Below are 115,343 nucleotides of genomic sequence, written 5' to 3'. Positions count from 1 at the left end.
GGCATTTCTCATAACTGATCTCCTGAATTCAATAAAAACAAAAGGCGCGTTCTATCCTGGAACGCGCCTTTTGTTTTGTTCAGGCTGGCTTACCAGACTCTGATACGTTCGTCCTTTGGCTTATACATTTTGTCGCCCGGCTGGATATTAAATGCCTGATACCAGGCGTCGATATTAGCTACCGGTCCGTTACACCGATACATACCCGGCGCGTGCGGATCGGTTAAAATCAGTTGAGCCTGGGTTTCGGGCAGCACGTTGATACGCCATACCTGCGCCCACGACAGGAAGAACCGCTGGTCGGGGGTGAAACCGTCAATTTTGGTTTTCGATTTACCCTGTGCCGTTTTTTTGAAAGCATCGTAGGCAATAGCAAGACCACCCAGATCGGCCAGGTTTTCGCCAAGGGTCAGCTGACCGTTTACCTTAATCGAATCAAGCACTTTGAAGCCAAAGAACTGCTCTTTGACCTGATCGGCCCGCTTTTTAAAGTTATCAGCATCAGCTTTAGACCACCAATCACGCAACGTACCATCGGCATCGTACTGACGACCCGAATCGTCGAATCCGTGGGTCATTTCGTGACCAATTACCGCGCCAATACCACCGTAGTTAATCGCATCGTCGGCTTCAAAATCGAAGAACGGAAATTGCAGAATAGCCGCGGGGAATGCAATCTCATTATTAACCGGGCTGTAATAGGCATTAACCGTTGGTGGGGTCATACCCCATTCCGTTTTGTCGACGGGTTTGCCCAGGCGGTTGATCATGTAATTATACGACCACTTGCTGACCGACTTTACATTGCCGTAGTAATCGTTCCGGTTGATGCTCACGCCTTCGTACGCTTTCCACTTGTCTGGATAACCGATCTTCCGTTTGAACGATGTCAGCTTGTTAAGCGCCCGTTTTTTGGTGTCGTCGCTCATCCAGTCCAGGTTTTTAATATGCTCTTTGTACGAAGCTTCCAGATTATCAACCAGCGTCAGCATCCGCTGCTTGGCTTCTGGTCTGAAATAGCGCTGTACGTACAGTTGACCCAGCAGATCGCCAAGCGTTCCGTCAATCAGGCCACTGACGCGCTGCCAGCGGGGGGTTTGTTCTTTCTGACCACTCAACACGCGAGAGAACGCGAAGTTCTGTTTCACAAATGCATCGCTCAGGTATGGTGCGGCCCCTTTTACAATGTTCCAGCGCATGTAGGTGCGCAGGTCTTCTATAGGCGTAGCGGCAACCAGACTATCGACAGCCACGTAAAAGGTTGGGCTTTGCACCAGCACGGTATCCTGATTCTTCACTCCGTATTTCACCAGTTGATCGGCCCAGTTGATGGTTGGCGTCTTCTCAGTGAATTGAGCAACGGTCAGTTTGTTGTACGTTTTGTACGGATCGCGCATTTCGACCCGGGCCATCTGTGCTTTAGCCAGTGCCGTTTCGAGCCGTAGTACAACGTCCGCATCCTGCGACGCCTGCGTTGGTTCCTCACCAATCAGCGTAAACATTTTAGTCAGATTATCCCGATACGCGTCACGGACTTTCTGACTCCGAGGATCATTTTTCAGGTAATAGTCCCGGTCGGGAAGCGACGTACCACCCTGACCAAACTGCGGCAGATACTTATTGACGTTTTTCCGGTCCTGTCCTACGTAGAAGCTGAACAGCATTCCATTTCCCTGTGTCCGCTGGTGGGCCAGTTCGTCCAGGAAAGCTGTTTTGTTACTGACTTTTTCGATGCGGGCCAGTTCGGGTTTGATCGGGTCAAAACCCCGTTTTTCGAGCGTTACGCTGTCCATACCGCTGGCGTAGAAATCGCCTACCATCTGATACAGCCGCCCTTTTGTCGTTGTTTTAGTTGCATCTTCGAGCAGCGCCTTCATCGCATCAAGGCTCTTGTCGCGCAGCTCGTTAAAGCTTCCCCAGGAGGTTTTCGAAGCAGGAATCGCATTCTTTTTCAGCCAGTTCCCGTTGGCGTATTGATAAAAATTGTCACCCGGTTTCACGGACATGTCCATGTTCTGGGGATCAATAAATTTACGCGGAGCCAGGGCTTTAACCGCCGGAGTTGGACGGTCGGACGCTGGATGGGCAGGTTTGTCAGGCCCGGCAGTAGCCAGACCTACGGCAAACGTCATTGCCGTAACAATTATTAAGCGTTGATTCATGTAATCAGATAATAGGAATAAAAAAGGATAACAAAAATACGGGATAAGTCCCAAATGATGTTCCTGTTTATTCCAAAAGTTAGCTTACTTCTCAGCCGTTAGTGATGTCTGGTAGGCCTTCGCATAAGTTCCTGTTTTGAACTGATCGAACGGCTCCTTCTGGTGGTTGTTGCTCCCAAAATACGTAATGATCTGGTGGAACGTGCGGGGTTCCATATAGCCGGGAATTGGCTGAATCAGCTGAAATTTCTCGTCCATGAACACTGTAGTCGGGTAGCTCATCTGGTTTTTCATCAGTGCCGCGGCCAATTCATGTACCCCCCGGCCACCGCTACCAACGTACTTGAACGTTTGCTGACCTAACGTAATAGGAGCCGTCTGCTCGGCGTTCAAGCGAACGGCGTAGAAATTCTCATTGACGTAGTCAATGATGGCCGGCTTCGAAAACGTTTTCTGGTCCATCACTTTGCACCAGCCACACCAGTCGGTATACACGTCGATGACGAATTTTTTAGGCTTTTTCTGGGTCAGCTTGTAGGCCTCCTCCACCGTGATCCAGTTGATGTGCTTGGCTTCGTGTTTAATTTCCTTTTTAGGTACGCTCGCCAAATCAGCAGGTGGGTTCATTCGGAGCGTGCCGAGCGCAGCCAGGCATAGCTCGGCAAAGAGCAGGAGCAAAGGTTTCATACGATCGTTGTTTTGGACATAACGCAGGTTAACTGCATAAAATTTGCTCACCAACAGCGTTTTATGCGTCAGGCTGATTTTACAGCCCGCAGAATTTCACGCTTATGGGGCGGTCCTGGATGTTTCTCAACAATCAGGCCAGCCGCCTGCATATTTCGCTGTACGTAACTGCGGGAGCAGTAGGTAGTCAGCAACCCCTCCGGCAACAACATGTTTGTCATCTGCTGAAAAACGGGTTCCTCCCATAATTCAGGTTGCGAAGTGGGGGCAAAGGCGTCGTAATAGATTAGATGAAACCGTTGGCTGGTCCGGAAATCCTGCAGACGTCCCTCCCACTTTGTCAACGAAAAATACGGGCTAATCTCAACAGGTTCATTCCAGGGACTCATATGCAGCTTCTCCAGATAATTGGTACCCAATAACGTATCGTAGTTCAGTTGACGCGCTTCTTCTGCCAGGAGCGGCTGCGCTTCGACGGCTGTGTAATGAATTTTTCGCTGGTAATTATCGGCTTCCAGGGCAGTCATTAATGCATTCAAGCCGGTGCCGAAACCCATTTCAAAGACAAACAAATCGGTATTCGGGAATTTCTCCAGTGCTGCCAGCAGACCCAGTTCGATGTATACCCGCTGCGATTCCTGCTGAGCCCCGTAAACAGAGTGGTACGATTTGTCAAACGTTTCATTTATTACTGTACTGGAGCCATCCTCGGTTGTGACGATACGTAGTGCAGCTTTCATTCTCTATCGGATTTTAGGCTATTTTTGCCTTCCAAAAACAAGTATATCACCAATGATTCAACGCGTTCAGTCAATATTTTTGTTTCTTATCGCTGTAGCAATGGTCCTCGCTCTAGCTAACCCAATCTGGGAGAAAGCGGGTCTGCAACCAAACGAGATGGCGAATCTGACAGCCCTGCAGTACAGTCAGGTGCAGGCTGTTGACGGCCGCACCGCACCAGCTACGTATGTTACCCCAGTCTGGTACCTCGCTCTGCTCATGGGCATTGTGGCTATTGTGGCGCTGGTTGCCCTTTTTCAATTTAAAAATCGCCTGTTGCAAACCGCTCTTTGCGCTGTCAACGCGTTGATGCTGACGGCTATCATGGGAATCATTCTGTACCGTACGCTCTACGCAGCAAAGTCGTACGGAAGCCCCGACAGTCAGGGAGATTTCCTATTTGGCTTTTATGCTGTTATTGCTGCGCTGGTGTTTAACGCATTGGCCAACCGCTTTATTCGTCGGGACGAAAAGTTGGTTCGTGATTCCGATCGACTCCGGTAACCACTTCCTACTTTATGATACATAAGCGGTCTGGCAGAAGCCTGACCGCTTTTTTTATGGTATTGGCCGACTGGTTTTCTCAAATGTCCACTTCTGCAACGCCAGATACACAACAACTGACGATATAGTACCCACCATCGAGCCCACGTAGGTATCTTCCACAAAATGCTGGAACAGATATACTCGGGAATAGCCCGTCAGAACGCCGAGAAACACAAACAGCCATGCCCTGCTTTTTCGGGTGTCGAGAAAGGTCAGCAGACTAAAAACGGCAAATGCGGTTGTTGTATGCCCCGACGGAAAGCTGTTGTAGCTATGCACATCAAGCCCTTTGATGATGTGGTATTCAAAAGCGGAGTGCTCGAAGAATTTGAGTGGCCGCAGCGAATTTGGAAACATCACCGACTTAAGAAACAGAGACGTCAGTGACGAAAGCGCAAAACTAGCCAGAGCCATAACGCCAATCCGCTGATTGACCGCTAGTAGAATCAGGCAGATAATGACGAAAAATGCCCCATCGCCCATATACGTAACGTAGGTGAAGAAAACGTCGGCAACTTCAGTATTGCGCACGTTCACCATCTGCATTAGTTGCTCCTGGGTAAAGGTTATCTGCAGCAGCCCCATGACAACCAGCACCAGTGCATAAAGCGCAAAGAACAGTCGGTTCTTCCGCAGCAAATCAAAAAAAGGTTGCAAACGAATAATGGATTAGTTGGCAGAAGCTGCCTTTTCAACGGTGATTCCAACGCTTTCTACGTGCAGCAGCGGGTCCTGCCGCATGTACTGTTTAATCTGCATGGTGTATTTTCCCGCTTTGGGGAACCGGTAGTTGCGCTTCATCAGAAACTTGTGGTCGAACAGGTCGCCAATCCCCTCACCGGTGGGTTTGCCCGTTTTGGGATCCATCAGAATCAATTCATCCAGCCGGGATTCTAATTCTTTGCCGCTCTCGTCGCGTAGATAGCGCGTCAGATACAGGTTATAATAATCGTAGGAGAGCGAATTTCTGAGGTTGTAATAAATATTGTACGCAATAGTCGTGTCTTTGATCTCGAACGTAAACGACGGGGCGTCTTTAACAAACCATTTCCCTTCGTCAATGTCCGTATATTCTTTATAAACAGCATTCGTATCGCAGCCTGACATGACCGCAACTACTACCAGCAGCGCCAGATAAATTCTTTTCATAAACCCTTAACGAATCAATTGGCAAAACTACGATGGGCAACCTTGCTTTTCAAACCGCAAAAAACTACATAGCTAGTTTTTAAACTAGAAAAATAGTTTTACGTTTGCTCCATGGAAAAGCTCACTACCAAAGAAGAAGAGGTGATGCAGGTACTCTGGAAATTAGAGCCCTGCTACGTTAAGGACATGGTTTCGCACTTTACGAACCCGCCTTTACACTATAATACGGTCTCGACCATTGTTCGTAATCTGGAAGAAAAAGGGTACATCGGTCACCAGGCCTATGGTAATACGCACGAATATTTTGCCTTGGTCAGCAAAGAGGACTACCAGAATCGCTTCGTGCTGAAGAAAGTAGTGGGCGATTATTTTGATAACTCGTACAAAAACCTGGTCAGCTATTTTGCCCAGAACGAAAAGATCTCCGCCGACGAACTCCGGGAAATTCTGGCCATGATTGAGAAAGAAAAATAAGCTATGGATACCCTGCGCTACGTATTACTTGCTAATGGGTTGCTGGTGGTCGTGAGCGCGGCTTATTACCTGCTACTCCGTCACGAAACGTTCTTTGGAGTCAATCGGCTTATTCTATGGCTAGGGGTTGTAGCCTCATTCACGTTACCCCTAGTGGAGCTACCTGACTGGAGTCCGCAACCAGTGCAAACAGCTATACAACGTACCACGCAGGTTGTCCGACCAGAGTATTTCAAGCAGCCTATTCTTCCACAATTGGCTACGCAGTCAGTTGAAACAAACCTGCCGGTTGACTCAGGCACCGCCTTCACCTTGACATGGATGGAAGCCGTTGCCTGCCTGTATGGTTTCATTCTATTTGGATTACTGATCCGGTTCAGTAGTCAGCTGTTTTCGTTACTCCGGCTGATACGTCGATCGGAGCAGGAACCGTACGATGATTTTATTCTTGTATCCTCTCCAACTGTTCAATCTCCCTTTTCTTTTTTTAACTGGGTCGTAATTAACCCAGCGCTGTACACCGCCGACGAGTTGGAGCTAATTCTGCGCCATGAACGTCTTCACGTTCGATCCAAACATAGTCTGGATACCATAGCTGCCAGTCTGCTCTGCTGTTTTCTTTGGTTCAACCCGGCCATTTACCTTTTTCGGTATCTACTGCATCAAGTCCTGGAGTTTAGCGCGGATCAGGCTGTATTGTCTGAGGGAGTGGATGCCCGCGCGTATCAGTACAGCTTGCTTCGGGTAAGTATGGCTGATTCCTCATCAACGATTAGTAACCATTTCAATAAGTCTCAACTAAAAACCCGCATTGCTATGATCGCCCGCACCCGTTCGTCAATGTTGACGGCTGTTAAATACCCACTTGTTGGTCTTATCATACTCATCGTAACAGCAGCGTTTGCTCGTCCGGCGCTCACCAAGGCCATTGTTATCGAGAGCTTGCCTGCGCCGGCTTCGGTGAATCAAGCGACTAATTCTTTACCTGTAGAGACAGCTATGCCCTCGTTACCGCTGCCAGAGACAGATTTAAACGAAGCAGTTGCAGACGTAGTAACTACTCCTGATTCCGCTCGCAAAATTGCTAAGATTGCTCCGGAAGTCCCTTTGAAATCACGTTTACTAGTCAAACAAGGTAACTATCTGTACTGGGTCGTTACGCCCAAAACCACTCTGGATGATTTCACACTGCTTAAGCAGGAACTTGCCCAATACGGCAATACCATGCAGCTTAACGAGGTCAAGTACGATCCGCTGTATACTTATATTGACCGTCTTGTTTTTACAGTTGTTCGCTCATCAGGTGGTTTAACGCAAATTACCGAGACCGACGACGATACTAAACCGATTCCTACCGTATCCGGCTATATAGGCATTGGCGCTCAAGCGGGCGCGGCTGGTACGAGTCAATTAAAGTCTGTTGATAAAGATGATTTCTGGAAGAGAGGTACCGGTGCCCCTTTTCCCACTCAATTACAACAAATTGCTGACAACGATGAATCAGCCGTAGCTCAGTTCGTGGCAGAGCATCGTCTCGATTATTTGATTCACGAAGGAGAACAGAAATTTGCGCAGAACAGCGGTCGGACCAAATTCGGGAAAGTCTTTTTCCAAAATAAATCTATCAAAGCAAGCGGGCTCACCCGAATAGACGACGACCACCTTTCTGTTGTTGACGAGCTACAAGCGGTTCCACTCTACATCAACAATAAACCAGCCACCTTGACTGATGTTACAGCCTTAACGGTCGATCAATTGTACAGTGTAATAAAAGTAACCAAGTATGACGCCACGCAGAAAAAGAGCGTAAACTCCGCTCTGCTGATCTATACCGATGACAGTAACTAACGAACCGGCTATTTGCAATAAAGGCGTGTGTTGGCAATAACGAACGGACAGATTAAACAAATACCCTAGTTATCTGTCTAAGTTCTGTAAACCAACGCTTCGCGTACCATCATGCGCCTGTTTGCTTTTCTTTCGTTACTGCTTCTTTTGTTCGGCTATGCGGCTGTTGCCGAAGAGTCCATCCAGCCTGAGTTTCCCCGACAGATTACCGTTATGGATACTGTCGTTCCTAATAAATCACGCGCTCATTCGAATAATGTATCAACGCGTGATATAAAACCTGTGATCCTTCCCGGTACGATGCTGGACACGACGTTCAGCTCATTACCGGCGCAGTCGTCGGCCGTGGGCAAAGCCGTGCCGGGCTGGTTGCGCAGCAGTGTGCAGGGCAGTCCGCTCTATGTGATTGATGGGAAACCAGCTACGGCAAGCCAGTTACGAAATTTGAAAGAAAAAGAAGTCGCTTCAACTTATCAGTTGGAAGGGCCCAAGGCCCAGAACTTATACGGCAAAAACGCCCGAAATGGTGTATTTATCATTACAACCAAATCAGGTATCGCCCCTAAATAAGAGAAGCCCCGGCCTGATCAGGCCGGGGCTTCTCTTATTTATTAGTCGATGATCCCTTCGGATTGTTACCCGATGGGGCATTGGCTCCTGGACCTTTCGTTTTCTTCTTTTTCTTCTTGGCCGTACGAGTCGCGTACTTGGCATCCAGCTTCTGCAGATCGCTGTTTAATGCGGCAGCCGTAACAGGCTGCTTCTCACCCACGGGAGTAAGCACATCGAAGGATTCTGGAATAATACCTTTTTTATTCAGATCGGCAATCTCCAGAACGCGGGCAATGGGCAGTGGATGCCAGGTACTTTCGGCACCGTATCCAAACCACATCAGTTTCCGGAAAATATCGGTTTTCTGCAGGTAAGCACGTCCTTTCTGCGTTTCCAGCGGTTTGTCGATGGTCGGAATGTCGCGCAGAGCATCGACATACGTATCAAGCTCGTAATTCAGGCAGCATTTCAGCCGCCCGCACTGCCCTGATAATTTAGCCGGGTTCAGCGACAAGTTTTGATACCGCGCTGCCGACGTAGCGATATTTTTGAAATCGGTGAGCCAGGTCGAACAGCAGAGTTCACGTCCGCAGGAACCAATGCCGCCCAGTCGGCCCGCTTCCTGGCGCAGGCTGATCTGCCGCATTTCAATCCGAGCTTTGAACTCACTCGCAAGCATTTTAATCAGCTCCCGAAAATCGACCCGCTCTTCTGAGGAGTAATAGAACGTAGCTTTCGTATTATCCGACTGGAATTCAACGTCCGATAACTTCATATTCAGCTTTAACTCCCGAACGATTTCGCGCGATCGGTACAGGGCTGGCAGGTCTCGTAGTACTGCCTGCTCATGCCGCTCCAGATCCTTCGCTGTTGCCAGTCGATGAATGACTTTGGTATCGTCATTTACTTTGACACCCTTCTTCTTGAGTTGTATCCGAACCAGTTCGCCCTGCAGGGAAACGGCCCCGATATGATACCCTGACTGCATTTCAACAACCACGTAATCGCCCGTTGTCAAATCTAGTTGGTGTACGTTCCGATAATATTCCTTGCGACCGCCCTTGAATTTTACTTCAACCACCGCTATCGCGTGCTGGCCAGGCATTGAAATATCGCTCAGCCAGTCAAATGAATTTAGTTTATTGCAACCTCCGGTGCTACATCCGCCACTTCCACATCCTGCAACGGTCGTTGTTGAGCCGTCAGTCGTCGTGCGTTGGGTGCCACACCCACCGGTTGCGCAGGATTTACATGACATAATTTGTGTCGTTAGGGCTTGGGGCCAGGGGTTCAGGGTCTGGGGCCTGGGGTTTGCTGTCGATATCCAACTATGCTGGTACATAAGCAAACCCCAAACCCCAAACCTCAAACCCTCAACCCCTCACCATTAGTCCGAATATCGGATCAAGTCAAGTCCAATGTCACGACGGTACTGCTTTCCATCGAACTGCACCATCCGGGCCGCTTCCTGCGACTTCCGAACAGCGTTTTCGAGTGAGTTTGCCTGCGCTGTAATGGCCAGCACCCGCCCGCCATTGGTCAGTACGTCCCCGTTTTTTTGCGTCGTTCCCGCGTGGAATGCGGTTACGTCTTCCAGCCGTTCCAACTCAGAAATAGCTTTACCCGTTTCATAGGTTTCCGGATATCCCCCCGAAACCAGTACGGTCGTTACGGCCGTTTGAGGAGATACCTGCACAGTCACCTGATCCAGCTCACCATTAGCCGTCGCTATCATCAACTCCGCAAAGTCGGTCTGAATACGGGGTAAAACAACTTCGGTTTCCGGGTCGCCCATCCGGGCATTATATTCAATAACGTATGGTTCGCCGTTTACCTTCATCAATCCGATAAAAATAAATCCTTTATATCGGATGCCTTCCTGTTTTAATCCGGCCAGAGTCGGCTTAACAACTTTCTCTTCTACTTTCGTCATAAACGAACTGTTCGCGAACACAACCGGCGATACAGCTCCCATGCCACCTGTATTCGGACCCGTATCATCTTCACCGATCCGTTTGTAGTCTTTTGCTTCGGGCAGGATCTTGTAGTTCTCGCCGTCGGTCAGGACAAATACGGATAGCTCGATTCCACGGAGATACTGCTCGATAACGGCTTTACTGCCTGCTTCACCAAACTTCTGACCATCGAGCATGTCCGACAAAGCCCCTTTTGCTTCCGCAATGGTTTCAGCAATAATTACGCCCTTACCCGCAGCCAGGCCATCGGCTTTGATAACAACCGGCAGTGAGTGCGTTTCCAGGAAGCTTAGGCCATCCGCCAGCGTGTTGGCAGTAAACGTTCGGGATGATGCCGTCGGTACCCCGTACCGTACCATAAACTGCTTGGAAAAATCTTTACTTCCTTCCAGTTGAGCCCCTTCTGCATCCGGGCCAACAATGCCCAGCTCCGACAAATCAGCCTGCTGACGCAGATAATCGACTACTCCTTTTACCAGCGGCTCCTCCGGGCCAACGATCAGCAAATCGATTTTATGCTCACGAACAGCCTTGGCAATAGCCGGGAAATCGGTAAACTTAATCGGCAGGTTTGTTGCTACCTGCGCGGTACCCGCGTTACCAGGTGCAACAAATAAAGCACTACATAGAGGGCTTTGGGACAGTTTCCACGCGAAAGCGTGTTCACGCCCACCCGAACCCAGTATTAATATATTCATTTCAGAAGAGAGGAGACGAGAGAATAACAATACGGCAGTGACTGCTTTTTTCTATTGCATTTCTTCCCTGTTTCCCCTGTTTTAATTAGCTACTTCCGACAGGAACTTGATGCGCATCAGCCGCAATTCCTGTTCGGTAAAATCATCTCCGCCAAATTCACGCATAGCCACGGCAATATTATCCGTTTCGGCCCGCATGAAGTAATCAAAAATCTCATCCTGCCGATCTTCGTCCATGATCTGGTTAATATAATAATCCAGGTTCAGACGGGTTCCCGAGTAGCAGATATGCTCGATTTCTTCGACCAGATCTTCGATAGAAAGCGATTTCGTTTCGGCAATTTCTTCCAGATCTACTTTCCGGTCAATCTGCTGAATGATGAAGATTTTAACTTTCGATTTGTTAACGGTGGATTTGATAACAACGTCCTTAGCCGTTTCAATCTCATTATCTTCAACATACTTGGCGATCAGATCAATGAACGGGCGACCAAATTTCTGCACTTTCCCCATACCAACCCCGTTGATCTGCGCCATTTCTTCGCGCGTGGTTGGGTAAGTTGTTGCCATTTCTTCCATCGACGGATCCTGGAAGATGACATAGGGTGGCAGATTTTTCTCCTTGGCAATCTTTTTGCGCAGCGCCTTCAGCTGGGCAAGCAGCTCAGCGTCGTAAGCAACCCCACCCGATGAGGGCGACGAATCTTTATCGTCCTCTTCCTTCTGATCAATGGGTTGATGATCGTAATCGTGATTTCTCGACAGTGAAACGGGATACGGATCTTCGATGTAGTTCATCCCGCGCTGGGTCAGCTTCAGAATACCGTAGTTATCAACGTCTTTTTCGAGATACCCGTGAATTGTGATCTGTTTGATGAGCGAGCACCAGAAGTCAGAACTTTCATTGTATTCTCGCCCCTTTCCAAAAACATCGAGTCGGTTGTGCTCGTAGCTCGTTACGTACTGATTACTTGTCGCGGTTAATACGTCGCTCAGATGCTGTACATCAAATCGCTGATCGGTTTGCAGAACCGTCTGCAACGCCAGCACAATTTCGTGCTGAACCTTAAATTTCTCGGTCGGTTTCAGGCAGTTGTCGCAGAAACCGCAGTCTTTGTCCAGGTATTCACCAAAGTAGCCCAGCAGTTGCCGACGACGGCAGACACCTAGATTCGAGTAGGACACCATTTCATGCAGCAGGTGCTTGGCATTGTCGCGTTCCGTAACGGGTTTATCCTTGTTAAATTTCTCCAGTTTGACAATGTCGTCGTAACTGTAGAACATAACGCAGTTACCTTCTAGCCCGTCGCGCCCGGCCCGGCCCGTTTCCTGGTAATACCCTTCCAGCGATTTGGGTGCATCGTAGTGAATCACGAACCGGACATCGGGTTTGTCAATCCCCATCCCGAACGCGATGGTTGCCACCACTACGTCTACGTCTTCGTTCAGGAACGCATCCTGATTGTGCATACGTGTCTGCGGATCCAGACCGGCGTGGTACGGCAGGGCTTTTACGTCGTTTACGTTCAGCAGTTCGGCGATCTGTTCAACCGTTTTGCGACTCAGGCAATAGATAATGCCCGATTTGCCCTTGTTCTGCTTAACATATTTGATCAGCTGCTTTTTGGCGTCAGCTTTTGGCTTGATTTCGTAGTAGAGATTTTTCCGATTGAATGAAGTTTTGTAGAGGTTAGCATCTTCCATCTGCAGGTTTTTCTGAATATCCTGCTGCACTTTTGGCGTAGCCGTAGCTGTTAGTGCAATGACGGGTAAGTTACCGATGTTGTCAACAATGCCCCGAATTTTCCGGTATTCAGGCCGGAAGTCGTGCCCCCACTCGGAGATGCAGTGAGCTTCATCAATGGCGACGAACGAAATATTGGCCTTCTTTAAAAAATCCAAATTCTCTTCTTTCGTCAGCGACTCGGGAGCGATATATAAAAGCTTTAATGTTCCATTCAGCGTATCTTTCTTAACCTTGTTCATTTCGGTTTTTGAAAGCGTTGAATTCAGGAACTGCGCATTAATACCAAACGCATTTAGCTGATCAACCTGGTTTTTCATCAGGGCAATCAGGGGCGAAATCACGATTGCAGTGCCCTCGCTAACAATAGCAGGCAATTGATAACAGAGTGATTTACCAGCACCCGTTGGCATAATTACGAACGTATTACGTCCTTCCAGGATGCTGTGAATAATAGCTTCCTGATCACCCCGAAACTGACTGTACCCAAAAATTTCTTTAAGACGCTCTCTAAGGGTTACATGAACCCTCTGGTCAATCTGCATCATTCTACAAATCGTACAAAAGTTACTTTACTCTATGCGCTTGCTGTATCTTTGCTTTATAAAGTTAGCGAATATACAGAGCATTCTCCGCTCCATCACGAAACTGACGTTGAAAGTAACAAAAAATCACAAATCAACTGCGCGGGCCGTCCTTATGGCTGAGGCCGATGCGATTCGGCACGCTATGGACCTGATCGACGAACAATTTGACGCGGCTGTCGAAACCATTCTCATGCGTACGGGCCGTTTGGTTGTGACTGGTGTTGGTAAAAGTGCCATTATCGGCCAGAAGATCGTGGCTACCATGAACTCGACGGGTACCCCAGCCCTGTTCATGCACGCGGCTGATGCCATTCACGGCGATCTGGGTATGATTCAGGCTAATGACGTTATACTAATTCTGTCTAAGAGTGGTAATACGTCAGAAATAAAGGTACTGTTACCTCTGCTTAAACGAACGGACGTACCTATCATAGCGATGGTGAGCAGCACGAACTCTTACCTAGCGCAGCAGGCTGATTTCGTTATCCAGGCGTATGCCGAACGGGAAGCAGACCCAATGAATCTGGCCCCAACGACCAGCACCACCGTAGCGCTGGCTTTGGGTGATGCCCTTGCGATTAGTTTATTGGAAGCGCGGGGCTTTACGCGGCACGATTTTGCCCGGTATCACCCCGGTGGCGCACTTGGGAAACAGCTTTATCTAAAAGTATCCGACATTTTTCCACACAATCAATGCCCAAAGGTGACGCTGGACGCGACTGTCAAAGATGTTATTTTCACGATTTCAGCGAATCGACTGGGCGCTACGGCCGTTATCGATAAAGATGGTTTACTGGCCGGGATTGTTACAGATGGCGATATTCGTCGGATGGCCTACGAACATGATTCTTTTTTGAAATTATGCGCCAGCGACGTAATGACGGCCACGCCAATCTGTGTTTCGCCGGATGAGTACGCAGTTGCCGCACTACAGTTGATGCAAAGCCGCAACATTACCCAGCTTGTGGTGGTGGATAAAGGTTATGTCAAAGGGTTTATCCATTTGCATGACCTGCTTAAGGAAGGACTGGTATAGGATAAAAACGGGGTGTCACTAAAATTTCCCCATATTTTTTAAACAATTCCCCTACTTCCACACCCCACATTCCACACAATGGGGGAAATTTTCCACAGGTTACCCACTGAAATTGTGGAATGACATTTTTTGAGAAAATCCTCGGAAAATGTACAAACTACTGATATACAGTATTTTACAGCCAGACACCCAGACAAAATCAAAAAAGGCGGCCTAGTTGGCTGCCTTTTTGTTTAAATACTAGTCAAATAGGATTCAACAGAAAAACTTCAAAACCATGACCGCTCTCGAATTTACTAACCATATCGGAAAAGTATCAAAGTCGTTACGTCCTTTTGCTCTTCGGTTGACTAAAGATGTTGAAGACGCAAACGATCTGCTTCAAGATACGCTGCTTAAAGCGTTTACCAACCGCGATAAGTATACAGATGGTACTAACCTGAAGGCATGGCTTTACACGATCATGAAAAACACGTTCATTACGAACTATCAGCGCATGGTACGTAAGAACACGTTCATCGATACGACTGACAATCTACATTACATCAACTCAATTGAAAGCAGCACCGACAACATGGCTTATTCATCATTTGCACAAGATGATATCAACCACGCTGTAAATGGTCTCGACGATACATACCGGACTCCATTTATGATGCACTTCCGTGGCTTCAAATACCATGAAATCGCAGCAAAACTGGATATCCCCATCGGCACTGTGAAAAACCGCATTCACATTGCCCGCAAAGAATTGAAAGATCAACTAAAAGTTTACGCTCATTACAATGCGTAAACGATACCAAACGGCGGTGTTCCCGTCTAAGGTGAAATGATCAAAAAGTTTTGGTTAAAAAAGAGGAAGGTTCAAAAAAGCCGGGGGAAGTTCACCCGGCTTTTTTTGTGTTTATATGGCTCTCTTCATCAAAATAACCGTTATTTTGAACCATTCTTCTACCGGCTAACCAACTAATTCCTTAATCAGCCAGTTACTCCCTCAATCAGTCTTTCCGCTAAATGCCCCAGCGCGTTCTTGTTATTGGTGCCGGTTTTGCCGGTCTGTCCGCGGCAACCAGTCTTGCCGACAAAGGTTATGACGTCACGATTCTTGAAAAAAATAGCTCCCCCGGTGGTCGGGCGCGGCTTTTTCGGGAACAAGGATTTACGTTCGATATGGGTCCCAGCTGGTACTGGATGCCGGATATTTTTGAGAACTATTTTGCTCGTTTTGGCAAAAAACCATCCGACTATTACCAGCTTGTTCGCTTAGACCCTTCTTACTCGGTTATTTTCGGTAAGAACGAAGTGGTTGATCTACCGGCGGGAATGGATAACCTCGAACAGCTCTTCGAAACAATAGAGCCGGGCAGTGCGCCCAAGCTGCGGGAGTTTCTGAGGCAGGCGTCTTACAAGTACGATGTAGGCATGAATAAGTTCGTCTGGAAACCCAGCCGATCGGTTACTGAATTTTTAAGTCTGAAATTACTTTTTGACGTATCGCGGCTGGATGTACTTCAGTCGTTTGCCAGTCACGCCCGCAAATTTTTCAGTAACCCCCGTCTGCTGGAGATTATCGAGTTTCCAATTCTCTTTCTGGGAGCCACCCCCGAGAATACTCCCGCCATGTATAGCATGATGAATTATGCAGAGATGGCATTGGGCACCTGGTATCCTATGGGTGGTATGCACGAAATCGTAAAAGCCATGGTCAGCCTGGCCGAAGAGAAAGGCGTCAAAATACTCTTTGATCAGACCGTAACGAAACTCGACATATCACAGAAAGCCGTTAAGCGAGTTATCACGAATCAGGGCATTTTTGAAACGGACGTAGTGGTAGCCGGTGCTGACTACAATCATATCGAAACGAGCCTGGTTGATGAGCAATACCGTAACTACGACGATGAATATTGGCAGAAACGCGTGATGGCTCCTTCGTCGCTTCTGTTTTATATAGGTGTCAATAAACGAATTCCCCGCTTAAAGCATCATAACCTTTTCTTCGACGAGGATTTCAAGCTGCATGCCAAAGAAATTTACGAAACGCCCCGCTGGCCGAGCAAACCACTTTTCTACGCATCGACTCCGTCGAAGACCGATCCAAGTGTAGCCCCTGAAGGCTGCGAAAATCTTTTTTTGCTCATTCCGGTGGCACCAGATCTGTCTGATGAGGAGGCAACGCGCGAAAAATACTTTAGTATGATCATGGATCGACTGGAAGCGTACGTGGGTGAAGACATTCGGAATCATATTGTTTACAAACGCAGTTACGCCCACAGCAACTTCAAGGAAGATTATAATGCGTTTCGGGGAAACGCGTACGGCCTGGCTAATACGCTCCGGCAAACGGCAATTTTGAAGCCTTCTTTAAAGAACAAAAGGGTAAACAACCTGTTTTACACGGGTCAGTTGACCGTCCCCGGACCTGGAGTTCCTCCTTCGCTGATTTCCGGACTAGTCGTTGCTGACGAGGTTATTAAAGAGTTTGCTTAATTTATCGTCCTAATCGATTACCCTTTCTCTATATGATGGCGTTATTCAACAAGACCGCACTGGAATGCAGTAAGTTAATTACGGAGCGTTACAGTACGTCGTTTACACTGGGCATCAAAACTCTCGATCAGAAGTTTCACCTGCCTATCTACGCCATCTACGGGTTTGTTCGGTATGCCGATGAAATTGTGGATACGTTCCATGAGTACGACAAGAAGACGCTGCTGGAACGTTTCAAGCACGATACGTACCAGGCTATTGAAGAGGGCATCAGCCTTAATCCCGTTCTCCAATCGTTTCAACTGGTGGTCAATGAATACAAAATCGAGCACGAACTGATCGACGCCTTTCTGAAAAGTATGGAAATGGATCTGTATTTTCAGGATTACGACGCCGTGGGATACGACGAATATATTTACGGATCAGCGGAAGTGGTTGGCCTGATGTGCCTGCGGGTGTTCTGCGAAGGCGATTGTGATGAATTTGGTCGACTGCGTGAACCGGCCCGAAAACTGGGATCAGCCTTCCAGAAAGTAAATTTCCTCCGCGATCTGAAGAGCGATTTCGTCGACCGGGGTCGTACGTACTTTCCGAACATGAACTTCAAGGAATTCAGCCGGGATGCCAAACAGGAGATTGAAGACGACATCCAGCGTGATTTCGACGACGCGTATCAGGGCATTATTAATCTGCCACGTGGTGCACGAATGGGTGTCTACCTGGCTTATACGTATTACAAGACCCTGTTTGAGAAAATTAAGTCGCTGCCGGTAGCCAAAATTCAGAATGAACGGATTCGCGTACCCAACCCGCAGAAAATTGCGTTATTAGCACAAACGTATCTTAAATGGCGTCTGAACGTCATCTAGGGTAACTCTGCCTGTTTCAGGCTATCTTTGCGGAATAAACAAGTCTTGTTCTCATGGTAGCCGACGCCACCGTTTCACCAGCCGCACTGGCCAAGTACGAAGCCGTTATCGGGCTGGAGGTACATTGTCAATTACTCACCGACAGCAAAATATTCGCTGCCGACGTCAATGCCTTCGGAGCCGCTCCCAATACCAACATCAGCGTTATCACCTTGGGCCATCCCGGTACGTTGCCCAAGCTCAACCGCAAAGCTGTTGAGTATGCCGTACGCATGGGGCTGGCCTGTGGCAGTGAGATCACGCGGCATAACGTCTTTGCCCGGAAGAACTATTTCTATCCCGATCTGCCCAAAGGTTACCAACTGTCGCAGGACAAAGGCCCCATCTGCGTAGGCGGTAGTGTACCCATACAGGCAAAAGACCCTGAAACAGGCCAACTGTATCAGACTACAATTCAGCTACATCATATTCACCTCGAAGAGGACGCCGGTAAATCCATTCACGACGGCGACGAATGGGCCACGCAGTTAGACTACAACCGCGCCGGTACCCCCCTGATCGAAATGGTTACCGATCCGTGCATTAAAACAGCGGATGAAGCCGGGCAGTATCTGACTGAAGTTCGCCGGCTGGTACGCTACCTTGATATTTGCGATGGGAATATGGAGGAAGGCTCGCTGCGTTGCGATGTAAACGTATCGATCCGACCAAAAGGCGCGACGCATTTAGGCACGAAGGTTGAAGTAAAAAACCTGAACTCAATCCGAAACGTCATGCGTGCCGTTGACAGCGAATTTCAACGCCAGGTAGCCCTGACCGAGTCAAACGGACGTATCATTCAGGAAACCCGGACGTTCGACGCAGCTACGGGTCTGAGTTATGGCATGCGCGAGAAAGAAACGATGAACGACTACCGGTATTTTCCGGACCCTGACCTGACACCGGTTACCATTTCGGATGCGTGGCTGGCCGACATTGAAGCCGCTATGCCCATGCTACCTGCGGCCCGGTTCAAGAAGTTTACCGAGCAGTACGGTCTACCGGAATACGACGCAGCCCTACTGACCGATTCGAAGGAACTGGCCGAATATTACGAAGCTGTCTGCGAAAATACGACCAGCTTCAAGATCGCGTCGAACTGGATTATGGGCCCGGTGAAAAGCCAGCTTAACGAAAAAGCCCTGCGCGATCGGCAGTTTCCGGTATCAGCTCATCGCCTGGCCGAGCTGGTTAACCTGATCGACGCGGGTACAGTGAGCCAGTCGGCGGCACAGCAGGTGTTTTCGCTGATGATCGACCAGCCGAACGTCGCTCCTGCTGATCTGGCAAATGCGCACGGTCTGGTTCAGAATCGCAATACCGATACGCTGCAAACGTTGGTAGAAGAGGTATTGGCTGCGTGGCCCGATAAGGTCATTCAGTACAAAAAAGGTAAAAAGAACCTGCTGGGTATGTTCGTCGGCGAGGTCATGAAAAAATCGAAAGGTTCGGCCGACCCCAAGCTAGTGAATGAACTGTTAACAAAGACTCTACAATCCGCATGAAAAATCTGTTATTCGGTCTGATTGGCACGCTGGTCCTGAGCCAGCCTCTTGCTGCTCAGACGACCAAACCGTTTACGGTGACAGGTAAGGTGAAAAACGCTACGCCAGGCAGCTATGTCTACCTGGAAGCAAACGCGCAGCCCACCCGGAAAATCGACTCGACCAAGATTGGCGCCGACAATTCATTTACACTGAATGGTAAAGTCAACGACGGGGGCGATGTACTGGTGCTGAATGTTGGTGGGGGGCAGAAAATGGCGATTCTGGTTGAAGGGGGCGAAACGCTGAACGTGGTGGCCGATGGCTATCGCATGAATGCAAAAACGGGCGAAACGGGGCAGGCATTGGTGACAGGCTCCAAAAACATGGAGTACTATAATAAACTAATGGATCTTCGGACGGGCATGGAGGCCCGCGTCAATACCTGGAACAAGCAGGTAGCTGCTGCGACCGAGAAAAAAGATAACAAACGCATTGCCCAGATTGAACAGGAATATCAGGCCGCAGAGCAGGAGGTAACCAAAAAAGTAAAAGCCATGCTGCCCGAAATGGGGACGTCGATGGTGGCACTGTTCGCCCTCAACTTTATTAACATTGATAGTGATTTCGCTACGTATGACGAGGTTGCTCAGCGCTTTGCCAAGGAGAATCCGAACAGCCCACACGCGAAATCGCTGATTGGCCGGGTAACCCGCATCAAAGGCGTAATGGTCGGTTCGAAAGCACCGGATATTACCCTCAGCGACACGACGGGAAAAACCGTTCCTCTTTCGTCACTACGCGGTAAATATGTTTTAATCGATTTCTGGGCGAGCTGGTGTGGTCCCTGCCGGGCCGAGAACCCGAACGTTGTCCGGATGTACAACAAGTTCAAGGACAAAGGATTTGCCATTTACAGTGTCTCGCTGGATCGCCCCGGCGACCGTGAGAAATGGGTACGGGCCATTCGCAACGACAACCTCACCTGGACGCACGTATCGGATCTCAAATTCTGGCAGTCGGAAGCCGCTCAGCAGTACGGCGTGCAGGCCATCCCCGCTACGTTTCTGCTGGACAAAGACGGCACAATCATCGCTAAAAACCTCCGTGGCGATGCGCTCGAACAGAAGTTAGATGAAGTATTGAAATAAAAAGGGAGAAGGGGAATAAGCGGAAAGGAACAAGGAGTAACCCTTCTTCCTAAGTTTTCCTTTCTCCTTGTTCCTTTTTTCCTTGTTCCTCCCTCTTTTATGAAAATCGCTATTGTTGGCTGCGGGAATATGGGCATGGCGTTCGCCAAGTCGTTTCTGCAGTATGATCTGGTAAAAAAAGAAGATTTACTGCTCATTGAGAAGAGCGGAGACCGGTCTAGCACACTTCGCAATGAAAAAGCTGGCGTAGTGGTTGATACCATCGGCCCGCGAGTTGGTGAAACCGACTTGATCATTCTTTCTGTTAAACCCCAGGATTTCAATAGCGTTCACGGGGCACTCCGTGCTATTATCAAGCCGCAGCAATTGGTTCTGTCTATTATGGCAGGGATTCCGATGGCGCAGATTCAGGAGAAGTTGGATCACCCACTTGTGGTACGCGCTATGCCCAACACACCCGCTATGCTCGGGATGGGCATCACGGGGTTTACGGCGGCCAAAGAGATTGATCCGGGTAGCCTGCGTCGGGTAGAAAATCTGATCAATGCTACCGGTCGTTCTATCTTTCTGGAAGACGAAACTATGCTCGATGCCGTTACAGCGCTGAGCGGCAGCGGTCCTGCCTATTTCTACTACGTGGTGAAGGCGATGATTGAAGCCGGTAAGCAAATGGGTTTCACCGATTCAGTAGCGACCATTCTGGTGAAGCAGACGATGCTGGGTTCTTATCACCTGATCAACAACGCTGATAAATCGTTGGATGAACTGATTAAAGCGGTAGCTTCCAAAGGCGGAACTACCGAAGCCGCTCTTCGATCCTTCGAGGAAGGAGGCTTAGATGATACGCTGATCGCCGGCATCAGGGCCGCCCAGATGCGGTCAACGGAGCTGTCAAAATCTTAAAAACGAAAAAGGGACCTTTGCTGTCCCTTTTTCGTTTTTAAAGTTTATTGCCTTGTCTTCAAATACCAGTATAGGTAAACGGCGTAATGGCCCGCAGTTCGTTTTTAACCGAATCCGATACGTTCAGTTCGTTGATAAAATGACGGATGGTGTCGGCCGTAATTTTATCGTTCGTGCGGGTCAGCGCTTTAAGCGCTTCGTAGGGTTGCGGATAGCTTTCCCGACGAAGAACCGTTTGAATCCCTTCGGCCACAACCGCCCAGTTATCTTCGAGATCCGCATTGATAGCCGCCTGATTCAGCTCCAGTTTGCCCAGTCCTTTCAGCAATGAGATCAAGGCAATAAATGAGTGGGCAAATGGAACACCGATGCTACGTAATACGGTCGAATCGGTCAGGTCGCGCTGAAGCCGTGAAATAGGCAGTTTTCCGGACAAGTGCTCGAACAGGGCGTTGGCAATACCCAGATTTCCTTCCGAATTCTCAAAGTCAATCGGGTTCACCTTATGCGGCATGGCCGACGAGCCAACTTCGCCCGCTTTCAACTTCTGTTTGAAGTAGTTCATGGACACATACGTCCAGACGTCGCGGTCGAGGTCAATCAGAATGGTGTTCAGTCGTTTGAACGCATCCAGCGTAGCCGCCAGCATGTCATAATGCTCAATTTGGGTCGTAAACTGACTACGTACCATACCCAGGCTCTCAACAAACTGATCGCCGAATTTCTTCCAGTCCTCGTTGGGATAGGCCACCGCGTGCGCGTTGAAATTTCCGGTTGCTCCGCCAAACTTAGCCGCCGTTGGAATCTCCGTCAGGAGGAGCAATTGCTTCTCGATACGTTCAATAAACACATCCAGTTCTTTTCCCAGACGAGTTGGCGAAGCGGGCTGACCGTGCGTGCGGGCCAGCATCGGTACGTTTTCCCACTGACGAGCCAGCTCCTGTAGGCGAATAAACACTTTGCGGTACAGCGGTACAATTTCGGTATTGAGCGCTTCGCTGAGTAGCAGCGGAATAGCGGTATTATTGATATCCTGCGACGTCAGACCGAAGTGAACAAACTCCAGGAACGGCTCAACCGGTGAGTTGACGAGTTTTTCCTTGATGAAATATTCGACAGCTTTTACATCGTGATTCGTTGTTTTCTCGATTTCCTTAATCCGTTCGGCGTCGGCTTCCGTAAAGTTTTCGTACAGCGCCCGCAGCACCGCGAACTGCGACTTCTCTACCCCCGCCAGTTGAGGAATTGGCCACTCGCAGAGGGCGATGAAGTATTCGGTCTCGATCCGAACGCGGTACCGAATTAGACCAAGTTCCGAAAAATAAGGAGCCAACACCTCCACTTGACGCCGGTAGCGTCCGTCGATGGGAGAAATTGCCGTTAGTGCCGATAATGTCATACGGTAGTAAAAGAAAAGGCGTCTGCACTCATGCAGACGCGCTGGTTATTGTCTTGTTACGTAATCAAAACGGATTCAGGTACAGCCCGATTCCCAGCCAGTTTGTGTGCTGAGTTTCGTACTGGCTATAAGGCCGAAAACCTGAATAGCCTTCAAACAAAAAGGTCAGGTTGTTCTGCGTCCGGCCTACTTCTACCCCAATACCGGCATGAATACCTGGTTTGAAACCAGTCTGCTGCCAGAACTTCATATCAACGCCACCCACCAGCCGCGCTGCGTGCGACGATGGTCTTTTGTAGAAAGCACCCAGCTGGGCGCTGAACCGTTTCCGCTCTTCTGCCTTACGCAGACCAATGCCGATGCCACCATACAACCGCCAGTCCCGAACGACGCGGCTATACGTACCATCGATTACTTCGTAGTTTACCGAATTAGGCGATGGGGCCGTAATCCGGTTGCGGTAGATATAGTCATCACCCAAGTGTGACGACAGGTGATACAACCGAATCCGGTAGTTGTTATCCCCCCGGCGGATGTTGTAGAGAAAGCTGATCTTGTAGTCGTTATTCACAATCTGACGGCGCTGCTTGTTCGTCTGGTAGTCGTAGAAGACTTCAAACTGCGTAAATGAAGCCAGATCCAGTACAAGCTCCTCCGAACGGCCAGGCTCTGTAGTCCGCCGGTAGAACGCCTTCGCAAAACCGAACTCAAACGGAACAATGCTTCCCGGATATTTCTCACCGTTCGTAGAATAGTACGGCAACACGCTTCCGTATGTCTGCGCTTCCAGCGGGTCAAGCAGGATTGGCTCAAACAAATGTCCCTTGGGCAGAAACTCATGCTTGGGCCGTGACATTTCCGGCTGGGTACCAGATGCCGTAGCAGCCGAATCACCAGCCGACGTTGTCGGCTTTGGTTGTCTTTCCCGGCGGACACGCGGTGCCTTTGGTTCTTTTACCGGCTCCGGTTTTACCTCGGGCGTAACGACCTCTTTTGCCCTCTTCTCCTTTTTAACTTTAGCCGGAGCAGGTGGTGCGGGCACAGTTGCCGGAGCGGGTGCTTCAGTTGCCGGTATATTCACCGCTGGCGCCGGGCTTACTTTTTCTTCTACTTTCGGCGCGTTTTTCTCCTGTTCTTTGGCCGCTTTTCTGGCGCGTTTTTCGGCCTGTTTGGCTTCGTATTCGCGCTGTTTTTGCGCCCATTCGGCCCGAATCTGCCGTTCGCGCTGAACTTCGCGCTCAATTTTTTCTTTTTGTTTTTGTTCGGCCGGGGTTAACTGGCGCGTAGCTGGCTGCTGAGCGAAGACCAGAACACTTGTCTGACAGCTCAACAGAAGAGCCAACAGCGTCTTTTTCATACAGGTAGAAAAGGTTGGTAACAGCTCCGCTCTGGAAAGCGAAGCTCGACAAATAGAGTTATTGCTTTAGTGCTGCGTAGTTTTTATAGAAGTAAGGGATCGTTTCGATACCCTTGTAGAAATTAAAGAGTCCGTAACTCTCGTTGGGCGAATGCAGCGCATCACTGTCCAGACCAAAGCCCATCAGGATTGATTTTACACCTAATTCCTGTTCGAACAGAGCAACGATTGGAATACTGCCGCCCCCCCGCGTTGGGATCGGCTTTTTCCCCCAGGCATCCTCAAACGCTTTACTGGCCGCTTCAAATTCAATTGAATCAACCGGTGTTACGTAGGGCAGACCACCGTGATGCGGCCGAACTTCAACGGTTACGCCCGCGGGCGCGATTGATTTAAAATGTTTGGTGAACAGTTCTGTGATCTCGTCGGGCGTTTGGTTCGGCACCAGGCGCATACTGATTTTAGCGTATGCTTTCGACGGAAGAACCGTTTTTGCACCTTCGCCCGTATAACCACCCCAGATACCGTTTACATCCAGCGTCGGCCGGATAGACGTCCGCTCGTTGGTCGAGTACCCGGCCTCACCTGCTACGTCGTTAATTTCCAGGTCGGCTTTGTACTCATCCAGGCTGAAAGGCGCTTTTGCCAGCTCAGCCCGCTCGTCCTCGCTCAGATCAACAACATCCTTATAGAATTCGGGAATGGTAATACGTCCCTGATCGTCGTGGAGCGATGCAATCATGCCGCACAGTACGTTGATTGGGTTAGCGACTCCACCACCGTATACTCCCGAGTGCAGATCGCGATTGGCACCGGTTACTTCAACCTCAACGTAAGAGAGTCCCCGAAGACCCGTTTCCAGCGAAGGCGTTTCGTTGGAGATGATACTCGTATCCGAAATCAGAATAACATCAGCTTTCAGCATCTCCCGATTTTCAGCTACGAACGTACCCAGATGATCGGAGCCCACTTCTTCTTCACCTTCGATCATCACCTTTACGTTACAGGGAAGCCCGTCGGTAGCCACCATCATTTCGATAGCTTTGATGTGCATGTAGAACTGTCCTTTGTCGTCGCAGGCCCCCCGTGCGTAAATGCGCTCGTTTCGGATCGTTGGCTCAAAAGGAGGAGTTTTCCAGAGTTCGTACGGATCGGCAGGCTGTACATCGTAGTGGCCATATACCAACACAGTTGGGCGGGACGGGTCAACAATTTTTTCGGCGTAAACCACCGGATGACCAGCCGTTTCAAACAACTGGGCCTTATCCAAGCCAGCCGCGGCCAGTTTATCTTTTACAAATTCAGCCGCCCGGCGAACGTCGTTTTTGAAAGCAGAATCAGCCGATACCGAGGGGATTCGTAAAAGCTCCAGCAGTTCGTCGAGAAACCGCTGCTTATTGGCGTCAAAGTAAGTCGTCATAAATGAACCGAGCATGCAGCAGCGTAGTAACCAGATCGTTTTATCGACCAACGGGTAAGATACTGCTGACTATGGTACAAAAAATTTGCCCCGAAGTTACGTACTTTTCACGCAACGTCGGGGCATCAGCTTAAATCGCTAAATCAAACTACTTCTTATAAATGTGGTTTCTTACTTTTTACCGCTCTTTCGCAATCCTTTAATCAGGATAGTGCGATTCTCCTGGCCCCGCCATAAACGGCTGATATTTTTCTGGTGCGTCACAACGACAACCAGAAACATAACAAAGCCAAAAGCGATCACCAGCGGGTTTTCCTGCTCACCAAAAATCTTCAGCAGCAGTAGTACCGGAAACGCCAGCGCGGCTAAAATAGACCCCAGCGATACGTACTGCGACGCGATAACAACCAGCAAAAAGATACCGATGCAGACAACAGCCATTTCAGGATGAACCGCCAGTACCATGCCCAGCAGTGAAGCAACCCCTTTGCCGCCTTTGAAATCAGCAAAAACTGGGTACAGGTGCCCAATAACAGCGACCATCCCGAAAACGATTTTGAACGTCATAATCTCATTCGTGGTAATGACGTCAAAATACCAGAGTAACGAAGACAGCATAGCAGCCGTGTAGCCTTTCAGCACGTCGACCAGCATCACGACTGTCCCCGCCCGTTTGCCCAGTACCCGGAACGTATTCGTAGCACCAGCGTTTCCGCTGCCGTGCTTCCGGATATCGACCCCGAAGAATCCCTGGCCATACCATACTGCCGTTGGAATCGAACCCAGCAGGTAGGCCACTACTGTAGCAACACAAATCAAAGCGATGTTCATCTATAAAACGTAAGTAACGGGTTAGATAAAAACGTTGTGATACCCTCAAAAAGCACTTGTTCAAGTACAATAAAAACCCCCAAAATTAAGGTATTGTTATCAGTTGACCAATTGTTCAGTTTAGTAAACAACAGGCTCAACCAATTAATTCAGCGCCTATTTGCCGCCAACGATTACTTCACGCAAATTTTCTTCGGCCAGATAAGCTGTCGCCATTGCCATTATATCATCCGGCGTTACGGCCCGAACGTTCGTAATATAAGTCGTCAGGAAGTCGGTCGAAAGACCATCCAGCAGTATTCCTTTATACCGATCCGCAATCTCAAACGGCGTATTGAGCGAACCGACAAACTCGCCAGCCATGTAGTTCTTGACCGTAGTTAGCTCGTTTTCCGAAACCGGTATCGTCTGTAGTATCTGGATCTCCTTCCGGATTTCGTCCAGGGTTTGCTGCGTATTTTCTTTGTTTACGTCAGTACCGATGATAAAATACCCATCACGCCGGAAAGCGGGCATGTTCGACGAAATACCGTACGTGAATCCTTTCTCCTCCCGGATGTTCTTCATCAGCCGCGATCCGAAATAGCCACCCAGCACTTCGTTCGTCACCAGCATTTTGAAGAAATCGGGGTGCGAGCGGGTAAATAACCGGCGACCCACCCGAATGGATGATTGAATGCTATCAGCCTTTTCAAGTAGTGTAGGGGCAGCACGTTCCGGCTCTACATCACCCGTAAAACCCGGCAGTTCACTGTGCATGATTGGCAGTTGGCCCAATTCCCGGTTAATGAGCAATATTTCGTTTTCGCCTACCTGACCAGCCACGACAACGTGGAACGGCTGCTGCCGGATAACCCGTTGGTAGAAGTCAACTACATCCTGCCGGGTAAGCTGTTCAATCAGTTCGGGGCGCTGTGTGCGGCCGTAGGGATGATTCAGCCCATACAGCTTCTCCCGGAACAGGATACCCGCCCGGTACGCGTTCTTCTCATAATTGACGCGCAGGTTCTGCAGCGTAATGTTCCGCAGGTCGTCCAGTTCCTTTTCGGGGAAAAGGGGTTCTGTCAGTAGCTCCCGCAGGAGGGGCAACACATCGGGCAGAAATTTGGTGAGGCAATAGATGACCACGCTGGCCCGGTCGGGTCCGCTGTTTAACTCCAGGAACGCACCGTAGCGGTCAAAGTACTCGCTGATCTGCGCCGATGTCCGGTTACCTGCGCCTTCGGCCAGCATTTTTATGGCAAAAAAGGCCGAATTAGGCGTTTCTTCGTACCAGGCACCGCCATTGAATACGCATTCCAGCCGGAGAACAGGCTGCTGATCGACAGCGATCAGATGTAGAGGTAGGTTATTGTCGAGCGTTTTTGTCTGAACAACGGGAATACGAACTTCTTGGATAGCCTGAAATGCTGGCGACTGGGTTCTATCGAGCATGTTTGTCTGGATAAAATAAAATGGCATCCCGATTCGAAATGCCATTTTCAATGACGACAATGCGTCTAAAAATCGAAACGTGTTAAAATCTACTGGTAAGGCTGAGGCTAGTTGTCGTCGTCGTTGACAGGTTCGTCATCGCTGAAGACGCGATTGGCATTAGCCAGATTGATCAGGAGTGATATCCGGAACGTATTCGCCAGCGGACTGCCCTGTCTGATGGGAACAATGTACGAGAAATCGACACCGAAACTTTGTTTCAGGCGAAGGCCAAGACCAGCCGTAGCATATTTCCGACCACCTTTCAGGTTTGATTCCCCGAAATAGCCGGCCCGGGCCGCAAACTGCTCATTATACCAGTATTCAACTCCAGTCGACACGGTGACTTCCTTCAGTTCTTCACTAAATCCGCCGGGCGCATCAGCAAACGAGCCAAAGACTGCGCTGAAATAATTTTTGTTATTATTCACATTCACCGGTGCACCGCCAACATTCTGAATATTTGGCGTTGGCGTCATCAGTTTATTAAAGTCCACCATAAAGTTAAACTTGTTGTACTGATCGGCATAATAGGTCAACGATGCTCCCAGGCGTAGATTTGTGGGAATATAGTACCGCTCCAGACCGCCATAATTGATCCGGCCGCCCAGATTAGAGAGCATACCCCCAAACGCCCAACCCAGCCCTTTCCCGGTTGAGTTATCACGAATTTCGTTCCGATAGAACGCGCTAATATCAGCGGCCGCAGTAGCTCCCGGCTTCAGTCCTACATTGCTGCTGCCAGCTGCGAGGTTCGAGTTCAGATATTTGAGATTAACACCCAGTGAGAAATTTTGCGAAAGGCGCTGTACGTATGAAGCCGTTATGGCGTATTCACGGGAGTTGAACGAACCAGCTGCGACACCGGTTGCCGTTGTGAAATCGACGGTTCCCAGATCAAAGTACATCAGCGAACCACCAATAACTGAGTTCTTTCCCAGCTTGGAGTAACCGCTCAGGTACGTGTAGTACATATCGTTGACAATTTCCCGCAGCCAGGGTGTATACGAAATCGAGGCACCTTTGTCCTGCTTCGCAAAAACAAGTTTGGATGGATTCCAGAAAATTGAGTTTGCATCGGCGTCTGGCATGGCGACCCCGGTTTCTCCCAAAGCTCCCGAACGCGCATCGGGCGTAAAATTCAGAAAAGGAACCGACGATGTTGGGATACCAATTCCGCCATTGAGCGTTTGCACAGGTTGGGTTTGAGCAGAAACGACGAACGGAAATAAACTACAAACGCCGATAAAGACACGGGAAAAAGTACGCTTCATACAGAGAAGGTTGATCAAAGACCGCAATAGTTGGAGTGAATGAAACAGTCTTATGGGTCAAAAATACAAGGAAACCTTTGATTAGAAAAAATGCATTAAATCAAGTCTGCAAATCAACGGGTAAGCAGTAATCGACCACTACTGGTGGCCGTCGATCCATCCGATGCCGAACGAATCTGCAGGCGCATGATATACGTCCCGACCGGTACTGAACTCCCGATACTGCTTCGCCCATCCCAGCTACCCACCTCCACCGCTGCCGGACAATCGGTACACTGCCCCGTCTGCTGAGTTACCAACAACCCGTTGAGATCATAGACGCTCGTTGTCCAGTCGAGCGCTTCGCCCGTCCGGTTCAGGTCAGCAGTCAGGGTGGTTTGCGTAACGACCGGGTTTGGCATGGCCCACAAACGCTGTACATGCAGCCTTGGGCGCTCCGAAACTACTATGCTCAACGCGGCCTCCGTTGAATTATTGTTAATATCCCAGGCTTTCACTCGTACCCGGTACGTACCCGGCAACACGTTCTGAAACGTATAGCGAACCTGCCCCTGTCGCCCATCATTTCCTGTGGCCACATACAGATCGTTGAGTATGACTGGCGACTGCCCTTCCAGCTGGATCGTGAGCTCATGCCCTAAGCCCGACCTAGCAATATTAATGCCCCGATTGTCCTGCAGATCAACAAGCAGCGTAACCGCTGGCCCCACCGCCTGTACCTCTTCTCCCTGGCGCGTACCGTTTAACACGTTCATCGTTACCGTTGGTGGCTGGTTATCAAGGCTATCCGTGACTATACTCCCCCCAATCCGCAGATTTTCGTAGCTGCCGATAGCCGTCATCAGACTGTCGGATTGAATCGCATAACTCTGTAGTTTTGCCTGTCCAACAGTGTAATTTATGTCCTTCGGCATAATGAACTTCAGCACAAACTGCCCCTGCTGAACGGCTATCCGGCCCGTAAAAATGGGGTTGGCGTACTCCTCATAGCTCATTCGGGGACTGGATGCTTCTGTACCGAGCGTGGTCCGGGTCGTTTTTTTGTCGAACAGACTCAGCTGAATCGTTCCCGAAAAACTGGTCATTCGTTCCGTTCCCAGCCGAATTTCGCCCGCTAGTTCGACCGTTTGCTGAGCCCGCAGCGTATCGAGTTGACCCGCAGCCAGGGTGTGGCTGTTCACTTTCGTCAGCGCTACGCTGGCTTCCGGATAAGCCAGTCGCATGGATGGATCCCCAAGGAGCGTAAAATTTCGGTTGAGCGGGCCACTCAGACTAGCGTTCTTGGTTACCCGCATGACATCCCCCAAACGCGGCATCGTCCCATTAACAGGCGTAAAAACCGCCTTATAAAAGGCTTTGTTGATCAGCAGATTAGAATTAGCATATACAGGCCTGGTGGTTGACAGCAGGGCAATAGCGCCCCCCAGTCGGCTTAACAGCGCCAGTTCGGCCCCCGAGTTAGCGTTCGGATCATCGTACCGGCCAAACTGACAGGTAGCGGTTACCAGGAGCGGAAGCCGTTTGTTGCGCCAGTTCAGAATATCCTGCAACGTAACGATCTGCTCATCGGCCAGCGTTGATACGCCCCCATGTCCACTGTAGTTGATAATCAGTCTCCCATCCACCATTGACTGACTGATGAGCTGATTAACGGCCGGAACACGCTGACCCAGGCTGGTCGTTTCCTGAACGTAGTTGTCCAGAAAAATCCGTTCCGGCCGATACGCGGGATCGGTGGTTTCAATAAGCTTAGCCAGTTCATTAGCGTCCTGCTGGTGAAGATTGTAATCGCCATCGTCGGCTACCACCATTACCTTCGTTTGCCAATCGCCCAGCAGGGTTTGATCAGAGCCGTAACGAATCAGTTTGTCGACAACAGTTTTTGCTTCGTCAATCGATTTGACCGGTAAACGCCCCACGCCAATGTCCATCCGGTGATCGTTGCTATAATCTTCCCACCACTCGCCCTGGCTGGGCTGCATAAATCCAAAATAATCGTCGGACGAATAACTAAGTACGGGATGCAGCGACTCCCGGCTTTCGTACACTGGTACCATATTCGCCAGATCGGTAGCCGTATTCATCCCGGCAATATTCCGATAATCATAGGTCGCATCACCGAAGAGTAGCAAATACTGGAGCTTACCGGGCGATTGATTGTAGAAATAACGGGCGGCATCACGTATCGCCGTCGGGTCGGCCTGACCGGAGCCAAATTCATTGAAAACCTGCTGGGTCGTCACAACCAGAACCGACAGTTTATCGTGCTCCCGCCGGTAAGCTGCCAGACGTTCGGCCTGGGCCTGCCAGGCAGCGGGCGCAACAATGAGCAGGTCTGGTGTCGATTGCCCGTGCACGTTTTGTACGGCAATTGTCTTTACAGAAGCAGGCGTCTGCATCTGCGCGTCGGTGAACAGAAAATAGTCGCCCTGACGCTTGGCAGTCCAGCTAGCTTCTCCCGCTGTTAGTGAATAGCTCTGCACGGAAGGAATTAGCGGATTGGTTACGTCCCATACCCGTAGTCCCGTCGTAGCCTGTCGAACGGCGTATTGCCCGGCGGGTAATCGACGCACACAGGTAGCCTGACCATATTGACGCAGTTCGCGCCGAACCTGAACGCTCAGATAATTCAAATACCCCTGCGCTGCTGTCAATCTATTTTTTTGATAACCAACTGTCAGCGGTAGTGCATCGGCAGCAGCCGATTTGGTCACAAACGTATCCGTACGGGCCACGCCCTGATAGTCGTACTCATATCCCGAGATAACGCCCATATCCAGCACCCCTACTTCCTGCCTATTTGATCGCAGCCGGAACAGCGTAGTTTCGGTAGCCCTCGCCACAACTGATGCTCCAAGCCGAACAGTAGCCCCTGCCGCCATACCGGGCACAGAAAAGTTGATGGCTGTCAACGTATCGATGCTCAGGTCCTCCCCTAGCCACTCGCGTCCAGAATGAACATACGATATCTTGAGAGCATCCTTCTCGTGAAACTGGTAATCCTCAAAGCTGGAAATGACGGCTGTGTCAGCTGAAGAGCCCTTAAGCAACGTACTAACAGCCTGCGTGCTGACCCGCAATCCGGCCGATGCCCCAATCGTCAGAAAATAAAACGTGGTGTCGGAGTAGACGTTTTTCTGGTGCGTAAACCGTCGGTTGAGCGTATCGTAGTGAATAGTATGGGGTGACTGGCCGTAAAATACAATCGCGTCACCGGCGTCAAACCGGCCGTCTGCTTCACCCGTAACCTGAATGGCATTTTCGGTTAGATCGCTGGCACGGGGAGTATCATTGGCCTGAGGTAACATAGCGCCCCCATTTCCGTAGAGCCGCAGCTGTCGTGGGTCGGCCCCAGCAAAAGCGGCATTGATGCTACTAAGCGTAGGCTGATCGAGTCGGTATATGCCAGACGTAGTAACACCTATTTTCACCCAGACACCCTCACGTAGCACCGAGTTAGTTACCGTCTGTGACCAGCCAGGCAACGAACTAATAATCAGAAGAATGAGCCATAAGCTACAGGCTGCTTTTTTCCACCCATGCATGAGCCAGAATTGCGTAAGAACTACCGGATGTTATCTCTTTACAAACGACGCGGGTCCGACGTAACGTACCCCGCACAAAGGTCTTTTTTCCAAGTCGGAACGAACCTCCCTCAGGAATATCGCGCAGTAACATCCGGCTGGGATCAACAGGCTCCAACGGGCTGTCGTCGAACTGGCGTAATGCATGCATCAGCACCGGATTGGCCGATGTCGTCGCGGCTGGTTTCTGCATATATTGCCGCAACGGGCCGAGAACGACAGTAGGAAAAACCGACTCAGTGAGCAGGGGCTGCATGAGTTGATTGAAGGTTATTTGCCATTCTGTTCCGTGTGGCTGGGGCCGCCGGGTGCGTTTACCCAGCAGACGATTCTGCTGGTACCGTTTCCGGTAGGCCAGATGAACAGCTGCATGGGCTACTTCATGCACGTACGTAATCAGAAAAGCGTGCGGGTTCAGGTCGGCATTGACCGTAACCTGCGTTCGTCCATCCGGGTAAGCCCTGAAATCTCCGAGTTTGGATCGACGCGGCCGTACTACCCGAAAACCAAACCCGTATTGTTGCCACAGCTGACGGCAGTAAACAGTCGACTGTCCGGAAAAATATTGAGTAAAAAGGTCTGTCAACGTCCTGAAATCAAAAAGCCTTATAAAAATAAGGCTTTCAGGCGATTTATCGGACTACTGCATCGGCGCGGTCTGACTTTACCGTCTTTGTCGGAACCGATCGTACACTCCCGTACTGCGGAACGTCAGCAGTTTATGGCCGAAGTAATTTGCCATGAAACTCATACCCATGCCTACCACATGCGAGCCTGTTTCGCGCCACAACTGGGGCGTTCTGGGCAGTAACGGATTAGCGACGTAATGAAGGGTATATTTGGCACCGTACACCTGCACAAGCAGAGCCAGCAGGGCAATCAGCAAAAATTTAACGGCTTCCCGGCCTGTATTTCCGGTTTCGGCTGCGGCAAAAGCGTAGCGCTTCGTGGGAATAAAGGTTAAAATGGTAGCAGTCAGGTAGCCGCACAAAACACTGGTATCGAAATCGAAGAAGTTTCGATAGAAGATTCGACTGATAAAATTAATGGAGGCTCCAAGCAGCGCCGTTAAAAAATACGTGAGAAAGGTCCTGACTTCCTGGCGCTTTGGTGGCGGTATACTTCTCACATTCACTTCTGCACAAATAAAAGGGTGATTGCTGTTGAGCATTAACTAAGGCAAAAGTAGACTTCTTGCCTTAGCTACTGTCGAAACAAGGCTCAATATGCTTTTAGAATAAGCCTTCCAGCAAACCCGGTGCCAGACCAAGGCCAACCGTCAGCAGGATAGCCGCCAGCAGGACGTAACGATAAAAAGGCGCTACCTGAATCGGCTCCGTAGCTCCGTCACGGAAGTACATGGCAATAATCACGCGGAAGTAATAATAGATACCAATGGCCGACATCAGTACGGCGACAACCAGCAGCCAGATCATTCCCCGGTCGACCGCACTGGAGAACACGTAGAATTTTCCCCAGAAACCCGCCGTCAGTGGAATTCCGGCTAGGGACAGCATCGAAACCGTCATGGCAAAACCCAGTAACGGGTTCTGCCGGGCCAGGCCATTAAAAGCGTCAAAACTTTCGGTCATCACGCCCTCACCCGAAATGGTCTGGGCATTACGTTGCTTGGCAACGAGCAGCAATACTCCAAACGCCGAGATGGTTGCGACGGAATAGGCCAGCGAGTAAAAGACGATGGCCTGTTTGGTCAGCGCGCTCAGAGCCGCCAGACCAATCAGCAGATAGCCCGCGTGCGAGATACTGGAGTAGGCCATCATCCGCTTGAAGCTGTTCTGATAAACAGCTGTTACGTTGCCTGCCACCAGCGTGATAGCCGTAATAACCGCCAGAATCATCCACCAGAATGGATAGATACCATCGAACGAAAGAGATAATAATTTAAGCAGAGCCGCAAAACCAGCCGTTTTCACGACCGTCGACATAAAAGCAGTGAAGATGGTTGGTGCGCCATCGTACACGTCGGGCGTCCAGAAGTGAAACGGTGCCGCCGATACTTTAAACAGCAGTCCAATCAACAGCAACAGCAGACCAACGTAGATGAGCAGCGACAGGCCCATTTGCATATTGGGTGTGTAAGCAGCCATTCCGGCTAATGTAAACGAGCCCGTTGCACCGTACAGCAGCGCCATACCAAACAACATAATGCCGGTAGCGAAAGCGCCCATCAGAAAGTACTTCAGCGCAGCTTCGTTCGACCGCAGGTTTCGTTTATCACTACCAGTTAGTACGTACATAGCCACCGACAGGATCTCAACACCGACAAACAGCATAATCAGGTTTTCGTAGCTGATCATCATAATGGCGCCTACCAGCGAGAAGAGAATGATGGCATAGTATTCAGCCGGCTGAGCCTCTTCATCTTCAATAAAGCTGTTCGATAGGGCAATTACCAGAAACGCCGACCCCAGCACAATTGCAGTGAAGACCATTGACAGGTTATCAGTACGTAGCATCCCGTTGAAATAGAGGTAGTTCTTACCCCAATCGAGAAAATTAACAACGAGTGTAACAAGTATGAAAAGAAGCGCAGCTGGCAGCAACACGGTTCGTGACTTCATGAAACCCAGAAACAGCATAGCAATACCAAAAACCGATAACAGAATGATGGACAGCATCTTAGCAGATGGACGGTTAAATAATTATAGTGCTACGGCAGAGTCCCCGATTCGACGAAAATCGGTGACCGCCAACGAATTTATTTCATGGAAACAGCCGTCGTGCCAATGTATTTCATCAGGCTGACAACAGCAGGTTCTGTAACCCGTAGAAACGTATGCGGATAAATACCGATCCAGAACACCATAATCACCAGCGGAATGAAAACCAGACTTTCGGAGCTGCTCAGATCAGCAAACGATTCGGTACGGGTTGAGACGGGACCGAACATACTTTTCTGGAACATCCGGAGCATGTAGACCGCGCCGAAGATAATGGTAAAACCAGCAGCCAACCCCAGGTAGTGATTATACGAGAAAACGCCGTGCAGTAATAGGAATTCTCCAACAAAGCCATTCGTCAGCGGTAGGGCCACACTACCTAGTAGCATGACCATGAAGTACACCGTCAGCTTTGGCGTGGTGCGGGTAATGCCGCCCAGTTGATCCAGCTGCCGCGTTTGGGTCCGGGAAAAAATAATGTCGGCGATAAAGAACATCCCCACTACGTTGATGCCGTGAGCCAGCATCTGTACGAGTGCCCCCTGCATACCGGTTTCGGTTTGCGAGAAAACACCAGCAGCCATCAGGCCCACGTGCGAGAACGACGAGTAAGCAATCAGCCGCTTCATGTCCCGCTGCCGGATTGCAATGATCGATCCGTAAACGATTCCGATTACGGATAACACAATAGCTGTCATCCCCCAGGTTTCGACACCCAGTGGCACAATCGGCAGAATGAACCGAATCAAACCGTACACGCCCATTTTTAGCATAATCCCCGCCAACAGCATAGTCGCTGGTGTTGGCGACTCTACATACGTATCAGGCTGCCAGGTATGAAACGGAAAGACCGGCATTTTAATGGCAAACGCAATAAAGAACGCCCAGAATAGCAGGCCCTGCGCTTTGGGAGTCAGTTGTAATCTGTAGAAATCAACAATAGCTGACGAGTGAGCTGAGGTTGCTGTGACTGGTGTCTGATAGTACAGGTAAACCAGCGCCAGCAGCATGAACAAACTGCCGAAAATCGTGTAAACGAAGAATTTAAACGTAACAGGAATCCGGTTTTCGCCACCCCACATCGCAGCCAGGAAGTAAATAGGAATCAGAGCGGCTTCGAAGAACAGGTAAAACAGGAAACCGTCCCGCGCCGTAAACACGCCTACCAGAGCTGCCTGCATGAATAGCATCAGGGCGTAGAATGTGCCGGGCCGTTCGTAGGTACGATCAAACGTAGACAGGATAATGAACGGAACTAGGAAGGTGGTCAGCAATACCAATAATAGACTGATACCATCGATACCGGCACTAAAGCGAATGCCCAGCGAGCCAATCCAGGGGTAGTCGAAACCAAATTGAGAAGTAGCGTCAGGCGTAAAGGTCGTAAAGGCGTAGATAGCTAAACCGAGTTCGACGATAGCTGCCCCAAACGCCAGCCGCTTTGCCGTATCTCCCGATGCAATGAGCGTGACGATAGCCGCGACGACTGGTAAAAGAATTAAAGCAAGAGTTAGCATATGATTCGATCAGAAGCGGGTGGGTCAGAGACGGATAAAGAAACGAAGGGCAAAGATCACAACCATGCTTACCACCATAGCCAGCACGTAGAAGCCAATGGACCCATTCTGCAGCAGGCGCAGCTGCGCAGCGCTTTGCCGAACCAGCCACGCAACACCGTTTACCACCCCATCGATGACAAATTCGCCAAAACTGTAGAAGGCATCGCCCATCCCCCGAATTGGGCGAACGATGATGGTTTCGTAGATCTCATCAACGTAGTATTTGTTGTAAATAACCTGCTCTGGCGCTGACCGCTCAGCCGAATCAGGCGCAGGTACGGCTGAACGGCTGATGTACATCACGTAGGCCAGACCCAGCGCCAGTAAGGCTACGCCAGCCGAAACAGCCATGAGGATATACTCGGTACTGTGTTCAATGGTCGATTCAGCGAACGCTTCCGGATTCACCTGCCGTGAATTCTCGAACAGGGGAGCCATGAACTCACCCAGCCAGCCCGAACCGGGCAGATTCAGCAAGCCGCCAATGGCCGACAGAACCGCCAGCACGACCAAGGGTGCGGTCATCGTCACCGGCGACTCATGCAGGTGATGCTTCTGATCTTCCGTCCCCCGGAACTCGCCGAAGAACGTCAGGAACAGCAGCCGGAACATGTAGAACGACGTCAGACCAGAACCCAGCAGGCCTAGTGCCCACAGCAGCTTGTTATGTTCGAACACATGGGCTAGAATCTCATCTTTTGAGAAGAAACCCGCGAATGGAGGCAACCCCGAGATAGCAATAGTCCCAATCAGGAACGTAATGAACGTAACAGGCAGTGCTTTCCGCAGGCCACCCATCTTCCGGATATCCTGCTCGTCGGACATAGCGTGAATAACGCTACCCGCTCCTAGAAAGAGCAGTGCCTTGAAGAAGGCATGGGTGATGACATGGAACATGCCCGCCGTATAGGCCGTAGCTCCTAATCCCAGAAACATATACCCTAACTGCGAAACAGTTGAGTAAGCCAGTACCTTCTTGATATCATTCTGCAGCAGGCCAATCGAAGCCGCCAACAGCGCCGTCACGATCGCGATCCAACTGATAATTTCCAGCGTCATGGGTGCCAGCGTGAACAGTACATTCGACCGTACCACCATGTAGATTCCGGCCGTTACCATGGTTGCTGCGTGAATCAGCGCCGATACGGGGGTTGGCCCCGCCATGGCATCAGGAAGCCAGGTGTACAGTGGTACCTGCGCCGATTTACCCATCGCGCCGACAAACAGCAGAATAGTAATCAGGAAAACGGTCTGATCGCCCATTGGCAGACTAGTTGCCTGCTTGAACACGTCGATGTATTCAACCGTACCGAAGGTATTGATCAGGAAGAATATACCCAGCAGGAAACCCAGGTCACCCACACGGTTCATGACGAACGCTTTCCGGGCAGCGTAGTTATAGTCGACGTTTTTGTTCCAGAAGCCAATCAGCAGGAACGAGCACAGACCAACGCCCTCCCAGCCAATGAACATGATGACGTAGTTGGAACCCATCACCAGCAGGAGCATGAAGAAAATGAACAGGTTCAGGAAAGCCATAAACTTGCCAAATCCCTCATCGTGCTTCATGTAGCCAATGCTGTAGAGGTGAATCAGCGTACCAACGCCTGTTACCACGAGTAGCATGAGCAGCGATAACTGGTCAATCTGGAACGAGAAGTTGATGTGCAAGTCGCCAACACTGATCCAGTCGAAGAGGGTAGCGACCAAAGGAGCGGGTGCGCCCGCTTGTGCTTCGTTGCCGAGAAACGCCCGGAATAGAACGATGACGAGGATAAACGAAGCGAGTACAGCTGCTGTTGCCAAACCGCCCGCCAGTCCCTTGGGAACCCGGCGGAAACCGATGCCATTGATTAAGAAACCAAGTAACGGGAAAAGAGGAATTAACGCACAGAGTAGTTCTATCTGCATATACGTCTCAGCCAACAATGGGCTGACTTTGGTTAAAAGATGCGCTGTTTACGACTTGACTACCATTTCAACTTGTTGAGCAGGCCAATGTCGATGGAGCGGGTGTTCCGATAGATCATTACGATAATAGCCAGTCCAACAGCTACCTCGGCAGCAGCAACGGCCATAATGAAAAAGACGAAAACCTGCCCTGACGGGTCCGACCGATACGACGAAAACGCAATCAACAGCAGATTGACCGCATTCAGCATCAGCTCGATGGACATAAAGATAATGATAGCGTTGCGTCGCGTAAGTACCCCAATAATTCCGATAACAAACAGAGCCGTGCTGAGAATCAGGTAGTACGTGAGCGGTATCTGCTGAATAACTTCAGGAATAAGAACGTCCTGCGTAGGTTGCATTGGTAGCCAATTATTGAAATAGTTCCGTAAATGTAGAAATTATTCCTAACGGGGGAAAGGCAACGGCGGGCATCCGTTTTGAATTAGGCCTCTTTTGCCCCATTTCTGTACAAGTTTATACTGCTTCTAAACACCGGCAAAACCATGAAATCCTAATTAGTCAGTACCAATTATCGTTTTGTGACGATATTCAGACCATTGCTGAACATACGTAACCGGATCTCGGTCAGTCGCCGTTTGGTATCGAGCGGGAACTCCCCTTTCAGCATCCAGTCGTAGAACGAAGGCTCTTTTTTCAAGACATCGAGTACCGGCAGGCCCTTGTGTTTTCCGAAGTTGAATACCTCTTCGCCCTTCTCATTCAGGACGATCCGACCGGCCAGGTCCACGTTCTTGTTGGCCGTCAGCTCGTGCAGCATATCGATATTATTTTCAAACACCAGATCCTGTCCACTGTCGGCCTTGGTAACCATACCGACGTAACGCTGCACCTGCGCATCTAGCACTTCGAACGTAGCGATCGTGTCAGCTTCGGCCCCGTGAGCACCGATCAGTTCTTTGTTACAATAGAATTTGTAGGCCGCCGTCAGGTTGCGGGGCTCCATAAGGTGAAAAATCCGTTGTGCATCCACCGTACGACGGTTCTTTACGTCGAAGTCGACATTAGCCCGCAGGAACTCTTCAACCAGAAGCGGCACGTCGAACCGATTGGAATTAAATCCAGCCAGATCGCAGCCTTCCAGAAACTGCGCCAAATTCCGGGCAACGGCTTTGAACAGGGGGGCATCAACGACATCTTCATCATAAATCCCGTGAATCATACTCGATTCCAGCGGAATAGGCATTCCCGGATTTACGCGCTGCGTTTTGCGCACTACATCTCCGCCGGGCAGCGCTTTTATGATGCAGATGTCGATGATACGGTCCTTTGTCGTATTGATTCCCGTTGTTTCCAGATCAAAGAAAGCAAGGGGCTTTTTGAGTACAAGTTGATGCGTCATAACCAAACCGAAACTTACTACGGCCGGTAACAAAGGTAAACACCTTTTAGCGGAATCAGGCGTTTTTCAGCGCATCAACCCAGTCAACCCCCTGCAAATCAGCCGTGGGTTCGGGCATTTTACCAGCCTGCATCAACTCTTTAATGGCAATAATATCGGTATCCCGTTTTAGTCCGGCAACAGCTTTTACCTTGCCCCCCTGTACGTAAAAAGCCAGGAACGAATCGTCTTTCTCCGGGTCGCCGTCGTAAATAACCTCGTCGATCTGGGTAGTATGGCCGATGTAGTTGAGTCGTTTACCCTGCTGGTTTGTCCAGAAGAAAGGTACCATATTGTACTTTTCTTTCGGCGTATCGCCAGCCATGTTCAACCCGGCTACGTGTCCTTGCTGCCCGGCCACTTTCCAGTGTTCGATGCGTTCTGCTCCATCTGTTGTGGGATAATGGACAATGTCGCCCGCTGCGTAAAGGTCATCGGCCAGTTTCAGGTATTCGTCCGTTTTTACGCCCCCGTCTTTTTCGATCTCGATATTGTGAAGAAAACTGGTATTGGGTTTAACCCCTAGCCCCAACAGGACAAAATCTGCCGGAATCCGTTCGCCGTTATCCAGTACTACAGCCTCAACAGACTCGTTACCTTCCAGCCGTGCTACATTACGTCCCAAATGGAACTGGATGTTTTCTTTCTCATGCCACCCCTGAACGACTTTCCCTACTTTATCACCCAAGATCTTCTCGAAAGGTACTTTCTCTTGGCCGACAACGGTTACGTCACTGCCCAGCTTTTTCAGGCTCATTGCGCCTTCCAGACCAATGAATGAGCTACCAATGATAACCACCCGCTTGCCTTCTTTCCCCAGTTCGCGTAGTTTTCGGCTGTCCTGCAAACTACGTAATGGATAAACACCCGGCAGATCAATACCATCAACAGGCAGACTATTGGGCTTACCACCGGGGCAGACAATAGCTTTGGCGTACGTAATGGATTCGCCCGACGCCAGGCCGATACGTTTGGTAGAAGGATCAAGCGAAGTTACCTGCTCACCCAGCCTTACGTCGATGCCGTAGTTTTTGTAGAATTCTTCGTCGCGCAGAGGCATCCAGCTTTCTTTAGCTTTGCCCTGCAGGTAATCTTTCGAGCAGTTGGGCCGGTCGTAGGGTCGGTCCGGACTTTCGCTTAGCAGAACAATTTTCCCACTGAAACCTCCGGCGCGCATACCTTCGGCCGCAAACGCACCGGCTCCACCTCCCCCAACGATCACGTAAGTCTCCTCGTTACTCTCATCGGACGTCGTCATGGGATTTTCCAGACTTTCCTTATCAGTTGTCAACCGTACAAACACCTGATCACCCTCAATCCTGACTTCGTGCATGGGCAGTCCGTTCAGGGCAGGTGCTTCGAGCCGATGGCCGTTACGCACATCGAAACAGGCATTATGCCAGGGACATACAAGTTGAGTTCCAGTTAACAACCCCTTGGCTAACGGTGCCTGATAATGCGTGCATTTAGGGTGCAGCGCGTAGAACTGGCCGTCAACCCGAGCCAGTAATACGTCGGTATCACCAACTTGTACTTCTTTCATCTGACCGTCGGCAAGGTCGTCAACCCGGCACACAGCGGCTTCGGTGTAATCTGTAATCATAGTCGTTGAGTTTTCTTTAAATAACCCGCAAGACCCGCAGATTGATTGACTGCCATAAAAAAAGCCGCTCCTGGAAGAGCGGCTCGTGTCTTATACACTTGGTTGGCTATTTTGACGTAGCCATCACCATTTTGATGTTCAGCTTAGCACCCGTCTGTAATACATCGACTAGATCCTGTACCGTCAGGGCTTTATCAAAACGCACAACAACGGTTGGCTCGGCAATACCGGCCATGATTGTCTTAAGTTCATTTTCCAGATTTTCTGGCGAAACAGGCTGTTTGTCGATGTAGTACTGCTTTTTGTCATCCACCGACAAAGTCACCTGCTTTTTGCTCAACTGCTGGGACGCCGAGGCTTTCGGCAACATCAGTTTGATGACGTTCGGGTTGGCTACCGTCGAGATAATAAGGAAGAACAACAGCAGAAAGAACATGATGTCGTTCAGCGATGACGTAGCGACTTCGGCAGCAAACTTGCGTTTTCTTCGGAGCTTCATAAAGGAATTATCTTGAAACACTCAGGCCATCGCTGGCTATGAATGATGGAGACTTAACGCATCCGGGCCGGTTCGGTGGTTGGCTTTTGCAGCACTTCGATGAATTCGAACGCGTTGACCTCCAACGCCAGGGTGAATTTTTCGATCATCATGTTCAATAGGTGATAGCCCGTGTAGGCAATTACCCCAACGATCAGACCCGCGCCGGACGTGATCATTTTTTCGTACAGACCACCCGCAATGATACCAACGCTGATGTTGTCCGACAGAGAGATGTCGTAGAAAATCCGGATAATCCCGGAAATGGTACCGATGAAGCCAAGCATAGGCGCGATACCGGCAATGATTCCCAGGTAGCCCATGTTCCGTTCCAGCCGGGATAGTTCGATCTGCCCAACCGATTCTACGGTTCCTTCGATCTCTTTGATAGGCGACCCAATCCGGCCAATGGCTTTCTCGAATACCCGGCCCATAGCCGTTCGCTGATTTTTAGCAAAAGACTCCGCCGACTTTATATTTCCCTGGGCTACCATGTCCCGGATATTATCAATGAAGTTAGCGTCGCTTTTTGTCTGGGAACGAATGACAAAAAAGCGTTCAAAAATCAGATACAGCGTTGAAAAGAAAAGAAAAGCGATAGGAATCATTACCCAACCGCCTTTGGCTACTAGATCAAATAGTTGGAGACTTTGGGGTTGTGCCGCTGCCGAGGTGGCCGACAGCGATGCGGCCGTAGTATCAGTGACCGGAACCTGGAGCAAAAGCATAGGTAAAATAGCTGAGTTTAACTGATGTTCGCTTTGAACAGAACTGTCTAAGCACAAACGACCCGGTTTTACCGGTTATTGTCGTCAAAGATAATGAAGCCGTTTGTAATGAGTACATAAACTTAGATAACGTACAAATCAGCGGCCATCAATTTGCCTTATTCCGAAAAATGTAATTTAATTAGCACAAAATATTCCTAAACTCACAAAGATTCGTGCAAACCTCTCCTTTTCTGGGCGAACTGATTGGTACATTGGTTCTGATATTGTTAGGTAATGGCGTTGTCGCCAACGTTGTTCTGAAACAAACGAAAGGAGAATCCTCCGGCTGGATTGTCATAACAACAGGATGGGCCTTTGCCGTAACGATTGGTATTTTCGTTGCGAAAGCCTTTGGCAGTGTGGATGCCCATCTGAATCCAGCCGTTACGGTTGCTTTCGCCGTAGCCACCGGCGACTATTCTCACATAGTGTCTTATTCCATTGCTCAACTCACGGGCGCATTTCTTGGCGCGAGCCTAGTCTGGTTACAATACCTGCCCCACTGGAGCGCTACGCCCGATCCCGCGGATAAATTAGCCTGCTTCGGGACCGGCCCCGCCATTCGTCGTCCAGCGGCCAATCTGCTGAGTGAAGTCTTGGCGACTCTAGTTCTGATTTTGGGACTGGCGGGCATTTCGTCCAAACACCTTGGCGAGCTGGCCATCGGCGTTGGTCCTTACCTGGTTGGCGTTCTGATCTGGAGCATTGGGCTGTCGCTTGGTGGGCCTACCGGCTACGCAATCAGCCCGGTTCGGGATCTGGGTCCTCGGCTGGCCCATGCCATTTTACCTATCTCCGGCAAAGGCTCGTCCGATTGGTCGTACGCCTGGGTACCTATCGCTGGACCACTTATTGGAGCCGTTCTAGGTGGTGTACTTATCCGCTGGTTTGCCTTATAAAGCTTATTACCTCGTTATGTCAACTTACATTGCCGCCATCGATCAGGGCACAACCAGTACCCGCTGTATCGTTTTCAACCGACAGGGCCAGATTATTTCACAAGCCCAGAAGGAACACCGTCAGATTTATCCGCAACCCGGCTGGGTTGAACACGACCCGGAAGAGATCTGGCGCAATACGTTAGAAGTTATCGCGCTGGCCCGAATTAAATCGGGTTTATCGACGCAGGATATTGCGGCCGTTGGGATTACAAATCAGCGGGAAACTACCGTTGTCTGGAACCGGCGAACGGGTAAACCGTATTACAACGCCCTGGTATGGCAGGATATGCGTACGACAGGACTAGTTGCCGAGTTTTCGGCTCACGAAGCAGGGCAAGATCGGTTTCGTGAGAAGACTGGCCTACCCATTACTACGTATTTCAGCGGCTTGAAACTGAAGTGGCTGCTGGATAACGTTCCCGATTTACGGGCCGACGCCGAAAAGGGGGAAGCTTTGTTTGGCACCATGGACACCTTCCTGATCTGGCACCTGACGGGTGGCCCGGCTCAGGGGCAGCATATTACCGACGTAACAAATGCCAGCCGAACCCAGCTTTTCAACCTGCACACGCAAAGCTGGGATGATGAATTGCTGGCCGACTTCACTATTCCTCATCAGTTGCTCCCCCAGATACGGCCGAGCAGCGACGTGTATGGCGAGATTGTGTCGGAAGTATTGCCCGGCGTTCCCATCGCCGGTATCCTAGGCGATCAGCAGGCAGCGCTGGTTGGCCAGACCTGTTTCGAACCGGGTCAGGCCAAGAATACATATGGTACCGGATGCTTTCTATTGATGAATACAGGAACGGAGCTGCGGCCGTCAAAGTATGGTTTACTAACCACCGTAGCCTATCAGTTCAAAGATCAGCCCGTTCATTTTGCGCTCGAGGGCAGCATCGCTATCACCGGCGCATTGGTGCAGTGGCTGCGGGACAATCTGGGCATTATTAAGAAAAGTACCGAGATCGAAACGCTGGCCCGGTCGGTGGAAGACAACGGGGGGGCTTATTTTGTACCAGCCTTTTCGGGTTTGTACGCCCCTCACTGGAAGTCTGATGCCCGGGGGGTCATTGCGGGCTTGACTCGATTTGTGAACAAAGCTCACTTAGCCCGTGCCGTTCTGGAGGCTACGGCTTACCAGACAGTCGACGTAGTGCGCGCCATGGAACAGGACGCCGACATGCCGGTGCAATCGCTCCGGGTTGATGGCGGCATGGTCATCAACTCATTACTCATGCAGTTTCAGGCGGACGTATTAAATCAGGCTGTCGTTTGCCCAAAAATGACCGAAACAACAGCGCTGGGGGCGGCCTACGCAGCTGGTCTGGCCGTTGGCTACTGGAAAAACCTCGATGATCTTCGCCAGAACTGGGCCGTAGCTCAAACCTATGAGCCAGTTATGGACGAGGCTAAGCGTCAGAAACTAATGCGCGACTGGCAAAAGGCGATTGAGCGCTCGTTTGGCTGGGAAGACTAGCTTACCGGACCTGTTGTTTGCTGAAGCTCTCCTGCCAGCACAAGTCGTGTCTGGGGGAGTGCTTCGGGGTGTTCGTCGCGCAGGAACGCAATGACTTTCTCACGCATATGACACCGTAAATCAAAAGTAGTCGGTGCATCACTGGCTGAGACCAGAATACGAATTTCGACACAGGTCGGCCGGGTATCGGTCACCTGTACGGCGAAAACCTCACCGTTCCATAAAGGATCAGCTTCAACGAATTCACGCGCCTTTGCCCGAATAGTGTCTATCGGAACATTGTAATCCAGATAGAGTAGTATCGCGCCAGTGATCGAGGCATCAGATCGGGTCCAGTTCTCGAATGGTTTTTCGACGAAATACGTAATGGGAAGAATCATCCGGCGCCGGTCCCAGAGACGCACAATTACAGTAGTCAGATTGATTTCTTCGACACGTCCCCACTGATTTTCGACGACAACGGCGTCATCCAGCCGAATCTGTTGATTGAAGGCAATCTGAATACCCGCCATTAGATTAGCGAGCGTTTTCTGGGCGGCAAAACCGATCAATACGGAGATGACCCCAGCCGATGTTAGTACACTCAGGCCAACCTGACGGCTTCCCTGAAAGCTTAGTAAAAGCAACGAGGAGCCAATAATGACTACGATGGCGACCAGGATTCGCCGAAAGAAACGTACCTGTGTGACAAACTTTCGCTGCGACAGATTAATGTCGTTTGTCGTGTCATACTGGCGAATAAGTATCAGCTCCCCGACCTTCAGCAATTTGACGACCAGCCAAGTCCCTGTCACTAAAAACAAAACTTCGGCGGTCTTATCAGCTACCGGATGGCGACGCAGAAACCGGGCCGACTGCACATTGGTAGCCAGCAGAAACAACAGAGACGGGACAAAAACCCAGAATGCCCAGCGTATGTGCTGTTTGAATAATTCCAATGTATGAAACTGCCGCCGGTTAGAAATAAACCGTAACGTCTGCGTAACGATTACATCAACCAATAAGCCAATCAAAACGGCCGAAATCAATAATACCCATCCCGACAGGTCCCGGTTGGGTATGAAACCGGCCCAGCGTACAATCGATCGAATCCAGGAATCTAACTGCTGTTGCATAACTGCAAAAGTAAAGGAGCATCAGTTGTTCAACGCAAGGCCTAGGAAGATGTTTGTCTCGAAATCGCCTTTTAAGCCAACAAGCCACGAACAAATTTTCGCAGATATCTAGCTAATCATTTCGCATCATCTTTTAAAGGAGAACTTTATTCCTCGCAATTTCACATTGAGCTAGAATACTATTTGGGCATGTCAGGCCTCCTGTTCGATTCTTGCATAACATTGTTCAAACTGAAAGATTACGGTGCGCAGTCAGCTACTAATACTACGCAGAAAACCGCCATCGCCCGACCCGTTCCCGTTCGCCGACTTCTTTCGCTCGATACATTTCTAAATTGGTAGCCGCCCTCACAAAGGCGATAGTCGCGCGACACTAGCCCGAAAAGCTATTGGGCGCGGCTTTGCGCTTGTCATGTCCGGTCTTATGCTCAACAGCAGTCTATTCCTACAATCGTTCGACGAGATGCGTTTTCCCATCGTGCGGGTCCGTATTGGGCGCACGGGTATGTGTGCGCAGTTGCTTTTCCTTTCGTACGCAGTGAACGGACCTGCTACGGCATTTTTGCCGCTATTTTGCTCGGCCACTGGAGTTGTTGATGCTCATTCCCGTCCTTGGCATCGAAGCCGGAAACCTGACAATGGAAGGCAGTCTAATTGGTTACATAGACCGCATGGTTATACCGGGGCGCTTGTACAGGACCGTTTAGAACCCGGAATGTCTTTTATCTATCCCTTGCGGCAATCTGTGCAGGCTTACTGGAATTTTCGCTGGTACTATTCTGCGACGTAGCAACTGTAATGACGGTCGGGAACTCTGAAAACTGGTTCTTTGATGCATTGCCTACGTAGCGTTGGGACGGATCTAGAGCCTGGTTTTCCTGTCAACGAAAATTTCTAGGCCAGCTTATTCGTGTTGGTGGCTGGCGTTTGGAGTTTGTTGATGCTCAGGCTGTTCTAGTAGATTATCGATATAAAGAACATTCGCCGTTGGACGTTCATTTCATAGTCATTACGAACTCCATCCTGGTTTATAGACCCGCAAATTCATCGACTTTAACTTTACGTCCAACGCTCTGTTCGGTGGCCTGTTCGACTTGTCGAAACTGTGCTGGTAGTCCTGGACATACAATGAACCTTCCTGAACTCTCTCTACCGGCAAAGAGTATTTTTGCGAGTATAAGTCTATCTACTTGGTTAGGCCCAGGGCTGCCAGCCAGGCTTTACAGGTTTCCGGCCAGTTATTGAGCGAACCGTAATTAGCCGTCCGCAGTCCGTAGCCATGACCACCTTTAGGATACAGATGCATTTCTGCCGGAACACCATTTTGCAGACAGGCTAGGTAGTAGCTGATGCTATTCTCTACCGGTACGGCTTTATCATCTTCCGAATGAACCAGAAAAGTGGGTGGCGTCTGCGCCGTTACCTGCTGTTCATTTGAATAATACGCCAACAATTCCGGAGATTTCTGCTTACCCAACAAGTTATCTCGCGAACCACTATGCGTTTTTTCCCCGAACGTAATAACGGGGTAAAGCAGAATACTGAAATTGGGCTTAGCCATCTCACTGGATCCTGTTCCTCGATGGTAGTGGGTCGACAGCGTTGAGGCTAGATGACCACCCGCTGAGAAACCCATCACCCCAATTTTATCCGGATTAATACCGTATTGGGTAGCCTTTTCCCGAATCAGTTTCATGCCCTGCATCGCATCCATAAGCGGCACCTCATGCTGATTGGTCATAATTTTTTCATTCGGGAGCCGGTATTTCAGCACGAACGCGGCAATGCCCATTTCAGTGAACCAGCGGGCAACCTCTTCGCCCTCGTGATCAATGGCCAGGATACCATATCCGCCACCGGGACAGATCATAATGGCAGCACCCGTCTGTTTGTCCTTAGCGGGTAAATAGGCCGTAATTGTTGGGACCATTACGTTACTTACTCGTGCCACACCATCCACCTCGCGCTTCTCGGTTATCTGCGCACCCGGAATAGCATTGGGAATAGCATTGTCAGGCCAGAGCTTAATAATTTCCTGAGCGTAGATAGATTGAGAGCACACGAGTGAGAGCAGGATAAACTTTAAAACGTAACGCATAGTCAACGGGGAGGGCCAGATCACAGTTTTGGGTAAAAGTCGGCCTATTGACCAGCTCTACTCATATTTCAGCCTCAGTGTCATTTTCTGATGTCCCAGAATCTTTTCCACTACGAAGCACATCAATAAGCTCCTTAACCCGGTAAACTGTCTTGTTATATTTATTGCCTAGAATAATAATTACGTACTCATCTTTTGGGCTGAACCAAAACATCGTGTTGTAGCCTTTCCACCAACCCGAGTGATAGATAAACTCCGGCTGATTTTTGTCGTCTAGCATCATCCGGAAGCCATAACCGTAATTTTTGGCTCCCTTGCGTTCAAAACTGCGCGGAATAAACGCTTCGGCCAGCGTCTTCTTTTTCAGGATACAATCGCCGTTCAGCGCCCTATACCATCGGAACAGATCGCCCGTTGTGGAGTAAATTCCTTTATCGCCTACTACGTCATCGTAGTAATCTTTGGGAATACGCCGATTCCACTGGTAACCAGCCGTTCGGTGATAGTTGATAGAATCGTTCTTGGTAGTTGCCACGAAGGTATGGTGCATCCCCAGGGGCTCGAAGATATTCTTGTGAATGAAGGCCTCGTAGGATTGCCCCGTCACCTTTTCTATAATCGATGCCAGCACCATATAATTCGTATTGCTGTAGCTGAAGCCGCGCCCTGGTATGTTGTATGCCTGGGGTGTAGGTTTTACCGTAGCAAACCAATGCATAATGACCGCATTGGTCGGGTAAGGTTTTTCCTTTTTGTAGAAATTCACCTTCATGCTATCGTCGAAGGCGTAGGCGTAGTTAGGCAGCCCACTCCGATGGCTCAAAAGATTCCGAACGGAAATACCGTGATAGGGAAAATCCGGATAGAACTTCTGGATAGTGTCGTCCAGACTCAACTTGCCCGCTTCAATTAGCTTCAACGTGCCAACTGCCGTAAACGTTTTCGACAACGATGCGAGCTGAAATTTAGAGTCTTCTACCAGTGAATCCCGCTGGCTACGTTCGAAGTGTTCCAGCCCGAAGCAGTGACGGTAGAGTACAAGACCCTTCTGCGCAACTAGTACGTTACCGTTCAGACCTTGTCGTACTTTCTGACGAAAAATCTCTTCGATTTCTCTCGACTTTTCGTCAGCGTTGATCTGCTGCCTAATGGTCATTTGTTCGCTGGGCGACAGAACCTGCTCATCGGCGCAGTTGCCCATGACTTTTGCGGAGCGGTTTAATTCTTTCTGTCCATCCTGCCCGCAGGAGAACCCTACCACAAACACTGAAATAATACTGATACAACGCGCAATCCAATTCATCCGCACCATCCTTACTCGCAACTTCGTTTATGGGTAGGTCAATGCGTGCAAAAATAAAGATTGCTACCGATCCTCAACCGTTTAATCGACTTATCGTCGTAAAAACTTGGCAACGGTCCTTATATGCAGAAAGATTTATTAGCGCGGACTAACAATACGTTGTGCCGGGCGACTATTCAGCAGCCCCTTTTTCCGCAGGCCGATATACCCGCCAACACTGTTTGGCAGTAATTTACCGGCGTCAACGGCCAGCGATGCAGTCAGTTGTGTATCTCCGAATAGCGAAGTTGGAATTCCAGCGGTTATAATTCCGGAGAATTGGCGGGGTAACGTTCCGTAAGGCGTAGCGTACGTACCAGCGTTGATGCTGTATGACAGGCGGCCCGTCAGATCAATCCGGTTAGCCACTATAGCACTTAGTCCCACATGAAACAGGCTGACTCGGTTATTTGCGATGCCAGCTCCACCACGCGCGGGTAGCTCATTACTGACTTCCGTATCTGTCGTAAAGAACGGAGTTCCAATAGTGCGCTTATAATAAGTCCACCCATCCAGGAACTGACTATGATTGAAATAATCATCACGACCTCGTCTTTTTGGATCTTCCAGGATGAATAAATCCCCGCCCTGACTTCCAGAAAACATATACTCGAACGTTACCTGCCGAAGCGAGAATAGACCATTTGACTGCTTTTTTCTCTTAAACCGGACGCCATTCAAGCCGTCCTGAACATTAAGAAGATAAAATAGTGACCCGTCATCGTAAAAGAATTGACGGTAGAGCATTGCATTCCACTGCCCTAGATTGACATCTACAGCAAAATCTATCGATCCCAGATGATTACCCACCCGGTTATCTTCAAACGAAGTTACATCGATTCCATTCGCCTGTGTATTGCGACTTCCCCAGAAAACCGCTGGGAAATACTTTATGCTAGACGGTAAACGTCCATTAACTGCAGCACTTGAACCGATGAGGTAATCCGAATAGCCAGCCCAGATAACCTGGTGGTTAAAGCCAGCGTACAAGCGAAAAGGCCAGGTCGGTTTCCCGAATCGCCCGTAAAAATATTTTTGATGCAGATAAGACCCTTTAACCAGACGATCTGAATTTTCGAACCAGCCGTGTGCTATTACACCCATAATGGAAACGATTCCTTTTGTGAAAGGAATAGGCGTAAACTGGGGTAATCCAATCTGAATTTTGGGAATTGGGAGCGCGTTACCCGACCAGATATAGGCACCTGACGTCAGGAGCGTGTCGACAAGGCCGACAATTTCCCTACGTCGACCCGCATACAGTTCAAAGGCACCAAGACGTCCTTTTACGTAGGCTTCGGGCAGTAACAGTTGATTCGCTTGCCCAGCGTTTGCAACTGCATCGATGCCATACCCCCAATCGACCAACGGTTTCGATCTCGTGCTATCTGCTGTTCTATAGTCAGACCGCAAGCCTACAGCAAATGAACCTGTAGGGTTTTGTATGGGGACAACGCCATACTGATTTGATCGAAGCCAGAACGGCGTAGGGCCTGATGAGAAAAAGCCTCCTACAGTTGCCTTATATTCGTGAACATGTTGTCCATACGTAGAAAAACTAATAGTAACTAAGCAAGTCCACAGTAACGCAATTCTCATAAGTAATGGAAGCAGCCGGCCAAATTCACTTACTTACCCCGCCCCTGCGCCATTACCCAGATAGTCTGGGCGATAATCCACATATCAAACAGGAAAGAACGGCGGGCAGGATATAGGAGATCAAATCGAAGTCGTTGAACCATTTCGTCAACACTAGCTGCGTATCCGAACTTAATCTGGCCAATAGACGTAATACCTGGCTTTACACGTAGTAGCTGTTTGTATTCAGGAGCAATCTCTACAATCTGGTTAATAAAATACTGCCGCTCGGGGCGTGGCCCAACAACAGACATATCCCCCTTTAGAACATTAAAAAACTGAGGTATTTCATCCAGTCGAGTTTGCCGCATAAACCTCCCCCAGGGCGTAATCCGATTATCGGCAAGTCCGCCGGAAAGAACAGGTCCCGTTGTTTCAGCATTCACAAACATACTCCTGAACTTATAGATCATGAATGGTTTACCATTACGGCCAACACGCTCCTGCGCATAGAAAATGGGACCGGAGGATGTAAATCGGGTTACCAGAGCAACAACAAGAAAAATGGGCAGGCCAAAAATAAAGGCACACAGTGAAAAAATAATGTCAAAAGTCCGTTTGAATATGTTTACTCTGAAGTCAGCAAGCATCTGCGACGACACATTCAACACGGGCAGGAAGTCATGATACTCAACAGATGTTCCTTTGCTCATAAACCCTCTAAAATCAACCAGTAATTTGACCTGGTAGTCATCTATTTCCGCCTGATCAACAATTTTCTTAAGCTGATCGCTTTCTATATAAGGCATGCAGCAGTAAACACAATCAATCTCCTGCTGCTTAACAAAACGGCTCAAATCGTCGATCGTTCCGTTAAGTACTCCGGCATTCTCAGGATCGGGCTGGTCAAAATAGCCATAGAAGCGAAAGCCCATTTCGGGATGAGCTTCGTAGAAGCTATGAATTGATACCGCCAGTTTACCATGACCGACAATAATATACCGTCGGTTGTTATAACCACGTATTCGATACTCGCGCAGAAAAATCAAGCCCCCTATGCGAGTTAAAATACTTAGACAGACAAAAAGAAAATAGGTTATGAAAAGGTGCTCCCTGGAGTAATAATACCCCTGAACAGCAACGCAATAAACCGCGACAACAGCAATATGAACCCCAACTAATACCGAAAGTGTACGTAGTAAATGAGATAGTTTAAAGAGCTGACGAGGGAAAATGTAAGGCTTAAATGCAATAACCTCAACCAGCCAGATCAGATTAAATATAATCCACAGTGTAGCATATGGCGGTTGAGCTACCGCATCCAGTGTATGAAATTTGATCCAGTATGCGCCGATAAATGCCGCATTTACACTAAGCAGATCAACAATTACATGAAGTGGAAAGAACAGTATGGAATACCGGTGTCTCATACGTCTCAGATCTATGAACCCGAATGTACGGGAGGGTATATATCTTTATAGTACACAAAAATAAGGGTTGTAATCCACTACCACCCAAGAATGTTATTCTACGGGCAAGATCATAATCCTGCCCACTGTATAACTTCAATAGAAACACCAACCGAATGTAACGGTCAGAGCTTTAACAAAAATCAATCCTACTTTGTTGAGTTCCAGACCTTTTTCAAGCTTATGTACGTACCAAAGCCATTTTGATACAGAGTTCCGTCATCGATAGCGGCACTACCGGCTAACTGGATTCCACCCATCCAGGAAAATGGCACAATCATACTGAAATAGCCCGAGAATTGATTTCTCCGGGGACGGTATGGGATATCATACGTGCCATAATTCTGGCTATAGGACAGTTTAGTTTGGTAAGTAATCGGTGCGCTCAGTCCTTTCCAGCGTATCGGAAAACTCCCTGACATCCCGAGATGATACACCATTACCCTATTATTAGACGTAAAAGCGCCAAAAGGATATTCCCCATTCGGGCCATAAGCGGGTGGAATAAATGGCGTGCCTATTGTGTGTTCTTTATAACCCCAGCCATCCCGGTATTGCTGGTTGTTGAAGTAGTTATCTTTTCCCTGTTTATAGGGATCACCAATCTGAAATATTGGTCCGCCCTGATCAGTTGTGTTTAGGTATTCGAACAGAATGTCCCGTACGATAGCATTGGGATTATTGCGCCGAATTCTGAATCCATTCAGGCCATCCTGAATATTTAATAAATAGAACAGCGATCCATCTTCGTACAGATTCTGACGATACATAAACAATGTGTATTTCACCAGATCGATCTCCATTCCGACATCTATACTTCCCAGATGGTTACCAACGCGGTTAGTGATCTCAAAGTTAGTATATGCACTTGAATCCGTCCGGCTCCAGCGATCTCCTACAACTACATAGTAATAATCACGTAATGTAGAAGGCAGTTTACCGTTATCCGGAACGAGCCCTGTACCTTTTAAATTATCAGTACGACCGCCCCAAACGACCTGGTGATTGAAGCCGCCGTATACCCGAACAACATCCTTTTCACGTCCCAGGCGCACGTAAAAAGATTTCTGGTGCAGCAGTGTATTTTGAATGAAACCCGAGGAACTAAACCAACCATGCGCGTAGGTTCCCTGCACAGATACCCATCCATTCGTTATTCCGATTGGCGTAAATGTTGGAATAGAAAGTTGAATTTTGGGGATGGGCATGGCATTACCGGACCAGGAATAAGAACCGGTTGACAACGTAGAATCGGCTAGACCAAACTTTTCACGTCTACGACCAGCATATAACTCAAAAATGCCTAAGCGCGCTTTAATGTATGCTTCGGGTAATAATACATTTTTCTCATAGGGTTGCTTATTCACAGCTCTGTTAGCCACTAAGTTAAGCCCATATCCAAGTGAGAACCGAGAACCTCTTTTATTAGTCTGCGAACGTGTTGAATCGTAATCACTGTGTACCTCAAACCGCAGCGTTTGAATAGGCGACTGAAACGGAACAATACCGTATTGATTGCTACGCAGCCAAAAAGGTGTGTTTAGTGAGGAAGACGAATAAACGCCGGCTTCTATAGAATACTGGTCAGGCTGACGTAACGTCTGAGCGTGTACCAACGAAGTAAGAACACTAAGAATTAGTACATAACCTACTCTTTTACAAGCCACTACGATCATCCGTTTACTTTATAGAGACTTTAATTGTTTATTAATGAAGCTTCAAAGATAAGTAAATAAAAAGACCCCGGTCACATAACCGGGGTCTATCAGGTATAGAATATGCTTTTACTTATTTTTTCACCAGACGTCCGGCGGCTTTCTGCTGATTAGCTTCAACTACTGGAAAGTATACGCCTGTACCAGCACTTTCTGGCTTCCAGTCAATTTTGTGTTTGCCGGCTTCCTGGTTTTCGCCCTGAACAAGCTGCCCAACAACACGCCCCTGCGAATCAATGATATTTAGGTTTACCTTCCCGGCAGAAGGCAAATAATATTCTATTGTCGTTGACTGATCGAATGGATTTGGGTAAGCTGCCAGTTGAAGGGGTGTTTCCTGCTTCGTGGAAACCGCTTTGATCGTAGCAGCAAATGTGCTCCCCGTTTCTGCACTAAAGCCCGGTAGTAGCGTCACCGACTGGCCAGCTTGGTACTCTACGTTAGCCGTCTTTTTCACAACGTTTACAGCCTCTATCGTTTCAGTTGCCTGTTCCAGGTACCGACCTGGTTTTTCGTACTGAATCTGGATTCGTAAAGACTGTTGGTTTGTCTGGGCTGTCGCCATAACAGATGTTATGCATCCGATAGCAGTAACCGTCAAAAGTCTGAAATAGAAGTACTTGTTTCTCATAAAGGGATGGCTGTTATATATCTTGCTAAGCTACACTATGTTTCTTATATTCTAAATATTTTCCCTGTACAAACTGCTGAATTTGTTCGATGAAGATCTTTTCATCAAAGGCTTCAGCATGCTGTCGGATAAATGTTGGATTGAACCGCTCTTCAATTCCCTCAAACGCTTTCACCGCTTTAACTAAACTCTCGACCGTTTGTTCATCAAAAAACAGGGCGGTCGCTTCTGCTGGATCATCTTTTACCGGAATCTGGGTTGCCAGTACCCCCCCAACGCCGTACGCAATTACCGGACGCCCGGCAGCATTAGCCTCCAGCGGAGTTATTCCGTAATCCTCATGCTGAGGGAAAATAAAGGCTCGACAGTTTGCATACGCATCGGCTAGTTGTTGTGCCGACAAACCGCTTAGAAACGTGACGTTTCCTTTGGCCCTGGCCTTTATCTCTTCTGCCTGCAGCCCCTTACCAACAACCACGAGTGGGTATCCCAGCTCGTTGAAAGCATCGATTGCCAGGTCAACCTTCTTATAGTATTCTAATCGAGAAACGATCAAAAAATACTCTTTTGGCAGATTCGAGACATAAAAATTATTTACACTAACTGGCGGCTTGATGATCCGAATCGGTTTCTTTATCTGATAAGCACTACGTAGCCGCTCTGCCGTCTCATCGGTCATACCCACATAGTAGTTTGGTCGTTGGGCAAACCTGAAATCTACATCCCGCAAATACCGAAGTATCTTATCAAACACGAACCGTTTTATGGGTCCAGCTTCTGCGTACTGAGCGTACGATTCGGGATTCCAGGCCAATCGGAAGGGAGTAAAACTATAACTGATTACCAACGCATTCTTTCGGACTTTAACGTATTTAGCACAATGTGTTCCTGACATGAGCACTACGTCAAAATCGGTCAAATCATGAGATTGCATCGCCTGAACGCCTAGCGGAAAAAAAAGCTGTTTCATTCGATCGTCCGTCTTCGCAATATTTTGCAGCCAAGACGTACGAATATCAGCTTCCTTGAACTCAGGAAATGTGAGGCTGGGCTGGTAACATTGCGTATAGATAGGAGCTTCAGGAAAAGCTTTATGAAAGCAGAGAGCAACCTGTTCTCCCCCCGCGCGGCACATCAATCCATCCTGAACTAAGGCAATTTTCACGTGTATGTTGTTGCTATGAAGTACTATAAATCAGATTACTAACTACTACGTCCTTCCAGTTAAAAGGCAACGACTCTATATCATTGACTTGATTATCCTAACAAAGTGTTGGTCAGAATCCTTCCATTTATATTTCTGAACCTGCATAAACCCTTTTTCAATCAACTTATTACGTAGTTCTTTATGGGTTAATACCTGTTCTATACCTTGAGCAATTTCAGCCGGATTGGTCGGATCTACATAGAACGCACTCTCACCGCATACTTCGGGAATACTTGCTCGATTGGACGCAACGACAGGACAGCCGCAGGCCATTGCTTCAAGCGGAGGGAAACCAAACCCTTCATACAAAGAAGGAAAAACAAATAAAGAAGCCATGTTGTAGATTACAGGCAGATGTTCTGAGTCTACATAACCCGAAAACTTTATACGTTTGGCCAGCGTCTCATTTTTCTCAATCCGCTCAAAGAGTTCTTTATCACCGGTAATAAATCCTTCCTTTTTACCCGCAATTAACAAATACAAGTCAGGTTGATCCTGTAACAGCAACGAAAAAGCATCGACCAGCGTTTGTAAATTCTTGTGAGGCTTTACATTTCCAACAAATAGTATGTACCGATCAGGTAAGCCATATAATGCTTTTACCTGTTTCTGTATTTCCAGGCTTTGTGATACGGTAAACTCCGACGTATTTAATCCCAGCAGGACTGTTTCAACCTTAGGTTTACCCACGCCTGTTAGCCGTTTAATTTCCTGGGCTGAATATTCCGATATCGTTACGACTTTATTTGATAGCTTAACAGCAGCGTTTGTAACTAATTTTGCGTATACCTGTTGCTTAAGCGGTAAAGTATTAGCGTGAGCCAGATGGAATACGTCTGGAACGGTAACTAATCTCTTCCTGGCTTTAATAGGAAATAGAGGTATATTGTAATGAGGAGACCAGAATAAATCACAGGCCGGGATAAGACGCGGTAACTTTATTTGTTCTGTTATCGAGTAGATAGGAAAATCTGCTTCTACACATTCCCAGTTCGAAAACTGACCAAAATATCGTTTTAATAGTTCAGGCTTACCTATAAGGGTAATTTTATCAAATATCTTTTCCTGAACAATATAGTTTATGTATTCACGAATGTATACGCCAATACCAGAATTGTGTATCATTCGTGCGTCAGCACAGAAATGCATATTAGCAACAAATTAAAATCGGACTTCTTTAGCGTATAGTACAAAGAACAACAACGCTATAAAATTAATGGGGAACATATATAAAAAGGGAAGAAAAAGGCTTGATACAAAGAATAAAATGTACATTAATCTTTGTAGGCTTTTTCTATCGAAGAGAAAAAATTTAATAAACAGGAATACTAACAATAAGATAACTGGTACCGATAATGGAAAATAGTTTACACTAAAACTTAGAAGCCAGGTTTCATGAAACTGTATTGGCTGTAGCAGCGGAATTAACTTGAATCCAAGATCTATAGTAGCATGCTGCTCGATGGACTCGCGTTTAGCTTCATAAACCTGAGTGAGTAAATCAGCGTTTAATACAGCTATAAACACAACAGATAGAAACAAGGCAACGAAGACAGAAATGCGTAGTATGCGATTTTTACTGGTGTTGATAAAATAATAAGCAGCAAACGTTACCAACAGAATATAGCTTGTCAAAGATACTGTCAGGAGTATGTTGATTACATGAGCTCCAGATAGAACATACTGTTTATTTGCTATAGAAATACCAAGCAGGAAGACACTAATAATACCAAATGTATTTGGATCATCCCACAGCCCACCAAACCGAAGTAATACTCCCCGATAAGCATGAAATGGCAAAATATCTAATACAAAGTAATTAATTATAACTAACAGATTAGAATAGATTACAATATATTGGCAGCTATTCAAAATTGATTTTATATCATCTGCCAATCCAGAAAGGCTTTCTTTCGTTAGAAATGCAATAGGTAGTACACTAATTGCAAAGATTGAATATTCAAATTCGTCAGTAGATAGTACATTATAAAAAATGCTAGACCATAAATTTACTAGTATTATTAACGAAATGAATGCATAGAATAGAACAACAGGCAAAGGCAATTTTAGTGTAAATTTTCCTCTAACATAGATAAGTGCTAATAGTACGGCTACCAGAACAAACTTCCCCCCTTGCCAGACAAGGGGAGTTTGTTGATATCCTTCTTTGGGGTACCCACCATGGCTGTATTTGAAAATATATCTATGAAAGTTATATACAATACAGCAGTATAATAAAATATACCATAGTAGTTTATTAGAAAGAACTAATCGGGGAATTATAATAGGTTTTATAACCATATCCAGATCATTTTTTATAAGCCATATTTAGTAATTTTTCTCTCGAACTAAACATGGTCTTGAACAACATTGGGATACGGTCATATTGAGAGCGCCTGACTCTATTGTATATCGTTAACAGAAGGCTAGTTCTGACGGACAATGAAACTAGTTTATTATAATATTTATCAGTGAAGAGAATTTTACTTCTAGAGAAATAAAAGTCAGAAAATCGGCTACTCCCCGAAAATTGACCCGCGCCAATTGTAGCCCCTTCTTTGTGGTAAACAATAGCTTTTTCTGAAAAACTCAGCACGAATCCTTTTTGTCTGGCTCTTTCTGCCCAGTCCTGCTCTTCGAAATAAAGAAAATATTCTTCATTCAATAAACCAACATTTTGCAGAAAATCAGCACTAACCAGCATACAGGCACCAATTATCAGATCAGGCCGGACATTTTTGCCCACAAATTGGCCATTCTCCAACTCACCATTTCCAATCTGCCGACTATATCCAAGCCATTTATTATAATAGGCGCCACCTATGCATTGTATTCGTTCCCGATCATGATAATACATCAGCTTCCCACCCACAAGGCCAACATTTTCAGGCGAAGAGGTTTCTATCTTCTGTACCAAAAACCCTAAACTCTGCGGATCTACAATTGTGTCATTGTTCAGAATCCAAACAAAAGCCGCGTCTCCTGAATTTTGGGCATAACGTATACCTACATTATTGCCTCCCGCATAGCCAAGATTCTCATTTGTCTGAATGAACGTAATTACAGGAAAGCTATTCAGGAGATCGGAAGTACTGTATACGACACAAGAATGAGCCTTTGTTTCTTGGAGAAAATCAGATTCTACCAGTCCAGAATCAATGAACCTATGCTTTGACAGCCATCTTTCTATATAAATGGCAGAATCGTCACTCGAACAATTATCGACTATAACGATCTGATAATTAGAGTACTTGAGTGATAATAAACTTTCTATACACTCTGTGGTGTCTTTCCAGCCATTATAGTTTAATACTACGATATATACCTTAGAGGAAAGCACAATTAGCCGATAGATCCTTTACTTTGTTAACGGACAAAGTACAAAAATACATTATTCGGGGCTGGTTGCGCTTTCCTCTGGTAAATTGTTATCTAGCTGCTCGTTGCGGATTTGCTTTGGTAATACTCTTCTTTACAGCAGTTTTACTTACTACCTGCTTCTTTTCGAGCGTATTAATCCGGCTTTGCAGCTGAATGACGTGCAGGGTGAGCTCCTCGATCTTCTCCAGCAGCTTGGCCTGCATCTCACCCACGTCAACCCCCTCCCGAACAACCTCTGACGCCGAGGGAACACCAGGTAGATGCTTGTGGGCACGAACGTACCGATCCACCTCACCCAAGCTCCACAACCGATACCCCGACTCGAAGACCTTGTCCGACCAGTTCTCGGTGCTCTTGACGGCCACCTTCACCTTCTCGGTCAGGATGCCCTCCGAGACGTACAGCCGGTAGCCTGCCGGTAAACGGCTCACCCCCGGACCGATCACCACGCTGCCCTCGTTGAGGTTGCGCAACTGGCCGTCTTCCAGACCCCACTGCCCATCGGACTCGGCCGCCAGGCGACCCGAGCTGTTGCTGCTCACCAGGATCACGTTGCCGCTGCCGTCTACCGAAAGAAACTTGTTCTGGTTGGTCAGGCTAGCGTTGGTGTTGATGGGCAGGTTTTCCAGACGTAGTCCTGACTGGCCCGCCGTGCCGCTAACCACATGCAGCCTGGCGGTGGGCGCTGATGTGCCCACCCCCACGTTGGCCTGGTTGCCCAGCACCACTGCATTCGATACCCGCACCACGGCATTGTTGCCGATGGCCGTTGCGTTAACCAAGCCAGCATTGCCCGCATCTGCCCTGAACCCGACGAAAGTATTGTTGAAGCCGCCGTTGTTACCCCGTCCAGCTTCGAAGCCTAGGGCCATGTTGTTGTTGCCATTTACTCCGGGGCCATTACCCGAGTTGGCGCCGATATATATGTTGAAACCACCACTGGTGTTGAACTGTCCTGCGTTGTCGCCCAGGAAGTAGTTACCTGAGCCACTGGTGTTATTAACCCCGGAATTAGTACCAAAGAAATAGTTACTGCTACCAGTAGTGTTACTGAGTCCTGCCTGCACCCCAATGAAAGAGTTGAACTGGCCAGTCGTATTTTGCTCACCTGCCTTGAAACCCACGAATGAGTTGGCAGATCCCGTGTTTTTGAATCCAGCGTTGTAGCCTATGAATGTATTCTGAGTCCCCGATGTATTAGACCAGCCTGCAAACGCGCCAATCATGGTGTTATTATCTCCAGTATTGGTGTTATTACCTGCACTATAGCCAAAAAAGGCATTGTTTGATGCATTGTTGTTAGCGCCTGCAAAAGAGCCAAAAAACGCATTTTGTGATCCTGTCTGGTTAAAGGTACCTGCAGAGTGTCCAACAAATGTATTATGAGGTCCTGTGGTATTACGATTACCTGCATAACCGCCTAAAAAAGTGTTATATGAAGCAGTCGTGTTGTAGACGCCAGCCTCTACACCAAAGAAAGCATTAATGCTCCCGGTTGTGTTATCAACTCCAGCTGCGGCACCAAAGAATGAATTACGCGATCCGGTTGTGTTGTCTTGCCCGGCACTGATCCCCACAAAAGAATTTGATACACCAGTCGTATTTCTTGTACCAGCTCCCCGGCCAACAAATGTGTTCTCATTCCCAGACGAATTTGCAAACCCGGCAAACGCTCCCAAGAAAGTGTTATCAATACCTGTGTTATTCGCTGCACCGGCACCAATACCAATAAAACTATTACTGGATCCATTCGTAAGTCCAGCACCAGCGCTTTTTCCAACCGCTACGTTACCAGAACCACTCATTGAGGCATTACCTGCCTGTACCCCAATTAATACGTTATCGGAGCCAGGGGTTGACTGAGCGTTTCCTACGACAGTGTTATTCTGTGCATAACAAACTGAGAGTGCAATGCAGCTAAAACTAAAAGCAGCAAGGCTTGTGTATACTTTTTTCATAAAAAGGTTAAATAGACGATAAGTTATTTTTCAAATAAATACCTTTAAGTATATAATTTGTTTACTTTATAAAAAAATCCCTCACAAAAAATTTTTGTGAGGGATTTTTTTATAAAGTATTATTCCTTTTCTCAATAGGGTGATACCACTATTTAGACAATTTCCGTAACTGCTTTTGCATCTTCATTTGCTGCTGCTCGAGTTGCAGATTCAGTTGCTGCATTTTCTGATTGTCCTTTTGCAGCTGAATGACGTGCAGGGTGAGCTCCTCGATCTTCTCCAGCAGCTTGGCCTGCATCTCACCCACGTCAACCCCCTCCCGAACAACCTCTGACGCCGAGGGAACACCAGGTAGATGCTTGTGGGCACGAACGTACCGATCCACCTCACCCAAGCTCCACAACCGATACCCCGACTCGAAGACCTTGTCCGACCAGTTCTCGGTGCTCTTGACGGCCACCTTCACCTTCTCGGTCAGGATGCCCTCCGAGACGTACAGCCGGTAGCCTGCCGGTAAACGGCTCACCCCCGGACCGATCACCACGCTGCCCTCGTTGAGGTTGCGCAACTGGCCGTCTTCCAGACCCCACTGCCCATCGGACTCGGCCGCCAGGCGACCCGAGCTGTTGCTGCTCACCAGGATCACGTTGCCGCTGCCGTCTACCGAAAGAAACTTGTTCTGGTTGGTCAGGCTAGCGTTGGTGTTGATGGGCAGGTTTTCCAGACGTAGTCCTGACTGGCCCGCCGTGCCGCTAACCACATGCAGCCTGGCGGTGGGCGCTGATGTACCCACCCCCACGTTGGCCTGGTTGCCCAGCACCACTGCATTCGATACGTTAACTACTGCGTTAGCTCCAACGGCAGTCGCATTATTTAAATCTCCAGGTCCTGAATTCGCCCGAAAGCCAATAAATGTATTGGTTTGACCACTGCTGAGGTTTCCTCCTGCCTCAAAACCGATAGCAGTGTTATTTACACCATTATTATTGTTAGAGCCCGCGTTAGATCCTAAGAATACATTGAATCCCCCTGTTGTATTTCTTGCTCCAGCATTATTGCCCACGAAGAAATTAGCAGACCCAACCGTGTTTATAGCTCCGGCATTTACTCCCAAAAAGAAATTGGCTTCTCCAGTGGTATTACTTAAACCTGCCTGAACACCAATGAATGTATTAAACTGGCCAGAAGAATTGTTTCTTCCAGCTGCGAATCCGACAAAGGTATTAGCCGAAGCATTTGAGTTACTTAAACCTGCATTGGTGCCCAAAAAAGTGTTTTGGCTACCTGAAGTATTAGATGAGCCAGATAAAGATCCCAAAAAAACGTTGGCAGTAGCACTTGTATTGGCCCCTCCCGCATCAGCACCAATAAATGTGTTGTCAGTACCAGCACTATTACTGTAGCCCGCTCCTGATCCTATAAACACATTATGGTGACCGGATGTATTGAAATAACCAGCACGATATCCACTGAACAGGTTGTTGTAGCCATCTGAGTTAGTATACCCAGCTCCGGTTCCCATAAAGAGGTTATTATTTCCACTCGTATTACTGCTGCCGGCTTCGTAACCAAAGAACGTATTGTAGCTCCCTGACGAGTTCTGACGGCCAGCCATCGCTCCTACAAAGGAATTTTGCGCACCAGCCATATTCTGAATACCAGCCCCACGGCCCAGAATCAAGTTGCCATTTCCAGACATGTTTGTATTTCCCGCACCAACACCCACCAGCGTATTGTCAGAACCACCGGCTGGTGTTGACGTTGGTGTTGTAATGCTAATATTAGTTGTTGACGTCTGAGCCATCAACAACTGGCTACTTGCCAATAAGGATGTAGCGATGCCACAGGTAAGTAAGTGTTTTTTCATATATCTTTTGCAAAGGGACGTATCAAACTGCCATTTCTCTTTATAGTTTATATATGCAGACAAAAGCTAACAAATATAATGTATCTCCGTTAGTAAATACAACTTTCTATAGCCAGCCGTGTGTGATCAACAGATAGATTAAGCCTTCGGTTTTAGCTTTCCCAGTTTTCCCCGAAAACCATCATTTAAGGCCATCCATATCGAAGCTAAATAAATTCTTTTGTTTGTTTCGACAAACAAAATTTTCACCAAGTCTCTTCCCAGTTCATAGTAAATGGATCCCACAAACGATAACGGTACTTGCCGCCTGTATTGTCGCATAACATATTGACTGTTACGAAATTTGTAATAGAGACGGGTAGGGCTGTGAGAACGCCACCGGATTGGAAGCAGCCCAAATAACCTTTTTGTCTGAAACGTACCCAGCCGATGATTTAAGCGAACCCCATCGTGAACTAGCACTTTATACCCATGCTGCTGTAGCCGAAAGCAGTATTCTAGATCAACCCAGTCTATAAATAAGTCTTCAAGAAAAGGCCCTACTGACTTGTAGGCCTCCAGATTCAGAAGGCTACCAGACGTAATGATGGTAAGAACGTCTTTGACAGAATTTGTATTCGGAACGGATGGATCTGATTGCGCAGCAACGATACCAATCTCAGTAGAGGAAGTAACTGAGTAAACACCCAGTAACTCAGAAACCAGATTGGCGGGGGCCTCAGAATCATCGTCCATAAGTAACAGATAGGCAAATCCATCTGCTAAAGCGGCATTCGCTGCAACGTTTAAGGCCCGTGCTATACCTAGATTTCCTTTATTACTAATATAGTTTACCTTTTGTGAGATAGCCAGGAGATTTTCAACTAATTTACTGTCGGTAATCTCCGAATTATCCACAATATATAAACGTTCCACCTGATCGATAATAAATTGTATATTATCAATAACAGCTGGTTGCGAGTTATAAAGCGTTATCATTCCCGCAACATTACCGCCCCGAGTAATATTAGTACTCATAGACTAATCTTTCCAAAATTACCGGCTCTATAATCTTTAAATGCTTTAACCAAGAATTTAATTCGCCTTAGTATATCCCCCTCTAGCATTGAATCGAAAAAACAGGCTCTCGATACACTATAATACAATAGTATTTTTGTCTTTACTGGTATAGTACTATGGTATTTTGTTAACACATATAGGAAATTTCGCATCATATAATACATCCGAATATGGTTATGGGAGGACCACTTATACAGCGTCTTATTAAATAGTTTTAGTTCTTTAAGCTCGCCAATTGAATGTTCTAGATGAAGATAATCCAGATTAATAATATGGTATCCCTTTTCCTTTAATCTAAAACAATATTCATGATCAACAGCATCAATAAACAACTTATCCAGAAAACCTCCGCACTCTTCATACGCAGATAGCTTCATCAAGCTTCCAGAGGTGATTGTATACCAGACACTTCTAATCTTTTCACTAAAGAGATTAGGATCAGACTGAGCAGCAATAATTCCAATTTTCAGATCTGCATACTCACGCTCGTAGTTAAGCATCTGCTCAACCATAGTACTGACAGCACGAGAATCATCATCCATCATTAGAATATAGTCATGACCATCGGCAATAGCTTTTTCGCAGGCAACGTTCAGGGCAGTAGCTATGCCTAAATTGCCTTTGAGCCATACATATTCTATCTTTTGATTTACGTTAAGACATTCAACCAGCTTAGAATTAATTGATTCTGAGTTATCAATAATATATAATTTATCAACCTGATCAATGTATGTACTTACATTATCAATTACTGACTCGTCCGAATTATAAAGTACTACGGATGCTGCAATGCTCATCACTACTATTCTAACAATAAACGTTAATATTCAACAAATCTGCCTATCAATTCCGTAATAAGGAATATTGCTTAAATTTAATTTCTGTCACATAATTTAATCCTAATGTTACTATAGTCTGAACAATCAACATAGATATAGCAGCTCCTATTATTCCATTTTGTCTCACCAGAAGTGCACAAAGCGCTATATTCAGCAATGCAGCCACAGCGTATATTTTCGTATTGTCTTTAGTAAGCGAATAAGCCAGTTGTGTCTGATAAGCAGGAATATTCAGACATACGATCAGCGGGGTAAATATCATTACCCGTAATACATTCACTGCATCTGCATTTATTTTACCCGACAAAAGTAGAACAATCTCGGGAGCAAAAAATGATATACCGATGCATGCAGTCGCGATCATTCCAAAAAACGGCAAAAACGTTCGAGCCAGAAATTTTCTAATTTTTTCGTGCGATTCTTCAGACAACCGGCAAAGAATAGGATAAGTAGCCTGTGAAAAAACAGCTAAAACCTGCCACAAGGCAAAGACGATTTTTTCCACGAAGCTATAACTACCAATCAGCGTATCAGAAACGTATATTGATAGTATAATAACGTTTGAATTATTTAATAAAACAACAACAAAATTCGTGTAGAATAAATTAACTCCAGCTTTATACTGATCAAATATATCATGCAATGATGAAAATGTAAATTTCAGATTGAAGTTTTTTAACACATACCAGTTCCCATATATACCCGTCAGCACATTAGCAATACCATATATTCCAGGAACATAAAAATAATCTTGTGAGTCTGTAACCACAACAAATAGCAACAGAATCAATATTATTTTAGCAGCAATATTAAAGTATGTAACGTATTTCATTTGCTCTACTCCTTGAAAAAACCAAAGAGGAAAGATAGCAGTACTAAGCAGCATACTTAATCCCAAGAAATACATAAATATGTGATCGCCTATTTTCTCGATAAACAATCCTGATATAAGTAGGGCAGCAGCAGCAACAAAAAACAACAAAACTCTTGCGATAGTAACAGTAGAGAAAAGATAAGAAAGCTTTACTTTATCGTTTTTATAAATAGCAACTAATCTAGTTGCAGAAACCATAAAGCCAAATTCTACAAAAGCACTTAAGTAAGTAATAATTGTTAAGCCATATGAAATTACGCCATATTGTTCAATACCTACAGTACGGACCAAATAAGGAAACGTAATGAGCGGAATAATAAAGTTTGTGACTTGTATTAACCCTAAAGACAGTATGTTTTTATAAAAACTAATGTCTTTTTTCATCAACTCCTTCAACACAGAAATTTGCATATATACTATTTTAGGACTACTAAAAACAACGGAATTACTCGATGCTTCAGCCTATACGATAAACCAAGCAAACCCGTTCTATATTTAAATAGCCAAAACTTCCATTTTATCCAGAAAATGAGCACAACCCAAACACGGGTTAGTCCGGTAAAAATCACTTTGTGGACTAGCTGAGTTTCCTTGTAATACGTATTGATCTCTCGATTACTTATTCCGTCACCGCCATAACGCGCAATAACAAGATTCAACTTCTGGTGCTTGAACTTACCAACGGCCAGCTGTAGGTTCAGTTCATAGTCGGCTGCCAATTTTAGTTTCTCATTGTATTTGTAACGCTCAAAGACAGTTCTGTTATAAAAGATGCCTTGGTGATGAATCCGGTGTAATAGTAGCTGAGGAAGCCCGAACTTGGGCTTCGTCACATACTGATCCTGGTGCTGAACTTGCCCTGCCAGAATTACTGCATCTGTGTTCTTCATCGATATGGCAGCAATACGCAGTACTTCCGAGTTATACAACTGATCATCACAACCAATAAAGTACAACCACTTACCCTGAGCTAGTTCAATGCCTTTATTTAAACCAGCATAAAGACCTAATCCCGGAATGACTTTCAACTGGTTTATTACGCTACTGTATCGGTTGAGAATTGGTACCGTATTGTCGCTACTTCCTCCATCGACTACTATTAATTCGAAATCCTGAAACGACTGCTCCGCGATACTTAGCAAACAATCCTCCATTGTTTTGGCGCCATTTAATACTGTAATAATTATTGATATTAATGGTGGCAGCATAATAACGCATCTATCAAATGCAAAATGATTACTTAGTTAGCTAATTAGTGATTTATACAAAGCTAATGTCTGGTGTACTGTCTGGTTCCAGGAATATTTTTCCAGCTGCCTGTACCCTGCATTTATCAGTGTCTTACGTAACTCTGGTTGCTGTATTAGAAGATTAGCGGCATCATTGATGCCGTCAGGTTGTTCAGGATCTATGAATAGCGCTGCCTGGCCGGCGATTTCCGGTAAAGATCCCCTATTACTAAGTAGACAAGGGCACCCCGATGCAAAAGCTTCTAAGACAGGCAGTCCAAATCCTTCATAAAATGATGGGAACACGAACGCAATGGCACTACCATACAGTTGTTCTAAAGTTTGTAAATGTACAGCATGATGTTCAACCCATCTTTCTGCCCCTAGTGAATTAATGAATTTTTGCTCTTCTTTAGTGAACGCCCCCCCACCTGCACAAATCAGTTTAACGCCGTTCTTTATCAATAGAGGCAAAATTGCCTGTACTAGCCCTCTAAAGTTTTTATAGCTATACCGCTTGCCAACAAATAGGAAATAGCTACTGGTTGTCAAACTATTAGACTTTTTATTATCGCGCTTTTGGAGCTTGGTAGAATTGCCCAGGTAGATAACTTCAATTTTTGACTCATCCACTCCTATCAGGTCAACTATATCCCTTTTTGTGTTCTCTGATATAGCTATAATTCGATCGGCTCGTTTAATCAATTCTCGTTTACGGGCTATAATTGTTCGGTCTTTCCTTAATTCCGAATATAGGTGCCCATATCTCTCATAGATCATGTCGTAAACGGTCACGACAAAAGGTTTATCCTGTAATCTAGACAGGAAGTACGGATCATAATAAGTTGGATGAAACAGATCGAAGTCCTGTTTATTCAATTGAAATCTGCTATGCGCCTGATTAATCTGATAAACCAGTCCACCTTTTTTAGGAAATTTTATACCTGGTAGAAATGATTTTACAGGTATATTATTTTCCTGTAGGTGTACATTGTCCGAAAACAGCACTGGCAGCTCGGCCTGGTTTTCGAGGGTCTGATTAATTCCTTTAATCAGTTCTGTATAGTAACGGGATATACCGCCATACGCCTGCAAGGAAAAAGTCTGGTGGTCAAATAATACCCTCATATCTGTAAGCAACGATAAAAATCAGGGATACGTTTGTTTAGTCTCTTTAGTCACCGATCCCATAAACCAGCTGCTTTCCTCGACAAAATTTTTTCTACTTGTATGCCACCCAGAACCGTACCAATCAGCAAGGATACTGCTGTAGCCAAAGCTACGCCTGCGGGTCCTAACGCCAGTGTTCGGGCAAAAAAAACCGACAAAGGAATATTGACCAGGGCAGAGCCCAACGAATAATATAACTGCAACTGAATTTTTCCAATTCCATTCAGTAAGGTCGACGTAATGTTATTCCAGCAGGTGATCAGTACTGATATTCCCATGCATAAGCTGAGTGTAAACGGCACGTCAACCCGGTCGGTAAGCCAAAAATTATAAAACTGTCCAGAGAAGGCGATCATACCACTTATCACAAGTGCCAGCAGAATCCACAATTGCTGGAGCCGCCGATACGTTGCTTTTACCCACGGCATATCCTGTTTCACGTATGCTTCCGTAAATGCGGGCCAGTAAGGGCTGACAATAATGGCAAAAGCTGCGCTAGCTATATTAAAATACCGAAATGCAACCGCATACACGGTCACATCTGCGCTACCAAACAAGTGGGTAATAATTAGATTATCGGAGTAAAATAGAATCACTACGGCAATCTGAATAAAGAAAAACTGGTACCCCAGGGCAACTAATCGCCCCATATGTTCTTTGCTAACGTATGAAAAGGCTGGGCAATAAATCCTGAGTTTACCCCGGTACAGTAGCAAACTACTGACAGACAATACGATTAGCGGTGAGCTAACGGTGACCGTGGCCAGATACATCAGGCTCCCCTCACTAACCGCAGCCAGCCAGTACGTTCCAGCCAGCACCAGTACGTTACCAGACAATGATAGCAAATTGGCCAAGCCCACCTGCTGCAGCGCGATTAATACTGTACTGATATTATCCAGCACCAATTTTACGCTTATAGCAGTGATAGTAATCAGCGCAACAAGTCGCATTTGCCGGAAATCCACGTTGCTACTGATAAGCTGCGGCCAAGGAAGCCAGTAAATCAGTACGGCGAAAATGAGAAGCAGCAGGAGTTGAATAACACCAAAGAGCACATATGACGTACTTATGTACGATCGAGCTAGTTCATGTTCATTTCGGGAAACAGCTTCTGAGAATTTGTTACGCAGACCATTTCCTAAACCAATATCAAGCAGGGAAATTATGGACAGAATTGAGCTGATTGTTAACCAGGTTCCATAGGTTTCAACGGACAAGTAGTCAATCGTTACAGGAACCAGCAGCAACGAAATGACCATTCCCCCGCCCTTAGCCAGTGCGCTGATAAATGTGTTTCGCCAAGCATTCAGCGAACGTGGATGGCTGGTTAATAACTTTGCCCGCACTGTACGAATCGACCCCATCTGGCTACTGTCAGGCCAGTTAATGCTGGCTGCCCTCCTCAACCATTAATCGGGCAACATCTTCCATTTTGTGTTTGGCGCTCCAAGACAGTTTTTGACGGGCCTTACCTGGGTTGGCATGTCCCTCGGCAATGTCTGTTGGCCGGAAAAACGATTCATCCGAGCGGACATAATCTTCCCAGTCCAGACCTACTGAATCGAACACTATCCGAATGAAGTCCCTTAGCTTAGTTGTATGACCAGTGGCAATTACGTAATCATCGGCCTGCTCCTGCTGTAGCATTAACCACATTGCTTCGACATAATCAGGAGCCCAACCCCAGTCGCGGGCAATGTCAATATTACCCAACGTTAGCATTTCATTACTTCCTTGAGCAATGCGTTTGGCAGTTGCTACAATTTTCTGAGTAACAAAGCGCTCGGGGCGTAAAGGAGATTCATGGTTAAACAGAATTCCTGTACTTGCATGCAGTTGATACGCTTCTCTGTAGTTAGCAACCTGCCAGAAAGCAGCGGCTTTGGCTACACCATAGGGACTACGTGGCCGAAAAGGTGTCATTTCATCCGCGGCTTCACTACCTGTATCCCCAAAACATTCACTAGATCCAGCATTATAAAAACGAATGGGCAGGTTACTGAACCGAATGGCTTCCAGTAGATTCAGAGTGCCAACACTCACGCTTTCGAGTGTTTCGACGGGCTGTTCAAACGATAAACCTACTGAACTCTGTCCAGCTAGGTTATACACTTCATCAGGCTTTATTCTAAGCAGATTCTGTAATACGCTCCGAAAGTCGTTAATACTGATCGATACGACCTGCACTTCCTTCTCAATACCCAGTCGGACAAGGTTACGTCGCGAAGCCATATGGGCATCCCTCGATCCACCAAATACGGTATAGCCTTGAGACAACAGTAATTTAGCCAGATAAGCACCGTCCTGACCTGATATTCCGCAGATTAACGCTGTTTTCATAAAAGCTGATTATTAACTCATTATTCGGCGAATCAGGAATATAATTAATCCCATAATTACCCCGAAGAAAGCAAAGCCAATGATAAGTATAGTTCGTTTTGGCCCGCTTTTGTGAGAAGGAACTCTGGCAGGCTCCAGCACCTGAAAAACAGGTTCTTCTTCCTGCACTTTAATTCGGGACTGTTCAAGCTGCCGGGACAGATTTGTGTATATTTCCTGAGCCAACTGGTAATCAGCCTGTAATCGCTGCTCTTCTATCTTCGCAGTATTCAGAAACAAACTACGGTTCTTATCCCGATAATTATAAAGTGCGAATTCTGCCGCTTTGTACCGCCGGCGGGCCTCGTTTGTTTGCTTTACCAGAAAGTCCACCTGCTGCCGGGCCTTACCAGTACGATAGTCAGATACATATTTCGACAGATATTCAAGTGTCTTACTTGCTGTCGTAGCTGCGACTTTCGGGTCAGGCATCATTGACGATAACGTAATGATGCCATTTTTTTTGTCAATCGTAACGCTTATTCGCTTGGCTAACTCATTGCCTAGGGCTTCCTGTTCTTCCGTCAACTCAACAGCAGCGCTGGCAATGGCTTTTGTTTTTTGCTTGCTGTCTGTTTTTTCGTTATCTGATTTGCCAAACCAGCCTTTCTTTGCCTCATTCGTCATGTAAGTCTGCAACGAACTAGTGGACTGCTCGTCAGTAGAAACGGATTGACGTAAGAGGTAAATGGTAAAAGGCGTGCTCTGTAGAACATCAGGATACAAATCAGGACGAATCGTTTCAGATGCCCCTCCGTTATCCAGATTAACACCAGCTAGCCCAGCCAGTGAACGCAACTCTCCAAAGCCTCCTCCACTCGTGCCGCTTTTTACTTCGGGCATAACACGCACAGATGCAGTGTACTCGTTATGGAGCGACAAAGCATACAGGATCCCAATGACAGCGCATACCGTAGTAGCAATCGCTACTGTTCTGACACTATCTTTCAGAAACTGAATGATATCATTTAAACTGATCTCAATTTCTCCACTAGTCGCCTGGCGTTTCTCAGGCTGCTCTGTAACTGACATAAGTTGCTGGTTTATGCTTAACGAAGCAGAATGTTAAAAAGCGCAATTGATACTGTAGACAGTAAGGAGAAAATACCGATACGCTCGGCCGCAGAAAGCCGGTTCGTATCCAGTGGTTTGAACGGAACTACAATTGTCGACCCAGGTTCAACTTTCGGGCGAGAATCATTAAACAGCGAATGGCGATCTAGGAAAGGCCGTGTCCGATCTTTCCGACCGTTTGGGTAAATAATATATGCCTTGCTTTTGCGGGCATTATCCGTAAATCCACCAGCCTCGCTGATGTAATCATCGAATTCATACCCTGCTTTATAACTTACTGAGGATGGATTCAGTACTCCTCCTTCAATTGTAATTACTTCTGATCGCCGGGGAATAAACAAGGTATCGCCATCGTCCAGTAATAGATTTTCTTCGGCGCCAGTATTATTTAATATCCGCCGGAAATCATTACCAATTACTTCTCCTTCTCGCAACAGTTGCGCTCCAGGTAGATAAGCACTTGGTAATAATCCACCTGCTCGTTCGATTACGTTGGTGATTCGTTCCTCGCGGCTGGAAATTGCATAATTACCGGGGTGTCTTATTTCACCATATATGTACACCTGCCGCTGTTCTTCATAGTTAGTTGACCGGCGTACGTAAACAATATCAAAAGGCTGTAATTCAAACGTGGCGGTATCTGGCAGACCAGAGTTCGGATCATTAAATTGGGTAATTCTCAGATCACGGTCAATCGAAAATTTGTAAAGCTGCAGACGTGCAGTACCGAAGCCAGACGAATCTTCCCGAACGCGCCGAGCCACTTCAATTCGGGTTGGAGTAGCTCCTTCCTGAAAGCCACCGGCTCGCACAATTAGATCAGCAACGCTCATATTTTTGGCGAACTCGATCGTATCTGGCTTGTTGACAGCCCCCTCAATCGTCACATAGTATTCCTCACGAAGGTCTTTGATTGATAATATGGTCAGGCTATCCTGGCGCATAAGGGGGATATCGCTGATAATGCCCTGCATCATTTTACCCAGGTCAAAGGATATGTTCTCCTTGTCCATATCAGCACGCTCCCGCACAATAATGGCCCGGTTCATAAAAGCATCCTGTCGCAGCCCGTCGGCCCGTTCGATCAACTGACGCACCGTTTCCAGACCGGGTTCGAGTGCATAATCTCCCGGCCGCATAACAGCCCCCGCAATCTGAATACGGTTCTCATACCGATCCAGTATTTTCCCAACTTTATACTTATCACCCGTTTGTGGAATAAACGTGGCCAGTTGATCTTCGGAAATGGTTATGATCCGTCGTTCACGACTGGTATTCCGGCGCAGTGTAATACTGGCCCTATAGGCATCATCCGAAAAACCTCCGGCAAAATTCAGTACTGCCTGAAGTCGTTCACCCGGTAAAACCTCAAAGATTGCTGGCCGACGAACTTCACCGTCCAATTCAATATGGCTTTCATAATCAGCAACTCGAATTACGTCCTGATCCTGCAGGCGGATGTTGTTGCGCTGATCGGCCCGTAGGATATAGTCGTATAGGTCGATGGTCCGAATGACCCGGTTAGCGCGGATAATATTAATTTTTCGGAACGAACCCGTTTCTGGATTAGGCCCCCCCGCCAGATATAATGCATTAAATGCCGAACTCAGCGAAGAGACGGTATATGTGCCCGGGCGAACGACTTCCCCAACCAATGTTACCTGAATACTACGGATATTAGTTAGTGTTACATTCGCATTGATACCGCTTCCGGGAACACCCAACCCTTGATACCCTGCTCGGCGCAGCCGGGCGATAATTCGTTGTTCAGCCTGTTCAATGGTAAGCCCAGCGACGGAGATAGGCGGTACGTTAGGGGCTTTAACAGTCCCTTCCGGTGATACTTTCAACTGGAAATTCTCAGACGCAGCCCCGGAAATATCAATGGTTATCTCATCATCCGGACCAACGATGTAACTACGGGGCGTTGCGATCCGAAGATTGGGTTCAAATGACAGATTGGCATTCTCGAATAAAGAAGCCCCAAATACTTTCAGGCGCTTGGTTGTATCCTTTTGCAGCAGCGAATCGCGATATTGATCGTACCGTTCCTGACTTAGCTGCCGGCGAGACAGATCATTAGGCAGTCTGCGACCACTGCTAGTATCAGCATAAGATTGGCTACGCTGCCGCTGTGTTTGCGAGCGGACCTCATTAATCCGGCGACGCATCTTGGCAATGTCACTGATTGTGTACCCCTGCGACATGGCCGCCTGCTCAATCTGCTCTTCGCTTAAACCGCTGTTTTGGGCCCGGCGATAAAATTCAACGATTTGTTCATCACTCATCTGATCAACTTTTGATCCAGATACCCCTTGCTGCGCAGCGGCTTGATAGGCTCCGGCCAGGATCGAAAAAATGAGCAACAAGAAAAACGGCTTAAAACGATAAATAGAGGGTGACAATTTGTCGTTAGTACGCATGAATGATGGCTATTGGGCCAAAAATTGATCCGCAAAGGTAACTGATTGTACGCAAAAAATTGTTTCCATACAATAAGGGATGCTACCTGAACGGATTACAACTTGCAGTCCCATCCTAATGCACTAAATTTGTATCAATTAACGCTATATCAAAGTAGTTGAGTATGGAGATGCGTACTTCACTTCCTGAAGAACAACCCTTTTTTAGTCTATCCTTAACTACAAACTAAGAGGAAATGATCAATCTCATAGCTAAGTTATTCGGCACGAAATCACAGCGGGACCTGAAAGAACTGGTTCCTTATGTCGAGAAAGTAAATGCCGAATTTATCCGGTTGAAAGACCTATCTAACGATGAATTACGCCAGTTCTCGGCTGCCCTTAAAGAGCAAATCGCCAGTGAATTGGCTGATATCGACAATCAACTGGCCGATCTGAACGAACAGGGGTCGCACCCAGAGGTCGACGTGAACGAAAAGGAGCGGATCTTCAACCAAGTTGATAAACTCGAAGTAGAACGCAATACTGAACTGGAGCGCGTCTTACTCGATATTCTACCCCGCGCTTTTGCGGTGGTGAAAGAAACCGCCCGCCGGTTCGCTACCAATGATCAGCTTACGGTTACAGCCAATGACTTCGACCGGGAAATCGCCGGTCGTAAAAAGAACGTTGTTATCGATGGGCAACAGGCACACTGGGCCAATCAGTGGGATGCGGCCGGGACACTTGTCAAGTGGGACATGGTTCACTACGACGTACAGATCATTGGTGGGGTAGTACTTCACCAGGGCAAAATCGCCGAGATGGCCACCGGGGAAGGTAAAACACTGGTCGCTACGTTCCCATCTTTCCTGAACGCTCTGGCGGGTCGGGGTGTGCATATCGTTACGGTTAACGATTACCTGGCCAAACGTGACTCCGAGTGGATGGCTCCGCTGTTTGAATTCCACGGCCTGCGGGTTGACTGTATCGACAAACACCAGCCTAACTCGTTCCAGCGGAAACAGGCTTATCTGGCCGATATTACGTACGGAACAAACAACGAGTTTGGTTTCGATTACCTGCGTGACAACATGGCTCGCGAAACAGGCGAGCTGGTTCAGCGGAAGCACCACTACGCGATGGTCGATGAGGTTGACTCCGTTCTGATTGATGATGCCCGGACACCGTTAATTATCAGTGGCCCGGTTCCTCGTGGCGATGAGCAGGATTATGCCGAATTAAAACCCCGCGTATCTCGCGTTGTTGAGGCTCAGCGCAAGCTCGTTTTCGACTACCTGAATGATGCGAAAAAGAAAATTGCAGCGGGTGATGAAAAAGAAGGCGGTTTATCGCTGTTCCGAGCGCACCGAGGTCTGCCTAAACACAAGCCTCTGATCAAGTTTCTGAGTGAAACCGGGAACAAAGCGCTGCTGCAGCGGACAGAAGCCATCTATCTAGCCGAGAACCAGAAGCTGATGCCGGAAGCTGACGCTCCGCTTTATTTCACGATTGACGAACGGCATAACAGCATTGATCTTACTGAGAAAGGTATCGATTACATCACGGGCTCGGGCGAAGATCCGAACTTCTTTATCCTGCCTGACCTGTCGATCGATCTCAATTCGATTGATAAAGCCGACGACTTGACGGAGCAGGACAAAATTCTTCATAAAGAGGCTGTTGTCCGGGACTATGCCGTCAAAACCCAACGTATCAACACCGTAAACCAGTTGCTGAAGGCCTATACGCTCTTTGAACGGGATACGGAGTACGTTATCATGGACGGAAAAGTAAAGATTGTCGATGAGCAGACGGGCCGGATTATGGAAGGTCGTCGCTGGTCGGATGGTCTGCACCAGGCGGTCGAAGCCAAAGAGAACGTAAAAGTTGAGGATGCTACGCAGACTTACGCGACGGTTACACTCCAGAATTACTTCCGGATGTACCACAAACGGGCGGGTATGACCGGTACGGCCGAAACTGAAGCGTCTGAGTTCTGGCAGATTTATAAAATGGACGTCGTGGTTATTCCGACAAACCGGAAAATCAGCCGTTTGGACGAAGAAGACAAAGTTTACCGTTCGGTACGCGAAAAATACAATGCCGTAGCCGACGAAATTACCAGCCTGGTTGAGAAAGGACGTCCGGTTCTGGTAGGTACTACGTCGGTAGAAAACTCCGAATTGCTGAGCCGTATGCTGACCATGCGGAAAATCCAGCACCAGGTTCTGAACGCCAAATACCACCAGCGCGAGGCTGAAATTGTAGCATCGGCCGGGATGCCGGGCACTGTAACGATTGCTACGAACATGGCTGGTCGGGGTACGGATATTAAACTATCGCCAGAGGCAAAGGCTGCGGGTGGACTGGCCATTATCGGTACCGAACGCCACGAATCGCGCCGGGTCGACCGTCAGTTACGTGGTCGGGCAGGTCGTCAGGGTGATCCCGGAACGTCGCAGTTCTTCGTCTCTCTGGAAGACAGCCTGATGCGTCTGTTCGGTTCTGAACGGATTGCCAAGGTGATGGACCGGATGGGTCTTGAAGAAGGCGAAGTTATTCAACACTCCATGATCACGAAGTCGATCGAACGGGCTCAGAAGAAAGTTGAAGAAAATAACTTTGGTATTCGGAAGCGGCTGCTGGAATACGATGACGTAATGAACTATCAGCGTGAAGCGATCTACAAACGTCGCCGGAATGCTTTGTTTGGCGACCGACTACCGCTCGACATTGCTAACACTATGTACGATGTGGTGGAAGAAGTGGTTAACAACACTGAGGGTAACCCTGAGGAGACCAAACTTCAACTGCTAACAACGATCGGCCTGTCTCCCTCGCTAACCGCGGATGACTTCAACCGGTTGAAAAAGGCTGATATCATCCGGACCTTGTACGATGAGGCCGAAAATCAGTACGCAGCCAAAAACCATGCGATTGCTGAGAAAGCACTGCCCGTCCTGACCCAGGTGCTTACTGAGCAGGGGCATCAGATCAAGAATATTGTTGTACCGTTCTCGGATGGCGTACATGATCTGACGGTTGTGTCCGACCTGCGGAAAGCGGTCGAGAGTGAAGGGCGGGATCTGGTCACGGAAATGGAGAAAGCCGTTACGTTATCGGTAATCGATCAGGAGTGGAAAGAACACCTCCGCGAAATGGATGATCTGAAACAGTCGGTACAGAACGCCGTTTTCGAGCAGAAAGACCCACTGCTGGTCTATAAGTTCGAGTCGGTAGAGCTGTTCAAACGCTTCCTGAACAAAGTCAACTTCGATACGATCAGCTTCCTGACCAAAGCTGATATTCCAGCGCAGGAACCCGAGGAAGTTCAACAAGAAATTCGCCAGGCTCCCGCTAACCACCGCCCGGAGCCACAACCCGAACTCCATACAAACATGGAGGACTTTGACGACGATCATCTCGCAACCGGTCCCGAGGAGTACGCTCGCCGGATGGCCGAGAACAACGCCATGGGTGCGGGTGCTCCCCCAATGCCTCGTCAGACACCAACGCGGGTTATAAAAATTGCGAATCGGAACGAACGGGTAAATGTTCAGTACGCCGATGGCTCAATTAAGCGGGATGTGAAATACAAAACCGTGGAAAACGATATCGAAAGCGGCCGGGCAATACTTGTCGACTAGCTACCAAAATAATTACCAGCGAAGCCCTCTGAAATTGATTTTTCGGAGGGCTTTTTTGTTATCTTACAACAGATGTTACCCGCTTCGATGAAGGAACTGTTTCTCCTTTGCCTTTTACTCTGGAATTGGTGTTCACCGGATTACTCTGCGCCGGTTCCGATTCGATTACAGCCGGAGCGGATGCCTTTTACTCCCAAAGAATTTTATATTGCCCAGATAACCGATCAACGGCCAGCCGGGGATCAGGGCGCGATTGCACAACTGGCCCTAGCAGCGGGGCAACCCATCCAGCGGGTTGATCTGGCGGGTGGTCTTGAGTCGGGCGTGCGCCAGTTTGTTTCGCAGAGTTTACCGCCAAACCGATCGTTACGCCCTGTTGCCATGCGATTACGTCAGTGTAAGATTGTGGAAACAGCTACGGGTAACCGCGTAACGGGTCAATTCACGTTTGCCGTTAGCTTTGATCTGATAACTCCCGATGGTTCCGGAGGAGAGACAACAACCCAGCTCACTGAATATCGCGGAGGCACAAACTACGTCCGGCCTATTACCCAAACAACGGTTATTGAATCATCCATCCGCCAAGCACTGGTTGCTTCCTTGCGCAGTTTAAATACGTACATGAATCGGGAATCCGGTAAAAATGAGAAACTGGCGACCAGCATTAACGTAGTATTTACGGATGATATGCGACTAACTGACGACGATACCGTTTTTTACAACCCGATGCGCAAGCTGGTCTGGAATGACTTTTTGGCAGCTCCCCGACGGGGCAGTCATTATGCAGCTGAGATTTTCACCAGCTTCAGTTACGAAGGTAAAAGCTCGGTCAAAGATGGTATTATTCAGCTGAGTTTACAGTTAAAGGGCTATATGCTCAAGAACTCGTCCTGGGCTCGTCAGGAAGCACGTAACGAGTATGCGCTGAATCATGAACAGCGACATTTCGACATAACGAAACTGGTTATGGAGCGATTTAAGCAAAAAATTCAGCCCGACAGTCTGACCGTTGAAGATTATAATAGCATCGTTCAGTATCAGTTCCTGGAGTCGTACCGGGAAATGAATCGACTCCAGGAACAATACGACCGGGAAACCAGGCACGGCGTCAACCAGGAGCTTCAGGAAATATGGAACCACAAGATTGATGAAGAGTTGCAAACGTTGGGAATAAAGAAGTAAACTACCCATTGAAGAAGGTCCGTATCCTCCACATCAGCAGCGCCCACCCGCCCCAGGACCCACGTTTAGCTCATCGAGTTATTCCCAGCCTGGTACCTATTTATGATATTACGGTGCTTTTACCGGGTGCCAGGCCTGCTATGTTTTGTACGACGCAGTACATAAGCCTACCATATTTTCGGCGTGTTGTAGCCCGGTTTCTGCTTGTTCATCCAATAATACTCTGGCGCACATTACGTCTTCGCCCGACCTTGCTGCACATTTACGATCCGGAGCTACTGCCTGTCGCCCGGCTTCTTCAGTTACTGCTGCGTATACCGGTGGTCTATGAAGTTCACGAGAATTTCTACAAGAAGCTGGAGCAGAAAATCGTTACGCAGGGACGATTGGCTACACATTTTTTTCATCGATTCGATGCGATGGCCCAGCGTCGTTTTCACCTCGTCTTCACTGAACACGCTTATCTGTCGACGTACAATCGGTTGACTAACCCGTCGGCTGTTGTTTACAACTATCCGTCGTTGTCATTCCTGGAACCATTTCGATTTCCGTATAGCCCCAATCAGCAGGCACCGGAATTTTTCTATATCGGCTGGATCAGTCTGGAACGTGCTTTCGATACGTTGGTTGCCGCACTGGCCCGGTTTAAACACCATTATCCTGTTTTTAGAATGCATCTGTTTGGGCAACGAACTCTAACGGATGATGACTTGGAGAAACTGCCTGGATTTGCCGACGTTCGGGAACATCTCATCTTTTACGGTTATATCGATCAGCAGCAGGCGTTTCTAACCATAAGGCATACAACTGCAGGAATTGCCCTCCTGAAACCCGTTGGAGACTATCCGGACTCGTATCCAACCAAGATGTTTGAGTACATGGCGCTTGGTTTGCCCGTTATTACGTCGGATTTTCCGCTCTACCGCGATATCGTTGAGCGTTACGCCTGCGGCTTCTGTCTGTCGCCAGATAAGCCCGAACAACTGGCAGATGCGCTTATCTACCTGGTCGAACACCCACATGAAGCACAAATTATGAGCAAAAAGGGACGCAAGGCCATCGAAGATAGATTTAATTGGGAGACCGAACGTCTGAAACTGCTTACTTTGTACTCGCAAATTCTCGAAACGTGATCTGGGCGGTAATCTGTCCAGATTCATTAAACAATTACAATAAATTGTAGTATTGTTCTAATTATCAATACTACGTTTTCCCGGAAGGATTTAACTTTCGGCATTGATTCAGGGTTCCTGAATTAAGTTTACTTCATATTGGCCTGATGTACATTCATGCAGTCAGTCATTACCTTCCTTCGGAAGTAGTTGACAACGAACATTTTACTCAGCTCAACGGTCTTTCCAATGATTGGATTGTCGAGCGTACCGGAATATCAGAACGGCGAAAAGCAGCGCCCGGTGAAAATACAAATACCATGACGCTCGAAGTGGTTAAGCGTCTGCAGGACAAAGTTGATTTGTCTGCGGTTGACTTAATCGTTGGCGCAACGTATACACCTTACGATACGATTGTATCGCTTGCGCACGAAGCTCAGCACTATCTGGAAATAGCGGATATTCCCGTTGTCTCTATCTCAACGGCCTGCTCATCGCTGCTGAACGCTATTGAAGTAGTAGAAGGTTATTTTGCCCTGAATAAGGCAACCCGCGCATTGGTTATCGTTTCTGAGCATAATACGGTCTACAACAACGAGCGGGATACTATGTCGGGCCACCTCTGGGGCGATGGTGCAGCCGCACTCTACATTACCAAAGAACGGCAATCGGAGCACGACTTCGACATAAAAGGATTATTGACGGGGGGCGCGGCTCACTCACAGAAGGCTACTACGGGTGTTATGCTGAAACCATCAGAAGGCGGTGTTAGTATGCCCCACGGACGGGATGTTTTCATTCACGCCTGTCAGTATATGCCTAAAGCAACGCTCGATATTCTCGCGCGGTGTGATGTTCCGCTGAGCGATGTTAATTATGTACTGCCTCACCAGGCCAATCTGCGTATATCACGTAACGTCATGAATACGCTTAACCTGCCCGAAGACAAGCTGATTTCCAATATTCAGTACCTGGGGAATACGGGTTGCGCTGGTTGCGCGATCGGCCTATCCGAGAACTGGGACAAGTTCAAAAAGGGCGAACGTATTATTGTTACCGTTTTCGGCGGAGGCTATTCGTACGGCGCGATGCTGATCGAAGTTTAGATAAAAGCAGGAGGGAGGAAAGGAGAAAGAATTTGCTTGTTTAGAGCAATATTCCTTTCTCCTTTCCTCCCTCCTGCTTTTATTCTTGTTTCTCAGCTTTTACTGCGCATCACCACGCCAGGTGTTGTTCTTTTCGTTGACATCTGGAAGTTTCTCATCCGGGTCCAGCACCACCGTTTTGATGGCCGAAGTCGATCCGTATTTGAAGGTCCAGGTTGCACCCCGCTGCCACACTTCGACAGGTAGGTTCACGCGGCCTTTTTTGCCATTACTCTCCGTAATTTCAACGGTGGCAGGCATCGCCATTTTGTCAAGATTTTCGATGGAAATCAGAGAGCCTTTTTCAGCCGAGCCATCTACGTATTTCACTTCTTTAACGCCCTGATCCAGTTTCCAGGTTTCGTAGAAGAAGCCGCGCCAGAACCAGCCCAGGTCTTCACCCGCAGCGTTTTCAATGCTCCGGAAGAAGTCGTACGGTGTCGGGTGTTTGAACGCCCACTCATCAACGTAGTGTTTGAATGCATAATCGAAGCGCTCTGGTCCCAGAATTACTTCACGTAGCAGTTTCAGGCCCATGCCAGGCTTATAATACGCCAGGATACCCAGCGCACGAGGAGCCTGTACGTCAGGAATGGTCATAATGGGTTCGGTTGGCTGAAACAGCGCTGGTGCAATATCATGCATGGTGCCCCGCTCCCGATCATATTCACCATTATTGAAATTCTTCGTCGACAGGGTGTTGATGAATGTGTTGAACCCTTCATCCATCCAGGGGAATTTCCGTTCGTTGTTTCCTACAATCATCGGGAACCAGTTGTGGCCGAACTCATGGTCGGTTACTCCCCACAGTGCGTCTTTCTTGTCACGGTGATTACAAAAAACTATACCCGGGTACTCCATCCCCCCCACGATCCCAGCTACGTTCGTTGCCACGGGGTAGCTGTATTCGTACAGGTATTTTGAGTAAAACTCGATACAGCCTTTTACGTACTCCGTCGAGCGATTCCAGGAATCGTCAGTAGCACTCTCAACGGGATACACCGACTGCGCCAGCGACGCTTTACCGCTTGGCAGGTTCATTTTAGCCGCATCCCAGATAAAGCCCCGTGACGAGGCCCAGGCCACATCGCGCGTGTTGACGCATTTGAACTTCCAGGTAAGCATACCCGATTTCTTAGGCCGTGAATCCGCGTTCTTCACCTCATCCTTGCTACGGATAATAACCGTCTTATCGCTCTGACGAGCCTGCGCCAGACGCTTCTGCTGCTCAGACGTCAGGACATCGTTTGGATTCAGGAGTTCGCCCGAGCCAGCAACGATATGATCCCAGGGTACAGTGACATTGTATTCAAAATCGCCGTATTCCAGATAAAACTCGCCCGCGCCTAGGTAAGGCAGTACGTTCCAGCCCTGGATGTCGTCATAAACGCACATGCGTGGATACCACTGCGCAATTTCGTAGATGACGCCGTCTTTCCGGGTCAGTTTTCCCATGCGGTCTGAGCCGTACTCCGGAATTGTGAATGAGTACGTCACTTTGATTTTTACCTCTCCGCCCGGTTTCAGCGGTTCGCTCAGTTTTACCTGCATCCGGGTGTCCGTGATGACATAGGGGGAAGCCGTAGCTCTGCCTTTACCCGGCTCGGTGGTTACGCTGGCGATTTTCACACCACCGGCAAAATCAAGGTTACCGAAGCGCCCACCCGAAACCGGCGTAGTTTTAGCCGCCCGTGATGTATCACTGAACGCGTTCTGGTCCAGTTGCAGCCACAGAAACGGGAGCGACTCCGGTGAGTTATTTTTATAACTGATTGTTACGTCGCCCGAGATCAAATTCTTGGGCTCATCCAATGTTACATTGATCTGATAATCGGCCCGATTCTGCCAGTATTTTGGGCCCGGTACGCCACTTGCAGCCCGGTAATCGGTGCCCGGCTGCATGTTAAAGAGTGGGTGAAACAGAGCCAGCGGATCATACTTGGACGTTGTTGATGAAGATGAGCCTGACTGAGCGAAGGCTGTCAGGCCAGCAGCCCACAATCCCGCCCAGAGAACGATTTTTTTCATAAATGTGATAATCCGTTATTATTAAACAAATAACGGAATAAAGGCCTAGAAATGATTAACTGTTAGAGGGATAGTCGAAAATCGAGGCCGTGGTGAGCCAGTAAGAAGACAAACAGGGCCAGCCAGAGAATATCCACAAAATGCCAGTAGAGGGATATCAGACGTAGTTTTAGCTGATTGGGCGGGTTGACGCTGTACACGAATGAATCGATATACGGTCGACGACGCATGGCTTCGGCCAGCACAATAGAAAGCAGGATGAGCCCTACCAGAATATGAAGCAGATGGATACCGGAGATAACGTACACGAACCCTCCAGACGGATTACCGGATAAACCTACTCCCGCCAAGAACATTTGTCGCCACCCCCAGGCCTGCAGAACGATAAATAAAATACCGAGCAGTAATGTCGACGCCATCCCCATCCGGTAGCTGTTAAAACGCTCATGGCGGAACGCTTTATTAGCATTGTTAAGCGTATAACTGCTCAACATAATAGCCATAGTACTCAGCAGAAAAACATTCGGCAATTTAACATCGGTCCAGCCGGGTCCTGTTCTGCGGATAATGTATGTCACCAGCAGAATAGTAAACAGCATAATGCTGCTCGTAATCCCCAACCAAACCATAAAGCGGAACGGCTCGCGCCGTTTCGTCATAAAATTGCCCATGCTGTCGCCCTATCTCTTCAGAGTCTTGTTTGAAAAACGCTGTAATCTGAAAATTGGTTTGTGTCAACCAGGGGGGCATTGAAGATTCCGTACACCGTCGACCCTGAACCACTCATACTGGCGTAAACTGCTCCTAGTTCATATAACTGCTCTTTGAGCCGCTTCAATAGCGGATATCGGGGAAACAGGCTGTCCTCAAAATCGTTGTGTATGATTTTCCGCCAGTTGGTAATTGGCTGTTCGAGTTGGCTACGTAGCGATTCGGCGGGTTGCTGCGGCCTCACCCCTGCGTAGGCTTCGGCGGTGGAAATGCCCAAATTTGGGTATACCAGCACAATGTAATAGCCTGTAAGATCAGTGTCAATTCCCTCGAACACGTCCCCCTTCTCCAGACAGTACATTGGTTTGTTCTGGATAAAAAAGGCACAGTCGCTGCCTAGTTGCCGGGCGTATTCTTCGAGCTGGTGAGTCGTTAGGTTCAAGCCGAATCGATCATTCAGCATCGTCAGGGCAAAAGCAGCGTCAGCCGATCCGCCACCCAGCCCCGCCCCAATCGGTACGTTCTTATGCAGGTGCATTTGTACCGGCGGCAGTGAATAATCGGCCTTTACCAGTGCGTACGCCTTTACACAAAGGTTTCGGGCCGGGTCGCCCGGAATGGGGATACCACTGCTCGAAAAGCTGAATTCGTCGGCGGGGATTATTTCCAGCGCGTCAGTCCAGCCCACCGGGTAAAAACACGATTGGAGGTTATGAAAACCATCGGCGCGTTTTTCGGTAATGCGCAGACCAATATTGATTTTAGCGTTAGGGAAAACAAGCATACGGACGTGATGACGATTCCGACCGCAAAGCAAACAGCAAATTCGAAGACTATTTAATTTCGATCACTTTAAATTCAGTACGTCGGTTCCGCTGATGCTCAGCTTCCGTACATATCACCCCGTCGACGCAGTTGTTGATCGGCTGCGATTCGCCCATGCCGATGGCCCGCATCCGCTTGCGGCTAATGCCCTGCGACGTTAGAAAATTGGCGACTTCGTTAGCCCGCTGAATCGACAGCATCTTGTTATGGGCAGCATCCCCCCGGCTATCCGTATGCGAACGAATCTCGATTACCAGCGAAGGGTAGCGCTGCATGGCGGCAACAATGCGGTTCAGCTCGCGTTGGGCACTAGCCTGCAGGCTGTATTGATCCAGGTCGTAATAGATGTTATCGACCGTAACCACGTCGCCAACGCTGAACATTTTCAGATCAGCATCGATCTCTTTGGGGGCCGACCGGGTCGGTAAACGTTTGACCCGGCTGGTATTAGTGCCATACGACGGCTTTGAGGCCGTCAGGGTATAATCGCATCCCTCCGCCACCTCGAACGCATAGCGCCCGTCGGCTTTGGTTACGTATTCCAGCTGAGTCTGGTCGCATTCGTTACGTAGCCGGACCGTTACCCCTTCGAGCGGTTGACGGTTTAGCTCGCTGATAACCACCCCACCAATTTTCGACAAGGCAGATGGACTGGCGGTATAGGTTTTCGAGGTTGTTGTTCCGATGGTATCGATCAGAACGGTTGGGCGCGTCATAGCCATTTCAAGCCGACTTGGCTGATCGTCGGTCAGGAAGCGGGTACTAAAACCGACTTTTCCGGTGATGAAGCCATCTTTGTTGGCCTCGACGGTGAAATCGTTATTACTTTCCAGGCAAAACTGCACCAGACCGGTACTATCCGTCACCAGCGATTGCTCCGAACTACCCTCGCTCTGGGCTTTGATAACGACCATGATACTGTCGAGCGGCATGTTCGTTGCGTTATCATACAACCGCATGGTCAGATCACGACAGCTATAGAGTGAACCTTCCCGCGTAAACCGGTAAATATCATCGTCCGTTTTATTACGTCGATTACTGCTCAAAAAGCCCCCCCGCCGATTAAAATCCGTAATGAAGCCAAAGTCGTCCATCGCCGAGTTGATCGGCGCGTCCAGGTGGTCGACGACCTGACCATTCTGGCCGTTGGTAAGGGCTACGTAGAAAATATCGAGTCCGCCCATGCCATGATGACCAGTAGACGAGAAGTACAGATTCCCGCTATCGTCCACGAATGGAAACAACTCATCGCCGGGGGTATTAATTGGTTCACCGAGATTGATTGGCTTACCCCATTTTCCGTTTTCGAAGCGGGCAACGTAAATATCAGTTCCGCCTTTTCCGCCGGGCATATCCGACACAAAATAAAGTAGCTTATCGTCCCGGCTCAGGCTTGGATGCCCTACTGAATAATCGTTGTTGTTAAACGGCAACTCTTCAATCGACGACCAGGCGCCATCTTTCTGAACAGCGGTATAGAGCTTCAGTTTGCTGCTATTATCCTGGTTTTTGCCGAGCTTGATAAGGCCGTTGGCGTAGTTAGTCCGGGTAAAGAAAATACGGGATCCATCGCTCGAGAACGTAACCGGCCCCTCGTGGTATTTTGAGTTGAGCGATTCGCTGAAGCGTTTTGCCGGATTGACAGGGCGCGTTCCATAGCCAAGTCCGTCCGATACGTTAATGCCGACATCATAGCCCATGACTGTCCGAAAATCGTTGGCCGTGGCCCGCGTATACTCATCAGCACCGAGTTGCCAGCCTTTGTTTGATGACTCAGGAATAACGCGCTTTGCCGAGCCATCGGGCATAATGTATCCTTTGGCTTTAATCTGACTACGATCTGGAATATAATACAGGTCCAGGTAATTGGCTTTGCTGTTTGCCGAAACAGCAGCACTACCACGGGTACCGCCTACGTACACCAATCCTTTCTGATAGAAGGCCGGGCTGAACTCTTCGCCCATTGTGTTGAAGTCCAGGTAGTCAAGCTTGTACGAGACGTTCTCGTTTTTGTTTTCTCCAGCGGCTGCTACGCCAGCAGGGCCTGGTAACGGCCGAAAGCTGTTTGGCTTGCTCTTCAGATATTGTTCATAATACTGCTGTGACTCCTGGAAGCGTCCATTACCCGCCAGCACCTGTGCATAGCGAAGCAGTATCTGCGGGTTCTCATTCTTTTTCCCCTCCAGTGCTAACCGATAAAACTGCTCGGATTTGCCCGTATCGCCAACCTGTTGGTACGCATAAGCCAGTTGTTCCTGCGCTAGTCCGCGTTGTGTAGGATTGAGCTGACCGGCTGGTTTTGCCAGCAGCTGCGTATATAAATCAATAGCACGCCCGTATGCTTTCCAGCTCAGCAGACGATCGGCCTGCTGCAGCAGCGAATCTGTCTGTGCCCAGCTTACGCTAGAGCTCAAACAGCATAAAATCCCCAATAACCACTTCTTCCAAATTGCCTTCATTAACTGTACAGTCGCCAAAATTTGCGCACCTGGTTTTTCATTTCGTTGAGTTCACTCCTGCCTGATTTGACCCGCTTTGTCAGCAGATTATTTTTGTGTATCGTGCTGGTTTGCAGCTAACAATAACAAACGTTTCTGGAATCTGAAATCGTATTTGTCACCACTCCGTATGTCATAAACTGGTGCGTTCAAAATGATCATCGTAATTGTACACACGCCAGTTATACAACCCATTCGCACGCCTAAACAGCGCATAATCAGTTTTCTATCAATAAACCAGAATTAACAGCGAACCCCTGTTTTTCAACCAGACGAAATTCATGCCAAGCGTTTTTCTGGATTATTAAAGAGTTCTTTTATGATTGAACAGAATTATAGACGCAATTTTGTTCATATATACCTGCACGAAAGTTGGCTGTTGCTGCAACCTAAAAATTCCCTCTTTATCGTCACTAATCATGCCAACTGCCAAAGCAACGTGCCTAGTAGCAGTGCGTAACCTGAATACAGTCACTTGTTACTTAATTAGACTAAGCTGGCAACACAAGTCACCCACGGACCAGATCTGGCCTTGGAAGATAAAGTACATTTAAGGCAAAACAACCACTTACTCAACAAACACAGGAATCAGGAATTAGGGGTTAACCGGTAAAGTCGATCGACACTGGCTGGCAGTTCGTTCTGGTCATGCGTGATGAACAGTACGGTTTTTTCTGGCAGGTCGTCCAGTAGGCGCCGGGCCAGTTCAGCTTTGGTTGCATCGAGTACCTGGAATGGCTCGTCGAGCAGCAGCAGCGGTGAATTTTTCAGCAACGCTCTCACGAGGAGAATCAGCCGCTGCTCCCCCGCCGACAACGTACCAAACATACGGGCGCTTAGGGCCAGCAAACCAAAATACTCGAGCAATGCCTGCACATCCGCTTCGTGCTGGGGTGATATACGGACTGGTACGTTCAACGTATCGGTCAGACCAGTCAATGACACCTGCCGGGCTGTTAAGTGCTGAGGAAAATACAGATGCAGTTCGGGCGATAGAAAACCTATTCGGCGCTTGACATCCCAGATACTTTCGCCGGGGCGGCCACGCCGGTGGCCGAAGATATAAATTTCGTTGGCGTAGGCCTGTGGATGATCGCCGTATAGCAAACTCAGCAACACTGATTTACCAGCGCCGTTCTGCCCAATCAGCGCCCAGCGTTCTCCCGCCCGAACGGTCCAGTTTATTTTATTTAAAATCAGCTGCTCTCCGTATCGAACTGTTACGTTGACCAACCGAAAAGCTTCATCAAAATCAATAGCCGGCGCTGGAGTCTGAAGTTTTGGCGGTGCTGGTAGCATAGCGCGGTCCACTTCTGTCACCCGAAAGTCAGCTTTAGGTCCAGCCCAGCAGATTTTTCCGGCTTCCATTTTCAGCACGTGTGTTACACAGGCTGGAATATGGTCTTCCTCAACAACCAGCATGAGCGTCAGCCCGTGTTCCACCAGCGAGTTGAACCAGACCGCCAGGTCCTGACGGGCATTGGGGTCCAGGCCCACAAACGGATTATCGATCAATAAGCCACTTGGCCGTTGTTTCAGACTCTTCGCAATACGAGCTTTTCGGGTCTGCCCGTTGGAAAGTTTCAGAAAGGAGCGTTCCAGAATGGGTAACAGGTCCAGTCGGGCCAGCAACTCGTCAGCCTCGTGACTATCGCCGATAGCCAGAAACTCCCGTAACGTCAGGGCATCATCGTTTAGGGTTGCCTGATAACGCTGTTGATAAAAATACCCACTGTATGAAAACTGGTAGGATTCTTCTTTGAACGAAACAAAAGGAAGCAACTGATGCCGTACTACCGAGCCCGGTGGCACGGGTGTTTTTCCGGCAATGGCTTCCAGCAGTGTCGTTTTGCCGCTGCCAACATTTCCCGTTACCGCCCAGCACTCGCCTGCGCGCAGCGCGAACGTAATATCGCGTAAAATTATCTGCCCACTCTTGCGGACAGTAGCCTCTGTTAATGAAACGAATTCGTTCTGATCAGCCATAAAAAACCGGTTAAGCCCCACAAAGGTACTTAACCGGTTTTTTCACTTCTATTTAACGTGAATTATGGATAAATGCGTTTTTGAACTGGGATCACAATAGATGGCTTACGGTCATGAAAACAATAAGCGATCAAACCTGCCAAGACATTGATCTGGCTATTAAGCGCACTCCGATGGCGAGTGTGTTCGAGGTCGAAGACCGATGTTAGCAAGGCATTGACCGATTCGATTAAGCCGCGCTTGCGTAAGTTGAGTTTATCACTCAAGGGCATCAAGGTGTTCTTCATCCGGCGTCGAAGCTTGGTTACTAAATGAAGACCTCGCTGGTAAAACTCGGCAAACAGTTTAGTCAAATACCCCCGGTCGCCAAAGCACTGTCCCTGCAAATCCGCCAGTAGTTCTGGCAATAAGCTGGCGTTGTTGTCCGAGACATTACCAGGCGTAATGATAAAATTGATTAACTCGCCGTACTGATTAATGACTAAATGCGCTTTTAGCCCAAAGAACCAGCCCATAGAGGACTTCCCACGGGCGGCCAGGCCAGCAAAGACCTTATTGGCCTGGATGCGATGGTTATCACAGACGGCCAGCGGTTTACTATCGACAATGTAGAAGCCGGTTCGCTGGCCTTGGGCACAAAGCCATTTTAAGAGTACAAAAAGTCCAGGTAGTAAGCGAGGCATACGGGCCACGAATCGCTCGTAACTGATCAACTTGGGAAAATAACTCCTTAGTTGAGCCTCTACCCAGTCTTGGTAATAGTACTGAAAGCATTTGGCCCCTGAATGATGATAGAAGATTGTGATCGCTAACATCTCACTGTCGGTTAACTCGCCCTGTCGAATAGTGGGCAAGGTGCCTTGCTGCATTTGCCACTGGGTCAGGACATTGCAAAAATCATCACAGGTGATGAAGATCTCAATTAGTTTAAGGGCCTTATCTTCGCGAAGCATAGGAGCAGGTGATTGAGTTTTGTTACTTGGCAGTGCAAATCTCGCTATCACTTGCTCACTATGTACTTACTATCAGTCAGTTAAATGGGGAGTTATCCATAATTCACGTTATTTACTTAACTTATCTTGTCGTGCTCATCGGGGCAGTCGTCGTAGTCGACATGCTGCCACTACGCGTACGGCGGCTGTTGTTACCCGTAGATCCGCCATTCACACGGTCTGTTACGTTAGACGGATTTCTTGTGGTGCTTGGCGTTGCTGTGCCCGTATTCATTGAGTTCGTTCCCGTCGAATACGTATTCGTTGGCGTTTGAGTTGTTCCGGTTTGCGGAACGTTCTGGTAGGTACCAGTTCCGGTTGTTGTTCCTGTGTTGTACGTACCCGTGCCGGTGTTTACCGTTGTGTTCGGGTTAGTCACTGGCGGCTGGTAAGTACCTGCGTTTGTTGGCGATGCCGTCCCTACAGGTGTTGTCACACCGGTATTCGCGGTTGGCGGCTGGGTCTGAAATGTGCCCGTGTTTGTGGCGGGGTTAGACCCTGTCGAGTAGGTGCCGGTTGTTCCTGTACCGGTGGTACCTGTTCCCGTTCCTGTTGTCGAATTCGTTACTTGTGCGTTTGCATTTAGGGCGATGCCAGCTACCAGCATCCAGCCCATCAAAATTACCTTTTTCATAGTTGAGTCAAAATCAATTGCCTTGATTACCAATATAAAACAGTATTCCTATAGAGTTGTTCGATTAAAAATTTTATTTTTTTTGAAATCGCCCCGTACGTTTTGGAATACCACAAAAAAAGTGGGTGTTCAAAACGATTGTTTTGAACACCCACCAAAAAGTTACGCTCAGGATGCTTACAGATTTCCCTTTTTCATCTCTTTCACCGCAAAGTCAGCCGCCCGGGCCGTCAGTGCCATGTAGGTCAGCGACGGGTTCACGCACGAAGCCGACGTCATACAGGCACCATCGGTGTTGAATACGTTTTTCACCGAGTGAATTTGGTTGTGGGCGTTCAGCACCGATGTCTTAGGATCGCGTCCCATCCGGGCCGTACCCATTTCGTGAATACCAATACCTGGGTGCTTCGATTCGTCGTTGTAGGCAGTTACATTTTTAAGACCAGCCGCTTCGAGCATTTCGGCTGCGTCGTTCATCATGTCTTTCCGCATCTTCTTCTCGTTCTCGCCGTAGGCTGCGTCGAATACGATCAAGGGCAGACCCCACTTGTCTTTCTGGTCGGGCGAGAGAGTCATGCGGTTGTTTGGATCGGCAATCATCTCACCGAAGCCGCCCAGGCTCATTGTCCATGGGCCTGGCGTTGTCAAGCTTTCTTTGAAGTCAGCACCGAAACCGTCCATGCCGTTACCCCGGTTCCAGCCGCCCCGACCGGCACCACCCTGGTAGCCGAAGCCCCGGACGTAGTCGCGCTTGTCGTTGCCCCAGTTCCGGTAGCGTGGTACATAGACACCGTTTGCCCGGCGGCCGTAGTAGTACTGATCTTCCATGCCTTCGAACGTACCAGCAGCTCCTACGGCCAGGTGGTGGTCCATGATGTTACGGCCCAGCTGATCCGATTCGTTACCCATCCCGTTCGGGAAGCGGTGCGACTTGGAGTTCATCAGGATCGACGTACTCGCAAAGGCCGACGCGTTCAGGAAAATGATTTTGGCGTAGTATTCCCGCACCTGCTTCGTGTTCTGGTCAATGACCCGAACGCCGGTCGCTTTGCCTTTCTTCTCGTCGTACAATATCTCTGATACGATCGAATCGGGACGCAGCGTTAAACGGCCCGTTTTCATGGCCGCTGGCAGGGTAGCCGCCTGCGTGCTGAAATAAGCACCGTAGGGGCAACCACGCATACACTGGTTCCGGAACTGGCAAGCCGCCCGACCCAGATCGTAGTGTTGCTGCTTGGGTTCCGTTAAGTGAGCAACCCGGCCAATGGTCAGGGTACGGGCCGGAAACATCTTCTCGATCCGTTTTTTTGCTTCTTTCTCCAAGCAGTTGAGTTGCATGGGCGGCAGGAAGTTACCGTCTGGCAGCACGTCGAGCCCATCTTTGTTTCCCGAGATCCCGGCAAAGCCTTCAACGTAGGTGTACCAGGGAGCCAGGTCTTCGTACCGGATGGGCCAGTCGACACCGATGCCTTCTTTGGCATTGGCCATAAAGTCTTCTTTATTCCAGCGGTAGCTCTGACGACCCCACATCAGCGACCGACCACCGACGTGGTACCCACGAATCCAGTCGACCTGACGGTTTGGCTTTTCGAGATATGGGTTTTCCTTATCGTTCTCGAAGTGATGACGCCATTCTTCGTTCGCCGTGTAACCGGTGCGCATGTTCGCCCAGTATTCCTCGGCGGCCTGCGTCGTTACCCGGCCCCGGTGTGGGAATTCCCAGGGGTTCTTGGTGGCGGTTTCGTAGCCTTCGATGTGCTTGATATCGCGCCCGCGCTCCAGCATGAGGACTTTAAGACCCTTCTGTGTCAGCTCTTTGGCAGCCCAGCCACCCGATATTCCTGAGCCTACGACAATAGCATCGTAGGTCATATCTTTTACTGCATCTATATTAAGATTCATATCTTTATGAAAAAGTGAGGAGTGAGGAGCGTAAAAGGAAGGAGTTGCTGACACCTTGTGGATGCGCCAGAATGACCCTCGACTTGCTGCGACTCGCGCCTGGTTACTGAATTAGATAGCCCACGCTTTTTGACCAGCCTTGAGCGGCACGCAACCGTCATAACGACCCGGAACCGCTACGTACTCAAGTGCCTGCGTACATCCGATTTCCGAAGTAAAATAGCCCGTAAGGGTCAGGTCTTTCAGAATCGTGAAGAAAGGCGAGAACCGTTGTGCTTTGGCTTTTGGCATCTGCGCATCGGCCTGTGCACCAGCCGACTGCATACTGGCCATATCCTTCTTCTGCTGTTTCGCTTCCGCTTCCAGCTTTTTCACAATCTCAGTCCGCTGCGGAGAATCGAGCTGCGCAAACGCTTTTCCGTAGGCATCCTGGCTCATCTTGTTGGTTTGAGCCAGCCCTTCAAGGAAGCGCTTCTGATCAGCTTCTTTGTAGCAGTCTTTCAGAATGACATCAATGATTTCGTTCACCTTCGCGGCTTTAGCCCCCGGTGTACTGGTTGTTGGAATGATGGTGTCGGCCAGTTCAGCAACCGTCGCATCCTGGTCGGCGGTAAAGAAGACCGGTTTGCCGGTGAGGGTACGCCGGGCCGCCGAGGCCTCAAGTGTATCCGCCAGCGCGGGCAGCGTCATGGTAGCACCTGCCAGCATGGCCACTCGCATGAGGGCGTCTCTTCTATTCATGTGCTTAGAGCGAATTAAACTTTCAATGATAACGATCCACTATAATACAAATGTATAAAAATCAAGGACTGGATTGTACGATTATAGGATTAGGTTTTTAAAAATTTAACTGCAATAGCCAAAACTATAAAGTAATAAAAAAGGCATAATCGTTGTAAAATCAACGATTATGCCCAAATACACAGAATTTTATACCGCGAGACACCGCTATTGTATCAAAAACTCACTTGTTGATTTATTAGCAAATCTGGTCATCCTAAACTGTATTTAGAACTGATCTATTCTGAATTTTATTTAACGCTTTAAACTGCGGTGATTCTAGCCTTAAACAGCCCCTAATTCCTGCACGGCCAGCCAGCTCATCAGACCTGCGCCCGTTTCCAGGGCGGCTTCGTCAATGTCAAAGGTTGGTGTATGTACTCCCGATACAATACCCCGCGCTTCGTTGCGGGTACCGAGTCGATAGAAGCAGGAATCGACGACTTGCGAATAGAACGCAAAATCCTCACCCGCCATCCACAAGTCCAGATCCACTACGTTGCTGGCCCCCATGTAGTCAACGGCCTGGGCGCGCGTCCGACGCGTTAACTCAGGGTGATTTTTCAGGAATGGGTAGCCATGCACGATGGTAAACTCACAGGTCCCGCCCATGGCTTCGGCCATACCTTCGGCCAGTTTCTTCATGCGTTTCTGGCCTTCAACCCGCCACTCTTCGTTCATGCAGCGGAACGTACCCTGGATGGTCACTTCGTTCGGGATTACGTTCGTTACACCGTCGGCAACGAAGCGTCCAAACGACAGTACCGAGGGGCTGGCGGGGGGCCGGTTCCGGCTAATGATCTGTTGCAGGGCGACGATGATATGCGAGGCAATCAAGACAGGATCGATCAGGTTATCCGGCATAGCAGCGTGCCCCCCTTTACCCCGAACTGTCATGTAAATTTCGTCGGTGCTAGCCATGTACATACCCTCCCGGAAACCAACCTTGCCAACTGGAATATTCGGCGCGACATGCTGACCGATCATGCTAACTGGTGCAGGATTTTCGAGCACACCTTCCTTAATCATCAGCGATGCCCCGCCGGGTGCTTTCTCCTCACCCGGCTGAAAGACTAATTTGACGGTTCCGTCAAACTGATCGCGTAGTACGTTCAGAATACGAGCTACCCCTAGCAGAGAAGCCGTATGCGCATCGTGACCGCACGCGTGCATGACGCCGTCAACGGTCGATTTGTACGATACGTCGTTCGCTTCGTGGATGGGCAGAGCATCCATGTCGGCCCGGAGGGCCACGACACGCTGGCCTGGATTCCGGCCTTCAATGATAGCTACCAGTCCCGTATCGGCAACTCCTTCCTGTGGCTGGATACCAATGGCTTTGAGTTGGTCGGCGACAAAGCGGGCCGTATTGTGTTCGTTGAAAGACAGTTCGGGGTGCGCGTGAAGATGGCGACGCGTCTGGATAATGTCGGCAGCGTACTGCTTTGCCAGCGACTTGATGGATTCTTTCATAATTCGTTACAGCGTTATGCTATTGTTCAGGATCGATATTACCCTGGATGGACTCGTAGCTGGACTTGATACGTCCCATTTCCTTCGCCAGAAATGCCTGAAGCTGCCGATTGAAATCGGCCTGTTCTTCCCCGGGCAGTGAGTCGTACAGGTCTTTCAGTTCCTGATTGATAGCCGCTCTTTCAGCATTGTCAACAGCATTCATTGAGCGGTAATGATACTTTTTAAAATCGTACTGCATAGCTAGAAAAAATAAACATCGGACAGCGAGCCGCCATCCGATGTACCTTGATGTATCAACAAGCGCCCGAATAAGCGTTTATTTTGTCAATTCGCGCATCTCTTTCAATCGTGCCCGTTCGATCGAGCCCGAAACAATGATACTTACTTCATAAAGCAGCATCAGCGGCATAGCCACCAGAATCTGGCTGTACAAGTCAGGCGACGGCGTAATTACACCTGCTACGATCAAGATTACAATCCAGGCGTGTTTCCGATACTCTTTCATGAATTTCGGTGTCAGCACGCCCACTTTTGACAGCACGAAGGCTACGATCGGCATCTGAAAAATCAGCGCGCAACCCAGCGACAACGTAACGATCGTGGAAATATATGACGTAATATCGATGTTATTCTGAATCTGATCAGACAGCCGGTAGTTCACCAGGAAGTTTACGGCCAGGGGCGTGACGATATAATAACCAAACATGAGCCCAAGAAGAAACAGGAACGATACGTAAAAGACCCCACCACGGGCTGCGTTCTTTTCCGACTGCCGCAGACCAGGTTTGATAAAACGCCATACCTCCCAGAACGCGTAGGGAAAGGCAAAACACAAGCCAATGAAGAACGAAGACGTCATCGACATCGTAAACTGGTCGGAGAAACCGAGAGCCTGTAGTTTAAAATCCAGGTCTTTGACGCATAAGTCAGCATAGCCCGTATAGTCGGCCAGTTTACACATCTGACGGTACGTCCAGAAATCAGTTTTCGACGGTGCCAGCAGGACTTTATCAAAGATTTCTTCAATGAAGATAAAGGCAACGATCATAAACACCAGGATAGCCCCGGCGGCTCGGATAATGTGCCAGCGAAGTTCTTCAAGATGATCCAGAAAGGACATCTCTTTGCCTTCCGAATCAATTTCTTCGTCGGTCAATTGGTCTAGTGGCATCGAATTAATGAATGAGTGATTGAGTGATTGACCGGGCCGCCGGTGCGGTGATTGAGTGAATAGGCTGACGCACGTATTGTGCTGCCGGAAGATATTCGCTTATTCACTCATTCATTCAAAATTAACTTTTATAGAGCGGGAAAGCTTTCATCCACTCGTTGATTTCCTCTTTTACGGTCGCCAGCGTAGCGTCGTCGTCGTGGTTCATCAACACGCGGTCAATATATACGACAATCTGCTCCATGTCCGATTCTTTCAGACCGCGGGTTGTCATGGCTGCCGTACCAACACGCATCCCCGACGTAACCATCGGCGATTTATCGTCGAACGGTACCATGTTTTTGTTGATCGTGATATCAGCTTTAATAAGCGTATTTTCAGCCAATTTACCCGTTAGACCTTTCGAGCGCAGATCAATCAGCATCAGGTGGTTGTCCGTTCCGCCCGAAATAATTTTATAACCCCGGCTCGTAAACGCGTTGGCCATAGCCTGCGCGTTCGCTTTTACCTGCACGGCATAGTCGTAGAAATCGTCGGTCAGTGCCTCGCCGAACGCAACCGCTTTGGCAGCAATAATGTGTTCCAACGGTCCACCCTGCGTACCGGGGAAAACGCCCGAATCCAGCAGTGATGACATCAGGCGGGTTTCCCCTTTTATTGTTTTAACGCCGAATGGGTTTTCAAAATCATTCCGCATCATGATCATCCCCCCCCGTGTACCCCGCAGCGTTTTATGCGTCGTTGTCGTTACAATATGTGCATGAGCGAGTGGATCATTCAGCAAGCCCTTCGCGATCAGGCCCGCCGGGTGCGATACGTCGGCCAGCAGAATAGCACCTACTTCGTCGGCAATGGCACGCAGCCGGACGTAATCCCAGTCGCGGCTGTAGGCCGAGGCACCACAGATCAGCATTTTTGGCTTTTCCCGCTTAGCGGTTTCTTCCACTACGTCGTAGTTGATCGTGCCGGTCTCCTCCTCAACGCCGTAGAACGTTGGGCGGAAGTATTTACCCGAAATGTTTACTGGCGAACCATGCGTTAGGTGACCACCGTGCGACAGGTTAAAGCCCAGGATCGTATCGCCAGGCTGCAGACAGGCCAGGAAAACGGCCGTGTTGGCCTGTGCGCCCGAGTGCGGCTGCACGTTTACCCACGTAGCACCAAACAGCTCTTTCGCCCGGTCAATCGCGATCTGCTCAACCTGATCGACAACCTCACAACCACCATAATACCGTTTGCCGGGAAGACCTTCGGCGTATTTGTTGGTCAGGACACTGCCTGCGGCTTCCATCACCTGTGGAGATACGAAGTTTTCGGAGGCAATCAGTTCAATGCCCGACTCCTGCCGGTGTTGTTCTTTGGCAATCAGATCAAAAATCTGGGTATCGCGGGCCGATGTTGTAGCGGTTGTCATAGTCAATTGGCTAAAAGCAATTTTGGCTATACAAAAGTACAGCTTATTCAGATACGCTGAATGAGAATTTTGCCCCTCTCCGCTCGGGATAATTCCGCTATCGATCCATTAATTTACGGTTCTTTACTGGTACACCCACCAGGATGGTCTAGTTTTGGAAATGTTTTTGCCCAAAACTTGTTGTTCCAACAAATCAACACTTACCCAAAGCGGTATGAAATCATTTTTTGCGCTTGTTGTGGGCCTGCTGATCAGCGTTGCAGCAACTGCTCAGATTCTTAAACCGGCCAGCTGGACATACGCTCCCGCCAAATCGTCAGCCAAGGTTGGCGACATTGTCGATCTGAAATTTACGGCCAGCATCAAAAGCGGTTACCACATTTACTCGTCGCAGGTTAACCCCAAAATTGACGGGCCGCTGCCCACCGTTATCAGCTTCACCAAAAACGATACGTACGAACTGGTGGGCGCGATCAAACCTACCAGCAAGGTTGACACGAAATTTGAGGAGGTTTTTGAGGGCGATGTGTACCTCATGCATGGCCCCGCCCAGTTCGTGCAGCGGGTAAAAATCCTAAAAGAGAAACCAGTTATCACGGGAAACATCGACTACCAAGTCTGTACTGACGACGATGGGCAGTGTATTCCCGGTAACGACGATTTTACAATCACAGGCTTGACCGTAACGGCTGGTCCGGCCAGCACTACAACCGCCGTTGCCTCGGCTCCTCAGACAGCGTCTGTGGTCACGGCTCCTTCGTCGCAGACGGTCGTTGCGGCTAATACGACCGACGTTCCGGCGCTGACCGCTACGGAGGGAGACACAACACCAACGATTCAGGAGGCAGCCCAGGCCCCCACCGCTGCACTTGACGCCGTAGCAGCCGCTGGCACCGAGCCGACGGATACGTCCATGACGGGGTTCATTGTGGCGGCTTTTCTGTCGGGCCTACTCGCTCTGCTGACGCCCTGCGTGTTCCCGATCATTCCGATGACAGTGAGCTTTTTCACGAATCAACAGGGCGGTCGTTGGAAAGCGTTACTATTTGGCGCATCGATTATTGGTATCTACGTCCTGGTCGGTACGGTGGTATCACGGATCAATGGCCCCGCCTTTGCCAACTTCGTCAGTACGCACTGGCTTCCGAACGTCCTTTTCTTCGTTATTTTCGTCTTTTTCGCCCTGTCTTTCCTGGGCCTGTTTGAAATTGTTCTGCCCAGCTCTATTGTGAACGGCGCCGACGCGCGGGCCGAACGTGGTGGTCTGGGTGGCGTATTCTTTATGGCGTTTACACTGGTGCTGGTGTCTTTTTCCTGCACCGGCCCGATCGTAGGCAGCCTATTGGTCGCTTCGGCGGGTGGCGAAGTAGTCAAACCGATTATTGGGATGACAGCCTTCTCGTCGGCCTTTGCGATTCCATTCACGTTGTTTGCCGCTTTTCCGCAATGGCTCAAAAGCATGCCAAAATCGGGTGGCTGGCTGAACTCGGTAAAAGTCATTCTGGGCTTCCTGGAGCTGGCATTAGCCCTTAAATTTTTGAGTATTGCCGACCAGGTCTACCACTGGGGTCTGCTCGACCGTGAAGTGTTCCTGTCGTTCTGGATCGTGATTTTCTCGCTGATCGGTTTCTACTTCCTTGGCAAACTAAAGCTACCACACGATAGTCCGATGGCGTCCGTTAGCGTACCCCGTCTGCTGATGGCTATCGTTACATTCGCATTCGTTGTGTACATGATTCCGGGTCTATGGGGTGCTCCGCTGAAAGCCCTTTCGGGTTATCTTCCTCCAGAAACGTCCCAGGATTTCAATCTAACGAGCCAGCAAACGGTAGGTGCTGCACCAGCCAATCAGCTTGGAGAAACTCCCAAATACGCGGATCTCTTTCATCTGCCGCACGGTCTACAAGGGTTCTTCGATTACAAACAAGCGCTGGCTTACGCGAAGAAAACCAATAAACCAGTTTTCATTGATTTCACGGGTCATGGCTGCGTAAACTGCCGCGAAATGGAAGCCCGCGTTTGGTCTGACCCGGCGGTATTGTCCCGCCTGAACAATGATTTCGTTGTTGTGGCGCTCTACGTCGACGACAAAACAGAACTCCCCGAAAGCGAGTGGTACACGTCGACCTACGACGGGAAAGTGAAGAAAACCATCGGTGCACAAAACGCCGATTTGCAGATCACGAAATACAATAACAATGCCCAGCCGCACTATTGCCTGGTCGACAGTGACGGCAAGCTACTGGTAGCCCCTAAAAATTACGACCGAAGTATCCAGCAATTTGTTTCGTTCCTGGATTCCGGTAAAGCGAAGAGCTAAGTATTACGTGCCAAGAAATGCAAAAACGGCGGTGGTCATCCATCGCCGTTTTTGCTGACAGGCTATTTTTCGTACTCTATTTTTTACCTGGCTTGGGCAAAACCTGGTGCGTTTTAGCCCACTGTTTCCATTTGCCTTCCAGCTCCCGAACTTTTTCCGGGTGGCGGGACGCTACGTTCTCGGTTTCGGTTTGGTCGTTATCCAGATTGAATAATTTCCAGGTCGTGTCAGTGCCAGCAGCAACAAGCTTCCAGTTTCCCGAGCGGGCATAGCGGGCGTTAAAGTGTTCGTTAAAAAGAGTTTGGTGGCCAGTAGCCGCTTTCTGTTTGAACGAAGGCATTAAGCTGAGCCCCGTCGTTGGCGTGATCGTGTGGCCTTTGTACGATTTAGGATAGGTTGCACCAGCCATCTCAACGAAAGTCGCCATAAAATCCATAACGTGGCCCATCTGCGGGCTGAAGCTGCCTTTCTTCGCCGTAATGCCTTTCGGCCAGAAGGCGACCAAGGGCGTCCGAACACCTCCTTCGTAGGATTCGGCTTTCCAGTATTGGTAAGGCGTGTTTGCTACGTTAGCCCAGCGTTGACCAATGGATGCATATACCGTCTCCGGACCGGGCATATCCCGTTTTTTCAGATCATACGAAATCGGGCGACCGTCGCGGGTCTGGTTTGGGCGGTCGAAGCCGGGACCGTAAGCCGCGCTGTTTTCCGGACTTGCCCCATTGTCTGACAGGAATAGAACCAGCGTATTGTCGAGTTGGCCGTTTTTCCGCAGCGCGTCCAGTATGCGCCCGATCCCCTGATCCATCCGATCAATCATAGCCGCGTGAACCGCCATGGCTCGGGCGTCCCACTCCTTATCCGGGTTATTTGCCCAGGTCAGATCGTCTTTCCAGCGCTTTGACAGCTTCGTTTTAGCCGGGTCGATCAGCCCGAGCTTGATCATTTTCTGGTACCGTGCTTCGCGAATGGCATCCCAGCCATCTTTGTACGTGTCTTTATATTTCTCGATCTCCTCATCCGGCGCCATCAGCGGCCAATGGGGGGCGGTATGCGCCACGTACATAAAAAACGGCGCGTCCGATTTTGCGTAACTATTGATGTAGGCCACCGCCGTATCGTTGATCGCATCCGTATGGTAATAATTCTTCGGAACACTCTTGATCGGCTTGGTACCACTCACCAGGCTGAACGGATCGAAGAAATCGACTACCCCCCAGATGTTGCCGAAGAATTTATCGAAGCCCCGGCTGGTTGGATACTGGCTGAGGGGCGAGAAGTCGCCGAAATCTTTCTGATGGTTCAGCCAGTCCAGCTGATCCTGCGGATTTTTCTGTCCGTTGGTGTTCGATACGTGCCACTTTCCGGACATTGCCGTCTGATAGCCCGCCGTCTTCAGCACTTCAGCCAAGGTAACAGCATTGTCGGTCAGGTGGCCCTGATAACCCGGTTCGTTCTCCGCATCGGTCATTTTGCCGATACCCGCCTGGTGGTTATACAGCCCCGTCAGCAGCGATGCCCGGGTTGGGCAGCAACGGGACGTATTGTAAAACTGCGTGTAGCGGATGCCGTTCTGCGCCAGAAAATCGATATTCGGTGTCCTGATTTCCCCGCCATAACAGCCCAGATCCGAAAAACCCAGGTCGTCGGCCATGATTAAAATAATATTGGGCCGACGACTGGCATTGGGTCTGGGCTGATCATTGCCAACGCGCTTAAGAAGGCCCACTGCAGCCAGAGCAAGAACAGGAAACGATAAAGCGAAAAGCCTTTTCTTCATGCATTCGTTGGTTATTTTACCAAATACGACCGTTCGTGGGCTATTTTTTCCCGGTTAACGCTTTTATTTTATTGATCTCGTCCTGACTGAAAGGCGTTTTGTCCCGCCGGTAAATGTCGTGAAACCACAATTCGGGCTCCTTGCCATCCGGCATGGGCATATTCCAGGCAAAAATGGTGTTGGTTTTTCCCGACACAAATCCCCAGTTGATGGCACCAACGTTTTCCTGTTTCAGCATGGGCACAATCGTCTGAAACAGGCTTCCGTTCCGGCGGGCCATATATTCCGTACAGATCAGTGGCCGCTTGTAAGCCCGGAGCTCGTCAATTCGTTTTTTGTGCTGATCGATGTATAAGTAGTGATGATACGTCACAACGTCCGAGTTTTCGAGTTGGAATTTGTTCAGGTCGTCGAAACCGGCATCCCAGTTCCAGACCCCCGCGCTAACGGGTTGGGAGGGATTAACCTGCCGCGCCCAGCCGAATACGGCTTTCAGCAAGGGCAGACTTTTATTCAGATATCCACTGTTGCCGGGTTCGTTGTACAGATCCCAGAGCAGAATGCGGTCGTCGTTTTTAAACGTCGTCATGACGTCTTTCACGTACTTTTCCAGCACGGGCAGACTATCCGGGTGGTTCAGCAGCATAGAGCCCGGATCACGGACCCAGCCGCTGTTGTGCACGCCCGGCTTCGGTTCGGGTTGTTTACCGGGATGGTATTCGTCATTCCAGCAGTCGTCGAAAAAGACCAGGATCGTCTTGATTCCGTGCTTATTGGCAATCTGGAGATATTGGTCGAGCCGTTTTTTGAAACCTGCCTGATCGCTCGTCCAGGCAACATGGTGCAAGTACACCCGCATGGCGTTCAGGCCCAATTCCTCGGCCCAGCCGAGTTCTTTATCAATCGTTTGCGGATCGAACGTAGCAGCCTGGAACATTTCGAGCTGGTTGATGGCCGTACTGGGCTGGAAGTTACAGCCCCGCACCCAGCCCTGCTTTTTATACCAGTCGTTGGCTTTTTGGGTAGTCCATTGATTTTGCGCGAACAGTTCGGTACTCAGCAGTACCAGGGATATCCAGAAAATGTACTTCATACGTAGCAGGTAATCAGTTCTTGACTACTAGTTAGGGTAAAATTCGGCTTGGTTTAACTCTCTTCTGTGTCAGTATCTATTCCGAAAACAGCGGTCATACGTTCTACAAAGACTTTATGCTACGAAAAGTTACTTTACCTTTTCTTGTTCTTGGTCTCGCCCTAACCTCGATGGGGCAGGTCAAAACGGCGAATTCCTCCCCTGCTGCTTACCTCAATAACCGGTCCCCGCTACGGCCTAATCCCTACATCGAGCTGCCACTGGGCGCTATTAAACCGCAGGGCTGGCTGCACGACATGCTGGTTCGGCAGAAGGACGGCGCGACGGGAAAGCTGGATGAGCTTTACCCACTGGTGATGGGGCAGCGTAACGGATGGCTGGGTGGCGATGGGGATCAGTGGGAGCGCGGCCCCTACTGGATCGACGGACTTCTCCCACTGGCTTACATCCTGAACGACCCAGCACTGATTGCCAAAACCAAGCCCTGGGTTGAGTGGGCGCTGAACAGCCAGCAGCCCGACGGCTATTTTGGTCCCGAGAAAGATTATGGCCCCGAGCCCGGTATTCAACGCGACAATAGCCGCGACTGGTGGCCCAAGATGGTCATGCTCAAAATTCTGAAACAATACTATTCAGCTACGGGCGACCAACGGGTTGTTAAACTAATGACGAACTACTTCCGGTATCAACTGAACGAGTTACCGAAGAAACCGCTCGACCATTGGACATACTGGGCCCGCTACCGGGGTGGCGACAACCTCATGGTCGTATACTGGCTATACAACATTACCGGCGACAAATTCCTGCTGGACCTGGGCGATCTGATTCACAAACAGACGTTCGACTATACCGACGCCTTCCTGAATACCGATCTGCTATCCCGCAAAGGCAGCATTCACTGTGTCAACCTGGCGCAGGGCATCAAGGAGCCCCTTATTTATTACCAGCATCACCCGGAAGAGAAATACGTAACAGCAACCCGGAAAGGCTTTGCCGACCTCCGCAAATTCAACGGTATGGCGCACGGGCTGTACGGTGGGGATGAAGCGCTGCACGGTAACGACCCAACCCAGGGATCGGAGTTGTGCTCTGCCGTAGAAATGATGTTTTCGCTGGAAAGTACGCTTGCCATTACGGGCGACGTTGCCTACGCCGACCAGTTGGAGAAGGTTGCCTTCAACGCGCTGCCCACGCAGGTGTCGGATGATTTCATGCGTCGTCAGTACTTCCAGCAGGCGAATCAGGTTATGTCTACCCGGCATCCGCGCAACTTCGGCGATAATCACGGTGGTACGGATGTCTGCTTTGGCTTGTTAACGGGTTACCCTTGCTGCACCTCCAACATGCATCAGGGCTGGCCGAAGCTCGTTCAGAACTTATGGTACGCCACGGCCGATAAGGGGCTTGCCGCGCTGGTGTACTCATCCAGTGAGGTAACCGCCCGCGTGGCAAACGGAATACCCGTTACATTCCGGGAAGAAACCAATTACCCGTTCGACGAAATGATTCGGTTCACCCTATCGCTCGATAAGAAGGCTAAAGCGGCTACGTTTCCGTTCCACCTCCGCATTCCCACCTGGTGCAAAAAAGGAACGATCAAAATAAACGGTACCGTCTGGAAAGAAAGCGAAGGCAATCAGATCGTCGCGATCAACCGCACCTGGAAATCGGGCGATGTAGTCGAGCTGACTCTACCGATGCACATTTTCACCAACACCTGGTTCGAGAATTCGAAGTCGGTTGAGCGCGGTCCTCTTACCTACGCCCTGAAGATTGGCGAAAAAGTTGAGGCTGTGAAGAATGATAAAGACCCTGTTGCGTACGGCGCTTCGTACGATGAAATTCGCCCGACAACACCCTGGAACTACGGCCTGATTGAGACAAAGGACGATCAACTGCAAGCGCAGTACGTAGTGGAGAAAAAAGGGGCTATTAGTTCGTTCCCCTGGAATCCGGAGGGTGCTCCCCTACAGATACGTACCAAAGGCCGCCGGATTCCCTCCTGGCAGTTATACAACGACATGACTGGTACGGTCCCTTACAGTTTCATTTACGGATTGGAAACAGCGAAAGAGGACGAAGAACTCATTCTGATACCCTATGGCTGTACCAATCTGCGTATTTCCCAATTCCCGCAGGTGCGGAAGTAAAAGCAAAAAGCCTGTCAGCGGTTGCTGACAGGCTTTTCTTTGTGCCGAAGGCGTATAGTGTACCCCATTCTCTGTACCACCATTTGGCTAAACGAAATGATTAGTTGAGAGATATATGTTGTTTCTCCTTCCCCTCCATCAATACCGCTGCCGGTGTCCGATAGCCTAATGACTGGTGAGGTCGTTGGTGATTGTAATAGCGAAAGTACTTGGTTAAACCCGCTCGAAGTTCACTGCCAGTTTGGTAGTTGCGCAAATAAACATCTTCGTATTTTAGCGTTCGCCAGAAGCGTTCCACGTAGATATTATCCAAAGCTCGCCCTTTGCCATCCCAACTGATGGCGATCTCATGCCCTACTAATACAGCAATAAAGTCATCACTGGTAAACTGACTCCCCTGATCCGTATTGAAGATCTGTGGTTTGCCCCATTGTCGTAGACTCTGTCGCAAGGTATCGATGCACCAGCCTGCTTCCAGCGTATTGCTCAACTGCCAATGCAAGACATAGCGACTGTGTAAATCCAAGATGGCCATCACATAAAAAAAGCCTTTGGGCATAGGAATGTATGTAATATCCGTTGCCCACACTTGGTGAATGCGATCAATGACCAAACCACGTAGTAGATAGAAAAAGCGTTGTCGAGGCACACCCGGTTTGGATAGATTAGGTTTAGGGAACTGTGTTTCCAGACCCATTAAGGCCCGTAGACGACGCACGCGCTTAATATTTACCACCCAGCCCTCCTGATTCAAAAGAACCACCAGCCGACGATGGCCTAGATCAGGATGTTCGACATACCATTTGTAGTGCTCCCCTAAACTTGGACAGTAGTGATAAGTGTAAAACCAATAACTTAGACCTACAAAATGTCCAACCATGGCCAAAACAACTCGGCGTGTTCACGACGCCCAATTCAAGACCAAAGTGGTCTTGGAAACATTAAAGGGGCACAGAACACTGGCTCAACTCAGCAGCGAATTTGGCATTCATCCCACCCAAATTACCCAGTGGAAACAACAAGCCTTAGAGGGATTACCCACTCTGTTCAATGGGCCGGCAAATCCGTCAATTCCCGACCACGAACGGGAGCAGATCGAAGCCCCTTTGTTTCAACAAATCGGGCAACTCAAAGTCGAGAACGATTACCTCAAAAAAAAATTACGAACCAGTTAGTCGGTGATCGAAGACAATTGATCGATCCTACTCATGATCGGTTAAGTATTAGCCAACAGTGTGATTTACTGGACATCGCTCGCGCCAGCTACTACTATCAGCCCTTGGGTGAGTCAATAGCGAACCTGGCGTTAATGGCACGGATCGACAAACTCTTCACTGACCGGCCAGAGCTGGGCGTTCGCCGAATGCAGCAAGAACTAACCACAGCAGAATTTCCCGTAAACCTAAAACGTGTACGGCGGTTGATGCGGCTTATGAGCCTGGAAGCGATCTATCCTAAACCAAATTTATCAAAGCCTGCTGAAGGGCATCAAATTTACCCTTATCTATTAAAGGATGTGGCTATTGAAGGGGCTAACCATGTTTGGTCAACGGATATAACATACATTCCCATGGCCAACGGCTTCTTGTATTTATGTGCAGTCATCGACTGGTATACCCGATTTGTGCTGAGTTGGCGTTTATCGAATACTTTATTAGTTGATTTTTGCCTTGATGCTTTACAGGACGCGCTGAAGCAATGGGGTAAGCCTCAGATTTTTAATACTGATCAAGGTAGCCAATTTACCAGTCCACGTTTTTTAGCCCCCTTGCAAGCGGCTGGAATACAAATCAGTATGGATGGCAAAGGACGAGCTATCGACAATATTTTTATCGAGCGACTGTGGCGAACAGTCAAATACGAACATATCTATTTACATGCTTACCCGGACGGTTTAGCTTTGGAACGCGGTTTAGCGAAGTACTTCCATTTTTACAATTATGGTCGTAAACACCAGTCTCTGGATTACCAAACCCCAGCCCAATGGTATATTGAGGGTGGAAAGGGGAAGAAAAATACAATTTCTCAGACGGCTGGTATCATCTTAAATTGACCCGCTAACTGTCCAACAGTTGGGGAGCACCATCATTCGTCTAATCGGCGCATGATCTGTAAAGTTTGATCATCAACGGGAGTAGGTTGATAGGACAGACCGGCCCGACTGACACTTAACAGCCAGCACTGTCGGCGGAGACTCAATTCGGTATTGGAGCGCTCAATCATGGCTCTTCGCTGGCTTAGGGGTTGGTCGCTAATTTTTTTTTGAGCCAGGTTAGCTCCATCTGGAGCCGTCCAATCTGTTCGTATAAAGGCCCTGTTTCATCGACAACGGGCTTTTCAGCCCTCTTCTGTTGGTCGAATAGTTGTGGGACAGCGGCCATAAATGCCTGTTTCCAAGTCTGCACTAACTGTGGATGCAACTCGTGTTCGCTAGCGATCTGATTGAGCGTCTTGTCCTGACGGAGTACTTCTAAGACGACCTTCACCTTGAACTCGGAGGTGAACTGACGACGACTTTTTGCTTTCATGGTTGACTAAGTTAGCAACCATTCCGACAAGCTTAAGGAGTGGTACAAAAAAGCGGGATCACTATAGGCGAGACTCAAACTCGCATGTCACGCAGTCAAAAAATGACCACAAAGAATTCATGAGTGCATTTTTGGCTACTATTCTCTTACCATCTGGGAATTCACTGTTAACATCTTCTTACCATCTTAATATTATAATTCGTTTTGTACCTTAACCCCGGAATACGTATATATTCATGGGAGTTATAAGTTCTAGGCATTGATCTTAAAATAGATGCATTCTTGTAAATATAGCAGCTAGTTCTAAATCATCATTGCAACAAATACAGTCTAATCGTCGTCTAAAGCTACCAAACAAATATAAAGCTAGACGGCTCACTATCAATATCTTACAAAAAAAATGACATTTGAACTCGTCTAAACTCGTCTAAACTCGTCTAAACTCGTCTAACACCTCTTCCATAACGTCCAAAAACGATCAAAACCATATAGGCTAATTACTCAATCTACGTCTCTCAAGACGCCATTCTCTATTATCATCCACATAGATTAAGCCATCCAAACGTAGCGATTGTAGTAAATTTTTCACTTTATGTTGTTTCTGATCCTGATTAAGTGATTCTGGTAGCTTTTGTAAAACCATTCGTTCTATGTCATTGCGATTAGACTTACCAAATTGTTCTAAATGCTGCAGAATCATCGTTTTATAATACTCATCATCCATTCCTCTAGCTAACGAGTATTCTACTTCTTGGCCCGTTGTTTGAGCTACTCGCTTAGAAATGTGTAAGTTGTTTCTCCGACCTTCGACTAATCCTTGCTTCTTTAATATTCGTACCTCATTGTCATTTAGAGGTTTGTGCTTTTGTAGCTTATCTAGCATAATTATCTCCAATAAGCCAAGATTTGGATTACGTGCCAAAACTTGCGCATAGTCCATGTCCAGTACTCTACCTGTTAGCGTAACTTTCACTCTACCATCGGTAAGATCATAATCCGGCATTGGAAAGAACTTTTTCTTCTGATTAATAAATATTCGACGAATACCGCTCCCAATCGTATCTATCATTTTTAGGTTCACCATAGCTTGAGCTAAAAAGGGATTGCGGTAATTTTCGGGTGGTGAGTCGTCTAATAGTACTTTTTCTACAGACCCAGGAATGAATTGGCCTAGATTACTAAAGATCAAATAACCATCTTCTCTTTCAACTATATTTATCTTACCCCCTCTAGTGTAATCCTGATGAGCAATACAATTATTTAGAGCTTCTCGAATATTGAAGGAATCATACTGATCAACTATATCAGGAAGTAGTCTAGTCTCATCAGCGTTATACATGTACCGTAAGTGATGGTGCTCCCCAACTGTTGGACAGTTAGCGGGTCAATTTAAGATGATACCAGCCGTCTGAGAAATTGTATTTTTCTTCCCCTTTCCACCCTCAATATACCATTGGGCTGGGGTTTGGTAATCCAGAGACTGGTGTTTACGACCATAATTGTAAAAATGGAAGTACTTCGCTAAACCGCGTTCCAAAGCTAAACCGTCCGGGTAAGCATGTAAATAGATATGTTCGTATTTGACTGTTCGCCACAGTCGCTCGATAAAAATATTGTCGATAGCTCGTCCTTTGCCATCCATACTGATTTGTATTCCAGCCGCTTGCAAGGGGGCTAAAAAACGTGGACTGGTAAATTGGCTACCTTGATCAGTATTAAAAATCTGAGGCTTACCCCATTGCTTCAGCGCGTCCTGTAAAGCATCAAGGCAAAAATCAACTAATAAAGTATTCGATAAACGCCAACTCAGCACAAATCGGGTATACCAGTCGATGACTGCACATAAATACAAGAAGCCGTTGGCCATGGGAATGTATGTTATATCCGTTGACCAAACATGGTTAGCCCCTTCAATAGCCACATCCTTTAATAGATAAGGGTAAATTTGATGCCCTTCAGCAGGCTTTGATAAATTTGGTTTAGGATAGATCGCTTCCAGGCTCATAAGCCGCATCAACCGCCGTACACGTTTTAGGTTTACGGGAAATTCTGCTGTGGTTAGTTCTTGCTGCATTCGGCGAACGCCCAGCTCTGGCCGGTCAGTGAAGAGTTTGTCGATCCGTGCCATTAACGCCAGGTTCGCTATTGACTCACCCAAGGGCTGATAGTAGTAGCTGGCGCGAGCGATGTCCAGTAAATCACACTGTTGGCTAATACTTAACCGATCATGAGTAGGATCGATCAATTGTCTTCGATCACCGACTAACTGGTTCGTAATTTTTTTTTGAGGTAATCGTTCTCGACTTTGAGTTGCCCGATTTGTTGAAACAAAGGGGCTTCGATCTGCTCCCGTTCGTGGTCGGGAATTGACGGATTTGCCGGCCCATTGAACAGAGTGGGTAATCCCTCTAAGGCTTGTTGTTTCCACTGGGTAATTTGGGTGGGATGAATGCCAAATTCGCTGCTGAGTTGAGCCAGTGTTCTGTGCCCCTTTAATGTTTCCAAGACCACTTTGGTCTTGAATTGGGCGTCGTGAACACGCCGAGTTGTTTTGGCCATGGTTGGACATTTTGTAGGTCTAAGTTATTGGTTTTACACTTATCACTACTGTCCAAGTTTAGGGGAGCACTACAGACCAAACATGGTTAGCCCCTTCAATAGCCACATCCTTTAATAGATAAGGGTAAATTTGATGCCCTTCAGCAGGCTTTGATAAATTTGGTTTAGGATAGATCGCTTCCAGGCTCATAAGCCGCATCAACCGCCGTACACGTTTTAGGTTTACGGGAAATTCTGCTGTGGTTAGTTCTTGCTGCATTCGGCGAACGCCCAGCTCTGGCCGGTCAGTGAAGAGTTTGTCGATCCGTGCCATTAACGCCAGGTTCGCTATTGACTCACCCAAGGGCTGATAGTAGTAGCTGGCGCGAGCGATGTCCAGTAAATCACACTGTTGGCTAATACTTAACCGATCATGAGTAGGATCGATCAATTGTCTTCGATCACCGACTAACTGGTTCGTAATTTTTTTTTGAGGTAATCGTTCTCGACTTTGAGTTGCCCGATTTGTTGAAACAAAGGGGCTTCGATCTGCTCCCGTTCGTGGTCGGGAATTGACGGATTTGCCGGCCCATTGAACAGAGTGGGTAATCCCTCTAAGGCTTGTTGTTTCCACTGGGTAATTTGGGTGGGATGAATGCCAAATTCGCTGCTGAGTTGAGCCAGTGTTCTGTGCCCCTTTAATGTTTCCAAGACCACTTTGGTCTTGAATTGGGCGTCGTGAACACGCCGAGTTGTTTTGGCCATGGTTGGACATTTTGTAGGTCTAAGTTATTGGTTTTACACTTATCACTACTGTCCAAGTTTAGGGGAGCACTACAAATTTCGAATATTTTGATACACCTCCTGTACTGACAAAAGATATGGACAACTAAAATGTTGATAGCTTTGCTCTATACCGTCACGATCCTTTAGCACCCAAGTAATTTGAGCCACTGCTGGACTTAAAAAATGGCTTGCTTCTGTCCTGCCTAGAAGTAATATTGTTGTGCGAGTAATCTGCCCTTGAATAGTCAGTTTCGCTTTATTCAAAAAAGTTTGAGCATCCCAACTATCAACTTCATCAGATAAATGGGGATTTTTATTCTTATAATTTTCTCTCGCTTGGTTAATAGCTTCAGGATCTAAATCAGACAAAGTAGCTCCATTGCATACAGCTGCACTCCAGTCTAAATCAGCCGCTTGCTTTCTAATACGTTCAATTTTTTCGAGATTTAAGGGGCACTGTTCTTCACCATCTCTTCCCAAGCTACTGGTAAACCACGAGGTGCTGCAGGTATTTGGAACATGACTACCCTACCCCCTGGCATTGTAACTTCGTATATTTCGATAAAAGTTATACCATTCGTTGTCTTTTGAGCTATTTCTCCCTTCAAATGGTCTAAGTCGGGTCTATTCGAGCGGTATAAAGACCCAACAACGGTTCTATTCTTATTCTCAACACCAAATACCAGCCATCCTTCTCGAACATCCTTCAAATTCGCTTCATTACTGATAGCTGAAAAATATTTACCTATCTTACTGAAGTCAAAATTATTCTGGGCAGCTTTGAATTCGACAATCTCAGTTTCTGCAGGTAAATTAAGAAGCTCGTTAAGCTTGTCAACTATCTCAGACTGATTCATTACTTGTGAAATATTAGGTTCTTTTAAAATTAATTGGGATAGCGAAAAACATAAGCACGAACTACTTATTATGTTCGTGTCTTATTCTTAAATTTAGAAATAACTTATTGAACTACAGTACTATTATGATTATCATTGCTGAATCATCAATACTAATCATAACATTAATAAATAGCAAAAGCCTGCAAATCAACGATTTACAGGCTTTTCTTTGTGCCGAAGGCGAGACTCGAACTCGCATGTCCGTAAAGACACACGCCCCTGAAACGTGCGTGTCTACCAATTTCACCACTTCGGCAGCTCGTTTCCCTTACTCTTGGGACTGCAAAGGTAATATATGAAACTACCTTTGCGCAAGTCTTTGGTGAAAAAATTTTCGCTACCGGGAAAACGCCAACCGCTCTCCCGCCCGATCGGCCAAGAAACGGCCCTCCTGATAGACTAGTTCACCAGACACCAGCGTGTGCGTTACGGTCGAGCCGAAGGTATGGCCCAGCAGGGGCGACCAGCCACACTGATACAGGATATTCTCCTTTTTTACGGTTGTTGGCTGCTGCGTGTCCACCAGGACTAGGTCGGCCCAATAGCCTTCGCGTACGTAGCCTCGCCGGTCGATCTGGAAACAGTCGGCGGGTGCGTGGCTCATTTTCCGGACAACGGTCTCGATCGGCAGTTTTCCCTGCGCTACAAAATCCAGCATCAGCAGCAACGGGTGCTGCACCAGCGGCAGACCAGACGGAGCCTGCCAATAAGATTGCTGTTTCTCGGACCAGGTATGGGGTGCGTGATCGGTAGCGATAATGTCCAGCCGGTCGTCGAGCAGCGCGGTCAGTAAAGCCTCCTTATGGTGGGCAGCCTTGATCGCCGGATTGCACTTGATCTGATTACCTAACGTAAGGTAGTCCCGGCTGTCGAACCACAGGTGGTGGACGCATACCTCGGATGTGATCCGTTTTTCCGACAGCGGAATGTCATTCCGGAACAACGACAGTTCGTCGGCGGTGGTAATGTGCAGAATGTGCAGCCGGGCGTTGTGCCGCTTGGCCAGATTGACCGCCAGTGACGACGACAGCAGACAGGCCTCCTCCGATCGAATCAGGGGATGAATGGCTGCGGGTGCCGAATCACCGTATAAATTCCGGTAGCGTTCCGTATTGGCGCGAATCGTTGCTTCGTCTTCGCAGTGGGTCGCAACAAGCATCGGACTTTGTCGGAACAGGTCTTCCAGCACCTGCTCTTTATCGACCAGCATGTTGCCCGTCGATGAGCCCATAAAGACTTTGATGCCACAGACAGATTTCGGATCCGTGCGTAGCACCTCATCGAGGTTATCGTTCGACGCCCCCATAAAGAAGGAGTAGTTCGCCATCGATGTCCGAGCCGCAATCTCGTACTTATCGGCCAGCAATTCCTGTGTCAGCGCGTTGGGTACGGTATTGGGCATTTCCATAAATGTGGTAACCCCACCCGCCACAGCTGCCCGCGACTCTGATTGAATGGTAGCTTTATGGGTCAGACCCGGCTCCCGGAAATGGACCTGATCATCGATAACACCGGGTAACAGGTATTGTCCTCTGGCGTCGATTACCTGTGAAATACCTTCGTCCGATAATCCAGCCTGAATACGGGCAATAAGTCCGTTTTCGATCAGAACGTCGGTTTCGGTAATCTGATTCTCGTTAACTAAGCGGGCGTTGCGAATTAAAATTTTGCTCATAAAAGGCGGGCGGCTTCCTTCGCAAAGTACGTTAGAATTGACGTAGCACCGGCCCGTTTAATGGATAGTAACGTTTCCATCATGGCGCGGTCGCCATCAAGCCAGCCCCGTTGAGCGGCCGCTTTGATCATGGCATACTCGCCACTCACGTTATAGGCTGTGATGGGCAGGTGGAAATTATCGTTCAGTAATTTGATGATATCCAGGTACGCTAATGCAGGCTTTACCATCAGAAAATCGGCACCTTCGGCGAAATCGAGCTGAGCTTCGATCATGGCTTCGCGGCTGTTGGCCGGGTTCATCTGGTACGTTTTCTTATCGCCAAACTTGGGTGCCGAATCCAGCGCGTCGCGGAATGGACCGTAGAACGCACTAGCGTATTTAGCGGTGTAGGCCATGATTGCTACGTCGTGGAAATTTCCCTCATCCAGTACCTGCCGGATATAGCCCACGCGGCCGTCCATCATGTCGGACGGACCAACGATATCGGCTCCGGCCTGTGCCTGCGCCAGTGCCATCTTGCCCAACACCTCCAGCGTCGGGTCATTCAGAATTTTGCCATTCTCGACAATACCATCGTGCCCGTCGGAGCTATAGGGATCCATCGCTACGTCGGTCATAACTAACGCGTCCGGAAAACGATCTTTGATGACGCGGATGGCGTTCAGGTACAGCCCATCGGGATTGTAGCTCTCGGTCGCGTATTTGTCTTTTTTCGATTCGGTAATGTTAGGAAACAGGTCGAACGACTTCACGCCCAGATCCATACATTCCTGAATTTCCTCCAGCAGTAAATCCAGCGACCAGCGGTGAATACCGGGCATAGAGGCAACTTCAGTACGTACGTTCTGCCCATCGATGATGAACACAGGCAGGATAAAATCAGTAACCGACAGGCGCGTTTCCTGCACCATGTCGCGAATGGCGGCCGACTGACGATTCCGGCGCGGACGACGAATAATATTCATAAGTGATCGGGCGGCAGACAAAACGTTACGTGTCTGCTGCCACAAAACTAACGCCCGACAACGGATGTCTGTTCCTTAACTAATCAGTTTAAACCCTTCACCGTGCACATTTACGAGTTGAACGGCGGTGTCGTTCTTCAGGTATTTCCGAAGTTTCGTGATGTAAACATCCATACTACGGGCGTTGAAATACGAATCATCGCCCCAGACCATCTTGAGCGCAAAGCTCCGGCTGACGGGCTGGTTCAGGTTCTGGGCCAGCAGTTTCAAAAGTTC

Annotated in this window: 94 protein-coding genes and 1 tRNA gene (1 of these 95 only partly in view); 20 read left to right on the top strand and 75 right to left on the bottom strand. The window is 48.4% G+C overall.

The window, feature by feature from the left end; translation table 11 throughout:
- Nucleotides 1-89 precede the first annotated feature (89 nt).
- The 3 genes from HU175_RS04795 to mnmD form a co-directional block, all read right to left on the bottom strand.
- Entirely contained in the window at nucleotides 90-2,162 is a 2,073-nt protein-coding gene (locus HU175_RS04795; protein ID WP_176565504.1) for a M13 family metallopeptidase, read from the bottom strand.
- 84 nt (nucleotides 2,163-2,246) lie between these two features.
- Entirely contained in the window at nucleotides 2,247-2,849 is a 603-nt protein-coding gene (locus tag HU175_RS04790) for a thioredoxin family protein (RefSeq protein WP_176565503.1), read from the bottom strand.
- Nucleotides 2,850-2,917: 68 nt separating this feature from the next.
- Nucleotides 2,918-3,589, bottom strand: a complete 672-nt coding sequence (gene mnmD / locus HU175_RS04785) for a tRNA (5-methylaminomethyl-2-thiouridine)(34)-methyltransferase MnmD (RefSeq protein WP_176565502.1) — start codon at nucleotides 3,587-3,589, stop codon at nucleotides 2,918-2,920.
- Between the two features lie 52 nt (nucleotides 3,590-3,641).
- Between mnmD and HU175_RS04780 the strand changes: the two genes are divergently transcribed.
- Nucleotides 3,642-4,133 carry a DUF4293 domain-containing protein gene (locus HU175_RS04780; RefSeq protein ID WP_176565501.1) on the top strand — a complete coding sequence of 164 codons (492 nt, stop codon included), beginning with the start codon at nucleotides 3,642-3,644 and terminating at the stop codon, nucleotides 4,131-4,133.
- 54 nt (nucleotides 4,134-4,187) lie between these two features.
- Here the strand turns inward: HU175_RS04780 and HU175_RS04775 are convergent, their stop codons facing one another.
- The gene (locus HU175_RS04775) at nucleotides 4,188-4,832 is read right to left on the bottom strand and encodes a phosphatase PAP2 family protein (protein WP_228724324.1); all 645 of its coding nucleotides are present in this window, start codon (nucleotides 4,830-4,832) and stop codon (nucleotides 4,188-4,190) included.
- 12 nt (nucleotides 4,833-4,844) lie between these two features.
- Nucleotides 4,845-5,324, bottom strand: coding sequence for a gliding motility lipoprotein GldH (locus HU175_RS04770; protein ID WP_176565500.1), 480 nt, complete (start codon nucleotides 5,322-5,324; stop codon nucleotides 4,845-4,847).
- Nucleotides 5,325-5,435: 111 nt separating this feature from the next.
- Between HU175_RS04770 and HU175_RS04765 the strand changes: the two genes are divergently transcribed.
- From HU175_RS04765 to HU175_RS04755, 3 genes are all read left to right on the top strand, one after another.
- Entirely contained in the window at nucleotides 5,436-5,798 is a 363-nt protein-coding gene (locus tag HU175_RS04765) for a BlaI/MecI/CopY family transcriptional regulator (RefSeq protein ID WP_176565499.1), read from the top strand.
- 3 nt (nucleotides 5,799-5,801) lie between these two features.
- Complete coding sequence (locus HU175_RS04760; protein ID WP_176565498.1) at nucleotides 5,802-7,646, top strand: M56 family metallopeptidase; 1,845 nt, start codon at nucleotides 5,802-5,804, stop codon at nucleotides 7,644-7,646.
- 111 nt (nucleotides 7,647-7,757) lie between these two features.
- The gene (locus tag HU175_RS04755) at nucleotides 7,758-8,216 is read left to right on the top strand and encodes a hypothetical protein (RefSeq protein ID WP_176565497.1); all 459 of its coding nucleotides are present in this window, start codon (nucleotides 7,758-7,760) and stop codon (nucleotides 8,214-8,216) included.
- A 34-nt stretch (nucleotides 8,217-8,250) separates the two neighbouring features.
- Here HU175_RS04755 and HU175_RS04750 read toward each other — a convergent pair whose 3' ends face one another.
- The 3 genes from HU175_RS04750 to recQ form a co-directional block, all read right to left on the bottom strand.
- Entirely contained in the window at nucleotides 8,251-9,456 is a 1,206-nt protein-coding gene (locus HU175_RS04750) for a stage 0 sporulation family protein (RefSeq protein WP_176565496.1), read from the bottom strand.
- A gap of 129 nt (nucleotides 9,457-9,585) precedes the next feature.
- Nucleotides 9,586-10,872, bottom strand: coding sequence for a phosphoribosylamine--glycine ligase (purD, locus tag HU175_RS04745; RefSeq protein ID WP_176565495.1), 1,287 nt, complete (start codon nucleotides 10,870-10,872; stop codon nucleotides 9,586-9,588).
- An 81-nt stretch (nucleotides 10,873-10,953) separates the two neighbouring features.
- Nucleotides 10,954-13,164 carry a DNA helicase RecQ gene (gene recQ, locus HU175_RS04740; protein ID WP_176565494.1) on the bottom strand — a complete coding sequence of 737 codons (2,211 nt, stop codon included), beginning with the start codon at nucleotides 13,162-13,164 and terminating at the stop codon, nucleotides 10,954-10,956.
- A 106-nt stretch (nucleotides 13,165-13,270) separates the two neighbouring features.
- On the opposite strand from recQ, the gene HU175_RS04735 reads away from it, so the two are divergent.
- The 7 genes from HU175_RS04735 to proC all read left to right on the top strand — a co-directional run bounded on the left by HU175_RS04735 (nucleotide 13,271) and on the right by proC (nucleotide 21,172).
- The gene (locus HU175_RS04735) at nucleotides 13,271-14,239 is read left to right on the top strand and encodes an SIS domain-containing protein (protein WP_176565493.1); all 969 of its coding nucleotides are present in this window, start codon (nucleotides 13,271-13,273) and stop codon (nucleotides 14,237-14,239) included.
- A gap of 277 nt (nucleotides 14,240-14,516) precedes the next feature.
- Nucleotides 14,517-15,032 carry an RNA polymerase sigma factor gene (locus HU175_RS04730; RefSeq protein WP_176565492.1) on the top strand — a complete coding sequence of 172 codons (516 nt, stop codon included), beginning with the start codon at nucleotides 14,517-14,519 and terminating at the stop codon, nucleotides 15,030-15,032.
- A 221-nt stretch (nucleotides 15,033-15,253) separates the two neighbouring features.
- Entirely contained in the window at nucleotides 15,254-16,726 is a 1,473-nt protein-coding gene (locus HU175_RS04725) for a phytoene desaturase family protein (RefSeq protein ID WP_176565491.1), read from the top strand.
- Between the two features lie 32 nt (nucleotides 16,727-16,758).
- On the top strand, nucleotides 16,759-17,595 hold the full coding sequence (locus tag HU175_RS04720) for a phytoene/squalene synthase family protein (protein ID WP_176565490.1): 837 nt from the start codon (nucleotides 16,759-16,761) through the stop codon (nucleotides 17,593-17,595).
- A 53-nt stretch (nucleotides 17,596-17,648) separates the two neighbouring features.
- On the top strand, nucleotides 17,649-19,139 hold the full coding sequence (gatB, locus tag HU175_RS04715) for an Asp-tRNA(Asn)/Glu-tRNA(Gln) amidotransferase subunit GatB (protein WP_176565489.1): 1,491 nt from the start codon (nucleotides 17,649-17,651) through the stop codon (nucleotides 19,137-19,139).
- Nucleotides 19,136-20,269 (top strand): TlpA disulfide reductase family protein, encoded by a 1,134-nt coding sequence (locus HU175_RS04710; RefSeq protein ID WP_176565488.1) that lies wholly within the window; start codon nucleotides 19,136-19,138, stop codon nucleotides 20,267-20,269. The genes gatB and HU175_RS04710 overlap by 4 nt, the downstream gene beginning before the upstream one ends.
- A gap of 99 nt (nucleotides 20,270-20,368) precedes the next feature.
- A complete protein-coding gene (gene proC / locus HU175_RS04705; RefSeq protein WP_176565487.1) occupies nucleotides 20,369-21,172 on the top strand; it encodes a pyrroline-5-carboxylate reductase in 804 nt (267 codons plus the stop codon).
- Nucleotides 21,173-21,230: 58 nt separating this feature from the next.
- Here proC and purB read toward each other — a convergent pair whose 3' ends face one another.
- The 17 genes from purB to HU175_RS04620 all read right to left on the bottom strand — a co-directional run bounded on the left by purB (nucleotide 21,231) and on the right by HU175_RS04620 (nucleotide 42,974).
- Nucleotides 21,231-22,571: an adenylosuccinate lyase gene (gene purB / locus HU175_RS04700; RefSeq protein ID WP_176565486.1), complete on the bottom strand. Its 1,341-nt coding sequence runs from the start codon at nucleotides 22,569-22,571 to the stop codon at nucleotides 21,231-21,233.
- A gap of 64 nt (nucleotides 22,572-22,635) precedes the next feature.
- Nucleotides 22,636-23,928, bottom strand: coding sequence for a DUF1207 domain-containing protein (locus HU175_RS04695; RefSeq protein ID WP_176565485.1), 1,293 nt, complete (start codon nucleotides 23,926-23,928; stop codon nucleotides 22,636-22,638).
- A gap of 58 nt (nucleotides 23,929-23,986) precedes the next feature.
- Nucleotides 23,987-25,348, bottom strand: a complete 1,362-nt coding sequence (locus tag HU175_RS04690; RefSeq protein ID WP_176565484.1) for a dipeptidase — start codon at nucleotides 25,346-25,348, stop codon at nucleotides 23,987-23,989.
- A 171-nt stretch (nucleotides 25,349-25,519) separates the two neighbouring features.
- Complete coding sequence (plsY, locus tag HU175_RS04685) at nucleotides 25,520-26,179, bottom strand: glycerol-3-phosphate 1-O-acyltransferase PlsY (protein ID WP_176565483.1); 660 nt, start codon at nucleotides 26,177-26,179, stop codon at nucleotides 25,520-25,522.
- A 156-nt stretch (nucleotides 26,180-26,335) separates the two neighbouring features.
- A complete protein-coding gene (locus HU175_RS04680) occupies nucleotides 26,336-27,658 on the bottom strand; it encodes a M16 family metallopeptidase (RefSeq protein WP_228724322.1) in 1,323 nt (440 codons plus the stop codon).
- A 62-nt stretch (nucleotides 27,659-27,720) separates the two neighbouring features.
- Nucleotides 27,721-28,926 carry a type IX secretion system outer membrane channel protein PorV gene (porV, locus tag HU175_RS04675; protein ID WP_176565482.1) on the bottom strand — a complete coding sequence of 402 codons (1,206 nt, stop codon included), beginning with the start codon at nucleotides 28,924-28,926 and terminating at the stop codon, nucleotides 27,721-27,723.
- A gap of 113 nt (nucleotides 28,927-29,039) precedes the next feature.
- Entirely contained in the window at nucleotides 29,040-32,471 is a 3,432-nt protein-coding gene (gene porU, locus HU175_RS04670) for a type IX secretion system sortase PorU (protein ID WP_176565481.1), read from the bottom strand.
- The gene (locus tag HU175_RS04665) at nucleotides 32,443-33,096 is read right to left on the bottom strand and encodes a sprT domain-containing protein (protein ID WP_176565480.1); all 654 of its coding nucleotides are present in this window, start codon (nucleotides 33,094-33,096) and stop codon (nucleotides 32,443-32,445) included. Before HU175_RS04665 ends, porU begins: the two co-directional genes overlap by 29 nt.
- A gap of 78 nt (nucleotides 33,097-33,174) precedes the next feature.
- Nucleotides 33,175-33,639 (bottom strand): GtrA family protein, encoded by a 465-nt coding sequence (locus HU175_RS04660; RefSeq protein WP_228724321.1) that lies wholly within the window; start codon nucleotides 33,637-33,639, stop codon nucleotides 33,175-33,177.
- Between the two features lie 103 nt (nucleotides 33,640-33,742).
- Nucleotides 33,743-35,149 carry an NADH-quinone oxidoreductase subunit N gene (locus HU175_RS04655; protein ID WP_176565478.1) on the bottom strand — a complete coding sequence of 469 codons (1,407 nt, stop codon included), beginning with the start codon at nucleotides 35,147-35,149 and terminating at the stop codon, nucleotides 33,743-33,745.
- 80 nt (nucleotides 35,150-35,229) lie between these two features.
- Nucleotides 35,230-36,708: a NuoM family protein gene (locus HU175_RS04650; RefSeq protein WP_176565477.1), complete on the bottom strand. Its 1,479-nt coding sequence runs from the start codon at nucleotides 36,706-36,708 to the stop codon at nucleotides 35,230-35,232.
- 24 nt (nucleotides 36,709-36,732) lie between these two features.
- The gene (nuoL, locus tag HU175_RS04645; protein WP_176565476.1) at nucleotides 36,733-38,661 is read right to left on the bottom strand and encodes an NADH-quinone oxidoreductase subunit L; all 1,929 of its coding nucleotides are present in this window, start codon (nucleotides 38,659-38,661) and stop codon (nucleotides 36,733-36,735) included.
- A 59-nt stretch (nucleotides 38,662-38,720) separates the two neighbouring features.
- The gene (nuoK, locus tag HU175_RS04640) at nucleotides 38,721-39,065 is read right to left on the bottom strand and encodes an NADH-quinone oxidoreductase subunit NuoK (RefSeq protein WP_176565475.1); all 345 of its coding nucleotides are present in this window, start codon (nucleotides 39,063-39,065) and stop codon (nucleotides 38,721-38,723) included.
- Nucleotides 39,066-39,235: 170 nt separating this feature from the next.
- Entirely contained in the window at nucleotides 39,236-40,066 is an 831-nt protein-coding gene (locus HU175_RS04635) for a 3'-5' exonuclease (protein ID WP_176565474.1), read from the bottom strand.
- A 55-nt stretch (nucleotides 40,067-40,121) separates the two neighbouring features.
- A complete protein-coding gene (locus tag HU175_RS04630) occupies nucleotides 40,122-41,708 on the bottom strand; it encodes an FAD-dependent oxidoreductase (protein ID WP_176565473.1) in 1,587 nt (528 codons plus the stop codon).
- A gap of 106 nt (nucleotides 41,709-41,814) precedes the next feature.
- Nucleotides 41,815-42,207, bottom strand: coding sequence for an ExbD/TolR family protein (locus HU175_RS04625; protein ID WP_176565472.1), 393 nt, complete (start codon nucleotides 42,205-42,207; stop codon nucleotides 41,815-41,817).
- Between the two features lie 53 nt (nucleotides 42,208-42,260).
- Nucleotides 42,261-42,974 carry a MotA/TolQ/ExbB proton channel family protein gene (locus tag HU175_RS04620; protein WP_176565471.1) on the bottom strand — a complete coding sequence of 238 codons (714 nt, stop codon included), beginning with the start codon at nucleotides 42,972-42,974 and terminating at the stop codon, nucleotides 42,261-42,263.
- A gap of 215 nt (nucleotides 42,975-43,189) precedes the next feature.
- On the opposite strand from HU175_RS04620, the gene HU175_RS04615 reads away from it, so the two are divergent.
- Nucleotides 43,190-43,915 carry an MIP/aquaporin family protein gene (locus tag HU175_RS04615; RefSeq protein ID WP_176565470.1) on the top strand — a complete coding sequence of 242 codons (726 nt, stop codon included), beginning with the start codon at nucleotides 43,190-43,192 and terminating at the stop codon, nucleotides 43,913-43,915.
- A 16-nt stretch (nucleotides 43,916-43,931) separates the two neighbouring features.
- Nucleotides 43,932-45,434, top strand: coding sequence for a glycerol kinase GlpK (gene glpK, locus HU175_RS04610; RefSeq protein ID WP_176565469.1), 1,503 nt, complete (start codon nucleotides 43,932-43,934; stop codon nucleotides 45,432-45,434).
- Here glpK and HU175_RS04605 read toward each other — a convergent pair.
- From HU175_RS04605 to HU175_RS04495, 23 genes are all read right to left on the bottom strand, one after another.
- Entirely contained in the window at nucleotides 45,431-46,549 is a 1,119-nt protein-coding gene (locus tag HU175_RS04605; RefSeq protein ID WP_176565468.1) for a mechanosensitive ion channel family protein, read from the bottom strand. The two genes, glpK and HU175_RS04605, sit on opposite strands and share 4 nt — an antisense overlap.
- A gap of 1,186 nt (nucleotides 46,550-47,735) precedes the next feature.
- A complete protein-coding gene (locus HU175_RS04600; protein ID WP_176565467.1) occupies nucleotides 47,736-48,647 on the bottom strand; it encodes an alpha/beta hydrolase in 912 nt (303 codons plus the stop codon).
- Nucleotides 48,648-48,708: 61 nt separating this feature from the next.
- Entirely contained in the window at nucleotides 48,709-49,959 is a 1,251-nt protein-coding gene (locus HU175_RS04595; protein ID WP_176569123.1) for a serine hydrolase domain-containing protein, read from the bottom strand.
- Nucleotides 49,960-50,088: 129 nt separating this feature from the next.
- Nucleotides 50,089-51,588 carry a capsule assembly Wzi family protein gene (locus HU175_RS04590; protein WP_176565466.1) on the bottom strand — a complete coding sequence of 500 codons (1,500 nt, stop codon included), beginning with the start codon at nucleotides 51,586-51,588 and terminating at the stop codon, nucleotides 50,089-50,091.
- A 29-nt stretch (nucleotides 51,589-51,617) separates the two neighbouring features.
- Entirely contained in the window at nucleotides 51,618-52,997 is a 1,380-nt protein-coding gene (locus HU175_RS04585) for an exopolysaccharide biosynthesis polyprenyl glycosylphosphotransferase (protein WP_176565465.1), read from the bottom strand.
- A gap of 188 nt (nucleotides 52,998-53,185) precedes the next feature.
- Complete coding sequence (locus HU175_RS04580; protein ID WP_410528579.1) at nucleotides 53,186-54,403, bottom strand: capsule assembly Wzi family protein; 1,218 nt, start codon at nucleotides 54,401-54,403, stop codon at nucleotides 53,186-53,188.
- Nucleotides 54,404-54,824: 421 nt separating this feature from the next.
- Entirely contained in the window at nucleotides 54,825-55,316 is a 492-nt protein-coding gene (locus HU175_RS04575; protein ID WP_228724320.1) for a 3-coathanger stack domain-containing protein, read from the bottom strand.
- A gap of 91 nt (nucleotides 55,317-55,407) precedes the next feature.
- Nucleotides 55,408-56,547 carry a glycosyltransferase gene (locus HU175_RS04570; protein WP_228724319.1) on the bottom strand — a complete coding sequence of 380 codons (1,140 nt, stop codon included), beginning with the start codon at nucleotides 56,545-56,547 and terminating at the stop codon, nucleotides 55,408-55,410.
- A 75-nt stretch (nucleotides 56,548-56,622) separates the two neighbouring features.
- A complete protein-coding gene (locus HU175_RS04565) occupies nucleotides 56,623-57,714 on the bottom strand; it encodes a glycosyltransferase family 4 protein (protein WP_228724318.1) in 1,092 nt (363 codons plus the stop codon).
- Between the two features lie 36 nt (nucleotides 57,715-57,750).
- Nucleotides 57,751-58,890 (bottom strand): hypothetical protein, encoded by a 1,140-nt coding sequence (locus HU175_RS04560; protein ID WP_176565461.1) that lies wholly within the window; start codon nucleotides 58,888-58,890, stop codon nucleotides 57,751-57,753.
- Nucleotides 58,891-58,897: 7 nt separating this feature from the next.
- Complete coding sequence (locus tag HU175_RS04555) at nucleotides 58,898-59,929, bottom strand: glycosyltransferase family 2 protein (RefSeq protein ID WP_176565460.1); 1,032 nt, start codon at nucleotides 59,927-59,929, stop codon at nucleotides 58,898-58,900.
- Nucleotides 59,930-60,017: 88 nt separating this feature from the next.
- Nucleotides 60,018-61,196, bottom strand: a complete 1,179-nt coding sequence (locus tag HU175_RS04550) for a bZIP transcription factor (RefSeq protein ID WP_176565459.1) — start codon at nucleotides 61,194-61,196, stop codon at nucleotides 60,018-60,020.
- Nucleotides 61,197-61,435: 239 nt separating this feature from the next.
- The gene (locus HU175_RS04545) at nucleotides 61,436-61,750 is read right to left on the bottom strand and encodes a hypothetical protein (RefSeq protein ID WP_176565458.1); all 315 of its coding nucleotides are present in this window, start codon (nucleotides 61,748-61,750) and stop codon (nucleotides 61,436-61,438) included.
- Between the two features lie 326 nt (nucleotides 61,751-62,076).
- Complete coding sequence (locus tag HU175_RS04540; RefSeq protein WP_228724317.1) at nucleotides 62,077-63,795, bottom strand: TMF family protein; 1,719 nt, start codon at nucleotides 63,793-63,795, stop codon at nucleotides 62,077-62,079.
- Nucleotides 63,796-63,933: 138 nt separating this feature from the next.
- The gene (locus HU175_RS04535; RefSeq protein ID WP_176565457.1) at nucleotides 63,934-64,812 is read right to left on the bottom strand and encodes a glycosyltransferase; all 879 of its coding nucleotides are present in this window, start codon (nucleotides 64,810-64,812) and stop codon (nucleotides 63,934-63,936) included.
- Nucleotides 64,809-65,651: a glycosyltransferase gene (locus HU175_RS04530; RefSeq protein ID WP_176565456.1), complete on the bottom strand. Its 843-nt coding sequence runs from the start codon at nucleotides 65,649-65,651 to the stop codon at nucleotides 64,809-64,811. The genes HU175_RS04535 and HU175_RS04530 overlap by 4 nt, the downstream gene beginning before the upstream one ends.
- Nucleotides 65,652-65,697: 46 nt before the next feature.
- A complete protein-coding gene (locus HU175_RS04525) occupies nucleotides 65,698-66,978 on the bottom strand; it encodes a flippase (RefSeq protein WP_176565455.1) in 1,281 nt (426 codons plus the stop codon).
- A 5-nt stretch (nucleotides 66,979-66,983) separates the two neighbouring features.
- On the bottom strand, nucleotides 66,984-67,775 hold the full coding sequence (locus HU175_RS04520) for a glycosyltransferase family 2 protein (RefSeq protein WP_176565454.1): 792 nt from the start codon (nucleotides 67,773-67,775) through the stop codon (nucleotides 66,984-66,986).
- 36 nt (nucleotides 67,776-67,811) lie between these two features.
- Nucleotides 67,812-68,924 (bottom strand): glycosyltransferase family 4 protein, encoded by a 1,113-nt coding sequence (locus HU175_RS04515; protein ID WP_176565453.1) that lies wholly within the window; start codon nucleotides 68,922-68,924, stop codon nucleotides 67,812-67,814.
- 50 nt (nucleotides 68,925-68,974) lie between these two features.
- Nucleotides 68,975-70,333, bottom strand: coding sequence for a lipopolysaccharide biosynthesis protein (locus HU175_RS04510; protein WP_176565452.1), 1,359 nt, complete (start codon nucleotides 70,331-70,333; stop codon nucleotides 68,975-68,977).
- Nucleotides 70,334-70,352: 19 nt separating this feature from the next.
- Nucleotides 70,353-71,309: a GDP-mannose 4,6-dehydratase gene (locus HU175_RS04505; RefSeq protein WP_176565451.1), complete on the bottom strand. Its 957-nt coding sequence runs from the start codon at nucleotides 71,307-71,309 to the stop codon at nucleotides 70,353-70,355.
- A gap of 12 nt (nucleotides 71,310-71,321) precedes the next feature.
- Entirely contained in the window at nucleotides 71,322-72,380 is a 1,059-nt protein-coding gene (locus tag HU175_RS04500) for a GNVR domain-containing protein (RefSeq protein ID WP_176565450.1), read from the bottom strand.
- A 17-nt stretch (nucleotides 72,381-72,397) separates the two neighbouring features.
- Nucleotides 72,398-74,845: an SLBB domain-containing protein gene (locus HU175_RS04495; RefSeq protein WP_176565449.1), complete on the bottom strand. Its 2,448-nt coding sequence runs from the start codon at nucleotides 74,843-74,845 to the stop codon at nucleotides 72,398-72,400.
- Between the two features lie 236 nt (nucleotides 74,846-75,081).
- Here HU175_RS04495 and secA point away from each other — a divergent pair, with 236 nt between their 5' ends.
- The 4 genes from secA (at nucleotide 75,082) to HU175_RS04475 (ending at nucleotide 81,874) form a co-directional block, all read left to right on the top strand.
- A complete protein-coding gene (gene secA / locus HU175_RS04490; RefSeq protein WP_176565448.1) occupies nucleotides 75,082-78,474 on the top strand; it encodes a preprotein translocase subunit SecA in 3,393 nt (1,130 codons plus the stop codon).
- 180 nt (nucleotides 78,475-78,654) lie between these two features.
- On the top strand, nucleotides 78,655-79,656 hold the full coding sequence (locus HU175_RS04485; protein WP_228724316.1) for a hypothetical protein: 1,002 nt from the start codon (nucleotides 78,655-78,657) through the stop codon (nucleotides 79,654-79,656).
- Between the two features lie 251 nt (nucleotides 79,657-79,907).
- Nucleotides 79,908-80,789, top strand: coding sequence for a glycosyltransferase (locus HU175_RS04480; RefSeq protein ID WP_228724315.1), 882 nt, complete (start codon nucleotides 79,908-79,910; stop codon nucleotides 80,787-80,789).
- Nucleotides 80,790-80,935: 146 nt separating this feature from the next.
- Nucleotides 80,936-81,874: a 3-oxoacyl-ACP synthase III family protein gene (locus HU175_RS04475; RefSeq protein WP_176565445.1), complete on the top strand. Its 939-nt coding sequence runs from the start codon at nucleotides 80,936-80,938 to the stop codon at nucleotides 81,872-81,874.
- Nucleotides 81,875-81,973: 99 nt separating this feature from the next.
- Here HU175_RS04475 and HU175_RS04470 read toward each other — a convergent pair whose 3' ends face one another.
- From HU175_RS04470 to glyA, 13 genes are all read right to left on the bottom strand, one after another.
- Nucleotides 81,974-83,941: a M1 family metallopeptidase gene (locus HU175_RS04470; protein ID WP_176565444.1), complete on the bottom strand. Its 1,968-nt coding sequence runs from the start codon at nucleotides 83,939-83,941 to the stop codon at nucleotides 81,974-81,976.
- Between the two features lie 62 nt (nucleotides 83,942-84,003).
- On the bottom strand, nucleotides 84,004-84,612 hold the full coding sequence (locus HU175_RS04465; RefSeq protein WP_176565443.1) for a heme-copper oxidase subunit III: 609 nt from the start codon (nucleotides 84,610-84,612) through the stop codon (nucleotides 84,004-84,006).
- Nucleotides 84,613-84,629: 17 nt separating this feature from the next.
- Nucleotides 84,630-85,436, bottom strand: a complete 807-nt coding sequence (gene ispE / locus HU175_RS04460) for a 4-(cytidine 5'-diphospho)-2-C-methyl-D-erythritol kinase (protein WP_176565442.1) — start codon at nucleotides 85,434-85,436, stop codon at nucleotides 84,630-84,632.
- 49 nt (nucleotides 85,437-85,485) lie between these two features.
- Nucleotides 85,486-87,891, bottom strand: coding sequence for an OmpA family protein (locus HU175_RS04455; RefSeq protein ID WP_228724314.1), 2,406 nt, complete (start codon nucleotides 87,889-87,891; stop codon nucleotides 85,486-85,488).
- A 672-nt stretch (nucleotides 87,892-88,563) separates the two neighbouring features.
- Nucleotides 88,564-89,961: an ATP-binding cassette domain-containing protein gene (locus HU175_RS04450; RefSeq protein WP_176565440.1), complete on the bottom strand. Its 1,398-nt coding sequence runs from the start codon at nucleotides 89,959-89,961 to the stop codon at nucleotides 88,564-88,566.
- A 62-nt stretch (nucleotides 89,962-90,023) separates the two neighbouring features.
- Nucleotides 90,024-90,914, bottom strand: coding sequence for an IS982 family transposase (locus tag HU175_RS04445; RefSeq protein WP_176565439.1), 891 nt, complete (start codon nucleotides 90,912-90,914; stop codon nucleotides 90,024-90,026).
- Between the two features lie 121 nt (nucleotides 90,915-91,035).
- Nucleotides 91,036-91,587: a hypothetical protein gene (locus HU175_RS04440; protein ID WP_176565438.1), complete on the bottom strand. Its 552-nt coding sequence runs from the start codon at nucleotides 91,585-91,587 to the stop codon at nucleotides 91,036-91,038.
- 177 nt (nucleotides 91,588-91,764) lie between these two features.
- On the bottom strand, nucleotides 91,765-93,489 hold the full coding sequence (locus HU175_RS04435) for a GMC oxidoreductase (protein WP_176565437.1): 1,725 nt from the start codon (nucleotides 93,487-93,489) through the stop codon (nucleotides 91,765-91,767).
- A gap of 111 nt (nucleotides 93,490-93,600) precedes the next feature.
- Nucleotides 93,601-94,230, bottom strand: a complete 630-nt coding sequence (locus HU175_RS04430) for a gluconate 2-dehydrogenase subunit 3 family protein (protein WP_228724313.1) — start codon at nucleotides 94,228-94,230, stop codon at nucleotides 93,601-93,603.
- 324 nt (nucleotides 94,231-94,554) lie between these two features.
- Entirely contained in the window at nucleotides 94,555-95,742 is a 1,188-nt protein-coding gene (locus HU175_RS04425) for a M20 family metallopeptidase (RefSeq protein WP_176565436.1), read from the bottom strand.
- Between the two features lie 19 nt (nucleotides 95,743-95,761).
- A complete protein-coding gene (locus HU175_RS04420; RefSeq protein WP_176565435.1) occupies nucleotides 95,762-95,983 on the bottom strand; it encodes a hypothetical protein in 222 nt (73 codons plus the stop codon).
- Between the two features lie 78 nt (nucleotides 95,984-96,061).
- Nucleotides 96,062-96,916 carry a twin-arginine translocase subunit TatC gene (tatC, locus tag HU175_RS04415; RefSeq protein ID WP_176565434.1) on the bottom strand — a complete coding sequence of 285 codons (855 nt, stop codon included), beginning with the start codon at nucleotides 96,914-96,916 and terminating at the stop codon, nucleotides 96,062-96,064.
- A gap of 121 nt (nucleotides 96,917-97,037) precedes the next feature.
- A complete protein-coding gene (gene glyA / locus HU175_RS04410; RefSeq protein WP_176565433.1) occupies nucleotides 97,038-98,330 on the bottom strand; it encodes a serine hydroxymethyltransferase in 1,293 nt (430 codons plus the stop codon).
- Nucleotides 98,331-98,544: 214 nt separating this feature from the next.
- Here glyA and HU175_RS04405 point away from each other — a divergent pair, with 214 nt between their 5' ends.
- Nucleotides 98,545-100,650, top strand: coding sequence for a cytochrome c biogenesis protein CcdA (locus HU175_RS04405; protein WP_176565432.1), 2,106 nt, complete (start codon nucleotides 98,545-98,547; stop codon nucleotides 100,648-100,650).
- A gap of 76 nt (nucleotides 100,651-100,726) precedes the next feature.
- Here the strand turns inward: HU175_RS04405 and HU175_RS04400 are convergent, their stop codons facing one another.
- On the bottom strand, nucleotides 100,727-102,430 hold the full coding sequence (locus HU175_RS04400) for an arylsulfatase (RefSeq protein ID WP_176565431.1): 1,704 nt from the start codon (nucleotides 102,428-102,430) through the stop codon (nucleotides 100,727-100,729).
- Nucleotides 102,431-102,470: 40 nt separating this feature from the next.
- Entirely contained in the window at nucleotides 102,471-103,523 is a 1,053-nt protein-coding gene (locus HU175_RS04395; RefSeq protein WP_176565430.1) for a cellulase family glycosylhydrolase, read from the bottom strand.
- Nucleotides 103,524-103,639: 116 nt separating this feature from the next.
- Between HU175_RS04395 and HU175_RS04390 the strand changes: the two genes are divergently transcribed.
- Nucleotides 103,640-105,673 (top strand): beta-L-arabinofuranosidase domain-containing protein, encoded by a 2,034-nt coding sequence (locus HU175_RS04390; RefSeq protein ID WP_176565429.1) that lies wholly within the window; start codon nucleotides 103,640-103,642, stop codon nucleotides 105,671-105,673.
- A gap of 100 nt (nucleotides 105,674-105,773) precedes the next feature.
- On the opposite strand, the gene HU175_RS04385 is transcribed toward HU175_RS04390, so the two are convergent.
- Nucleotides 105,774-106,553, bottom strand: a complete 780-nt coding sequence (locus tag HU175_RS04385) for an IS3 family transposase (RefSeq protein WP_176565428.1) — start codon at nucleotides 106,551-106,553, stop codon at nucleotides 105,774-105,776.
- On the opposite strand from HU175_RS04385, the gene HU175_RS04380 reads away from it, so the two are divergent.
- A protein-coding gene (locus tag HU175_RS04380; RefSeq protein WP_410528578.1) for an IS3 family transposase occupies nucleotides 106,552-107,726 on the top strand; the annotation gives its coding sequence in 2 pieces (ribosomal slippage) (nucleotides 106,552-106,846 and nucleotides 106,846-107,726; 1,176 coding nt in all). The genes HU175_RS04385 and HU175_RS04380 overlap by 2 nt on opposite strands.
- A gap of 184 nt (nucleotides 107,727-107,910) precedes the next feature.
- On the opposite strand, the gene HU175_RS04375 is transcribed toward HU175_RS04380, so the two are convergent.
- The 11 genes from HU175_RS04375 to HU175_RS04325 form a co-directional block, all read right to left on the bottom strand.
- Nucleotides 107,911-108,201, bottom strand: a complete 291-nt coding sequence (locus tag HU175_RS04375) for a transposase (protein ID WP_176564783.1) — start codon at nucleotides 108,199-108,201, stop codon at nucleotides 107,911-107,913.
- Nucleotides 108,202-108,694: 493 nt separating this feature from the next.
- Nucleotides 108,695-109,540, bottom strand: a complete 846-nt coding sequence (locus HU175_RS04370) for an ATP-binding protein (protein WP_176565427.1) — start codon at nucleotides 109,538-109,540, stop codon at nucleotides 108,695-108,697.
- Nucleotides 109,541-109,585: 45 nt separating this feature from the next.
- Nucleotides 109,586-110,760 (bottom strand): IS3 family transposase gene (locus tag HU175_RS04365; protein ID WP_410528578.1). Its coding sequence is split into 2 segments (ribosomal slippage): nucleotides 109,586-110,466 and nucleotides 110,466-110,760, totalling 1,176 coding nucleotides; the frame shifts between segments, so codons are not numbered across the junction.
- 58 nt (nucleotides 110,761-110,818) lie between these two features.
- Complete coding sequence (locus HU175_RS04360; protein WP_176565425.1) at nucleotides 110,819-111,190, bottom strand: IS3 family transposase; 372 nt, start codon at nucleotides 111,188-111,190, stop codon at nucleotides 110,819-110,821.
- A gap of 17 nt (nucleotides 111,191-111,207) precedes the next feature.
- Nucleotides 111,208-111,504 (bottom strand): helix-turn-helix domain-containing protein, encoded by a 297-nt coding sequence (locus HU175_RS04355; protein ID WP_176565424.1) that lies wholly within the window; start codon nucleotides 111,502-111,504, stop codon nucleotides 111,208-111,210.
- A 69-nt stretch (nucleotides 111,505-111,573) separates the two neighbouring features.
- Entirely contained in the window at nucleotides 111,574-112,005 is a 432-nt protein-coding gene (locus HU175_RS04350; RefSeq protein ID WP_176565423.1) for a hypothetical protein, read from the bottom strand.
- Entirely contained in the window at nucleotides 111,972-112,382 is a 411-nt protein-coding gene (locus tag HU175_RS04345; protein ID WP_176565422.1) for a helix-turn-helix domain-containing protein, read from the bottom strand. The genes HU175_RS04350 and HU175_RS04345 overlap by 34 nt, the downstream gene beginning before the upstream one ends.
- A gap of 214 nt (nucleotides 112,383-112,596) precedes the next feature.
- A tRNA-Leu gene (locus tag HU175_RS04340) sits at nucleotides 112,597-112,680 on the bottom strand.
- An 81-nt stretch (nucleotides 112,681-112,761) separates the two neighbouring features.
- Nucleotides 112,762-114,099: a dihydroorotase gene (locus HU175_RS04335; RefSeq protein WP_176565421.1), complete on the bottom strand. Its 1,338-nt coding sequence runs from the start codon at nucleotides 114,097-114,099 to the stop codon at nucleotides 112,762-112,764.
- Complete coding sequence (gene hemB / locus HU175_RS04330) at nucleotides 114,096-115,067, bottom strand: porphobilinogen synthase (protein WP_176565420.1); 972 nt, start codon at nucleotides 115,065-115,067, stop codon at nucleotides 114,096-114,098. The genes HU175_RS04335 and hemB overlap by 4 nt, the downstream gene beginning before the upstream one ends.
- A gap of 75 nt (nucleotides 115,068-115,142) precedes the next feature.
- Nucleotides 115,143-115,343, bottom strand: partial view of a response regulator transcription factor gene (locus tag HU175_RS04325; protein WP_176565419.1) — the end only. Its footprint extends 501 nt past the window's final position; the window shows 201 of its 702 coding nt (coding positions 502-702); its start codon lies beyond the right edge, outside the window; the stop codon is at nucleotides 115,143-115,145.

This window comes from Spirosoma sp. KUDC1026 (assembly GCF_013375035.1).
GTDB lineage: Bacteria > Bacteroidota > Bacteroidia > Cytophagales > Spirosomataceae > Spirosoma.
This window is presented reverse-complemented; position numbering and strand designations above follow the sequence as displayed.

What these genes read in the sequence shown, in the direction of transcription:
- HU175_RS04795 (WP_176565504.1), bottom strand. Translation starts at nt 2,162, where the DNA reads ATGAATCAACGCTTAATAATTGTTACGGCAATGACGTTTGCCGTAGGT.
- HU175_RS04790 (WP_176565503.1), bottom strand. Translation starts at nt 2,849, where the DNA reads ATGAAACCTTTGCTCCTGCTCTTTGCCGAGCTATGCCTGGCTGCGCTC.
- mnmD (WP_176565502.1), bottom strand. Translation starts at nt 3,589, where the DNA reads ATGAAAGCTGCACTACGTATCGTCACAACCGAGGATGGCTCCAGTACA.
- HU175_RS04780 (WP_176565501.1), top strand. Translation starts at nt 3,642, where the DNA reads ATGATTCAACGCGTTCAGTCAATATTTTTGTTTCTTATCGCTGTAGCA.
- HU175_RS04770 (WP_176565500.1), bottom strand. Translation starts at nt 5,324, where the DNA reads ATGAAAAGAATTTATCTGGCGCTGCTGGTAGTAGTTGCGGTCATGTCA.
- HU175_RS04765 (WP_176565499.1), top strand. Translation starts at nt 5,436, where the DNA reads ATGGAAAAGCTCACTACCAAAGAAGAAGAGGTGATGCAGGTACTCTGG.
- HU175_RS04760 (WP_176565498.1), top strand. Translation starts at nt 5,802, where the DNA reads ATGGATACCCTGCGCTACGTATTACTTGCTAATGGGTTGCTGGTGGTC.
- HU175_RS04755 (WP_176565497.1), top strand. Translation starts at nt 7,758, where the DNA reads ATGCGCCTGTTTGCTTTTCTTTCGTTACTGCTTCTTTTGTTCGGCTAT.
- HU175_RS04750 (WP_176565496.1), bottom strand. Translation starts at nt 9,456, where the DNA reads ATGTCATGTAAATCCTGCGCAACCGGTGGGTGTGGCACCCAACGCACG.
- purD (WP_176565495.1), bottom strand. Translation starts at nt 10,872, where the DNA reads ATGAATATATTAATACTGGGTTCGGGTGGGCGTGAACACGCTTTCGCG.
- recQ (WP_176565494.1), bottom strand. Translation starts at nt 13,164, where the DNA reads ATGATGCAGATTGACCAGAGGGTTCATGTAACCCTTAGAGAGCGTCTT.
- HU175_RS04730 (WP_176565492.1), top strand. Translation starts at nt 14,517, where the DNA reads ATGACCGCTCTCGAATTTACTAACCATATCGGAAAAGTATCAAAGTCG.
- HU175_RS04725 (WP_176565491.1), top strand. Translation starts at nt 15,254, where the DNA reads ATGCCCCAGCGCGTTCTTGTTATTGGTGCCGGTTTTGCCGGTCTGTCC.
- HU175_RS04720 (WP_176565490.1), top strand. Translation starts at nt 16,759, where the DNA reads ATGATGGCGTTATTCAACAAGACCGCACTGGAATGCAGTAAGTTAATT.
- gatB (WP_176565489.1), top strand. Translation starts at nt 17,649, where the DNA reads ATGGTAGCCGACGCCACCGTTTCACCAGCCGCACTGGCCAAGTACGAA.
- HU175_RS04710 (WP_176565488.1), top strand. Translation starts at nt 19,136, where the DNA reads ATGAAAAATCTGTTATTCGGTCTGATTGGCACGCTGGTCCTGAGCCAG.
- proC (WP_176565487.1), top strand. Translation starts at nt 20,369, where the DNA reads ATGAAAATCGCTATTGTTGGCTGCGGGAATATGGGCATGGCGTTCGCC.
- purB (WP_176565486.1), bottom strand. Translation starts at nt 22,571, where the DNA reads ATGACATTATCGGCACTAACGGCAATTTCTCCCATCGACGGACGCTAC.
- HU175_RS04695 (WP_176565485.1), bottom strand. Translation starts at nt 23,928, where the DNA reads ATGAAAAAGACGCTGTTGGCTCTTCTGTTGAGCTGTCAGACAAGTGTT.
- HU175_RS04690 (WP_176565484.1), bottom strand. Translation starts at nt 25,348, where the DNA reads ATGACGACTTACTTTGACGCCAATAAGCAGCGGTTTCTCGACGAACTG.
- plsY (WP_176565483.1), bottom strand. Translation starts at nt 26,179, where the DNA reads ATGAACATCGCTTTGATTTGTGTTGCTACAGTAGTGGCCTACCTGCTG.
- HU175_RS04680 (WP_228724322.1), bottom strand. Translation starts at nt 27,658, where the DNA reads ATGGCATTTCGAATCGGGATGCCATTTTATTTTATCCAGACAAACATG.
- porV (WP_176565482.1), bottom strand. Translation starts at nt 28,926, where the DNA reads ATGAAGCGTACTTTTTCCCGTGTCTTTATCGGCGTTTGTAGTTTATTT.
- porU (WP_176565481.1), bottom strand. Translation starts at nt 32,471, where the DNA reads ATGCATGGGTGGAAAAAAGCAGCCTGTAGCTTATGGCTCATTCTTCTG.
- HU175_RS04655 (WP_176565478.1), bottom strand. Translation starts at nt 35,149, where the DNA reads ATGCTGTCCATCATTCTGTTATCGGTTTTTGGTATTGCTATGCTGTTT.
- HU175_RS04650 (WP_176565477.1), bottom strand. Translation starts at nt 36,708, where the DNA reads ATGCTAACTCTTGCTTTAATTCTTTTACCAGTCGTCGCGGCTATCGTC.
- nuoL (WP_176565476.1), bottom strand. Translation starts at nt 38,661, where the DNA reads ATGCAGATAGAACTACTCTGTGCGTTAATTCCTCTTTTCCCGTTACTT.
- nuoK (WP_176565475.1), bottom strand. Translation starts at nt 39,065, where the DNA reads ATGCAACCTACGCAGGACGTTCTTATTCCTGAAGTTATTCAGCAGATA.
- HU175_RS04635 (WP_176565474.1), bottom strand. Translation starts at nt 40,066, where the DNA reads ATGACGCATCAACTTGTACTCAAAAAGCCCCTTGCTTTCTTTGATCTG.
- HU175_RS04630 (WP_176565473.1), bottom strand. Translation starts at nt 41,708, where the DNA reads ATGATTACAGATTACACCGAAGCCGCTGTGTGCCGGGTTGACGACCTT.
- HU175_RS04625 (WP_176565472.1), bottom strand. Translation starts at nt 42,207, where the DNA reads ATGAAGCTCCGAAGAAAACGCAAGTTTGCTGCCGAAGTCGCTACGTCA.
- HU175_RS04620 (WP_176565471.1), bottom strand. Translation starts at nt 42,974, where the DNA reads ATGCTTTTGCTCCAGGTTCCGGTCACTGATACTACGGCCGCATCGCTG.
- glpK (WP_176565469.1), top strand. Translation starts at nt 43,932, where the DNA reads ATGTCAACTTACATTGCCGCCATCGATCAGGGCACAACCAGTACCCGC.
- HU175_RS04605 (WP_176565468.1), bottom strand. Translation starts at nt 46,549, where the DNA reads ATGCAACAGCAGTTAGATTCCTGGATTCGATCGATTGTACGCTGGGCC.
- HU175_RS04600 (WP_176565467.1), bottom strand. Translation starts at nt 48,647, where the DNA reads ATGCGTTACGTTTTAAAGTTTATCCTGCTCTCACTCGTGTGCTCTCAA.
- HU175_RS04595 (WP_176569123.1), bottom strand. Translation starts at nt 49,959, where the DNA reads ATGGTGCGGATGAATTGGATTGCGCGTTGTATCAGTATTATTTCAGTG.
- HU175_RS04590 (WP_176565466.1), bottom strand. Translation starts at nt 51,588, where the DNA reads ATGAGAATTGCGTTACTGTGGACTTGCTTAGTTACTATTAGTTTTTCT.
- HU175_RS04585 (WP_176565465.1), bottom strand. Translation starts at nt 52,997, where the DNA reads ATGAGACACCGGTATTCCATACTGTTCTTTCCACTTCATGTAATTGTT.
- HU175_RS04575 (WP_228724320.1), bottom strand. Translation starts at nt 55,316, where the DNA reads ATGGCGACAGCCCAGACAAACCAACAGTCTTTACGAATCCAGATTCAG.
- HU175_RS04565 (WP_228724318.1), bottom strand. Translation starts at nt 57,714, where the DNA reads ATGATACACAATTCTGGTATTGGCGTATACATTCGTGAATACATAAAC.
- HU175_RS04560 (WP_176565461.1), bottom strand. Translation starts at nt 58,890, where the DNA reads ATGGTTATAAAACCTATTATAATTCCCCGATTAGTTCTTTCTAATAAA.
- HU175_RS04550 (WP_176565459.1), bottom strand. Translation starts at nt 61,196, where the DNA reads ATGATTGGCGCGTTTGCAGGCTGGTCTAATACATCGGGGACTCAGAAT.
- HU175_RS04540 (WP_228724317.1), bottom strand. Translation starts at nt 63,795, where the DNA reads ATGAAAAAACACTTACTTACCTGTGGCATCGCTACATCCTTATTGGCA.
- HU175_RS04535 (WP_176565457.1), bottom strand. Translation starts at nt 64,812, where the DNA reads ATGAGTACTAATATTACTCGGGGCGGTAATGTTGCGGGAATGATAACG.
- HU175_RS04530 (WP_176565456.1), bottom strand. Translation starts at nt 65,651, where the DNA reads ATGAGCATTGCAGCATCCGTAGTACTTTATAATTCGGACGAGTCAGTA.
- HU175_RS04525 (WP_176565455.1), bottom strand. Translation starts at nt 66,978, where the DNA reads ATGCAAATTTCTGTGTTGAAGGAGTTGATGAAAAAAGACATTAGTTTT.
- HU175_RS04520 (WP_176565454.1), bottom strand. Translation starts at nt 67,775, where the DNA reads ATGCTGCCACCATTAATATCAATAATTATTACAGTATTAAATGGCGCC.
- HU175_RS04515 (WP_176565453.1), bottom strand. Translation starts at nt 68,924, where the DNA reads ATGAGGGTATTATTTGACCACCAGACTTTTTCCTTGCAGGCGTATGGC.
- HU175_RS04510 (WP_176565452.1), bottom strand. Translation starts at nt 70,333, where the DNA reads ATGGGGTCGATTCGTACAGTGCGGGCAAAGTTATTAACCAGCCATCCA.
- HU175_RS04505 (WP_176565451.1), bottom strand. Translation starts at nt 71,309, where the DNA reads ATGAAAACAGCGTTAATCTGCGGAATATCAGGTCAGGACGGTGCTTAT.
- HU175_RS04500 (WP_176565450.1), bottom strand. Translation starts at nt 72,380, where the DNA reads ATGTCAGTTACAGAGCAGCCTGAGAAACGCCAGGCGACTAGTGGAGAA.
- HU175_RS04495 (WP_176565449.1), bottom strand. Translation starts at nt 74,845, where the DNA reads ATGCGTACTAACGACAAATTGTCACCCTCTATTTATCGTTTTAAGCCG.
- secA (WP_176565448.1), top strand. Translation starts at nt 75,082, where the DNA reads ATGATCAATCTCATAGCTAAGTTATTCGGCACGAAATCACAGCGGGAC.
- HU175_RS04485 (WP_228724316.1), top strand. Translation starts at nt 78,655, where the DNA reads ATGCCTTTTACTCCCAAAGAATTTTATATTGCCCAGATAACCGATCAA.
- HU175_RS04475 (WP_176565445.1), top strand. Translation starts at nt 80,936, where the DNA reads ATGTACATTCATGCAGTCAGTCATTACCTTCCTTCGGAAGTAGTTGAC.
- HU175_RS04470 (WP_176565444.1), bottom strand. Translation starts at nt 83,941, where the DNA reads ATGAAAAAAATCGTTCTCTGGGCGGGATTGTGGGCTGCTGGCCTGACA.
- HU175_RS04465 (WP_176565443.1), bottom strand. Translation starts at nt 84,612, where the DNA reads ATGGGCAATTTTATGACGAAACGGCGCGAGCCGTTCCGCTTTATGGTT.
- ispE (WP_176565442.1), bottom strand. Translation starts at nt 85,436, where the DNA reads ATGCTTGTTTTCCCTAACGCTAAAATCAATATTGGTCTGCGCATTACC.
- HU175_RS04450 (WP_176565440.1), bottom strand. Translation starts at nt 89,961, where the DNA reads ATGGCTGATCAGAACGAATTCGTTTCATTAACAGAGGCTACTGTCCGC.
- HU175_RS04445 (WP_176565439.1), bottom strand. Translation starts at nt 90,914, where the DNA reads ATGCTTCGCGAAGATAAGGCCCTTAAACTAATTGAGATCTTCATCACC.
- HU175_RS04440 (WP_176565438.1), bottom strand. Translation starts at nt 91,587, where the DNA reads ATGAAAAAGGTAATTTTGATGGGCTGGATGCTGGTAGCTGGCATCGCC.
- HU175_RS04435 (WP_176565437.1), bottom strand. Translation starts at nt 93,489, where the DNA reads ATGAATCTTAATATAGATGCAGTAAAAGATATGACCTACGATGCTATT.
- HU175_RS04430 (WP_228724313.1), bottom strand. Translation starts at nt 94,230, where the DNA reads ATGAATAGAAGAGACGCCCTCATGCGAGTGGCCATGCTGGCAGGTGCT.
- HU175_RS04425 (WP_176565436.1), bottom strand. Translation starts at nt 95,742, where the DNA reads ATGAAAGAATCCATCAAGTCGCTGGCAAAGCAGTACGCTGCCGACATT.
- HU175_RS04420 (WP_176565435.1), bottom strand. Translation starts at nt 95,983, where the DNA reads ATGCAGTACGATTTTAAAAAGTATCATTACCGCTCAATGAATGCTGTT.
- tatC (WP_176565434.1), bottom strand. Translation starts at nt 96,916, where the DNA reads ATGCCACTAGACCAATTGACCGACGAAGAAATTGATTCGGAAGGCAAA.
- glyA (WP_176565433.1), bottom strand. Translation starts at nt 98,330, where the DNA reads ATGACAACCGCTACAACATCGGCCCGCGATACCCAGATTTTTGATCTG.
- HU175_RS04405 (WP_176565432.1), top strand. Translation starts at nt 98,545, where the DNA reads ATGAAATCATTTTTTGCGCTTGTTGTGGGCCTGCTGATCAGCGTTGCA.
- HU175_RS04400 (WP_176565431.1), bottom strand. Translation starts at nt 102,430, where the DNA reads ATGAAGAAAAGGCTTTTCGCTTTATCGTTTCCTGTTCTTGCTCTGGCT.
- HU175_RS04395 (WP_176565430.1), bottom strand. Translation starts at nt 103,523, where the DNA reads ATGAAGTACATTTTCTGGATATCCCTGGTACTGCTGAGTACCGAACTG.
- HU175_RS04390 (WP_176565429.1), top strand. Translation starts at nt 103,640, where the DNA reads ATGCTACGAAAAGTTACTTTACCTTTTCTTGTTCTTGGTCTCGCCCTA.
- HU175_RS04385 (WP_176565428.1), bottom strand. Translation starts at nt 106,553, where the DNA reads ATGGTTGGACATTTTGTAGGTCTAAGTTATTGGTTTTACACTTATCAC.
- HU175_RS04375 (WP_176564783.1), bottom strand. Translation starts at nt 108,201, where the DNA reads ATGAAAGCAAAAAGTCGTCGTCAGTTCACCTCCGAGTTCAAGGTGAAG.
- HU175_RS04370 (WP_176565427.1), bottom strand. Translation starts at nt 109,540, where the DNA reads ATGTATAACGCTGATGAGACTAGACTACTTCCTGATATAGTTGATCAG.
- HU175_RS04355 (WP_176565424.1), bottom strand. Translation starts at nt 111,504, where the DNA reads ATGGCCAAAACAACTCGGCGTGTTCACGACGCCCAATTCAAGACCAAA.
- HU175_RS04345 (WP_176565422.1), bottom strand. Translation starts at nt 112,382, where the DNA reads ATGAATCAGTCTGAGATAGTTGACAAGCTTAACGAGCTTCTTAATTTA.
- HU175_RS04335 (WP_176565421.1), bottom strand. Translation starts at nt 114,099, where the DNA reads ATGAGCAAAATTTTAATTCGCAACGCCCGCTTAGTTAACGAGAATCAG.
- hemB (WP_176565420.1), bottom strand. Translation starts at nt 115,067, where the DNA reads ATGAATATTATTCGTCGTCCGCGCCGGAATCGTCAGTCGGCCGCCATT.